General features: G+C 63.8%; 112 protein-coding genes, 2 tRNA genes, 1 pseudogene and 1 riboswitch (2 of these 116 only partly in view). Of the genes and pseudogenes, 57 read left to right on the top strand and 58 right to left on the bottom strand.

All coding sequences use genetic code 11. The features are described 5' to 3' along the window. The 3 genes in view from FJ970_RS08050 to argJ are tightly spaced (at most 29 nt apart) and all read right to left on the bottom strand, a layout consistent with a single transcriptional unit that may run on beyond the window. Positions 1-124: the 5' portion of a (deoxy)nucleoside triphosphate pyrophosphohydrolase gene (locus FJ970_RS08050; RefSeq protein ID WP_140754216.1), read on the bottom strand. The gene continues 299 nt to the left of window position 1, outside the view; 124 of the gene's 423 nt are visible here — the first part of the coding sequence; its start codon is at positions 122-124; the stop codon falls past the left edge of the window. Beyond that, entirely contained in the window at positions 117-869 is a 753-nt protein-coding gene (locus FJ970_RS08045) for a GNAT family N-acetyltransferase (RefSeq protein ID WP_140754988.1), read from the bottom strand. The genes FJ970_RS08050 and FJ970_RS08045 overlap by 8 nt, the downstream gene beginning before the upstream one ends. Before the next feature lie 29 nt (positions 870-898). Continuing rightward, complete coding sequence (argJ, locus tag FJ970_RS08040; RefSeq protein WP_140754218.1) at positions 899-2140, bottom strand: bifunctional glutamate N-acetyltransferase/amino-acid acetyltransferase ArgJ; 1242 nt, start codon at positions 2138-2140, stop codon at positions 899-901. A 275-nt stretch (positions 2141-2415) separates the two neighbouring features. On the opposite strand from argJ, the gene FJ970_RS08035 reads away from it, so the two are divergent. Then, positions 2416-3015: a TetR/AcrR family transcriptional regulator gene (locus FJ970_RS08035; RefSeq protein WP_140754220.1), complete on the top strand. Its 600-nt coding sequence runs from the start codon at positions 2416-2418 to the stop codon at positions 3013-3015. A 76-nt stretch (positions 3016-3091) separates the two neighbouring features. Here the strand turns inward: FJ970_RS08035 and FJ970_RS08030 are convergent, their stop codons facing one another. After that, positions 3092-4018 carry a peptidylprolyl isomerase gene (locus FJ970_RS08030; RefSeq protein WP_140754222.1) on the bottom strand — a complete coding sequence of 309 codons (927 nt, stop codon included), beginning with the start codon at positions 4016-4018 and terminating at the stop codon, positions 3092-3094. A 260-nt stretch (positions 4019-4278) separates the two neighbouring features. Here FJ970_RS08030 and secA point away from each other — a divergent pair, with 260 nt between their 5' ends. The 3 genes from secA to FJ970_RS08015 all read left to right on the top strand — a co-directional run bounded on the left by secA (position 4279) and on the right by FJ970_RS08015 (position 10015). Then, on the top strand, positions 4279-7011 hold the full coding sequence (gene secA / locus FJ970_RS08025; protein WP_140754224.1) for a preprotein translocase subunit SecA: 2733 nt from the start codon (positions 4279-4281) through the stop codon (positions 7009-7011). Positions 7012-7334: 323 nt separating this feature from the next. Then, positions 7335-8735 carry an oligosaccharide flippase family protein gene (locus FJ970_RS08020; protein ID WP_140754226.1) on the top strand — a complete coding sequence of 467 codons (1401 nt, stop codon included), beginning with the start codon at positions 7335-7337 and terminating at the stop codon, positions 8733-8735. Then, entirely contained in the window at positions 8735-10015 is a 1281-nt protein-coding gene (locus FJ970_RS08015; RefSeq protein WP_140754228.1) for a GNAT family N-acetyltransferase, read from the top strand. The genes FJ970_RS08020 and FJ970_RS08015 overlap by 1 nt, the downstream gene beginning before the upstream one ends. 542 nt (positions 10016-10557) lie before the next feature. On the opposite strand, the pseudogene FJ970_RS08010 reads toward FJ970_RS08015, so the two are convergent. Further along, positions 10558-11153: pseudogene (locus FJ970_RS08010) on the bottom strand (SOS response-associated peptidase). 257 nt (positions 11154-11410) lie between these two features. Here FJ970_RS08010 and FJ970_RS08005 point away from each other — a divergent pair. Beyond that, positions 11411-11614, top strand: a complete 204-nt coding sequence (locus FJ970_RS08005; protein ID WP_140754230.1) for a CsbD family protein — start codon at positions 11411-11413, stop codon at positions 11612-11614. A gap of 201 nt (positions 11615-11815) precedes the next feature. Here the strand turns inward: FJ970_RS08005 and FJ970_RS08000 are convergent, their stop codons facing one another. Together FJ970_RS08000 and FJ970_RS07995 are read right to left on the bottom strand one after the other, a co-directional pair. Continuing rightward, positions 11816-12055 (bottom strand): hypothetical protein, encoded by a 240-nt coding sequence (locus FJ970_RS08000; RefSeq protein ID WP_140754232.1) that lies wholly within the window; start codon positions 12053-12055, stop codon positions 11816-11818. A gap of 139 nt (positions 12056-12194) precedes the next feature. After that, positions 12195-12279 (bottom strand) — tRNA-Leu (locus FJ970_RS07995). Between the two features lie 230 nt (positions 12280-12509). Here FJ970_RS07995 and FJ970_RS07990 point away from each other — a divergent pair. Continuing rightward, positions 12510-13103 carry a YqaA family protein gene (locus FJ970_RS07990; RefSeq protein ID WP_140754234.1) on the top strand — a complete coding sequence of 198 codons (594 nt, stop codon included), beginning with the start codon at positions 12510-12512 and terminating at the stop codon, positions 13101-13103. Between the two features lie 79 nt (positions 13104-13182). Next, positions 13183-13701 (top strand): disulfide bond formation protein B, encoded by a 519-nt coding sequence (locus FJ970_RS07985; protein ID WP_140754236.1) that lies wholly within the window; start codon positions 13183-13185, stop codon positions 13699-13701. A 220-nt stretch (positions 13702-13921) separates the two neighbouring features. On the opposite strand, the gene FJ970_RS07980 is transcribed toward FJ970_RS07985, so the two are convergent. Further along, a complete protein-coding gene (locus tag FJ970_RS07980) occupies positions 13922-14479 on the bottom strand; it encodes an HNH endonuclease (protein WP_027143453.1) in 558 nt (185 codons plus the stop codon). 188 nt (positions 14480-14667) lie between these two features. After that, positions 14668-15309 (bottom strand): DNA-3-methyladenine glycosylase family protein, encoded by a 642-nt coding sequence (locus FJ970_RS07975; protein ID WP_140754238.1) that lies wholly within the window; start codon positions 15307-15309, stop codon positions 14668-14670. Positions 15310-15384: 75 nt separating this feature from the next. Here FJ970_RS07975 and gluQRS point away from each other — a divergent pair, with 75 nt between their 5' ends. After that, positions 15385-16260, top strand: a complete 876-nt coding sequence (gene gluQRS, locus FJ970_RS07970; RefSeq protein WP_140754240.1) for a tRNA glutamyl-Q(34) synthetase GluQRS — start codon at positions 15385-15387, stop codon at positions 16258-16260. A gap of 150 nt (positions 16261-16410) precedes the next feature. Continuing rightward, positions 16411-17307 (top strand): DMT family transporter, encoded by an 897-nt coding sequence (locus FJ970_RS07965; RefSeq protein ID WP_140754242.1) that lies wholly within the window; start codon positions 16411-16413, stop codon positions 17305-17307. Positions 17308-17411: 104 nt separating this feature from the next. Here the strand turns inward: FJ970_RS07965 and FJ970_RS07960 are convergent, their stop codons facing one another. After that, positions 17412-18263, bottom strand: coding sequence for a YihY/virulence factor BrkB family protein (locus FJ970_RS07960; RefSeq protein WP_140754244.1), 852 nt, complete (start codon positions 18261-18263; stop codon positions 17412-17414). A 58-nt stretch (positions 18264-18321) separates the two neighbouring features. On the opposite strand from FJ970_RS07960, the gene FJ970_RS07955 reads away from it, so the two are divergent. The 7 genes from FJ970_RS07955 to FJ970_RS07925 all read left to right on the top strand — a co-directional run bounded on the left by FJ970_RS07955 (position 18322) and on the right by FJ970_RS07925 (position 24000). Next, entirely contained in the window at positions 18322-19188 is an 867-nt protein-coding gene (locus FJ970_RS07955) for an SDR family oxidoreductase (RefSeq protein ID WP_140754246.1), read from the top strand. 27 nt (positions 19189-19215) lie between these two features. Further along, positions 19216-19407, top strand: a complete 192-nt coding sequence (locus FJ970_RS07950) for a twin transmembrane helix small protein (protein WP_140754248.1) — start codon at positions 19216-19218, stop codon at positions 19405-19407. A gap of 18 nt (positions 19408-19425) precedes the next feature. Beyond that, positions 19426-20007, top strand: a complete 582-nt coding sequence (locus tag FJ970_RS07945) for a cob(I)yrinic acid a,c-diamide adenosyltransferase (protein WP_140754250.1) — start codon at positions 19426-19428, stop codon at positions 20005-20007. Positions 20008-20037: 30 nt separating this feature from the next. Further along, positions 20038-20838, top strand: a complete 801-nt coding sequence (locus FJ970_RS07940) for a rhomboid family intramembrane serine protease (protein ID WP_140754252.1) — start codon at positions 20038-20040, stop codon at positions 20836-20838. A 236-nt stretch (positions 20839-21074) separates the two neighbouring features. Then, positions 21075-21824, top strand: coding sequence for an electron transfer flavoprotein subunit beta/FixA family protein (locus FJ970_RS07935; RefSeq protein WP_140754254.1), 750 nt, complete (start codon positions 21075-21077; stop codon positions 21822-21824). 158 nt (positions 21825-21982) lie between these two features. After that, positions 21983-22912, top strand: coding sequence for an electron transfer flavoprotein subunit alpha/FixB family protein (locus tag FJ970_RS07930; RefSeq protein ID WP_140754256.1), 930 nt, complete (start codon positions 21983-21985; stop codon positions 22910-22912). A gap of 209 nt (positions 22913-23121) precedes the next feature. Then, positions 23122-24000 carry a 3-hydroxybutyryl-CoA dehydrogenase gene (locus tag FJ970_RS07925; protein ID WP_013892834.1) on the top strand — a complete coding sequence of 293 codons (879 nt, stop codon included), beginning with the start codon at positions 23122-23124 and terminating at the stop codon, positions 23998-24000. Between the two features lie 9 nt (positions 24001-24009). Here the strand turns inward: FJ970_RS07925 and FJ970_RS07920 are convergent, their stop codons facing one another. Continuing rightward, the gene (locus tag FJ970_RS07920; protein WP_227792157.1) at positions 24010-24519 is read right to left on the bottom strand and encodes a GGDEF domain-containing protein; all 510 of its coding nucleotides are present in this window, start codon (positions 24517-24519) and stop codon (positions 24010-24012) included. On the opposite strand from FJ970_RS07920, the gene FJ970_RS07915 reads away from it, so the two are divergent. Next, positions 24427-24627: a hypothetical protein gene (locus FJ970_RS07915; protein ID WP_227792049.1), complete on the top strand. Its 201-nt coding sequence runs from the start codon at positions 24427-24429 to the stop codon at positions 24625-24627. The two genes, FJ970_RS07920 and FJ970_RS07915, sit on opposite strands and share 93 nt — an antisense overlap. Positions 24628-24662: 35 nt before the next feature. On the opposite strand, the gene FJ970_RS07910 is transcribed toward FJ970_RS07915, so the two are convergent. Both FJ970_RS07910 and FJ970_RS07905 read right to left on the bottom strand, forming a co-directional pair. Then, entirely contained in the window at positions 24663-25301 is a 639-nt protein-coding gene (locus FJ970_RS07910; RefSeq protein WP_140754258.1) for an NrsF family protein, read from the bottom strand. A gap of 1 nt (position 25302) precedes the next feature. Continuing rightward, on the bottom strand, positions 25303-25854 hold the full coding sequence (locus tag FJ970_RS07905; RefSeq protein ID WP_140754260.1) for a sigma-70 family RNA polymerase sigma factor: 552 nt from the start codon (positions 25852-25854) through the stop codon (positions 25303-25305). Positions 25855-26081: 227 nt separating this feature from the next. On the opposite strand from FJ970_RS07905, the gene FJ970_RS07900 reads away from it, so the two are divergent. From FJ970_RS07900 to FJ970_RS07875, 6 genes are all read left to right on the top strand, one after another. Then, positions 26082-26219 (top strand): hypothetical protein, encoded by a 138-nt coding sequence (locus tag FJ970_RS07900; RefSeq protein WP_181178202.1) that lies wholly within the window; start codon positions 26082-26084, stop codon positions 26217-26219. 73 nt (positions 26220-26292) lie between these two features. After that, entirely contained in the window at positions 26293-27330 is a 1038-nt protein-coding gene (locus FJ970_RS07895; RefSeq protein ID WP_140754262.1) for a hypothetical protein, read from the top strand. Between the two features lie 9 nt (positions 27331-27339). Next, positions 27340-28692, top strand: coding sequence for a hypothetical protein (locus FJ970_RS07890; protein WP_140754264.1), 1353 nt, complete (start codon positions 27340-27342; stop codon positions 28690-28692). A 120-nt stretch (positions 28693-28812) separates the two neighbouring features. After that, entirely contained in the window at positions 28813-29820 is a 1008-nt protein-coding gene (locus FJ970_RS07885; protein ID WP_140754266.1) for an iron ABC transporter substrate-binding protein, read from the top strand. A 171-nt stretch (positions 29821-29991) separates the two neighbouring features. Beyond that, a complete protein-coding gene (locus FJ970_RS07880) occupies positions 29992-31572 on the top strand; it encodes an ABC transporter permease (RefSeq protein WP_181178204.1) in 1581 nt (526 codons plus the stop codon). Continuing rightward, positions 31569-32651: an ABC transporter ATP-binding protein gene (locus FJ970_RS07875; RefSeq protein WP_140754270.1), complete on the top strand. Its 1083-nt coding sequence runs from the start codon at positions 31569-31571 to the stop codon at positions 32649-32651. Before FJ970_RS07880 ends, FJ970_RS07875 begins: the two co-directional genes overlap by 4 nt. Before the next feature lie 42 nt (positions 32652-32693). Here FJ970_RS07875 and FJ970_RS07870 read toward each other — a convergent pair whose 3' ends face one another. From FJ970_RS07870 to tlpA, 6 genes are all read right to left on the bottom strand, one after another. Beyond that, the gene (locus FJ970_RS07870; RefSeq protein ID WP_140754272.1) at positions 32694-33503 is read right to left on the bottom strand and encodes a phosphodiesterase; all 810 of its coding nucleotides are present in this window, start codon (positions 33501-33503) and stop codon (positions 32694-32696) included. A gap of 32 nt (positions 33504-33535) precedes the next feature. Next, positions 33536-34636, bottom strand: a complete 1101-nt coding sequence (locus FJ970_RS07865) for a sn-glycerol-3-phosphate import ATP-binding protein UgpC (RefSeq protein ID WP_140754275.1) — start codon at positions 34634-34636, stop codon at positions 33536-33538. A gap of 14 nt (positions 34637-34650) precedes the next feature. Continuing rightward, on the bottom strand, positions 34651-35565 hold the full coding sequence (locus FJ970_RS07860; protein WP_140754277.1) for an ABC transporter permease subunit: 915 nt from the start codon (positions 35563-35565) through the stop codon (positions 34651-34653). Positions 35566-35572: 7 nt separating this feature from the next. Beyond that, positions 35573-36457 carry a carbohydrate ABC transporter permease gene (locus FJ970_RS07855; protein ID WP_140754279.1) on the bottom strand — a complete coding sequence of 295 codons (885 nt, stop codon included), beginning with the start codon at positions 36455-36457 and terminating at the stop codon, positions 35573-35575. Between the two features lie 103 nt (positions 36458-36560). Further along, positions 36561-37913, bottom strand: coding sequence for an extracellular solute-binding protein (locus tag FJ970_RS07850; protein ID WP_140754281.1), 1353 nt, complete (start codon positions 37911-37913; stop codon positions 36561-36563). A gap of 344 nt (positions 37914-38257) precedes the next feature. Further along, entirely contained in the window at positions 38258-38953 is a 696-nt protein-coding gene (gene tlpA, locus FJ970_RS07845) for a thiol:disulfide interchange protein TlpA (protein ID WP_140754283.1), read from the bottom strand. A gap of 35 nt (positions 38954-38988) precedes the next feature. On the opposite strand from tlpA, the gene argH reads away from it, so the two are divergent. The 5 genes from argH to FJ970_RS07820 all read left to right on the top strand — a co-directional run bounded on the left by argH (position 38989) and on the right by FJ970_RS07820 (position 45802). Next, the gene (gene argH, locus FJ970_RS07840) at positions 38989-40389 is read left to right on the top strand and encodes an argininosuccinate lyase (RefSeq protein WP_140754285.1); all 1401 of its coding nucleotides are present in this window, start codon (positions 38989-38991) and stop codon (positions 40387-40389) included. 93 nt (positions 40390-40482) lie between these two features. Continuing rightward, positions 40483-40689 (top strand): lipoprotein, encoded by a 207-nt coding sequence (locus FJ970_RS07835; RefSeq protein WP_015315543.1) that lies wholly within the window; start codon positions 40483-40485, stop codon positions 40687-40689. Between the two features lie 64 nt (positions 40690-40753). Then, positions 40754-42022, top strand: a complete 1269-nt coding sequence (gene lysA, locus FJ970_RS07830) for a diaminopimelate decarboxylase (RefSeq protein WP_140754287.1) — start codon at positions 40754-40756, stop codon at positions 42020-42022. Positions 42023-42050: 28 nt separating this feature from the next. After that, a complete protein-coding gene (locus tag FJ970_RS07825) occupies positions 42051-42992 on the top strand; it encodes a threonine/serine dehydratase (protein ID WP_140754289.1) in 942 nt (313 codons plus the stop codon). Between the two features lie 212 nt (positions 42993-43204). Beyond that, the gene (locus FJ970_RS07820) at positions 43205-45802 is read left to right on the top strand and encodes a TIGR02302 family protein (RefSeq protein ID WP_140754291.1); all 2598 of its coding nucleotides are present in this window, start codon (positions 43205-43207) and stop codon (positions 45800-45802) included. Positions 45803-45833: 31 nt separating this feature from the next. On the opposite strand, the gene FJ970_RS07815 is transcribed toward FJ970_RS07820, so the two are convergent. Continuing rightward, positions 45834-46709 (bottom strand): LysR family transcriptional regulator, encoded by an 876-nt coding sequence (locus FJ970_RS07815; protein ID WP_140754293.1) that lies wholly within the window; start codon positions 46707-46709, stop codon positions 45834-45836. A gap of 222 nt (positions 46710-46931) precedes the next feature. Between FJ970_RS07815 and FJ970_RS07810 the strand changes: the two genes are divergently transcribed. Further along, entirely contained in the window at positions 46932-47879 is a 948-nt protein-coding gene (locus FJ970_RS07810) for a DMT family transporter (RefSeq protein ID WP_140754295.1), read from the top strand. Here FJ970_RS07810 and FJ970_RS07805 read toward each other — a convergent pair whose 3' ends face one another. The 3 genes from FJ970_RS07805 to FJ970_RS07795 form a co-directional block, all read right to left on the bottom strand. Then, the gene (locus FJ970_RS07805) at positions 47880-48251 is read right to left on the bottom strand and encodes a response regulator (RefSeq protein ID WP_167531492.1); all 372 of its coding nucleotides are present in this window, start codon (positions 48249-48251) and stop codon (positions 47880-47882) included. A gap of 75 nt (positions 48252-48326) precedes the next feature. Then, complete coding sequence (gene hpt / locus FJ970_RS07800) at positions 48327-48869, bottom strand: hypoxanthine phosphoribosyltransferase (RefSeq protein ID WP_140754297.1); 543 nt, start codon at positions 48867-48869, stop codon at positions 48327-48329. A gap of 23 nt (positions 48870-48892) precedes the next feature. Beyond that, positions 48893-49537 (bottom strand): hypothetical protein, encoded by a 645-nt coding sequence (locus tag FJ970_RS07795; protein WP_140754299.1) that lies wholly within the window; start codon positions 49535-49537, stop codon positions 48893-48895. Positions 49538-49788: 251 nt separating this feature from the next. On the opposite strand from FJ970_RS07795, the gene ftsE reads away from it, so the two are divergent. The 3 genes from ftsE (at position 49789) to FJ970_RS07780 (ending at position 52262) form a co-directional block, all read left to right on the top strand. Beyond that, complete coding sequence (gene ftsE, locus FJ970_RS07790) at positions 49789-50448, top strand: cell division ATP-binding protein FtsE (RefSeq protein WP_010911739.1); 660 nt, start codon at positions 49789-49791, stop codon at positions 50446-50448. Next, positions 50441-51427 (top strand): cell division protein FtsX, encoded by a 987-nt coding sequence (locus FJ970_RS07785; RefSeq protein WP_140754301.1) that lies wholly within the window; start codon positions 50441-50443, stop codon positions 51425-51427. The genes ftsE and FJ970_RS07785 overlap by 8 nt, the downstream gene beginning before the upstream one ends. Positions 51428-51536: 109 nt before the next feature. Further along, positions 51537-52262: a YdcF family protein gene (locus FJ970_RS07780; protein WP_140754303.1), complete on the top strand. Its 726-nt coding sequence runs from the start codon at positions 51537-51539 to the stop codon at positions 52260-52262. A gap of 7 nt (positions 52263-52269) precedes the next feature. Here FJ970_RS07780 and FJ970_RS07775 read toward each other — a convergent pair whose 3' ends face one another. The 3 genes from FJ970_RS07775 to FJ970_RS07765 form a co-directional block, all read right to left on the bottom strand. Next, positions 52270-52899 carry a pyridoxamine 5'-phosphate oxidase family protein gene (locus FJ970_RS07775; RefSeq protein ID WP_140754305.1) on the bottom strand — a complete coding sequence of 210 codons (630 nt, stop codon included), beginning with the start codon at positions 52897-52899 and terminating at the stop codon, positions 52270-52272. A 24-nt stretch (positions 52900-52923) separates the two neighbouring features. Beyond that, positions 52924-53394, bottom strand: coding sequence for a DUF1348 family protein (locus FJ970_RS07770; RefSeq protein ID WP_140754307.1), 471 nt, complete (start codon positions 53392-53394; stop codon positions 52924-52926). Positions 53395-53455: 61 nt separating this feature from the next. After that, a complete protein-coding gene (locus FJ970_RS07765) occupies positions 53456-54007 on the bottom strand; it encodes a carboxymuconolactone decarboxylase family protein (RefSeq protein ID WP_140754309.1) in 552 nt (183 codons plus the stop codon). 101 nt (positions 54008-54108) lie between these two features. Here FJ970_RS07765 and FJ970_RS07760 point away from each other — a divergent pair, with 101 nt between their 5' ends. Further along, positions 54109-55014, top strand: a complete 906-nt coding sequence (locus tag FJ970_RS07760; RefSeq protein ID WP_140754311.1) for a LysR family transcriptional regulator — start codon at positions 54109-54111, stop codon at positions 55012-55014. 77 nt (positions 55015-55091) lie between these two features. Next, entirely contained in the window at positions 55092-55880 is a 789-nt protein-coding gene (locus FJ970_RS07755; protein WP_140754313.1) for a lysophospholipid acyltransferase family protein, read from the top strand. Positions 55881-55899: 19 nt separating this feature from the next. Here FJ970_RS07755 and FJ970_RS07750 read toward each other — a convergent pair whose 3' ends face one another. The 3 genes from FJ970_RS07750 to FJ970_RS07740 all read right to left on the bottom strand — a co-directional run bounded on the left by FJ970_RS07750 (position 55900) and on the right by FJ970_RS07740 (position 58203). Continuing rightward, positions 55900-56520: a LysE family translocator gene (locus FJ970_RS07750; RefSeq protein ID WP_140754315.1), complete on the bottom strand. Its 621-nt coding sequence runs from the start codon at positions 56518-56520 to the stop codon at positions 55900-55902. Positions 56521-56614: 94 nt separating this feature from the next. Continuing rightward, positions 56615-57562, bottom strand: coding sequence for an aldo/keto reductase (locus FJ970_RS07745; protein WP_140754317.1), 948 nt, complete (start codon positions 57560-57562; stop codon positions 56615-56617). A 119-nt stretch (positions 57563-57681) separates the two neighbouring features. After that, positions 57682-58203 carry a gamma-glutamylcyclotransferase gene (locus tag FJ970_RS07740; protein ID WP_140754319.1) on the bottom strand — a complete coding sequence of 174 codons (522 nt, stop codon included), beginning with the start codon at positions 58201-58203 and terminating at the stop codon, positions 57682-57684. A 134-nt stretch (positions 58204-58337) separates the two neighbouring features. Between FJ970_RS07740 and FJ970_RS07735 the strand changes: the two genes are divergently transcribed. Next, positions 58338-59336, top strand: a complete 999-nt coding sequence (locus tag FJ970_RS07735) for a DUF2125 domain-containing protein (RefSeq protein WP_140754321.1) — start codon at positions 58338-58340, stop codon at positions 59334-59336. Between the two features lie 122 nt (positions 59337-59458). After that, positions 59459-60388 carry a sugar kinase gene (locus tag FJ970_RS07730; RefSeq protein ID WP_140754323.1) on the top strand — a complete coding sequence of 310 codons (930 nt, stop codon included), beginning with the start codon at positions 59459-59461 and terminating at the stop codon, positions 60386-60388. Here the strand turns inward: FJ970_RS07730 and FJ970_RS07725 are convergent. Beyond that, on the bottom strand, positions 60385-61320 hold the full coding sequence (locus FJ970_RS07725; RefSeq protein WP_181178206.1) for a prephenate/arogenate dehydrogenase family protein: 936 nt from the start codon (positions 61318-61320) through the stop codon (positions 60385-60387). The genes FJ970_RS07730 and FJ970_RS07725 overlap by 4 nt on opposite strands. Positions 61321-61325: 5 nt before the next feature. Further along, positions 61326-62435 carry a histidinol-phosphate transaminase gene (gene hisC, locus FJ970_RS07720; protein ID WP_140754327.1) on the bottom strand — a complete coding sequence of 370 codons (1110 nt, stop codon included), beginning with the start codon at positions 62433-62435 and terminating at the stop codon, positions 61326-61328. A gap of 137 nt (positions 62436-62572) precedes the next feature. Beyond that, positions 62573-62650, top strand: a riboswitch (SAM riboswitch). Between the two features lie 119 nt (positions 62651-62769). On the opposite strand from hisC, the gene metX reads away from it, so the two are divergent. Continuing rightward, positions 62770-63939: a homoserine O-acetyltransferase MetX gene (gene metX, locus FJ970_RS07715; protein WP_140754329.1), complete on the top strand. Its 1170-nt coding sequence runs from the start codon at positions 62770-62772 to the stop codon at positions 63937-63939. Between the two features lie 121 nt (positions 63940-64060). Further along, on the top strand, positions 64061-64675 hold the full coding sequence (gene metW / locus FJ970_RS07710) for a methionine biosynthesis protein MetW (RefSeq protein ID WP_140754331.1): 615 nt from the start codon (positions 64061-64063) through the stop codon (positions 64673-64675). A 20-nt stretch (positions 64676-64695) separates the two neighbouring features. Here the strand turns inward: metW and FJ970_RS07705 are convergent, their stop codons facing one another. Next, a complete protein-coding gene (locus FJ970_RS07705; RefSeq protein WP_140754333.1) occupies positions 64696-65016 on the bottom strand; it encodes a DUF1330 domain-containing protein in 321 nt (106 codons plus the stop codon). A gap of 371 nt (positions 65017-65387) precedes the next feature. On the opposite strand from FJ970_RS07705, the gene FJ970_RS07700 reads away from it, so the two are divergent. Next, on the top strand, positions 65388-66311 hold the full coding sequence (locus tag FJ970_RS07700) for a glycosyltransferase family 2 protein (protein ID WP_140754335.1): 924 nt from the start codon (positions 65388-65390) through the stop codon (positions 66309-66311). A gap of 9 nt (positions 66312-66320) precedes the next feature. On the opposite strand, the gene FJ970_RS07695 is transcribed toward FJ970_RS07700, so the two are convergent. The 3 genes from FJ970_RS07695 to FJ970_RS07685 form a co-directional block, all read right to left on the bottom strand. After that, on the bottom strand, positions 66321-67124 hold the full coding sequence (locus FJ970_RS07695; protein ID WP_140754337.1) for a DUF1194 domain-containing protein: 804 nt from the start codon (positions 67122-67124) through the stop codon (positions 66321-66323). A gap of 99 nt (positions 67125-67223) precedes the next feature. Then, the gene (locus FJ970_RS07690; RefSeq protein ID WP_140754339.1) at positions 67224-69041 is read right to left on the bottom strand and encodes an ABC transporter ATP-binding protein/permease; all 1818 of its coding nucleotides are present in this window, start codon (positions 69039-69041) and stop codon (positions 67224-67226) included. A gap of 137 nt (positions 69042-69178) precedes the next feature. Continuing rightward, the gene (locus FJ970_RS07685; RefSeq protein WP_140754341.1) at positions 69179-69955 is read right to left on the bottom strand and encodes a class I SAM-dependent methyltransferase; all 777 of its coding nucleotides are present in this window, start codon (positions 69953-69955) and stop codon (positions 69179-69181) included. Between the two features lie 161 nt (positions 69956-70116). Between FJ970_RS07685 and gloB the strand changes: the two genes are divergently transcribed. Both gloB and FJ970_RS07675 read left to right on the top strand, forming a co-directional pair. Continuing rightward, on the top strand, positions 70117-70884 hold the full coding sequence (gene gloB, locus FJ970_RS07680; RefSeq protein WP_140754343.1) for a hydroxyacylglutathione hydrolase: 768 nt from the start codon (positions 70117-70119) through the stop codon (positions 70882-70884). A gap of 22 nt (positions 70885-70906) precedes the next feature. Beyond that, positions 70907-71335, top strand: coding sequence for a cupin domain-containing protein (locus tag FJ970_RS07675; protein ID WP_140754345.1), 429 nt, complete (start codon positions 70907-70909; stop codon positions 71333-71335). On the opposite strand, the gene FJ970_RS07670 is transcribed toward FJ970_RS07675, so the two are convergent. Genes FJ970_RS07670 through FJ970_RS07660 form a run of 3 tightly spaced genes read right to left on the bottom strand, consistent with a single transcriptional unit; the run spans position 71332 to position 73771 of the window. Then, entirely contained in the window at positions 71332-72006 is a 675-nt protein-coding gene (locus FJ970_RS07670; RefSeq protein ID WP_140754347.1) for a lysoplasmalogenase, read from the bottom strand. The two genes, FJ970_RS07675 and FJ970_RS07670, sit on opposite strands and share 4 nt — an antisense overlap. Next, complete coding sequence (locus FJ970_RS07665; protein ID WP_140754349.1) at positions 72003-72938, bottom strand: DMT family transporter; 936 nt, start codon at positions 72936-72938, stop codon at positions 72003-72005. Before FJ970_RS07665 ends, FJ970_RS07670 begins: the two co-directional genes overlap by 4 nt. Positions 72939-72982: 44 nt before the next feature. Further along, complete coding sequence (locus FJ970_RS07660; RefSeq protein ID WP_140754351.1) at positions 72983-73771, bottom strand: DUF3108 domain-containing protein; 789 nt, start codon at positions 73769-73771, stop codon at positions 72983-72985. A gap of 259 nt (positions 73772-74030) precedes the next feature. On the opposite strand from FJ970_RS07660, the gene rpmB reads away from it, so the two are divergent. The 3 genes from rpmB to FJ970_RS07645 all read left to right on the top strand — a co-directional run bounded on the left by rpmB (position 74031) and on the right by FJ970_RS07645 (position 75852). Then, positions 74031-74327: a 50S ribosomal protein L28 gene (gene rpmB / locus FJ970_RS07655; protein ID WP_140754353.1), complete on the top strand. Its 297-nt coding sequence runs from the start codon at positions 74031-74033 to the stop codon at positions 74325-74327. 163 nt (positions 74328-74490) lie between these two features. Then, positions 74491-75174 carry a queuosine precursor transporter gene (locus tag FJ970_RS07650; RefSeq protein ID WP_140754355.1) on the top strand — a complete coding sequence of 228 codons (684 nt, stop codon included), beginning with the start codon at positions 74491-74493 and terminating at the stop codon, positions 75172-75174. Between the two features lie 3 nt (positions 75175-75177). Further along, positions 75178-75852 carry a spermidine synthase gene (locus FJ970_RS07645; RefSeq protein WP_140754357.1) on the top strand — a complete coding sequence of 225 codons (675 nt, stop codon included), beginning with the start codon at positions 75178-75180 and terminating at the stop codon, positions 75850-75852. A 21-nt stretch (positions 75853-75873) separates the two neighbouring features. Here the strand turns inward: FJ970_RS07645 and FJ970_RS07640 are convergent, their stop codons facing one another. From FJ970_RS07640 to FJ970_RS07615, 6 genes are all read right to left on the bottom strand, one after another. Next, positions 75874-76359 carry an SRPBCC family protein gene (locus FJ970_RS07640; protein WP_140754359.1) on the bottom strand — a complete coding sequence of 162 codons (486 nt, stop codon included), beginning with the start codon at positions 76357-76359 and terminating at the stop codon, positions 75874-75876. Continuing rightward, positions 76356-76724 (bottom strand): ArsR/SmtB family transcription factor, encoded by a 369-nt coding sequence (locus tag FJ970_RS07635; protein WP_140754990.1) that lies wholly within the window; start codon positions 76722-76724, stop codon positions 76356-76358. The genes FJ970_RS07640 and FJ970_RS07635 overlap by 4 nt, the downstream gene beginning before the upstream one ends. A 174-nt stretch (positions 76725-76898) precedes the next feature. Then, entirely contained in the window at positions 76899-77918 is a 1020-nt protein-coding gene (locus tag FJ970_RS07630) for an esterase-like activity of phytase family protein (RefSeq protein ID WP_140754361.1), read from the bottom strand. After that, on the bottom strand, positions 77915-79813 hold the full coding sequence (gene cobT / locus FJ970_RS07625) for a cobaltochelatase subunit CobT (protein ID WP_140754363.1): 1899 nt from the start codon (positions 79811-79813) through the stop codon (positions 77915-77917). The genes FJ970_RS07630 and cobT overlap by 4 nt, the downstream gene beginning before the upstream one ends. 11 nt (positions 79814-79824) lie before the next feature. Next, positions 79825-80811: a cobaltochelatase subunit CobS gene (gene cobS / locus FJ970_RS07620; RefSeq protein ID WP_140754365.1), complete on the bottom strand. Its 987-nt coding sequence runs from the start codon at positions 80809-80811 to the stop codon at positions 79825-79827. Between the two features lie 123 nt (positions 80812-80934). Continuing rightward, the gene (locus FJ970_RS07615) at positions 80935-81564 is read right to left on the bottom strand and encodes a J domain-containing protein (RefSeq protein WP_140754367.1); all 630 of its coding nucleotides are present in this window, start codon (positions 81562-81564) and stop codon (positions 80935-80937) included. Positions 81565-81740: 176 nt separating this feature from the next. Here FJ970_RS07615 and FJ970_RS07610 point away from each other — a divergent pair, with 176 nt between their 5' ends. After that, the gene (locus FJ970_RS07610) at positions 81741-82043 is read left to right on the top strand and encodes a BolA family protein (RefSeq protein ID WP_140754369.1); all 303 of its coding nucleotides are present in this window, start codon (positions 81741-81743) and stop codon (positions 82041-82043) included. 31 nt (positions 82044-82074) lie between these two features. Here FJ970_RS07610 and FJ970_RS07605 read toward each other — a convergent pair whose 3' ends face one another. Beyond that, positions 82075-83628: an acetolactate synthase large subunit gene (locus tag FJ970_RS07605; RefSeq protein ID WP_140754371.1), complete on the bottom strand. Its 1554-nt coding sequence runs from the start codon at positions 83626-83628 to the stop codon at positions 82075-82077. 317 nt (positions 83629-83945) lie between these two features. Here FJ970_RS07605 and FJ970_RS07600 point away from each other — a divergent pair, with 317 nt between their 5' ends. The 3 genes from FJ970_RS07600 to FJ970_RS07590 are packed head-to-tail and all read left to right on the top strand — an operon-like array spanning position 83946 to position 88782. Further along, complete coding sequence (locus FJ970_RS07600; RefSeq protein ID WP_140754373.1) at positions 83946-85895, top strand: PrkA family serine protein kinase; 1950 nt, start codon at positions 83946-83948, stop codon at positions 85893-85895. 19 nt (positions 85896-85914) lie between these two features. Next, on the top strand, positions 85915-87228 hold the full coding sequence (locus tag FJ970_RS07595; RefSeq protein ID WP_140754375.1) for a YeaH/YhbH family protein: 1314 nt from the start codon (positions 85915-85917) through the stop codon (positions 87226-87228). Positions 87229-87237: 9 nt separating this feature from the next. Beyond that, the gene (locus FJ970_RS07590) at positions 87238-88782 is read left to right on the top strand and encodes a SpoVR family protein (protein WP_140754377.1); all 1545 of its coding nucleotides are present in this window, start codon (positions 87238-87240) and stop codon (positions 88780-88782) included. A 74-nt stretch (positions 88783-88856) separates the two neighbouring features. Here FJ970_RS07590 and FJ970_RS07585 read toward each other — a convergent pair whose 3' ends face one another. The 4 genes from FJ970_RS07585 to FJ970_RS07570 all read right to left on the bottom strand — a co-directional run bounded on the left by FJ970_RS07585 (position 88857) and on the right by FJ970_RS07570 (position 92365). Further along, positions 88857-89657, bottom strand: a complete 801-nt coding sequence (locus FJ970_RS07585; protein WP_140754992.1) for an alpha/beta hydrolase — start codon at positions 89655-89657, stop codon at positions 88857-88859. 71 nt (positions 89658-89728) lie between these two features. Then, a complete protein-coding gene (locus tag FJ970_RS07580) occupies positions 89729-90619 on the bottom strand; it encodes an HlyC/CorC family transporter (protein WP_140754379.1) in 891 nt (296 codons plus the stop codon). A 1-nt stretch (position 90620) separates the two neighbouring features. Beyond that, complete coding sequence (aroB, locus tag FJ970_RS07575) at positions 90621-91757, bottom strand: 3-dehydroquinate synthase (RefSeq protein WP_140754381.1); 1137 nt, start codon at positions 91755-91757, stop codon at positions 90621-90623. Beyond that, positions 91754-92365: a shikimate kinase gene (locus FJ970_RS07570; protein WP_140754383.1), complete on the bottom strand. Its 612-nt coding sequence runs from the start codon at positions 92363-92365 to the stop codon at positions 91754-91756. Before FJ970_RS07570 ends, aroB begins: the two co-directional genes overlap by 4 nt. Positions 92366-92575: 210 nt before the next feature. On the opposite strand from FJ970_RS07570, the gene FJ970_RS07565 reads away from it, so the two are divergent. The 5 genes from FJ970_RS07565 to FJ970_RS07545 all read left to right on the top strand — a co-directional run bounded on the left by FJ970_RS07565 (position 92576) and on the right by FJ970_RS07545 (position 96546). Beyond that, positions 92576-92728, top strand: coding sequence for a histidine kinase (locus FJ970_RS07565; protein ID WP_140754385.1), 153 nt, complete (start codon positions 92576-92578; stop codon positions 92726-92728). A 34-nt stretch (positions 92729-92762) separates the two neighbouring features. Next, on the top strand, positions 92763-93680 hold the full coding sequence (locus FJ970_RS07560; protein WP_140754387.1) for a site-specific tyrosine recombinase XerD: 918 nt from the start codon (positions 92763-92765) through the stop codon (positions 93678-93680). 98 nt (positions 93681-93778) lie between these two features. Further along, positions 93779-94729: an acetyl-CoA carboxylase carboxyltransferase subunit alpha gene (locus FJ970_RS07555; protein WP_140754389.1), complete on the top strand. Its 951-nt coding sequence runs from the start codon at positions 93779-93781 to the stop codon at positions 94727-94729. 241 nt (positions 94730-94970) lie between these two features. Beyond that, positions 94971-96311: a L,D-transpeptidase family protein gene (locus tag FJ970_RS07550; RefSeq protein WP_140754391.1), complete on the top strand. Its 1341-nt coding sequence runs from the start codon at positions 94971-94973 to the stop codon at positions 96309-96311. 1 nt (position 96312) lies between these two features. Continuing rightward, the gene (locus tag FJ970_RS07545) at positions 96313-96546 is read left to right on the top strand and encodes a sulfurtransferase TusA family protein (RefSeq protein WP_140754393.1); all 234 of its coding nucleotides are present in this window, start codon (positions 96313-96315) and stop codon (positions 96544-96546) included. Between the two features lie 3 nt (positions 96547-96549). On the opposite strand, the gene FJ970_RS07540 is transcribed toward FJ970_RS07545, so the two are convergent. Both FJ970_RS07540 and FJ970_RS07535 read right to left on the bottom strand, forming a co-directional pair. Further along, a complete protein-coding gene (locus FJ970_RS07540; RefSeq protein ID WP_140754395.1) occupies positions 96550-97671 on the bottom strand; it encodes a CobW family GTP-binding protein in 1122 nt (373 codons plus the stop codon). Between the two features lie 4 nt (positions 97672-97675). After that, positions 97676-98842 carry a D-alanyl-D-alanine carboxypeptidase family protein gene (locus tag FJ970_RS07535; protein ID WP_140754397.1) on the bottom strand — a complete coding sequence of 389 codons (1167 nt, stop codon included), beginning with the start codon at positions 98840-98842 and terminating at the stop codon, positions 97676-97678. Between the two features lie 254 nt (positions 98843-99096). On the opposite strand from FJ970_RS07535, the gene FJ970_RS07530 reads away from it, so the two are divergent. Next, positions 99097-100260, top strand: a complete 1164-nt coding sequence (locus tag FJ970_RS07530; protein ID WP_140754399.1) for a M20 aminoacylase family protein — start codon at positions 99097-99099, stop codon at positions 100258-100260. Positions 100261-100345: 85 nt separating this feature from the next. After that, positions 100346-100422, top strand: a tRNA-Arg gene (locus FJ970_RS07525). A gap of 284 nt (positions 100423-100706) precedes the next feature. On the opposite strand, the gene FJ970_RS07520 is transcribed toward FJ970_RS07525, so the two are convergent. From FJ970_RS07520 to FJ970_RS07490, 7 genes are all read right to left on the bottom strand, one after another. Further along, positions 100707-101060, bottom strand: a complete 354-nt coding sequence (locus tag FJ970_RS07520) for a cupin domain-containing protein (protein ID WP_140754401.1) — start codon at positions 101058-101060, stop codon at positions 100707-100709. Between the two features lie 136 nt (positions 101061-101196). Then, the gene (locus FJ970_RS07515; protein ID WP_140754403.1) at positions 101197-102090 is read right to left on the bottom strand and encodes a sugar phosphate isomerase/epimerase family protein; all 894 of its coding nucleotides are present in this window, start codon (positions 102088-102090) and stop codon (positions 101197-101199) included. Positions 102091-102162: 72 nt separating this feature from the next. Then, positions 102163-103101, bottom strand: a complete 939-nt coding sequence (locus tag FJ970_RS07510) for an ABC transporter substrate-binding protein (protein ID WP_140754405.1) — start codon at positions 103099-103101, stop codon at positions 102163-102165. A gap of 80 nt (positions 103102-103181) precedes the next feature. After that, the gene (locus FJ970_RS07505) at positions 103182-104180 is read right to left on the bottom strand and encodes an ABC transporter permease subunit (RefSeq protein WP_140754407.1); all 999 of its coding nucleotides are present in this window, start codon (positions 104178-104180) and stop codon (positions 103182-103184) included. Next, positions 104177-105721, bottom strand: a complete 1545-nt coding sequence (locus tag FJ970_RS07500; protein ID WP_140754409.1) for a sugar ABC transporter ATP-binding protein — start codon at positions 105719-105721, stop codon at positions 104177-104179. Before FJ970_RS07500 ends, FJ970_RS07505 begins: the two co-directional genes overlap by 4 nt. Continuing rightward, positions 105718-107097 carry an FGGY-family carbohydrate kinase gene (locus FJ970_RS07495; protein ID WP_140754411.1) on the bottom strand — a complete coding sequence of 460 codons (1380 nt, stop codon included), beginning with the start codon at positions 107095-107097 and terminating at the stop codon, positions 105718-105720. The genes FJ970_RS07500 and FJ970_RS07495 overlap by 4 nt, the downstream gene beginning before the upstream one ends. Continuing rightward, positions 107094-107876 (bottom strand): DeoR/GlpR family DNA-binding transcription regulator, encoded by a 783-nt coding sequence (locus FJ970_RS07490; protein WP_140754413.1) that lies wholly within the window; start codon positions 107874-107876, stop codon positions 107094-107096. The genes FJ970_RS07495 and FJ970_RS07490 overlap by 4 nt, the downstream gene beginning before the upstream one ends. A gap of 180 nt (positions 107877-108056) precedes the next feature. Between FJ970_RS07490 and FJ970_RS07485 the strand changes: the two genes are divergently transcribed. Beyond that, the gene (locus tag FJ970_RS07485) at positions 108057-109097 is read left to right on the top strand and encodes a class II aldolase/adducin family protein (protein ID WP_140754415.1); all 1041 of its coding nucleotides are present in this window, start codon (positions 108057-108059) and stop codon (positions 109095-109097) included. A 15-nt stretch (positions 109098-109112) separates the two neighbouring features. After that, positions 109113-109291: the beginning of an FGGY-family carbohydrate kinase gene (locus FJ970_RS07480; RefSeq protein ID WP_140754417.1), read on the top strand. 1096 nt of this gene lie beyond the right edge of the window; 179 of the gene's 1275 nt are visible here — the first part of the coding sequence; it begins with the start codon at positions 109113-109115; the stop codon falls past the right edge of the window.

The following is a 109291-nucleotide window of genomic DNA, read 5'->3' as shown; positions in this document are numbered from 1 at the left end:
CCCACAGGCCGGCAAGTTGTTTGCCTTGCGGTCGCTGTGCCAGCAGCACCCGGCCGTCGACGTCGACCAACGCGCATGCGGCGACCAGGAGCAGGCGCTTGCCGCCGGATGCCAGATTATTCATGTCCGGGCGGCCGGCGGTAATGATAGCGATAGACTTCCTCGAAGCCGAGCGCGCGGTAGAGCGCCAGTGCAGGCGCGTTACCGGCCTCGACCTGCAGCCAGGCTTCCCGCGCGCCGCGCAGCCTCGCCCATTTCAGCGCCGACAGGATCAGGTTGCGGCCGTGGCCCTTGTTGCGCGCCGCCTTGTCGGTGGCGATCTCGAACAGGCCGGCGAGATCGCCGTCATGCACGCAGATCAGCGTCGCCAGCGGCTCCGCTCCATCCTCCAGTGCGAACAGCCCGGCCTCGGGCTGGATAGCGCCGATGATCTCCGACAGGCCCGGCCGCAGCGATACATCCGAGCCGCTGACCTTGAGCGATGCGCCGATGAAGCGGCTGATGTCCTTGAGCGGAATCTGGTCCATGGCGGCGTCGAGCTGCGCGTCGGCCAACTGCAGCCGCATGACGAGCGATTCGTCGAACCGGCTCCAGCCCTCCTTGTCGAGATGGCTGGCAAGGTCGGGCCCGGAGAGTGGCGACATGCGGAACGTCAGCGGCCGGCCGTACGCGTCGAAACGGCGGCCCGCGCGACCGATGCGGTCGGCCATGTGCTGTATGTCGCCGGGATCGAGCGGATTGACCGAATTCAGCCGCTTTGCCGGATGGCCGGCGGTCAGGCGCACCACCCAGGTGCCGTCATAATGGACGGCGGCCGCGGGCCAGGCGCGAAAGCCGGCCGCCTCATAGCGGCGCACGGTCGCGAGCATGCTTGCCGGATGACGCGAAACCAAGGCGATCAGCTCCGGTAGTCGCCGTTGATGGCGACATATTCCTTGGTGAGATCGCAGGTCCACACCGTCGCCTTGCCGCGGCCGATGCCGATATCGGCGCGGATGCGGATGTCATCGCGCTTCATGTAGGCCGAGGTCGCGGCCTCAGAATACGCGGGATCGCGCTCGCCCTCATGCGCCAGTCTGTTGTCGCCGAACCAGATCGACAGAAGGTCGCGGTCGGCGGGCTCGCCGGCCTTGCCGACGGCCATGACGACACGGCCCCAATTGGCGTCCTCGCCGGCGACCGCCGTTTTGACCAGCGGCGAGTTGGCGATCGACAGCGCGATGCGCTTGGCCGAACGGGCCGACTTGGCCCCGGTGACGGTGACCTCGACCTGCTTGCGGGCGCCCTCGCCGTCGCGCACAACTTGCAGCGCCAGCGATTTCAGCACCTTGCCGAGCGCCCGGCGGAACTGACCAAGGCGGGCATCTCTGGGATCGGTGATTTTAGGCGCGCCGCGCTTTGCCGCCTTGCCGGTGGCGAACAACAGCAGCGTATCGCTGGTCGAGGTGTCGCTGTCGACGGTCACCGCATTGAATGTCTTGGCCGTGCCCCGCGACAGCAAGTCCTGCAGGACCGGTGCCGCGATCGGTGCGTCGGTGGCGATGAAGGAGAGCATCGTCGCCATGTCGGGCGCGATCATGCCCGCACCCTTGGAAATGCCATTGATGGTGACATCGGTGTCGCCGAGCTTGACCGTCTGCGTCGCCACCTTCGGATAGGTGTCGGTGGTCATGATGGCCTTTGCCGCCTCGGTCCACAGGTCCGGCTTGCCGTCACTGACCAGCCCTGCGAGCAGATGGCTGAACTTGGTTGTGTCGAGCGGCTCGCCGATGACACCGGTCGAGGCCAGGAAAACCTCGCCTGGCGTGCAGCCGACGGCCTTTGCCGCAGCTTCGCCCGTCATCGCGGTGGATTCGCGGCCTTTCTTGCCGGTGAAGGCGTTGGCGTTGCCGGAATTGACGACCAGCACCCGCGCCTTGCCGGCGCCAAGGTTCTGCCGGCAGAAATCGACCGGCGCCGAGGGGCATTTCGACTTGGTGAACACGCCGGCGACCGCGGTCCCGGCGTCGAACACCATGGCCAGCAGATCCGTGCGGTTCTTGTACTTTATTCCCGCTTCGGCGGTGGCGATGCGCACCCCCTCGATTTCAGGCATCTTGGGGTATTTCTTCGGCGCGAGCGGCGAAATCGTTGTGGACATGGGACCTCGGGCGGGAAAATCGCAAGGGGAAGGCCGGTTTGCCCGATACGGCGCGCCGGTGCAAGCGCGTTTTCGTCGCTCCCGCCAGGGGCCAACCCGTTCAGGATGAAGCTTGCATTTCAAATCCGTTGGCGTCGCCGGGGTCCGTGGCGCTATGATCCTCCCATGTAACGGCCACCGCCTGATCACGGCGGCGCGCTACGTCAAAAACGGGTCGTTTCGTTTCATCGCCGGATCACTTATCATGCCGGCGAATTGAAACGAGGACCACAGGAATGGCCGAGGAGGCGGACACGGCGCGCAAATCGATCGGTGCGCGGCGCAATCCCGACAGCGCGGACGCCATTCTGGAGGCCGCCGAGGCAGTCCTCGTCGAAGCCGGTTATGCCGGTTTTTCGATCGAGGCGGTGGCGCGGCGCGCGCGGGCCGGCAAGCCGACCATATACCGCTGGTGGCCGAGCAAGGCGGCATTGCTGCTTGAGGTCTACCAGCGCCAGAAGCGCGTCGACGTGCCCGATACGGGAAAACTGGAAGAGGATCTCGTCGGCTTCCTGATGAACCTTTTCACGCACTGGCGCGAGACATCGTCGGGCAGCGTGTTCAGGTCGCTGATTGCCGAGGCGCAGTCGGATGAAACCGCGGCCAAAGCCCTTGCCGATTATGCCGGAGGACGCCGGACCCACACCGGCCAGATCATCGAGCGCGCCAAGGCAAGGGGCGAGATCGCCAGCGACATCGATCCGGGCGTGGTCGCCGACCTCGTGGCGTCCTACGCCTGGCGGCATCTCCTGACCAACCGGATCGACGAGTCCGAAGCGACGATCCGCAAGGTGGTCCGCTACCTCCTGCAAGGCATAGCGGCACCCGACAGGTAGGCATCGCTGGCACGTGCCAACGAAGAAGGGCGCGGCGCCTTTTGGCTGCCGCGCCCTTCTTTCGAGCCGTTCGGGCTTACTTGGCGCTTTCCAGCGCGTCGACGGTCTTCTTCAATTTGGCGTCGGGGATCTCGACCTTGGCGCCGGCGCGCAGCGACTTGACCAGCGCGAAATACTTGTCGCGGATGACGGCCTGCTTGGCCTGGTCCTTGACGTCGTCGAAGGCCGGCGGCTGCTTGGCGCGCTTGTCCTCGAGCTTGATGACATGCCAGCCGAACTGCGACTGCACCGGCTGCTCGGTGTACTTGCCGACATCGAGCGCGAACGCCGCCTTGTCGAATTCCGGCACCATCTGGCCAGGTCCGAACCAGCCGAGGTCGCCGCCATTGCTCTTGCCGCTCGGATCTGAGGTGTGTTCGTTGGCAAGCTTCTGGAAGTCGGCGCCGCCATCGAGCTGCTTGATGATCGCCTCGGCCTCTTCCTTCGTCTTCACGAGGATGTGACGGGCATGCACCTCGTTTACCGGCGGCGTGTTGGCGATTTCCTGGTCGTAGCGGGCGCGAACCTCGGCGTCGGTGACTTTGTCGACGACGCCCTTCTCGACCATTTCGCCATGCAGCGCGCGCTGCTGCAGGAAAGCCATGCGGCGCTGGAAGTCGGGATCCTTGTCGAGGCCAGTGGCGACCGCCTGGGCGGCCATGACGCGGATTTCGATGGCCGCCGAAAGGGCTGCCGCGCGGCGCTGTTCAGCCGGCAACTGCGCGAACTGCTGCGACAGCTCGCCTTCAGCGAGCACCAGATCGGCTTCGGTCAAAGGCTGGCCGTTGACGGTGGCGACCACGGCATTCGGGTCGACCGGCGCCGCGGCAGGTGCCGCCGCATCCGCCGGGGCGGCCGGTGCGGGAGTGGTCTCCTGCGCCATCGACGGCGACAGGCAAAGAGCCGACAGGCCGAGGACCAGGCCAAGGCTGGCAAGCGACGCACGGCTGAACAACAAGGACATAAGGATGACTCCGGTGAGGGATTGTGAGGAGGCGGCTTCCAGATCAGCCAGATTGTGGCGGAATTTGGCGCGACCGGCAGGGCCAGCGCGGCGTTGACATCAGTTGAGCCCCCTCTTATCTGTCCATCGACTTGGCGTCCAGAACCGTTTTCCGGGCGCTTTTTGTGTTTGCCCGTATTCAGGCGGTGCGTTCACGTGGATGTGATGGGGCCGGCCGGCGCCTGTCTCAAGATTGAGAATTCTATCGAAAGGACCATTGGATGGTCAGTCTCGGCGGTCTCGCCCGTAAGGTTTTCGGCTCCTCCAACGACCGTCGGGTCAAATCGACCCGCCCCCGCGTCGAGGCGATCAACGCCATGGAAGACGAGATGCGGGCGCTCTCCGACGCCGAGCTTGCCGGCCGCACGGAAAAATTCCGCCAGGACATCGCCAACGGCGCCAGCCTTGACGACCTGCTGATCCCGGCCTTCGCAACCGCCCGCGAAGCGGCGCGCCGCGTGCTTGGCATGCGCCCCTTCGACGTCCAGTTGATCGGCGGCATGGTGCTGCACAATGGCGGCATCGCCGAGATGCGCACCGGCGAGGGCAAGACCCTGGTCGCGACGCTGCCGGTCTATCTCAACGCGCTCGCCGGCAACGGCGTCCATGTCGTCACCGTCAACGACTACCTCGCCACCCGCGACTCCGAATGGATGGGCCGCGTCTACAAGTTCCTCGGCCTTTCGGTCGGCGTCATCGTCCACGGCCTGTCGGACGAGGAGCGCCGCGTCGCCTACGCCTCCGACGTCACCTATGCCACCAACAACGAGCTCGGCTTCGACTATCTGCGCGACAACATGAAGTATGAGCGCGCCCAGATGGTGCAGCGCGGTCACAATTACGCGATCGTCGACGAGGTCGATTCCATCCTGGTCGATGAGGCGCGCACGCCGCTGATCATTTCCGGTCCGCTCGAGGACCGTTCGGAAATGTACAACACCATCGACACCTTCATCATCCAGCTGCAGCCGCAGGATTATGAGATCGACGAGAAGCAGAAGACCTCGATCTTCACCGAGGAAGGCACCGAGAAGCTCGAGAACATGCTGCGAGATGCCGACCTGCTCAAGGGCGAGTCGCTCTACGACGTCGAGAACGTCGCCATCGTCCATCACGTCAACAACGCGCTGAAGGCGCATCGGCTGTTCCAGCGCGACAAGGACTATATCGTGCGCAACGGCGAGATCGTCATCATCGACGAATTCACCGGCCGCATGATGCCCGGCCGCCGCTATTCGGAAGGCCTGCACCAGGCGCTCGAAGCCAAGGAGCACGTGGCGATCCAACCGGAGAACCAGACGCTCGCCTCCGTCACCTTCCAGAACTATTTCCGCCTCTACAAGAAGCTTTCCGGCATGACCGGCACGGCGCTGACCGAGGCCGAGGAATTCGGCAACATCTACGGTCTCGAAGTCACCGAGATCCCGACCAACCTGCCCGTTATCCGCAAGGATGAGGACGACGAGGTCTACCGGACGGTCGAGGAGAAGTACAAGGCCATCGTCAGGGAGATCCGCGAAGCCAGCGCCAAGGGCCAGCCGACACTGGTCGGCACGACCTCGATCGAAAAATCCGAGCAACTGGCCGAGCGCTTGCGCAAGGAAGGCTTCACGGATTTCGAGGTGCTGAACGCCCGCCACCATGAGCGCGAGGCGGCGATCGTCGCCCAGGCCGGCAAGCCCGGTGCCATCACCATCGCCACCAACATGGCCGGCCGCGGCACCGACATCAAGCTCGGCGGCAATGCCGAGATGCGCATCGCCGAGGAACTGGGGGACATGCCCGAAGGTCCCGAGCGCGAGGCGCGCGAACAGGAAATCAATGCCGACGTCGAACGCTTGAAGGAAAAGGCGCTGGCCGCCGGCGGCCTTTACGTGCTCGCCACCGAGCGCCATGAATCGCGCCGCATCGACAATCAGCTCAGAGGCCGTTCGGGAAGACAGGGCGACCCCGGCCGCTCGAAATTCTTCCTGTCGCTGCAGGACGATCTGATGCGCATCTTCGGCTCCGAGCGCATGGACGGTATGCTGCAGAAGCTCGGCCTCAAGGAAGACGAGGCCATCATCCATCCCTGGATCAACAAGGCGCTGGAAAAGGCGCAGAAGAAGGTCGAGGCGCGCAACTTCGACATCCGCAAGAACCTGCTGAAATATGACGACGTTTCCAACGACCAGCGCAAGGTGGTGTTCGAGCAGCGCATCGAACTGATGGACGGCGAAGGCCTGTCGGAAACCATCGCCGAGATGCGCGAAGGCGTCATCGAAGAGATCGTCGCCAAGGCCATTCCCGAAAACGCCTATGCCGAGCAATGGGACGTCGCGGGCCTGAAGGCCGAGGTCGCCGAATTCCTCAATCTCGACCTGCCGGTCGAGGACTGGGCGAAGGAAGAAGGCATCGCCGAGGACGACATCCGCGAGCGCATCGCCGCCGCCGCCGCCGACGCCGCCAAGGAACGCGCCGACCGTTTCGGCCCCGAGGTGATGACCTATGTCGAGCGCTCGGTGGTGTTGCAGACGCTCGACCATCTGTGGCGCGAGCACATCGTCAATCTCGATCATCTGCGCTCGGTGGTCGGCTTCCGTGGCTACGCCCAGCGCGATCCGCTGCAGGAATACAAGGGCGAGGCATTCGAGCTGTTCCAGGCGATGCTCGGCAATCTGCGCCAGGCCGTCACCGCGCAGCTGATGCGCGTCGAACTGGTCCGCCAGGCCGCCGAAGCGCCGCCGCCGGAAGCGCCCGACATGTTCGGCAGCCACATCGACGGCACCACCGGCGAGAATGATTTCGAAGGTGGCGAGACCGCCCTCCTGGTCCGTCCGGAGCAGAATGTCATCGTCGCCCCCGAAGATCGCGACCCGAACAACCCTGCCACCTGGGGCAAGGTCGGCCGCAACGAGGCTTGCCCCTGCGGCTCCGGCAAGAAATACAAGCACTGCCACGGCGCGTTCGCCTAAGGACGCGCTCTTTCTTCTCCCCGTTTCACGGGGAGAAGGTGGCCCGAAGGGCCGGATGAGGGGCGGCGCCAAGTTCGGCAATTTGCGTTTGTTTGTGGCAAAAACGATGCCTCGCCCGCTTCCCCGCGAGCCGGTTCGTCCGCAAATAGCCTTCCTTCTTCTTCCCGCCTCGACGCAAATCTCCGAAACCCTGCGCCGCCCCTCATCCACCTGCCGGCACCCCCTACAATGACGGGTAGAAGGAAGCTCTCCACCCACGCTTTCTTAAGGTGTCTTCGCTACACCGAAGCCTGAAAAGAGGCGGAAAACGGAGACAAATCGGGGTGCGCTTTTCCGCGGCCACGACTGCCGGGCGGTTCTTGCCGCAGCGTTTGGCGCTGCGCGTGGGGCCGCTGCTTGACCGCATCGATGCCGCGCTGTTCACCGCCGATGAACGCGGCGAGGCCGGCCGCATGTCGGTCATCGCCTTCTCCATCCGCATCGTCAGCGCCTTCATCGCCTTCATCAGCCAGGTGTTGATGGCGCGCTGGATGGGCTCGTTCGAATACGGTATCTTCGTGCTGGTCTGGGTGACGATGGTCATCGTCGGCAACCTCGCCTGCCTCGGCTTCCACACATCGGTCATCCGCTTCATTCCCGAATACCGCGAGCGCGGCCTGATGGACGAATTGCGCGGCATCGTCGTGGCTAGCCGCCTGTTCGTATTGATCGCCTCGACACTGATCGCCGGCCTTGGCGCCCTCGGCGTCTGGCTGGCCGCACCCTGGATCGAAAACTACTACGTGATACCGTTCATCCTCGGCGTCATCTGCCTGCCGATGATCGCGCTGTCGGATTTGCTGCAAGGGCTGGCGCGCGCCAATTCATGGGCATTGTTCGCGCTGTCGCCGACCTACCTGATACGGCCGGTGCTGATCCTGCTGTTCATGGCGCTGATGCTGTGGGCGGGCTACGCCCCCGACGCGCGCACGGCGATCTTCGCCTCGATCGCCGCTACCTACGTCACCACGCTAAGCCAGCTCATCGGCATCACCCAGCGCATGGAAAGGCAGATTCCGGCCGGCCCGATGAAGGTGCATTTCGCGCAATGGTTCGTCGTCTCGCTGCCGATCTTCCTGGTCGAGAGCTTCTTCTTCCTGCTGACCAATGCCGATGTGCTGATGGTCGGCGCCTATATGGATCCCAACGACGTCGCCGTCTATTTCGCCACGGTCAAGACACTGGCGCTGGTGCATTTCGTCTATTTCGCGGTCAAGGCCGGCGTCGCCCAGCGCTACGCGCAGTTCACCCATGGCGAGCCGGAAAAGCTTGCCGTCTTCGCCCGCGAGACGGTGTCGTGGACATTCTGGCCCTCGCTGCTGATGGCGTTCCTGGTGCTGGCGCTGGGCGAACCGATGCTGGTGCTGTTCGGCCCGGAATTCACGTCCGGCTATCCGCTTCTGTTCCTGCTCGTCTTCGGCGTCGTGGCGCGTGCCGCCGTCGGTCCTTGCGAAAGCCTGCTCACCATGAGCGGCAACCAGAATGTCTGCGCCGCCGTCTATGCCATGACACTCGCCTTCAACATCGGACTCAACGTGGTGCTGATCCCGCTTTTCGGCCTGTGGGGCGCGGCCATGGCCACCGCCTTTGCCATGATCTTCGAGGCCGGCGCGCTGTCCTTCACGGTCTGGCGCAAGCTCGGCATCGTCATGGCGATCTTCGTGCCTGCCAAAGGAGCCGCCTGATGGCCGCCATCCCCTTGCTCGAGGAAACCAGCGGCGGTCCCGCCGGCGCCATGGTGTCCGGCCTTGCCGGGCTGGCGCGCGATGCCGATCCGGCCCATATCGAGATCCTCGCCAACAACCGGCCCGAGCGCAAACTGGCCATCTACCCGGCATCGGCCGGCTTCGACCTGGTCGAGGAACTGGACTATCTCTGTGCCCGCACGATCGAGCCGAACGTCTTCTTCAACCCACGCTTCCTGGCGCCGGCCATGCCCCGGCTGGAAGACCGTGAAGTGCGTCTCGCGGTGATCCGCGACGGCGATGAATACCGCAACCGGCTGCGCCTGCTGGTGCCGATCTCGGTGGAACGGCCGGTGGTACCGCTGGGCGTGCCGGTCATGCGCACATGGTCGAGCCCGTTCGGCCCGCTCGGCACGCCGCTGATCGACCGCGACGATCCGGTCGGCGTGGTCGAGGATTTCTTCTCGATGCTGTCGCGCCCGCATTTGAAGCTGCCGAAAGTCCTGGTCCTGCCCGACATCAGGCTGGACGGTCCTGTAGCGAGCCTGATCGGCACCGTGGCCGAGACGCGCGGCCTGATGCTGGTCACCACCGGCCAGACCCCGCGCCCGGTGCTGGAGAGCGAGCTCGAGGGCGATGACTATCTGAAGGCTTCGCTGCGCGCACACCATTACCGCGAGTTCCGCCGCCTCAAGCGGCGCCTCGGCGATCTCGGCAAGCTCGAGCATGTCGTGGCACGCGGCCCCGAGGAGATCCGCCACGCCATCGAGCACTTCCTGACGCTGGAAGCGTCCGGCTGGAAGGGCCGCGAGCGCACCGCCATGGCGATCGACCGCTTCCGCGCCGCCTTCGCGCGCGAGGCGGTGCACCGGCTGGCCGAACAGGACATGTGCCGCATCCATTCGCTGACACTCGACGGCCGCACCATCGCTTGCCTGATCGTCTTCGTCGAGGCCGGCGTCGCCTATACCTGGAAGACCGCCTATGACGAGACGCTGGCCGTCTATTCGCCCGGCACGCTGCTGATGATCGAGGTCACCAGGCAGCACCTCGACGACCCCAACATCATGATGACCGATTCCTGCGCCGTGCCCGACCACCCGGTGATGAGCCGGCTATGGAGCGAGCGCAAACCGGTCGGCACGCTGGTGATCGGGTTGACCAGGGACTCCGACCGTCTCGCCCGCCAGGCCGCCTCGCAACTGCACCTCTACCGCGAGACGCGCAACATGGCGCGCCTGCTGCGCAACCGGATGAAGAGTTTGCTGAAAAGGCGGTAGTGCCATCGAGAGCATGGATCGGCCGCGGGAGGAAGTTTGGGTGCCCTTGCAAGGCATAGATTGGTGAATTCCCTTCTAGCGCTATTCATCCCGCCAGATCACGCGGCGCACGAATTTGATCCCAACCAACCGACGGTATCGAACTCTAACCGCCTCCTCACCGACAAGGTGGAGCAATTCCGCATCTATGCTCTCGCTCGTGCGGCATATCTGGCAGGTCATCCTGCCGCGCAGCGCCTCGATCGGTACATTCCGGTAGACTTCTCTCAACTCTGCCGGCTTGAAGAACCGTTTGATGTTGCAGTTCCGGCAACGAATGAGCGCGACCTGCCCCGCATTGTGGGCATGCATAAGGGTCCATGGCGCGCCTTTGTGCCATCGTTCGGGTTGGTCGGGCATACGGCAGAAAGAGGAACATATTCCTCTCTCGTCAAGAGTGGGGTTGCCACTTTGTACCAGTTTCGTTCACTTTGCTAAATTAGCCGCAGGAGCCATCCCGTCTCATGCTCGAGATGGTTTGACCGGTGATCGGCCGTCGCTCGTCACGAGCGTTCGGTACGAACTGTCTCCACGGAAAGCGACCCGGCCGGAAGCGGCTGTAAAAGGTCGGCCTCGGGCTCCGTCAGATTGATCCAGCCGGACCACTTCTCTGGCTGGAGCACCACGACCTGGCGATTGTGGTACGGCGCGACGTCTGGTCCCGGCTCAGTCGTCAACATCGTAAATGTCGGCGGCTTGTTGCCGGTCCCTTCGCGCCACAAGCCTGCAATCGCCATGAATGGCGCGCGGTTCAGCGTAAACCGATGCTTTGCCTTGGGGTACTTCGTGCCCGTGAATTCGAAGAACCCCGACGCCGGCACCAGACAGCGCTTGCTATTCCCGAATATTGCCGGCCTTCCGAGCGGAAGTTGAAGACAGGGCCGCCCTTTGGCCCGACCGGTGGAAATCCGAACGCCATCGAAGCCAGTTCTACCGCGTCGCCGGCAGCGCGCATGATTGGTGCCGGATCGTTAATGTGGATGTCGTCCACCCTTGGCAAATCGAGTTCGCTTTGATGATCCGGGATTTTGAGCGCCAGCGACGCCATCGTGCGGCAATATTCGGCCCAAGCGACATGTTGCTCGTAATCGTTGCACATGAATGGCTCCGGAGCGCTCACCGCCACCTAAAACTACGGCGCGAGCCCGAAATGGCAAGCAGGTCACCAACGATGTCGGCTTCGGTCTCGGCATTAACAAATGCAGCGCGCGCCCCCGGGACACGACCCAACAGGTTCTGGTTACCGGCAACTGAATATAGGCAAGCTATTCCGGAACATTTTAGCAGAGCTGGATGTTGGATGTCATGACGGGGCCATGCTCGCCCTGCTTTGGACAGAGCATCGAGGAGAGAACCATGGATTGGAACCGCATCGAAGGAAACTGGAAGCAATTCAAGGGCAAGGTGAAGGAACAGTGGGGCGATCTCACCGACGACGATCTCGACCAGATCGCCGGGAGGCGCGACCAGCTGGAGGGCAAGATTCAGGAACGCTACGGCATCGCGAAGGATCGCGTTCGCCAGGAGGTCGACGACTGGTATCGCCGCCAAACCTGGTAGTTCGTTCAAACATCCATTTTGCTGAGAGGGCGCCGGCATGGGCCGGCGTCCTTTTTTTCCGTCCTGGGCAGACGGCTGCGGTGCCCTCAGCTTGGTCTTGCAGATCGAGAACTGGCTGACGCTGGCAAAACTCCGGCCACACCGGCGCCTTCCGCTTTGAAAGCCTTCCGGGCGCAACCTCCGGTGACTGCTTGCTAAACTTCAAAGGGCGTATTGGTCGCGATGATCAAAACAAACGGCCATGGTCCGACCAATTGCGAAATTGACCACCGCCTCCACCAGGGCATCATCGCTGCATGGCCAGTCCGGCGCCAGGCGTCGAACCTCCGCGATCACTTCCCGGGTGGAGACTATCGCAAATGCCTCCCGCCCTAATAGCGTTATGGAAACAAGCTCTTCGCTTGTCAGGCGAGGTAAGATCCGATGCCGCGTCATGTTCACCGCGTTTCCTCCCAACGATGAACGTTAAAGATAGAGCCTAGCGCGAAGCCCTGAGGTCAGCGAGCTAAAATGTGGTCTGACCAAAATGGCTCACGCCCTCGGTATTGGGCTTGGATTTGTTGACTTCAAAGCGATCAAATGGTGCCCCTAGCCGGGATCGAACCAGCACTCCTTGCGGAACTCGATTTTGAGTCGAGCGCGTCTACCAATTCCGCCATAGGGGCTCAGGCCGGGCGGCCTGGATGGGCGCGGACTATACGGTCGCAGGCCTGTTCGTCAACTGGCCAATTCTCGGTATCGCACCGGATTCGACCAATCTTCGCCTTTTGATTTCTTGGCGCTGCTGCCATTGTGCAGCGCGGAAAATCTTTCTAGACAGGCTGCGCATCAAAGCCCGGCGTGTCTGGAGACATGGGTGCGGCGCGGTTTTGAGTCACATGCACTAGGAGAGCCGATGCTTCGCGGACTGTACGACTGGACCCTGTCGCTGGCGGCCCGCAAATCCGCCGAATGGTGGCTGGCCTTCATCGCCTTCGTCGAAAGCTCGGTATTCCTGGTGCCGGCCGACGTGCTCTATCTGCCGATGGCATTGTCGCGGCCGGATCGCGCCTATCGCTATGCGCTGATCGCCACGGTAGCCTCGGTGTTGGGCGGCATTGCCGGCTGGTTCATCGGCCACTACGCCTATGACGCGGTGGCGCGGCCTATCCTGGAATTCTACGGCAAGTATGACGAGTTCGAGCGATTGCGCTCCTCCGCGGGCATAAGCATCGAGTTCATTGCCCTGATGCTGGTCACCTCGGGTGCCGCGCATCTGCCGCCCATCAAGGTGGTGACGATCCTGTCCGGCGCCCTGGGCGTCAATCTGGCGCTGTTCATCGTGCTGGCCATCATCGCGCGCGGCGGCCGCTTCCTGCTCCTGGCGTGGCTTTTGCGCCGCTATGGCGAGCCAATCCGCGAATTCATCGAAAAGCGCCTGGGCCTGATCGCCGGCGCCGCCGCGGTTGCCCTGATTTTGCTCTATATTCTGATCAAGTACGCTCTCTGAGGCTCTCTCAAAACCGGATGACGGTTTTGAGAGAGGCAAGCAGACCTGGCGGACGGCGAACACAGTGGACGAGAAACCGATGACAGCGACCATGAATGCCGATACCAGACGCCAGCGGACACGCGCTGCCTTGTTTCTCGCGGTCGCGATGGCCGCGACCGTTGGCTCTGCGCTCGGCTTCCAGCACATTGGCGGCTACATCCCCTGCCATCTCTGCCTGGAACAGCGCACGCCATATTACATCGGCGTGCCCTTGATGGTGCTGGCAGCGATCACATCGATGCTGCGAGCACCGGCATGGGTGACGCGCGGCCTGCTGGCTATCGGCGGCCTCTTGATGCTCTACGGCCTCTATCTCGGCGTCTACCACTCCGGCGTCGAATGGGCATGGTGGCAGGGTCCGGCCGATTGCACGGCAGGCGCCGGCCCGGTCGACACCGGCGGCAAGGGCGTGCTCGACGCGCTCGACAAATTCGTGCCGCCCTCCTGCGACAAGGCGGCGCTGCGCATCCTCGGCCTGTCACTGGCCGGCTGGAACGCCATCGCCAGCCTGATCCTCGCCGCCGTCGCCTTCCGCGGCGCGCTGGCCCGCGATTAAACCAGCGCGACGCAGAGTTCGTCCAGAAATTCGGCAGGCTGAGTCGCATGGAGTGATCGTCGAGAACCAGAGCGGAGCGGACATTCAAGTCCGAGCACCGGCCTACGCCGGCCGTAGCCTTAACTACCACACACGACCGCTCATGAGTGCTTCGGCCGGCGAAGGCCGGAAGCGCCGACAATCGCTTCAGGCGGCCAGCCTGCCGAATTCTCGAACGAACTCAAGGCTCCAGTTCGACATCCCAGTATAGATAATCCATCCAGCTTTCATGCAGATGGTTGGGCGGGAACAGCCGGCCGTTGTTGTGCAGATCGTGCACCGTCGGCTGGTACGGCTTCTGCAGCGGCCACATCTTGGCCTGCGACGGCATCATGCCGCCCTTCCTCAAATTGCAGGGCGAACAGGCGGCGACGACGTTCTCCCATGTCGTGGCACCGCCGCGATGGCGAGGGATGACATGGTCGAAGGTCAGGTCGTCGGGCGTGCTGCAATACTGGCACTGGAAACGATCGCGCAGGAAGACGTTGAAGCGGGTGAAGGCCGGATGCCTGGACGGCTTCACATAGGCCTTCAGGCTGACCACACTCGGCAGCTTCATCGAGAAGGTCGGCGAGGATACTGCGTGCTCGTATTCGGCCACGATGTTCACCCGGTCGAGGAACACCGCCTTGATGGCATCCTGCCAGGACCAGAGCGACAAGGGGTAATAGCTGAGCGGACGGTAATCCGCATTCAGCACCAGCGCTGGAAGCCCATCCGGAGATACGGCAACCGTCACCTTGTTGACCTCCTTGGTTCGCACATGACCCCGAAAATCGAATTCGACTTTCGGAAAGGGTCACGCGCTGCTTCAAAAGCCCGACCGTTCGGCGCGGATACTGTAAGCCTGACATGACAGGGATGTGAAGCGGATTGTCGCTCGCGCGACGTGCCAAAAAAGCATGTTTTTTATGCTTTTTTGCGGATTCAGGTCGGCGGTGCGGCGTCCCGGCCCCTGGTTTCGCGATAATAGGACCAGAAAAGCCGCGATGCGACACCTCGCCACGGGCTCCATGATTCGGCCAGCGCGATCAGCGTTTTCTCCGCTGGACGCGGGTCGATGCCCAGCGCGTGGCCGACAGCGCTCTGCAGGGCGACATCGCGCGCCGGGAAAATATCGGGATGCCCGGCGGCAAACAACAGATACACTTCCGCCGTCCAGGGACCGATGCCGGGCACGGCGGTCATCCTGGTGATTGCCTCCCTGGCGTCGAGCGAACAAAGGTGATGCAGGTCGAGCCCGTCGGCTATGGCCTGCGCGACCGCGATGAGGCCGCGCTGCTTGGGCCGCGACAGGCCGGCCTCGCGAAACATGTCCTCGCCGGCGGCCAGGATCGCCTGCGGCGTCAGCGGATCGACTAGCTTTGTCAGCCGGCCGAAGATGGCATCGGCGCTGGCCCGCGACACCTGTTGCGAGACGATGATCGAGGCCAGGCTCCTGAAACCGGGCTCCGAAAGCCTGAGCGGCACCTCGCCGGCCATGCCGCGCACCTTTTCCAGCCGTGGGTCGAGCGCGCAGAGCGCATCGAGCCCCCGCTCAACGTCGTCCAGTGTCGCGATGCGCTCCATGGTATCCTTGTCCGCGAATGTGCAGCAAAGTAGCAACCGCCAAAACCACAGCACAACCCGATTGCCGCCCGAGACATGACGCTCCTGACATTCCGCTTCGCGCCCAGCCCCAACGGCGAACTGCATCTCGGCCACGCCTATTCGGCGCTGCTCAATCAGAAGCTGGCGATGCATGCGGGCGGCCGCCTGCTGCTGCGGATCGAGGATATCGACACGGCGCGCTGCACGCCGGAGTTCGAGGCGGGCATGCTTGCCGACCTGAAATGGCTGGGCCTGGGCTGGGAAGCGCCGGTGCGCCGCCAGTCGGAGCATTTCGCCGAGTACGGGACGGTGCTGGAGCGGCTGATCCGCGAGGAACTGGTCTATCCCGCCTTCATGAGCCGTGGCGAGATCAGGGCATTCATCGCCGACACCGAAAAGCGCGGACGCGACTGGCCTCGCGATCCCGATGGTGTGCCGCTCTATCCGCCGGCGGACAAGGCGCTGCCGATCAGGGAACGCAACCGGCGCATCGCCGAAAATGCGCCGTTCGCCTGGCGTCTGGACGTCGGCGCCGCCATGGCGCGTGCCGGCAAGGACCTCGCATGGGCCGAATTCAGCGGTGAGACGCTCTCCGCGACGCGTTCCGTCGAGGCTTGCCCGCAGGACTGGGGCGACGTGATCGTGGCGCGCCGCGACATCCCGACCAGCTATCACCTCGCCGTCGTCGTGGACGACGCGCTGCAAGGCGTCAGCCATGTCGTACGCGGACAGGACCTGTTTTCCGCGACCGGGGTGCAGCGGCTGCTCCAGGAGATTCTTGTGTTGCCGCAGCCGGCTTATTTCCATCACCGGCTTATCCTCGGGCCGGACGGGCGAAAACTGTCGAAGAGCCTCAAGGATACCGGCCTCGCCGCCTTGCGCGACGCGGGCGCTTCGCCTCACGACGTCAGAAGGATGGTCGGGCTTTGACCAGTACCATGTCTGGAGAAACGCTCCCCGGACGCGCGACACGTTCAATTCCCATGACGCATGGATCAATCGTTTCGTTTTGCGCGCCGGGTTGAACAGGATTAGAGCATCGTCACGGTCAATTCTCACCAGCGTGGCGGTTTCCGGAAAATGTCCAGCATCAAGCGGTTCATCCCCGCCACCTTCGTCGTCCTTTGGGCGACCGGCTTCATCGGCGCGCGTTACGCCATGCCGTGGGCGGAGCCGTTCACCTTCCTCGCCGCGCGTTTCGTGCTGGCCGCCATCTTGCTGGCCGTCCTGACGCTTGTGCTAGGCTCGAAACCAGCTACCCGCACCGAGGCGCTGCACGCCGCCGGCGCCGGCGTGCTGATGCAAGGCATCTATCTCGGCGCGGTCTTCTGGGCCATTCATAGGGGCATGCCGGCCGGTTTTTCGGCGCTGATCGTCGGCCTGCAGCCGCTGATCACCGCGGTGCTTGCCGGCAAATTTCTGGGCGAAGCCATCCTGCCGCGCCACTGGCTTGGCCTTGCTATCGGGCTGATCGGCATCGTCATCGTGCTCTGGCCAAAACTCGGAGCGCTCGGCGGCGGCGTGACGGCGGCAACGCTGAGCGCGTCGCTGGTCTCGGTGCTCGGCATGAGTGCCGGAACCGTCTGGCAGAAGCGTTTTGCTTCCGGCGGCGACCTTGTATCGGCCACCATGTGGCAATACGTCGGCGGCGCTTCGCTGATGATCCTGGCTTCACTCGCCTTCGAAACGCAAACCGTCGTCATCAATGGCGAATTGATCTTCGCCATGGCCTGGCTGCTGCTGGTGCTGTCGCTCGGCGCCATCTTGCTTCTGATGGTGATGATCCGCGACGGCGAGATGTCGAAAGTGGCGTCGTTGTTCTACCTGGTGCCGGCGGTGACGGCCATCATCGCCTGGGCCCTGTTCGACGAACAGCTCAACGCACTTCAGATCGCCGGCATGGCGATCACCACGTTCGGCGTCGGCCTGGCAACGGCTCGACAGACCAAGGGAAGAATTGAGGAATTGAGGAATTGAGGAAAATCGGCCTATCTGGCGCTGTGTACTTCTTCTCAACTCATTAATTCTCCAGTTCTTCAATTCCCCATTTCTTCAATTCCTCAATTCTTCAGCTCGGCCGGTCAACCGACTCGGGCACGCGCCTCCAAATAACGGCTGATCGCGGCGTTGAGCTCGCCGCCCAGGATGAAGATCGCCGAGACGATGTAGAGGAAAACCACCGCGATCATGATCGAGGCGAGACCGGCATAGGTCGTCACATAGGACGAGAAATGGTCGAGATAGGTGGCGAACATCGTCGAGCCGATAAGCCATGCGGCCAGCGTGAAGACGATGCCCGGTATCAGCGAGACGAACCGGCGCTTGCCGGCCGGCAGCCAGTAGTGGACGGCGAAAAGTCCGCCGATGATGACAGTTGAGGCAATGACGTAGCGCCACAGCGTGATCGTACCCGTATAGGGTTTGATCCACACGAAATGGGCTTCCGCCAGCCGCGCCAGCAGGGGCGCGAACACCAGCAGCACGCTGATAGCCAGGAACCCGGCGGTCGCGATCAGCACGAAGAAGATGCTCTGCACCCGGCGATAAATGATGCCGCGCGTCTCCGTGACCCGATAGGCGCGGTTGAGCGACGTGCGCAGCGCCTCGATGCCGTTGGAGGCAAAGTAGGCGGCAAGCAGCACGCCATAGGTCAACAGGTCGGTGCGCCTGACGGTCAGCACGTTCAGCACTTCGCGCGCGATAGGCTTGGCGATCTGCTCGGGCCATGTGTCGAAGACCAGATGCACGGCTGTGTCGGCAAAGGCCTGGGCGCCGAGGAAGCTGGCCAGCGTCGTGGCGAAGATCAGGAACGGAAACAGCGCCATCAGCGAGGTGATCGCCAGATGGCTGGCCATCGCCCAGCCGTCATCGGTGTTGAAATGGCCGAGCGCGTCGTAGAGCACGCGGCGCAGGGCGACAATATTCCGCAGCAAGAACGCGCGCTCCCTTCGATTGTCTCGACGCCGCGAATATGGGAAGGGAATGCTGCAAATGGCAACCCTTCGTCAGACCTCGAATTCTCCAGCGGCAGAGTTGCGCACCATCATCGTCACCGGTGCGTCTTCCGGCATAGGCGCCTATTGCGCCCGTGCATTGAAGGCCGAGGGCTGGCGGGTGTTCGCGACGGCGCGCAAGCCGCAAGACATCGCCGCACTCGAAGCGGACGGAATCGAGGCTTTCTATCTCGATTACACTGAACCGGCATCGATCGCCGCCCTGGTGACCGCAGTGCTCGACCGCACCGGCGGCAAGCTCGACGCGCTGTTCAACAATGGCGCCTACGCGCAGGCAGGCGCCGTCGAGGATCTGCCCGTTGCGGCGCTCAAGGAGCAGTTCGAGGCCAATTTCTTCGGCTGGCACGACCTGACCCGCCGTCTGGTCCCGGTGATGCGCCGCCAGGGCCACGGCCGCCTCGTCCATTGCTCATCGATCCTGGGTCTCGTGCCGGTGCGCTTCCGCGGCGCCTATTCGGCGTCCAAGCATGCCTTGGAGGCCTTGATGCTCTGCCAGCGCCAGGAACTGGCCGGCAGCGGCATCCATGTCTCGCTGATCGAGCCGGGGCCGGTGAAATCGAAGATCGCCAGCAATGGCCTGCCCTGGTTCCTCGGGAATATCGACCACGAGAATTCCGTGCATCGCGCCGACTATGTCGCGCAGCTGGAGCGCATGCGCGCCGGCGGCAGTCAATCGGCCCTGAAGCCCGGGCCGGAAGTGGTCCACAAGGTGCTTTGCCACGCACTTCTGTCGCGGCGCCCACGCCCGCACTATGTGGTAACAATGTCGGCCAAGATCGGTACCATGCTCAAACGCATCCTGCCGGCAACGATGCTCCACCGCCTGCTCGCCAAGCGCGCCTGAACAAGAAAAGAACTGGAAACGCAAAAAATGACCACCGTCTTCAAGATCCTTGCCATATTGGTCATGGCCGCCGTGGTGGTCGTGCTGATCAGGGGCCTCATCAACATGATGCGCGGCGGCTCCGGTATGACCTCCAACAAGTTGATGCAGACCCGTGTTCTGCTGCAGGCGGTGGCGCTGGCGCTGATCCTGCTGGCCGTGTATTTCACCCGCAAGTGAGGCCTTTCGGGAGGCGATGTGGTCAAGCTCAACAAGATCTACACCCGTACCGGAGACGACGGCACAACCGGCCTCGGCACTGGTGAGCGGCGGCTGAAATCCGATCTCAGGGTGGATGCCTATGGCACGGTCGACGAAGCCAATGCCTGCATCGGCATGGCTCGCGTGCACACCGCACAGAATTATCAGGCGATCGACGCCATGCTTGCCCGCATCCAGAACGACCTTTTCGACCTCGGCGCCGATCTCGCCGTGCCTGATGACGGCAAGCCGCTTGGCTACGAGCCGTTGCGCATCGTTGCCGCGCAGACCGACCGTGTCGAGCACGACATCGACCTCCTCAACAAGCACCTCCAGCCGCTGAAATCCTTCGTGCTGAACGGCGGCACGCCGGCGGCGGCTGCCCTCCATCTCGCCCGCACCGTGGCCAGGCGAGCCGAGCGGCTGATGGTGGCCCTGGCTCAGGACCCGGCCGAACACGTCAACCGCGACGGGCTGAAATACATCAACCGCGTCTCGGATTTCCTGTTTGTCGCCGCCCGGGCGGTCAATGACAATGGAAATGCCGACGTGCTATGGGTTCCCGGCAAGAACCGCTGAACGGACCGAAAGGCGGGGGGCCGACGACAAATGTTCATCCCGCTTTACGACACCAACAGATTGCGCCATATCAGGCTGCAATATGTGACGATCGGGCTGATCGTCGCCAACGCCGTGGTCTATTGCGCCACGGCGCTCGGCGGCGAGAACTTCACCAATGCCGCCGTGCTCGGCCTCGGCTTCATCCCCTCCGTTGTTCACGACACGGCCGAGCTCGACCCTCGCTTTGTCATCATCCCCGAGAGCCTGAGCTACCTCACCTACTCTTTCCTGCATGCCGACATTTTCCATCTCGGCGGCAACATGCTGTTCCTTTGGGTGTTCGGTGACAATGTCGAGGACGCGCTCGGCCACATCCGCTACCTGATCTTCTATCTCCTGTGCGCCATCGCCGGAGCCGCTTTCCAGGGGTTCGTCGCCTGGGATTCGCAAGCGCCGCTGATCGGCGCCTCGGGCGCCATTGCCGGCGTGGTCGTCGCCTACCTGATCCTCTATCCCAGGGTGAAGGTGTGGGTGCTTGCCTTTGCCCGCATCCCGTTGCGCATTCCAGCCTTCATCCCGCTCGTCCTGTGGGTGGCGTTCCAGGTCGTCATGTTCGCGGCCGGTGGCGAGGATCAAATCTCCTGGGCCTGCCACATCGGCGGCATCATTGCCGGCGCGGTCCTGGTGCTCGTCCTGCGCAGTCGCGGCGTGCCGCTGTTTGCCCCCGCTGACGAGGATGCCGTGGTTCCGACCCCCGAACAGCAGCCGGCAGTTGGCGAACCGGCGACGCCCGAAACGTCCACCACTGCGGCGCGCTGGGGTCGCGGAAACCCTTCTGGCCCAAACTGAACCGATTTGAGCTTGCTTCCAGCGTATTGACGACAAGGGTTGCCACAATTACGGAAACGTCTCCGTCGCAGCCCAAGGCGGTTAAGGAGCAGCCCCAAGGCGGGCAAAGACCAGAATTTCCATCCGGCCAGAATTCCGTCTGGCCGGAATTCAGTCAGGAATGTCGGCTTTCGACAACTCAGAAAGGGCGCAGGCTGCTATAGCGCGCCCGATTAGCGTGAAGAGGTGACAGGCAAATGAAGATCCTTGTGCCCGTGAAGCGGGTTGTGGACGCGAATGTGAAGGTTCGCGTGAAGGCCGATGGTTCGGCGGTGGAACTCGCCAACGTCAAGATGGCGATGAACCCGTTCGACGAGATCGCGGTCGAGGAAGCGATCCGGATCAAGGAAGCCGGCAAGGCCGAAGAGATCATCGTCGTCTCGATCGGCCCGCAGCAGGCGCAGGAAACGCTGCGCACCGCGCTCGCCATGGGCGCCGACCGCGCCATCCTGGTCAAGACCGACGAACAGACCGAGCCGCTCGGCGTCGCCAAGGTGCTGAAGGGCGTGGTCGAGGCGGAGAAGCCAGGCCTTGTCATTCTCGGCAAGCAGGCGATCGACGACGATTCCAACCAGACCGGTCAGATGCTGGCCGCCCTGCTTGGCTGGGCGCAGGGCACCTTCGCTTCCAAGGTCGTGCTCGAGGGCGACCATGCCAAGGTGACGCGCGAGGTCGACGGCGGCCTGCAGACGGTGGAGCTGAAGATGCCGGCGATCGTCACCGCCGACCTTCGCCTCAACCAGCCGCGCTATGCCTCGCTGCCCAACATCATGAAAGCCAAGAAGAAGCCGCTGGACGAGAAGAGCCCGGCCGATTACGGCGCCGACGTCAAGCCGCGCCTCAAGGTCATCAAGACCGAGGAGCCGGGCGGCCGCAAGGCAGGCGTCAAGGTCAAGAGCGTCGCCGAACTGGTCGACAAGCTCAAGAACGAAGCCGGCGTTTTGTAAGGAAATCCAATGAGGCCGGCCTGCAAACGGCCGGTCTCTGCGCTCGCCGAGGCGACGTACTGAAGTACGCTCCGCTCCGGTTCTCGAAACCAACCGTTTTCGGCTCTGCCTGACCGGATTTCAGGGAGCTTTGAAGACGAAAGTCAGGGACAGAACAAATGGCAATTCTCCTCATCGCCGAACACGATAACGCCATGCTTTCCGACCAGACCGCCAAGGCGCTTTCGGCCGCCCTGCAGATCGGCTCGGAAGTCCATGTGCTGGTGGCCGGCAAAGGCGCCAAGGCTGCTGCCGACGCAGCGGCGAAACTGAAGGGCGTCGGCAAGGTGCTGCTCGCCGAAGCCGACGAACTCGCCGAGCGCCTAGCCGAGCCGACGGCGGCACTGGTCGTCTCGCTGGCTGGCGCCTACGACACGATCATCGCGCCGGCGACATCCGCCGGCAAGAACGTCGCGCCGCGCGTGGCGGCACTCCTCGATGTCGCGCAGGTCTCCGAGATCATCGAAGTGGTCTCGCCGGACACCTTCAAGCGTCCGATCTATGCCGGCAACGCCATCCAGACGGTGCAGTCGAGCGACGCCAAGAAGGTCATCACCGTGCGCACCGCCTCCTTCCAGGCGGCACCCGAGGGCGGCTCGGCTTCGGTCGAGACGGTTCATGCGGCGGCCAATCCCGGCCTGTCCACCTTCGTCGAGAACAAGCTGTCGGAGACCGACCGTCCGGAGCTGACCTCGGCCAAGATCATCATCTCGGGCGGTCGCGCGCTCGGTTCCTCGGAAAAATTCCAGGAGGTCATCCTGCCGGTCGCCGACAAGCTCGGTGCCGCCGTCGGCGCCTCCCGCGCTGCAGTGGACGCCGGCTATGCGCCGAACGACTGGCAGGTCGGCCAGACGGGCAAGGTCGTCGCCCCCGATCTCTACATCGCGGTCGGCATCTCCGGCGCCATCCAGCACCTTGCCGGCATGAAGGACAGCAAGGTCATCGTCGCCATCAACAAGGACGAGGAGGCACCGATCTTCCAGGTTGCCGACTACGGCCTGGTCGGCGACCTCTTCGTCATCCTGCCGGAGTTGCAGAAGGCACTTTGACGCTTCCGCGCAACCGTATTAAATTGCTAGGGGTGGGGTAGACGAAGTCACCCCGCCCTTTTAGTTTGCATCGCACAATAAGCAGCCCACAAGGCTGAGAGCAATTCCAGCGGCAGTGCGCAGGGGTTTTTGCGCCGGGAACTGCTGGAAAACAAGGAGATGGGGCGGTTCGCGATTCTGGCGAAAAACGCTCCGGACGGGATTGGGTAATGAGCAAGATCGAGACGATCGGCATCATTGGTGCGGGCCAGATGGGCGGCGGCATTGCCCACGTCTCCGCGCTTTCGGGCTACAAGGTGCTGATCTACGATATTTCGCCCGACCGTATCGAGAAGGGCATCGCCACCATCAGCGGCAACATGGCCCGTCAGGTGGGATCCGGCAAGCTCGACGAGAAACTCCGTAACCAGGCCATGGCACGCATCGCGTCGGCACCGGCGATGGCCGATCTTGCCGGCGCCGATCTGGTGATCGAGGCGGCGACCGAGGACGAAACCGTCAAGCGCAAGATCTATGCGCAGCTGTGCCCGCAGCTCAACCCCGAAGCGATCCTGGCGACCAACACCTCGTCGATCTCGATCACGCGGCTAGCCGCGCAGACCGACCGGCCGGAGCGGTTCATCGGCATACATTTCATGAACCCTGTACCGCTGATGAAGCTGGTCGAACTGGTGCGCGGCATCGCCACCGAGGACCAGACCTTCGAGGCGGCGAAGACCTATGTGAAGCAGCTCGACAAGACTATCACGGTCTCGGAGGATTTCCCGGCCTTCATCGTCAACCGCATCCTTCTGCCGATGATCAACGAGGCGATCTACACCCTCTATGAAGGCGTCGGCTCGGTCGATGCCATCGACACCGCCATGCGGCTCGGCGCCAATCATCCGATGGGACCGCTGCAGCTTGCCGATTTCATCGGCCTCGACACCTGCCTGTCGATCATGCAGGTGCTGCATGACGGCCTGTCGGATTCGAAGTACCGCCCCTGCCCGCTGCTGGTCAAATATGTCGAGGCTGGCTGGCTCGGCCGCAAGACCGGACGCGGCTTCTACGACTATCGCGGCGAGCACCCCGTACCGACGCGCTGACGCGTCCGCTCACGAGGCCGCGGCGAGCTGCTTGGGCGATTCTGACTTGTCGATCTTGCCGTCCAGCGCCACCGAAACGCATCCGCAGCCGGCCGCCTTGGCCGCATAGCAGGCGGCGTCGGCCCTTGCGATGATCTCGTCGACTTCGCCGCAATTGGCGCAGATGGCCGTCAGCCCGATGCTGGCGCCGATTGCATGCGGCCACCCCTCCCAGGTGAAGCTGAGGCCGGCTATCGCATCGATGATCGAGCGCGCCGCGATCCTCGCGCCAGCGGCCGAACCGGACTTCAGGATAACAACGAATTCGTCGCCACCCAGGCGCGCAACGATGTCTTCAGAACCAAGCACGCCGCGCAACGCCTCCGCGACCCGCTTCAGCAGGGCGTCTCCCGTAGCGTGACCGCCCGTGTCGTTGACCCGCTTGAAATGGTCAAGGTCGATGAACATGAACTGATGGCGGTCTCCAGCCGTCGTGCAGTCCTTGCGCGCCTGATCGACCAATCCCTCCATGGCGCGGATGAAGCTCGAGTGATTGGCAAGCCCGGTCAGCGCATCATGGGCGGCGGCATGGGCAAGCTGGCGCTGCAGGCACCGGCGACATGGGAAACCGGCAAACTGCCGGCATGATTAAGGATCGGTATTCACCGGGCGCGGGTATCCTGCTACCAGCGCACGAAAAACCGCCCCCCGAGCGCGCCAAGCAAAGCGAGAGCCGCGATGGCGATCGTGTACCAGGTGGCAACGAAAAGCGGAGAATCGTCGAAGCAGTGCGCGGCATAGAAGGTCGCCGCCAGCCCGCCGGCAAGCAACCCCGCGACCGCGCCGGCAAGCACCGGCCGCGTCGGCGCGCCATAGCGCAGCATCCACAGGAAGATGGCCAACGGGCCGATGCCGATCAGCGGGATGAAGCTCATGCAGATCATCATGTTAGAGCCGATCATGCGCGTGCCCCACAGCGCCTGCGGCACCGCGAAGAGCTCCAGCACCACCGCCACCGCGACCAGCAGCGGCGCGGCGATCATTGCCGCCATTGCCCGGCCTGTCGCCGCACCCGGCGTCGACAGGGCTCGGATCAGGGCGAAGGCGCTGATGGCGAGCACGATGGTGAAAACAAACTTGGACAGGAAGCGCATCGTGTGCGCGGCCGCCATGAAGTCGGGGCGCGGCCCGATCGTCATCATGAAAACAGCGGCCGCGACGACGACGGCCGCGCCAGCCGCCAGCCACCAGGCGGAGCGCAATGGCATGACTTTGCTGCGGGTATCGGCGTCGAGCGCCTTGATGAGATCATCGGTCTTCATGTCATTCCCGCCCGAACCGCCCCTGTCCGAATCGCTTGGCTATGGCGGTGAGTCCCCGGTGCAGCGACACACGCACCGCCGTCTCGCTGATGCCGAACTTCGCCGCCGTCTCGCCGATCGAGCGGCCCTCGACGGACACGGCCGAAACCACGGAACGCTGTGCCGGCGGCAGCCCGTCGAGCGCCCGGTTGATGTCGCGCTCGCTGACCGTCTCGGTTTCCGGCTCGGCAAAAGTCTCGGCGATGTCGTCGACATCGATTTCAATGCGCCGCCCGCGCCGCCGGAACGCGTCGATCAGCTTGAAACGGGCAATCGCATAGATCCAGGGCAGCACCGGCGCGTCCTGGCGCCAGGTGTGTCGTTTCACATGAATGGCCAGCAAGGTTTCCTGCACGACATCCTCGGGGTCGACCCCGCCCTGCACGATCTTGCGCCTGGCAAAGCCGCGGATCAGCGCGGCAATCCGGTGGAGAAAGTCGGCATAGGCCTTTTCATCTCCCGCGATCGCGGCCCGCATCAGCCGGGAAAGCTCGGCCTCGTCCTTGCCGCTCACAAGAGTTCACTCCCCGATCTTCGCGCCTCGGCACCGATTTGTTACGTGGCCGGCGAAATAATGTCCAAGCCAAACTGCGGGCAAATCACGAAAGTTTGCCGATGGCCCGCGAAATTCCCCGACGGGTTCCCTGGTTCCCGGCCCGAGCGTTGGGAACAGCGCGGGCCAAGCTTTGATTGACGTAAGGTAAACCCTTCTGTAGCGTCAAGGATCGGAGGGAGGCCGAAATGGATTTCATTGAACGCATTTTTGGATTTTCTCCCGACAATGGCTCGGGAACTTTCGAGAGCGGCCTTGTCATTGCGGCCATAGTCTTTGTCGCCGCCATCTACTTCTACAGAAGACAGGGATCACCGAAGAAATAGCCGGGAGAACCGGCGGGGACACGTCCGCCAGGAAATCACTACCGTTGCGTCCTCTCGGCGTGGGAAACACGACATGGCAGGATCTCTGGTCAATCACGTCAGAACCGCGGCACTGCTGTTGTTCGCCGCCGAATTCTGGAAGCGTCTTGCCGTCGGGCTGAAGATGCTGTTTGCGACGATTCGCATGCTGGTGTGCCGGCTGGCCAAGCGCCAGCGGCTGCCGAGCCCGGCGCAGAACGATTGCTGTATCCAGCTGCCGCCCGACATCTACAAGCGCGCCGATCCTCTTCTCTATGCCCAGTACTATCTGATGGCGCAGGGTCTCGCGGTCACCTGGGACAATCCCGACATCGACATTTTCGACGGCGCCGCACCAGTCATCGGTGCGCTCCAGGCCTCTCGCACCTATCGCGTTCGCGTGCGTGTCTGGAACGGATCCTATGATGCGCCCGCCGTCGGCGTTGGCGTGGCGCTGTCCTACCTGTCCTTCGGCACACAGACCGTTTCCCGTCCGATCGCCAACGCCGCCGTCAATCTCGGGGCCAAGGGCACGATCGATTGCCCTGCCTACGCCGAGTTCAGCTGGACCACGCCCGCCACCGGCGGCCATTATTGCCTTCAGGCACAGCTTTCCTGGGGCGATGACGCCAACCCCAGCAACAACCTTGGCCAGAAGAACGTCAACATTGCCGAGACGCGCTCCCCGGCGAAGTTCGTCTTCAGCGTCCGCAACGAGGCCTCGGTCGTCCGGCGTTTCCAGATCGAGGCGGACTGCTACGGCCTGCCGAAGCTGCAGCCATGTGCCCCGCGCGGCCAAGGTCGAGACGAGCGCACGGACACCCCGCAGCCGCGGCTCGCCGAGAGCAAGGCGCGCTGGGCCAAGGCGCTCGAGGAACAGGCCTATGGCCGGTTTCCCGTTCCGGACGACTGGTCGGTCAGGATCGTTCCAAGAACGCTTTCACTGCAGCCGCGCCAGATAACCGAGATCACCGTCGAGATCGAACCGAGGGACGCAGGCTTCCGCGGCTCAAAGGCCTTCAACGTCCATGTCTTCGCGATCGGCGAAAGAGGATCGCGCACCATGACCGGCGGCGTGACGCTCAAAGGCTGAGGCGTTCCGATGGCTTACAAGCACTATACGAGCTGCTTTCTCTATCCGGCTGGTGGGAAGCCCTACAACGAGGACGACCGGTTGGCTTTCCTCGCCGGCCAGGCGCTGCAAATCATCGTCATCACCGGGCTGGCAGCCGCCTTCGGCTTACTGCTGGGGCCGGTCGGTGCAGCACTTGCCGCGGCAATCGCGTTCCTGACGTCCGCCACCGCGACGATCGACATGGCCGCCGGAGAATGGCTCGACCATCGCCTGGTCTGCCTCGACAAGGACAACCCGAAATGCGCCGTCGGCATCGTCTCCTACAATCCGTTCCGCAGCGATCTCGGCGCCTTCGACAACGACCAGTATTTCGACGTCATACTGATGCCGCATCCGACGACCGAAATCCTCAACGCCGAAACCAACGAGGCGGCTTTGGCCGCAGCCAATCGCTACAATGCCGACGGCACCGTCGTCGCGGAATTCGCCGCCAGCATCACGGCCCATCCGGCGAACGACATTCTCAACGACGGCTTTCAGGGTCATGAATTGCTGTTGCCGCGCGATGACCTGAAGGCGGATCTGGGCTACGCACCCGCCGACGATCATGCCCGCTGGGGCTTGCACTGCGAGGCCGAGGGCGACTTCTGGATCAAGATGCGCCAATGGGCGCCGGCCATCGTCATCCTGTTGACGGCGGCCCTGATCGTCACGGCGGTCGCGGCGGCCGCCGGCGCCAGTGTCGGAGCGGCTGTCGGCTGCGCCATAGGGTCGTTCTTCCTGGGTGCGCTGGGCTGCGCCATCGGCTCGTTTCTGGGAGGATTGCTCGGAGCGGCCATTGGCGGCGCCATCGGCGGCGCGGCGTCCTACTTCGGTGGGGTCAAGCCGGTCCTGCAAGGGCTGTTCAACTGGAACCCCGGCAACGTCGAGGACGCCAATGTCGGCGACAAGGCGCTCGGCCCCATCAGGATGGGCGATCACGTCGCCGTCCTCGGCGAACATGTCTATGACGGCTATCACAAGGGCTGGCACGAGTTTCATCCGCTGATGGCGGTGGTCAAATTCGATGCGGCCGCCGGTGTCGACGCAAAACACTATCTTCAGTGGACCCCGGACTTTCCCGACACGGGCACGGTCCCGCCCAAACCGCCGGGTGAGACCACCGACCTCACCGCGCAGGATATGCGTGACGGGCTTGGCAGCGCCGCGTTCAGGACACGCTGCGAAAATCTGCGAAGAACCTGGTGCGCCATGCTGAACGACGCGTTCGATCCGGACACCAAACGAACACAGCAGGGACTGGACCAGCGCTGGACCATTCATCCGATGGTCGATGGTTGCATCCCGCAGGAGAAGCCACCAGCACTGCATGTCGGGTGATGCCATCGGCGTCCGACACGCGAAACCGTGATGACGTCGATTGCCTTTCAATCTTGACTAACCCATTCATGAATTGATACTCGGACGCACCCGCACCGCGGACAACCCGAGGAGTAGCTTATGAAATCCCCCCTTCTTGCCCTGGCCAGCGTAGCGGCGCTTGCAATCAGCCTGGCCGCCGGTCCGGCGACGGCCGAAGATGCCGGCATCATCGTCTATAACGCCCAGCATGAAAGCCTGGCCAAGGATTGGGCCGAAGGGTTCACCAAGGAAACCGGCATCAAGGTCACCTTGCGCAATGGCGGCGACAGCGACTTCTCCAACCAGATAGTAGCCGAAGGCGCCTCCTCGCCCGCCGACGTGTTTCTGACGGAAAATTCGCCGGCCATGGTGCTGGTCGAAAATGCCGGCCTGTTCGCGCCGGTCGACGCCGACACGCGGGCTCAGGTCCCGCGGGACTATCAGGCATCCAGCGGCAGATGGGTGGGCGTCGCCGCGCGCAGCACCGTTTTTGCCTACAACACGACCAAGCTCAAGGCCGATCAGTTGCCCAAGTCGATGCTCGATCTCGCCGACCCGAGCTGGAAGGGCCGCTGGGCCGCCTCTCCCTCGGGCGCAGATTTCCAGGCCATCGTCAGCGCGCTGCTGCAGCTCAAGGGCGAGGCCGCCACAGCCGACTGGCTGAAGGCGATGAAGGAGAACTTCACCGCCTACAAGGGCAACAGCACCGTGATGAAGGCGGTCAATGCCGGCGAGATCGAAGGCGGCGTGATCTACCACTATTACTATTTCGGCGATCAGGCCAAGACCGGCGAAAACTCCAGGAACGTCGCGCTGCACTATTTCAAGAACCAGGATCCGGGAGCTTTCGTATCGGTCTCCGGGGGCGGCGTGCTGGCCTCGACCAAGCATCCCAAGGAAGCGCAGGCCTTCCTGAAATGGGTGACCGGCAAGGGTGGCCAGGACGTGTTGAAGAACGGAACCTCCTTCGAATATGCGGTCGGCAAGGGCGCGCAGTCCAATCCGAAGCTGGTGCCGCTGGTCGATCTGCAGGCGCCGAAAGTCGACGCCACGACGCTGAACTCCAAGAAGGTCACCGACCTGATGACCGCAGCCGGCTTGCTTTAGTCATCGTTCTTCCTAATAAGGACGTCAAACCGTGCTCCTGCGGGAATTCACCTTCCGCGGCAGCGTTTTGTTCCGAGATGCATTCGTCCATGACGACACGCTGCTTATCTGACCGCGACCGTGGTCCCCTGATTGCCGCCGCCGGGCGGCATTGGCGCGGCGTGTGAGCTGATGCAGTCCGCGGTCGATCTCGCACGCTCGGGCCTGCCGCCCAAGATGCGCCGAAGGACGCAGCGGCGAGCGGCGCCCTGGCTTGTCGCCGCCGCCATATCAGTCTCCCTGCTGGCGTTGGTGCCGCTCGCCTTCATCATCTGGATCGCGGTGCAGACCGGCTGGGAGACCGTCTCGGCACTGGTCTTCCGGCCACGTGTCGGCGAACTGCTGGTCAACACCGGCCTGCTGGTGCTGCTGGCCGTGCCGATCGCCATCACCTTGTCGGTGACGCTGGCCTGGCTGACCGAACGCAGCGACCTGCCCGGTGCCCGGTTCTGGTCCTGGCTCTGCGTGGCGCCGCTCGCCATCCCCGCTTTCGTACACTCCTATGCATGGATCACCATGGTGCCGGGGCTGCACGGCCTGTGGGCCGGTGTGCTGGTCTCCGTCATTGCCTATTTCCCCTTCCTCTATCTGCCGGTGTCGGCGGCGCTGCGTCGCCTCGATCCTGCCCTGGAGGATGCCGCGGCGGCACTCGGCCTCGGACCCTGGCGCGTGTTCTGGCGTGTCGTGTTGCCGCAGCTCAGGCTCGCAATATGCGGCGGCTCGCTGCTGGTCGGACTGCATCTGCTGGCCGAATATGGCCTCTACGTCTTCATCCGCTTCGACACCTTCACCACCGCGATCGTCGACCAGTTCCAGTCGACCTTCAACGGTCCGGCCGCCAACATGCTGGCCGGCGTGCTGGTGACCTGCTGTTTCATGCTGCTCGGCCTCGAAGTGCTGGTGCGCGGCGAGGAGCGTTATGCCCGTGTCGGCTCGGGTGCCGCGCGGTATCAGCAGCGGATGAGCCTCGGCCGCGCCACCTTGCCCAGTTTACTGCTACTCGTCGTCACCACGCTGCTGGCGCTTGGCGTGCCGTTCATCACCATCGGCCGCTGGCTCATCGCGGGCGGCGCCGATGTCTGGCGCTTCGACGAAATCGGCCTGGCACTCGGCCAGACGCTGTTCCTGTCGCTCGCCGGGGCGCTGCTTGCCACTGTCGCTGCGATGCCGATGGCCTGGATCTCGATCCGGGCGCCGGGACCGCTGCAGCGCCTTCTGGAGGGATGCAATTACATTGTCGGCTCGCTGCCGGGTGTCGTCATTGCGCTGGCGCTGGTCACCATCACCGTGCGCATCGCGCTGCCGCTCTACCAAACCCTGTTCACCATCCTGGTCGCGTACTCCCTGATGTTCCTGCCGCGTGCCCTGGTCAGCCTGCGCGCGTCGATCGCGCAGGCCCCGGTCGAGCTCGAGCGCGCCGCGGCCAGCCTCGGCCGGCGGCCGCTCAACGCGCTATGGTCGACGACAATCCGCCTGTCGGCGCCCGGTGCCGCGGCCGGCATGGCGCTGGTGGCGCTCGGCATCATGAACGAATTGACCGCCACCCAGATGCTGGCGCCGAACGGCACCCGCACGCTGGCCATGGCGTTCTGGTCCTACAGCGGCGAGATCGATTACGCCTCGGCGGCCCCTTACGCCTTCATCATGGTGGCGATGTCGCTGCCCCTGACCTGGCTGCTCTATGTCCAGTCGAAACGGATGGCCGGGCGATGAGCTTTCTCGAACTCGCCAATCTGCACAAGCGCTACGGCCCGGTCGCCGCACTGGCCGGCGTCGACCTGAACGTCGCCAGCGGCAGCCGCACCGCCATCGTGGGACCTTCCGGCTGCGGTAAGACGACTTTGCTGCGGCTGATCGCCGGTTTCGAGGCGCCCGATCAGGGCCGCATCGTGCTCGACGGGCAGGTGCTGGCCAATGGTGGCGCCGCTGTGCCGGCGCATCGCCGCGGTATCGGCGTGGTGGCGCAGGACGGCGCCCTGTTCCCGCATCTGACCATCTCGGACAACATCGGCTTCGGCATGGCGCGGGAGGACGACAAGCGCGCCGAGCGCATCGTCGAACTTGCCTATATCGTTGGACTGGACAAGGCGATCCTCAAACGCCGTCCGCACGAGCTCTCCGGCGGCCAGCAGCAGCGCGTGGCGCTGGCCCGCGCCATGGCGATGAAGCCGCGGCTGATGCTGCTCGACGAGCCGTTCTCGGCGCTTGACACCGGCCTGCGCGCCTCGATGCGCAAGGCGGTGGCCGAGCTTCTGGAGGCGGCCGGCATCACCACCATACTGGTGACTCACGATCAGGCCGAGGCGCTGTCCTTCGCCAGCCAGGTGGCGGTGATGCGCGACGGGAAATTTTCCCAGGTCGGCACGCCGCGCGAGCTTTATCTCAAGCCGAAGGACAGGATGATCGCCGAGTTCCTCGGCGATGCCATCATCCTGCCGGCGAGCATTTCGGGCGGCTTCGCCAGTTCGCCGCTCGGCCGCATCGCCGTCGACGCGCCGGACAGCCGCGATGTCGCCCGCATCATGCTGCGGCCGGAGCAGATCGGGCTCAAACGCACCTCGCGCGAGGGCATGTCGGGCACGCCCGATATGTTGTTCGGCGAGGTGACGGAATCCGAATTCGCCGGCTCGACATGCACGATTGCGGTGCGGCTCCTGAACAGTCCCGATCCGCCGGACGCTGCCGCGATCGGCGGCACGCCGCTGATCCTGCGCAAATCCGGCATGGACGCACCAGCGGTCGGCGAGATCGTGCGGCTGACCGTATCGGGCAAGGCGCACGTCTTCGCTTAAGCTCGACGATTTTAGGCGCTGAACCCACGCGAAGTGGCCAGTTCACGCCGTGATGCGTTCGCCGGTTTCCGCTGAATAGATCGGCCATTGCTCGAGAAAATCGCAACCGTGCACCACCACGCACTCGTTGGCGCTGTCGATGAGGATGACGCCGTAGGACGGCGGCGCCTGTTCGACGATCTCGCTCGACCGCTCGAGGGCAAGCTCGAACCGGGCATGCAGGCCGCGCTGCGCCGAGAATGGAATACCGGCTACGGTTCCTGCGATATCGCGATGAACGTGGCCGAAGAAGATGTGGCGAACGTTGCCATGGCCCCGCAGCAGGCCGAGCAACCGCTCGGGCTGTTCGAGCGCCAGCGGGTCGAGCTGCGGCAGGCCGAGCGCGACCGGCGGATGGTGCAGGAAGACGTAGGCGGGCCTGCCGCTTGATTGTTCCAGCCGGGCTTCGAGCCATGCAAGCCGGCTATCGCACAGTTCGCCCTCGATGCGTCCTTCCGCCAGGCAGTCGAGAAACAACAGCACTTCGTTGCCGGTATCGTGGACCGACTGCACGAAGCCGTTTTCGTCGACCGGAACTTCGGGAAACGCAGCGACGAGACTGGCCCGCCGGTCATGGTTGCCCGGCATCAGCTTGTACGGCATCGATAGCGCGCTCAGCGCAACGCGCAGATCGGCATAGCTCTGCGGCGCACCGGTCTCGGTCAGGTCGCCGGTGAAGACGCAAAGCGCGGCGTCGGCGTGATCCGCATTGATGTGCGCGATGCACCGATCCAGCCGCTCATGCAGGTCCGCCCCATAGCGGCGCTCACCTTGCCGGCCAAGATGCACATCGGTGACCTGGATGATTTTCATGGGCGTCTCTTTGGCTGCGCGCGTATCGGAAATCAAAGCGCCGGTTCGGGCACGGAAGCCTTGAAGACATCGAGACGGGTGCCTGTCTCCGACGAGAAGAAGTGCATGTCGTCCGGCGAGATCTTCAAGCCGACGGTGCTGCCGGGCGCGGGGTGAACGGCCTCCGAGGTCATCACCGAGAACGGCGCGCCGTCGAGGTCGACATAGATGACCCGCCCCGCGCCAAGTTCCTCGACGAGGTCGACAGTGGCATCGAGCGCACCGGCTGTTCCCGGTGCCACTAGCCGCACCGCTTCCGGCCGGATGCCCATCGCGACCTTCGTGCCGACCGGCAAGCCGGCGCGGGCCATGGCCAGGCGGCGGCTGCCGCCGAGCAGCGACAGCCCGTCGAGTTCGACCGTGCCTTCAAGGATGTTCATGGCCGGCGCGCCGACGAAAGTGGCGACGAAGCGGCTGGCCGGGCGGGTGTAGATTTCACTTGGCGTGCCGACCTGTTCGACCCGTCCGCCATTCATCACCACCAGCCGGTCGGCCAGCGTCATCGCCTCGACCTGGTCGTGGGTGACGAAGACGGAGGTGGCGTTCAGCCGGCGATGCAGCTTGCGGATTTCCGAGCGCATCTGCACGCGCAGCTTGGCGTCGAGATTGGACAGCGGCTCGTCGAACAGGAAGACCTTTGGCTCGCGGATCATCGCGCGGCCCATGGCGACGCGCTGCCTCTGGCCGCCGGAAAGCGCCATCGGCTTGCGATCGAGCAGATGCTCGAGCTCCAGCGTGCGGGCCACCGCCTGGATGCGCTGCGTGCGCTCGGCCGAGGGAACACCGGCGACCTTGAGCGAATAGCCGATGTTCTGGGCCACGCTCATATGCGGATAAAGCGCGTAGTTCTGGAACACCATGGCGCAGCCGCGTTCGCGCGGCTCGAGCTTGTTGACTACCGTGCTGTCGATGGCGACCGTGCCCTCGGAAATCTCCTCCAGCCCGGCGATCATCCTGAGCAGCGTGGACTTGCCGCAGCCGGACGGCCCGAGGATGACGACGAATTCGCCAGAGGCGAAGTCGAGATCGACGCCATGCACGACCTGCGTCTTGGCATAGTTCTTCTTGACGCCGCGTATTGCGATGGAGGCCATCTTTTGTCTCCTTGTTACTTCTCGGTGGCGATCAGGCCGCGCACGAACCAGCGCTGCATGAGCACCACGACGATCAGCGGCGGCAGCATGACGATAAGCGTTCCGGCCATGGCGATGTTCCATTCCGGAATGCCGCCGACATTGGGGATGAGCTGCTTGAGTTCGGTGACCGCCGTCGCGTGCGACTGGTCGGTGGTGATGAGCAGCGGCCACAGATACTGGTTCCATGCCCACAGGAACATGATGGTGCCGAGCGCGGCCATGTTGTTGCGCGACAAGGGCAGCAGGATGTCGATGAAGAAACGCAGTGCGCCGGCGCCGTCCATGCGCGCCGCCTCGGTCAGCTCGTCCGGCACGGTCAGGAAGAACTGCCGGTAGAGGAAGGTGCCGGTGGCGGTGGCGATCAGGGGCAGGATCAGCCCGGTATAGGAATTGAGCAGCCCGAGGCTGAGCGAAACCTCGACGCCCGAGACCTTCCCGATCAGCCAGCTCAGCCCGGTGAGGTCGAGGATGGTCTGGTAGGGCGACAGCACATTGGCGACGACCGCGTAGGTCGGCACGATGCGCACTTCCAGCGGCAGCATCAGCGTGACGAAGATCAGCCAGAAGATGAAGGTGCGGCCGGGATAGCGGAAATAGACGATCGAGAAGGCGGTCAGCGCCGAGATGATTACTTTGCCGGCCGCGACCCCGGCAGCCATGATGAAGCTGTTGAGCAGCTTGGGGCCAAGGTCGGCTGTCGTCCACGCCGTCTTGATGTTTGTCCAGAAATCGTTGCCCGGCAGCAGCGACATCGGCACGTCGTTGACATCCCTGAGGTTGTGCGACGCGGCCACGGCCACAACCACGAACGGCGCGATGCAAAGTACAAAGCCGACAAACAGGATCAGATGGGTGAAGAAGTTGAGAAACGGGGTGCGCTCGACCATATCAGTCTCACCTGTAGTGCACGCGCCGCTCGATGAAGCGGAACTGGAAAATGGTCAGCACGACGATGAGCAGCATCAGGATGATGCTCTGCGCGGCGGCGCCCGAATAATCGAGGCCTTTGAAGCCATCGGAATAGATCTTGTAGACCATCAGATTGGTGGCATTTGCCGGGCCGCCCGCCGTCATGATGTCGACGATGCCGAACGAATCCTGGAAGCTTTCCGTGATGTTGATGACCAGCAGGAAGAAGATCGTCGGCGTGATCAGCGGGAACTGGATGTCCCAGAAACGCCTCATGACCCCGGAGCCGTCCATCGCGGCGGCTTCGATGAGTGAGCGCGGGATGGCCTGGAACGCGGCGAGGAAGAAGATGAAGTTGTAGCCGACATATTTCCACGAGAAGGCGATGATGATCGAAGCCATGGCATCGGTGCCGTCGAGGCCGGGATCCCAGAAGCCGGGCCAGACCTGGTTGACCACGGCCATGAAGCCGGCTTCCGGCGCCAGGATGAAGCGGAACGCCATCGCCAGGGCCGGTGCGGCGATGCCGTAGGGCCAGATCAGCACCACGCGATAGAGACGCGAGCCGGCAAGCTGGCGGTCGGTGAGCGCGGCGAGCACGAGCGCGACGAACATCGCAAGCCCTGTGCTGATGCCGGCAAAGACAAGGCTGGCGGTAATCGAGTTCCAGTAATCGGCGTTGGCCAGGATCGAGCGGAAATTGTCGAGCCCAACCCAGATGTTGCCGCCGCCCCAGGGCTGCTGCAGCGTCAGTGACCAGTATACGGCCTGGCCGGCAGGCCAGTAGAAGAACGTGAAGATCAGGAGGAGCTGCGGCACCGCGAAAAGGATGCCGATCGTCCAACTGCCGAAAGTGACGCGTTTTTCCATCGGTCCGCCGTGGCCGCGGAACGGCCAGCCCAAAGCAAGATAAGATTATATACGAAACGGCCGCCCGTCGAATCTCGGCGGGCGGCCTCGGCAATCTTTGAAATCAGGGCAGGGTCTTGCCCGGATAGGTCTGCTGGAAGCGGGCGAGGATGGCGTCGCCATTCTTGACCAGCGTGTCGAGACCTTCCTGCACGCTGACCTTGTTGGCGAAGATCGCCTGCATCTGCGTGCCGAACTCGGCGCGGATCTGGGTGAAATTGCCCAGGCGGATGCCGCGGGTGATTTCGGTGGGCTCGGACGCGGTCAGGCTGGCGATCGCGACTTCGCGGCCCTTGTAAGGCGCCTTGTCGTAGAAGCCCTGGGCCTTCATGTAGTCGAAGCCCGACTTCGTCACCGGAATGTAGCCGGTGTTGGTCGACCAGAACAAGGCGGTCTTGGGATCGTGGATGAAGTTGAGGAACGCGGCCGCGCCCTTGTACTCGGCGTCCGACTTCCCGGAGAGCACCCACAGCGAAGCGCCGCCGACCAGCGAATTCTTGCGCTCGGTACCGGCATAGACCGGCAGTTCGGCGACATCCCACTTCATGCCTTCCTTCTGCGTCTTGCCGACAGTGCCGTGATCGCCGACCGAGGTCATGATCACCTGGCAGGTGCCCGAGGCGAAGGCCTGGACCATGTCCTGGCCGAGGTCCTTGGACTTGATCTTGATCAGGCCGGCGTCATACCACTTCTTGAGGTCGGTGACGTACTGGACGAACTTGGTCTTGTTGACCTCGAGACGCGCATCGAGGCCGTCATAGCCGTTGTTCTTGGTGGCGATCGGCTGGTTGTGGATGGCCGAGAACTGCTCCATCAGCTGCCAGCTTTCATTGGCCGAGATGTTGATCGCCATCGGGCATTCATAGCCGGCGTCCTTCATCGCCTGGAGGTCGGCGCCGACGTCTTCCCAGGTCTTGGGCGCCTCGGTCTTGCCGATCTTGGCGAAGGCGTCCTTGTTCCAGTACATCAGCGCGGTCGAGGAATTGAACGGGAAGGACAGCATCTCGCCCTTCGAGGTCGCGTAGTAGCGGGCGATGCCGGGGAAGTAGTCGGCGTAGTCGATCTTGTAGCCGTTTTCTTCCATCAGCTTGTCGGCGGGCTTGTAGGCGCCCGACAGCATCATCGTGGCGGTGCCGACGTCATACACCTGCACGACGGCGGGCTGTTTGCCGGCGCGGAAGGCGGCGATGGTGTTCTGCAGCGTGGCGTCGTAGTTGCCCTGGCTGGTGCAGACGACTTCATAATCGGACTGCGAAGCGTTGAAGTTCTTGCACAGCGTATCGACGACGCGGGCGAGGTCGCCCGACAGGCCGAACCAGAAGTCGAATTTTACCGGCTCCGCAAAGGCAGGAACCGCGAGCGCGGTGCTGAGCGCGCCTGCGGCAAGGGCAGCGAGGCCCCGCTTGATGATCATCATGGTTTCTTCCCTCTTGAATGACTGTTGACAAGGGTCTTGCGCAAGTCCTTGCCCGCTCTCTTAGAGAAGGTATGTGACAGTTCTGTTGTGGCCTCCCGGGCCTGTGGACAGCTGGTCTTTCCTCCCCCTCGGCGGTTGCGCCAGCATGAAAGCGTTACACCGGCGCCTTAGGTAGCTAGGGCGGCTCTCGCGGACGTAAAGACCGTTATGGTTATCCGGCTAAAGGGACGACGAAGTGCTGGTGAGATGAGACCTGACCGGCCACGGCAAGCGCACTGCGATGCGCACCGACCGCCATGATGGCAGCCTCGTCCTGCTCGAGCCGAGCGGGCGCTCGGTCTAGCTCACGACCCGAGCGCCGTCTCGACCAGCCGCTTGGCGTCGGGCCCGGACCATTCGGCCGGACCGTTCATATGGGCGATCAGGCAGCCTTCGCCGTCGATCAGCATCGTGACGGGCAGGCCGAGCGCCAGACCGCGCGTCTTGAGATCGTTGAACAGCGTCATCGTCGAATCCCGGTAGTAGCCGAGCGTGTGCACACCGGTATCGGCGAGAAACTTCTTCGGCTTCACATCGTCGCCGGCATCGACGTTGACGGCGACGACCTGAAAGGCGTCGCTGCCTTTCTCCTTTTGCAGCGCATCGAGCGCCGGCATTTCGGCACGGCATGGCGCGCACCACGTAGCCCAGAGATTGAGCAGCACCGTCTTGCCGGCATGGTCGGCGATCGTCATCGGCTTGCCGTCCGGACCGTTGAAGGCGAGGCTCCTCATCGACTGCGGCGGATCGGCCGGCAAAAGTGCCGCGACCTCGCCGGTGGCCGCGGCCGCGACCTTCTTGGCGCGATCGCTCTTGGCGGCGCAGGCGACGTCGTCCTTGCTGCTGCTTGCGGCTACTTGGGGCGCGGCGTTTTGGGGCGCGGCGTTGTTGCCAGACCGGCTCTCGCTGACATATACCGCGACCGCGCCGGCCAGCGCTCCCGCCACCAGGGCGGCGAGGATCAGGCGCGGGGTCGGGAAAAATCTGTTTCCGTCTGCCATGTTATCAAAACTGCTCCGAAGCACGGGTTATAGCCATGAGCGACAAAAAGACCAGCAACCAGATGTGGGGCGGACGATTTGCCTCGGGTCCGGCCGCGATCATGGAAGCGATCAACGCGTCGATCTCGTTCGACCGCAAACTCTACGCGCAGGACATAAGAGGCTCGATCGCCCATAGCGAGATGCTGGCGCAAACGGGCATTATTTCGGCGTCCGATCAAGAAAAAATCGCTCACGGGCTGAACACGATCCTGAAAGAGATCGAAACCGGCAGCTTCGAGTTTTCGACGAAGCTGGAAGACATCCACATGAATGTCGAGGCCCGCCTCGCCGATCTGATCGGGTCGGCGGCCGGCCGGCTGCACACCGCGCGTTCGCGCAACGACCAGGTGGCGGTCGATCTGAGGCTCTGGGTCAAGGACGAATGCTTCCGTGTCGCCGAGGCGTTGAAAGGCCTGATCATGGCCCTCCTGGCGCGAGCCGAGGAACATGCGGCGACCGTCATGCCGGGCTTCACCCATATGCAGGCGGCGCAGCCGGTGACCTTCGGCCATCATTGCATGGCCTATGTCGAAATGTTCGCGCGCGACCTGTCGCGCGTGCGCGACACCATCGAACGGATGGACGAGAGCCCGCTCGGCGCCGCCGCCCTTGCCGGCACCAGCTTCCCGATCGACCGCCACCAGACCGCCAGGGCGCTCGGTTTCCGCGAGCCGATGCGCAATTCGCTAGACAGCGTCTCCGACCGCGATTTCGCGCTGGAGTTCCTCGCCATGGCCGCGATCTGCGCCACACACCTGTCGCGGCTGGCGGAGGAGATCATCATCTGGTCGACGCCCCAATTCGGCTTCATCAGGCTGTCGGACAGCTTTTCGACCGGCTCCTCGATCATGCCGCAAAAGAAGAACCCCGACGCCGCCGAACTGGTGCGTGGCAAGACCGGCCGCATCAACGGCCATCTGATCGGCCTGCTGACGGTGATGAAGGGCATGCCTTTGACCTATGGCAAGGATATGCAGGAAGACAAGGAATCGGTGTTCGACGCCGCCGAGACTCTCGACCTGATGCTGGCGGCGATGACCGGCATGGTCGCGGACATGACGGTGAACGCAGTCGCAATGAAGAAGGCCGCTGGCTCCGGCCACGCCACCGCCACGGACCTCGCCGACTGGCTGGTGCGTAGCCTGGGTCTGCCGTTCCGCGAGGCGCATCATGTCACCGGCCGCGCGGTGGCGCTGGCCGAAGACAAGAAGGTCAGCCTGGAGAAGCTTTCGCTGGAGGATCTGCAATCGATCAACCCCGGCATCACACCGGACATATTCTCGGTGCTGGCGGTGCAGAACTCGGTCAAGAGCCGCACCAGCTTCGGCGGCACCGCGCCGTCGGAAGTGAGGAAGCAGATCCGCGCCTGGAAAAAGCGTATCGCCAAGGCGTGATCCCCGATTTTGCGATCAGCAATATGCGGGGTGCAATACGCTGAGAACTCGGCTAAAAGCGGCGGCTGGCAAACGTTTCGGACGGATGGATCGATGACCGGAAGCAGGATTTTGGTGACGCTGACGCTGCTTGCGGCGCTTGCCTCCGTGACCGCCTGCGGCCGCAAGGCCGGTCTCGACACGCCCTACGAGGCGGCCGTCCAGGCGCGCAAGGATGCCGAAAAAGCCCACCAGCCCGTGCCGCCGGAACCGGAAAAACCGGTCGTGGACAAGAAGTTCATCCTCGACCCGCTGATCTAGCGCCGATGAAGGCGGGTCTTTCCAAACCCGATCGCATCGTGCCCCAACTTCCGGAACCACTCTCGTGAACCATTTCGACTACCGCGACGGCGTGCTGCATGCCGAGGACGTGGCGATCCCCGATATCGCCGCACAGGTCGGCACGCCGTTCTACTGCTATTCGACGGCGACCCTGACCAGGCACTACCGTGTCTTCATCAAGGCCTTTGCCGGGCTCGACACGCTGGTCTGCTACGCCATGAAGGCCAATTCCAACCAGGCCGTGCTGCGTACCCTGGCCAGGCTCGGCGCCGGAGCCGACGTGGTCTCGGAAGGCGAACTGCGCCGGGCGCTGGCCGCCGGCGTCCCGCCGAGCAAGATCCTGTTCTCCGGTGTCGGCAAGACGGCGCGTGAAATGGACTTTGCGCTGGAGGCCGGCATCCTTTGTTTCAACGTCGAATCCGAGCCGGAACTCGAACTTCTGTCGGCACGCGCCTCGGCTCTCGGCAAGGTGGCGCCGGTCTCGCCGCGCATCAATCCCGATGTCGACGCCAGGACCCACAAGAAGATCTCAACCGGCAAGGCCGAGAACAAGTTCGGCATTCCGTGGCAGCGGGCGCGCCAGGTCTATGCCCGCGCGGCTACGCTTCCGGGCATCAGGATCACCGGCATCGATACCCATATCGGCAGCCAGATCACCGATTTGCAGCCCTTCGACGACGCCTTCGCCCTGCTTGTCGACCTGGTCGGCGCGCTGCGCGCCGACGGCCACGCCATCGAGCATATCGACCTCGGCGGCGGCCTCGGCATTCCCTACCGCGTCGACAACAACCCGCCCCCGTTGCCCGACGCCTATGCCCAGATCGTCCGCAAGCATGTGACCAAGTTGGGCCTGAAGGTGATGTTCGAGCCGGGCCGACTGATCGTTGGCAATGCCGGCATCCTGGTGTCGGAAGTAATTTTCATGAAAGAAGGCGACGCCAAGAACTTCCTCGTCGTCGACGCCGCCATGAACGACCTGATCCGACCGACGCTCTACGACGCCTTCCACGAAATCAGGCCGGTCGTGCAGCCGCCGGCCGATACGCCGCGCATGATGGTCGACGTGGTCGGCCAGGTCTGCGAGACCGGTGACTATCTCGGCCTCGATCGCGACCTGCCCAGGCTGAAGGCGGGCGATCTCGTCGCCGTTTCCACCGCCGGCGCCTATGGCGCGGTCCAGGCCGGCACCTACAACACCCGCCTGCTGGTCCCGGAGGTGCTGGTCGACGGCGACCGTTTCCATGTCGTGCGTCCGCGGCTGACCTATGAAGAGCTGATCGGCCTGGATTCCGTGCCGGACTGGCTTGCATAGACCGGAAACTCTGTACGGGGAGGAAATCATGTCGCAGGGCAATACCGTCACTCGCGAACGCATTGCCGCGATGGAACCGCGCATCCGCCCCTATATCAGGCACACGCCGGTACTGCGCGTCGACATGGCCGACTTCGACCGGCCGCCATTGGCGATCGACCTCAAGCTCGAATGCCTGCAGCATTCCGGCTCATTCAAGGCGCGCGGCGCCTTCACCAACCTTATGGAGCGGTCGGTTCCCGAGGCTGGCGTCGTCGCCGCATCGGGCGGCAACCATGGCGCGGCGGTCGCCTATGCCGCCATGCGGCTTGGCCACAAGGCGACCATCTTCGTTCCCGAAGTGAGCCCACAGGCCAAGCTGGACCGCATTCGCGGCTACGGTGCCGACCTCGTCATCGGTGGCGCCCGCTATGCCGAGGCGCTGGCGGCCAGCGAACGTTTCGCCGAGCAAACCGGCGCCTTGCAGATTCACGCCTTCAACCAGGAGGAAACGCTTGTCGGCCAGGGCACGCTCGGGCTCGAAATCGAAAGCGATCTGCCTGAGATCGACACGCTGCTGGTCGCCGTCGGCGGTGGCGGCCTGATCGGCGGTATCGCCGCCTGGTATGCCGGCCGCATCCGCATCGTCGCCGTCGAGCCCGAGGGCGCGCCGACGCTTCACCGCGCGTTCGAGGCCGGCCATCCGGTCGACGCTCCGGCCGAAGGCATCGCTGCCGATTCGCTGGCGCCAAAGCGCGTCGGCGAAATGATGTTCCCGATCGCCGAAGCCTTCGTCGAACGCTCCATCCTGGTCAGCGACGACGACATCATCGCCGCCCAGAAGGCGCTCTGGAACCGCGTGCGCATCATTTCGGAACCAGGTGGTGCCGCCGCCTTCGCCGCGATCCTGTCCGGCCGCTACGCGCCGGCGCCGGGCGAACGGGTCGCAGTGCTGGTCTGTGGCGCCAACGCAAACCCCGCCAATTTCTGATTGCAACCATTTCGGCCGGTTTCACGTTTTCTCAAACTGCCTCGCCTTTGCCGTGTTTGCTGGTATTCTTCGAGTCGTGAGGCTTGGGCTATCCTGCCCCGCCTCGCAGCATGATCCCGAAAGTGGAATCCGGTTTTCGGAACAGATCATGCTCAAAGAGATAGAGCCCCATTCCGGTCCTTTCAGGACGGAACAGGCTCTCGGAAGGGCCGATGACGCAACGACCCATCTTCAGCACCGATCGCGGCCTGGCCGGACGCCTGGCGTTGAGCCGGATGGCGACGCGGGTCTCGATGATGGTCGAGCGCGGCTGGCCGCTGCTGCTCCCGCTCATTGTTGTTGCCAGCCTGTTCCTCAGCGCCTCCTGGTTCGGCATTTTTCCCCGGCTACCGGATGTGGTGCGCATCGGCCTTGTCGCCGTGTTCGGCCTGGCAGGGCTGGCCGCGCTTTATCCGCTGCGCTTTTTCCGCATGCCAGGCGCCGCCGAGGTCGATCGCCGAATCGAGGCCGCCAACAGACTGCTGCACAGCCCCGTGCAGGTGCAGAGCGACCGACCCAGCGGCCACGAAAGCAGTTTCTCGCAGGCGCTCTGGCGCGAGCACCAGAAACGCATGGCTGGAAGGCTCGACAGTCTCGGCGCCGACCTGCCGCGCACGCGCGTGCCGGAACGCGACCCCTGGGGACTGCGCGCCGTGGCGGCGCTCCTGCTCGTCAACGCCTTTGCCTTCTCCTTCGGGCCGACCGGCGGCAGGCTGAGCGATGGGTTCAGCGCACATGGCACGCTCGACGCCGTGCCGCCACGCATCGACGCGTGGGTGACGCCGCCGGCCTATACCGGCAAGCCGCCGATCTTCCTGACCGCCGATGCCAACCAGGCGACGCCGACCTTCACCATTCCGGAAGGCAGCGATGTCTCCTTGCGTGTCACCGGAGGCTCGGGCGAGGAAACGCTTGCCTATGCCGACAAGGATGGCAACGCACGCGCCATCGACCCGCAAGCCGCCGCCAAGCCGGCAGCAAGCCCGGCGGTGCCGTCCCCCGCCTCGTCTTCGAAGATACGCCAGTTCATCGGCAAGCTGACCGGCGACGGCACGCTGACGCTGAAGTCCGGCGACGACCAACTCGGCCGCTGGGCCTTCGCCGTGTTGCCGGACAAGCCGCCGCAGATCCGCTTCGTCGGTGAGCCCAAGCGCGCCGCCAACGGCGCCTTTGAGCTCAACTACCAGATCGATGACGACTACGGCGCCGCGACCGCCAAGGCGGTCTTCGCGCTGGCCGATCCGCAGGCGCCAGGTGCGCATCCGCTCTACGGCCCACCTGACATGCCCCTGACGCTGCCACGCCGCGGCGGCAAGTCGAATGCCGCCCGCACCACGAAGGATCAGACCGAGCATGTCTGGGCCGGCAGCAGCATCAAGCTGACGCTGGTCGCCACCGACGACGCCGGACACACCGCGTCCAGCGAAACCAAGACACTGGTAATGCCAGAGCGGCCGTTCACCAACCCGCTGGCGCGCGCCGTGATCGAACAGCGCCGCCTGCTCGCGCTCGACGCCAAAGCCAAGCCGCGCGTGCTCGATCTGATGGAGGCCATCACGCTGCGGCCCGAAGACACGTTCGGCAACATGTCCCACTACCTCGCCATCATGAGCGCGATGAGCCGGCTGAAACTGGCCGGGAACGACGATCAGCTGCGCGGCGAGGTCGCCTATCTCTGGGAAATCGCGCTCGGCATCGAGGAGGGCAACCTTTCTGCCGCCGAAAAGCGGCTGCGCCAGGCGCAGCAGGCGTTGCAGGACGCCATCAAGAACGGCGCCAGCGACGCCGAGATCGAGAAGGCGATGAAGGAATTGCGCGAGGCGATGAACCAGTTCCTGCAGGAGTTCGCCGAACGCGCCAAGCAGAACCCGAACGCCCCGCAAATGCAGCAGAACGGCCAGGAACTGCGCCAGAGCGACATCGACCGCATGATGGACCAGATCGAGAATCTGGCGAAGTCGGGCGATCGCGACAAGGCGCAGCAATTGCTGTCGCAGCTGCAGGACATGATGAACAATCTCCAGGCCGGCCGCCAGCAGCAGGGCGGTGAGCAGGACAGCCAGATGCGCCAGCAGATGGACAAGCTCGGCGAGATCCTGCGGCGCCAGCAGGAGATGATGAACGACACTTTCCGCATGGACCAGATGCAGCGCGGCGAGCGCCAGCGTGGCGAGAACCGCGACGAGCAGCTTGGCCAGGGCGGTGGCGAGAACCAGGACAAGCCGGGCGTTGGGCAGGACCGCGATCCGCTCGCCAGGCCGAAACCGATGACGCCGCAGGAATTCGCCGATGCGCTGAAGCAGTTGCAGGAAGGCCAGGGCCAGCTGAAGAGCGATCTCGAACAGCTGAAGAAGGGCCTCGAAGGCATGGGCATGGAGCCCAATGAAGGATTTGGCGAGGCCGGCAAGTCCATGGGCAGCGCCGAGAAGGCGCTTGGCGAGGGTCAGGGCGACGAGGCTGTCGGCCACCAGGGCCGGGCGCTCGAGGCGCTGCGCAAGGGCGCCAAGGACATGATGAAGCAGATGCAGGCCATGCAGGGCGACCAGGGCGGCAGCCAGGAAGGCGGTCGTCAGCAGGGCGCCGACCGTGATCCGCTCGGCCGGCCGCGCGCCAGCCGGGGTCCCGATTTCGGCGATTCGGTCAAAGTGCCCGACGAGATCGACGTGCAGCGCGCCCGCCAGATCCTGGAAGCGATCCGCAAGCGGCTCGGCAATGCGCTCAGCCCCGATATCGAGCGCAGCTATCTGGAACGGCTGCTGGAGCTGAAATAAAATAGCAAGCGGCGGGAGCAACCGGCGACATCTATGACGCGGGTTGGACCTGCCTGTTGACGAACGCCTCGCGGATCGCCTCCTGCATGCCGTCGATCGCCTCGCCTGACGCGTTCGGGTTGCGGTGCATCACCACATTGGAGGAATCGATGTCGCCGAACCCGTCGGCGGCCGTGAGTTCGCGGCAGTCCACCGGGATGTTGCTGCGCGAAATCGGCGCGATCGCCAAGCCCGAGGTGACAGCAAGCTTCAGGCCGCCGGTGGTGTCGCTGGTATAGGCAACGCGATAGGTAAGGCCGCGCTGCTCCAGCGATTTGATGGCGAAATCCTTGCACCAGCTGGCCCGGTTATAGAGCGCGATCGGCACCGGACGTTCCTCATGCATGTGATGCAGGTTCGACGTGACCCAGACCGTCGGATCGTGCATCAGCACTTCGCCGCCAGATGGGTCCTGCCATTCGAACACCACGCACAGATCGAGTTCACCAGCGAGGAGTGCCGCGATCTGCGCCTCCGAATGGGCGTAGCGCACGGTGACCTCGACCTTGGTGTGGCGCTTCGAGAATGCGCCGAGCGCGCGCGACAGGATGGCGTGGCCATATTCCTCCGGAATGCCGATGCGCACGGGCCCGCCCAGCGGCGCCGCCGTCATCGAAGCAGCCGTCTCATCGAGCAGCGAGACGATACGGCGGGCATTGACGATGAGTTCGCCACCACGCCGCGTCAATGCGACACCGCGTGAACCGCGCTCGAACAGGCTGTCGCCGACCAGCTCTTCGAGCTTCTTCATCTGCATCGACACGGCCGACTGGGTGCGGCCGGCCTGCTCGGCGGCCCTCGTGAAATTACCGGCCTCGGCGATGGCGACGAAGGTGCGCAGGAGATCGCTGTCGAGGGTTGGCCGCATCGCATCCATCATAAGCAAATTTGATTGCTGGCATCATTCCAATTCGTTTGCAACATGTCAAACGCCGGACGATAGTCGCCCCACCCATTGGATATGCAGCCGCGAAATCGGCTGCGGACCAACCAAAGAGTCCTCACTCGTGCCCGCTGCCCGAAAACGGTGGCGGGTTCTTTTTGATCTGGAGAGGGTCGCCGGATCATATGCGCGGGAGCCTGAACGCGGATGCAGAATAGGATGGTGCGCGGCATCCTGAGCCTGTGCCTGGGCGTGCTGGTCTTCTCGCTGCAGGACCCGCTCGTCAAAGCCGTGTCGAGCGGCTACCCGGTGACCGAGGTGATGGCGATCCGCTCGATCGTCGCCCTGCCGATCCTGATCCTTCTCGTCCATGCCGATGTCGGGCTGCGCGCCATCCTGTCGCGGCGCTTCGGCATGCTGACCATGCGCGCCTTCATCCAGTTCACGTCCTACACGGTCTATTACCTGGCCATCGCCGCCCTGCCGCTGGCCGACGCCGTGGCGCTCTATTTCATGGCGCCGCTCTGCATCATGGCGATGGCCGGTCCCTATCTTGGCGAGCGTGTTTCCTGGCAGACCCTGGCAACCGTGCTGATCGGCATGCTTGGCGTCCTGGTGATGCTGCGCCCCGGCGCCGGACTGTCCGATTGGGCGGCCTTGCTGTCGCTGGGCTCGGCCGTGCTCTATGGCTTTTCGCAATTGATGGCCCGCAAGATCGGCGACACCGAATCATCCACCGTGATGGCCTTCTACCAGAACGGCGCCTATCTGACCGGCGCGGCCGCGGTCGCCGGCACGTTCCACCTCGCCGGCATAACCCACGCCGTCCACCCGAGCCTCGAATTCCTGGTGCGGCCGTGGATCTGGCCGACACTGCCGGATTTCCTCAAAATGGCCGCCTGCGGTTTCGTCGCCTCGGCCGGCATGATCCTGCTGTCGCAGGGCTATCGGCTGGCGCCGGCCAACCGCGTCGCCACCTTCGAATACACCGGCATCCTGTGGTCGCCGCTGTGGGGCTTCCTGTTCTTCGCCGAGGTGCCACGCTCGACGACCGTGATCGGCGCGGCGCTCATCATCGGCGCCGGCCTGCTGGCGCTCAACACCGAGCGGCGGACCGGCCCGGCGCCGGCGCTTGTCGCCAGGGATCCGGCCTGATCAGGCGAAGCAGATCAGCGCCCGTTCGACGCGTGAACGGATCTCAGCCAGCGTGAAGGGCTTTTGCACGACGTCGAGGATAATGCCGTTCAATTCCTCGGCGCGCTCGCGCTGGTCGGCGTAGCCGGTCATCAGCATGATCTTCATCGCCGGAAAAAGTGCGGCGGCCGCAACCGCCATCTCGATGCCGTCCATCTCCGGCATGCGGATGTCGGAGACGACGAGATCGTAGCCGCCGTTTGCGGCGCGGATCAGCGAAAGCCCCTGCGCGCCGTCGGCGGCGATATCGATTGCGTGGCCGGCGCGTTCGAGCGCGCGGGCTGCGAGGGTGCGGACGGACTCATCGTCCTCGACGATCAGAAGCTTTGCCATGGCCGGCATATTTGGCGGGCAAAAGTTGACTTTTCCTGAAGGCGGAAGAGGTCGGCAAGTCTTTTTGGAAGTCGTTCAAGCATCGCCTTTGACGACGCCCACAAACGGCAGTTCGCGGAACGCATGCGAGACGTCCATGCCGTAGCCGACGACGAAATAATCGGGGCAGTCGAAGCCTACATAGTCGGCATTGAGCGCGGTCTGGCGGCGCATGCGCTTGTCGAGCAGCACGGCGATGGAACAGCTTTTCGCGCCACGCGACAGCATCAGGTCGCGCGTGAAGCTCAGCGTCTTGCCCGATTCCAGAATGTCGTCGATCAGCAGTACGTCGCGCCCGGCGACTTCATTGTCGATGTCGCGCAGCACCCTCACCTCGCCACTGGTGGTGCCGGCGCCGTAACTGGAGATGAAGATGAACTCGACCTCGGGCGACAGGCCGACGTCGTGCATGGCGCGGATCAGGTCGGCTGCGAAGATGAACGAACCCTTCAGCACCGAAATCACCAGCAGATCGTGATAGTCGTGCCCGGCGATCTCCTTGGCGAGTTCGAGATTGCGCCGCGCGATCGCCGATGCCGAAAACAGGACTTCGATGTCCTTGCCGCGTACGATGGGCATTGCTGGTCTTCTCCGGTGATCGCCTACTCGGCGAAAGTAACCAAAACGGTTCTAACGCCGTTCTTAGGCACGTCGAGCCGGCTGGCAAAGCCGAATCTTTCGCCCGATGCCAGCGAGCGGCCGAATGTCCCCAACGTATAGCGGGTCGTGCGTCCGTCATTGCCCGTCACCCGGATTTCGAGCGGCGGCATTGTCGCCGGCCTCGTCCCATCATTGGCGGCCTCGCCATCGACGAACAGCACCGGATTGGCGCCCGAGGCATCGACGCGTGAGGTGACGCCTGAAATGGTCAGCGCCGACGCTTGCGTGCCGGCCAGGAACGGCGCCTGTCGCACTAGCGCATGACCGCCGGAGACCCAGAAGGCGGCAAGGGCTGCACCGATGCCGGCGATCCAGAAGATCGGCCCTCCACGTGATGCCGGCGGCCGTTTCGCTTGTGCTTCCGGCTTGCGCAGCATGTCCATGCCCTCGATGGGCGGGGGGACGATCGCACGCGGCGGCGGTGAATCGCTTTCCACGGTAGGGGCAAAGCGCGGCATCACTTCATAGTCCGCATCGATAATATCGGCCGCCGGACCGCGCACGATCCGGTCCGCCATGCCAATTGCCGGCGGTTCGGTCATGATTTCGCCGGAAACCGGGCGCGCGGTTCGTGGGTCAGCCATCATGGCCCAGTATTGCACCTGTTCGCTTTTCGTTTCTTTTGCGTAAACACAAATGGTTAACGCTTCCCCACCGGAGCCCTCGTGACGCGCCGAAACAGCCCAGGAATTAACCGCCGGTTAACCATGCCGGCCGATGGTCTTTTCGCAGAACAGGCCGGCTCGCCGCCGGCTCTAAAAGAGACAGAGCATGATGTCGCCCGAAGACCGCGTCACACTTTTCGGCATCATGCTCCAAGAAATTCAGGTCGCCGAAATTGATTCGCTTCGAAAATGTCGGCCTCCGCTATGGCATGGGTCCGGAAATCCTCCGCGACATCTCCCTGCACATACCGGAGCGCTCCTTCCAGTTCCTGAGCGGGCCTTCGGGTGCCGGCAAGACGACCTTGCTGCGCCTTTTGTTCATGTCGCTGAAGCCGACGCGCGGGCTGATCACCATCTTCGGCAAGGACCGCTCGCGCATTTCACGCACCGAACTGCCGCATCTGCGCCGCCGCATCGGCGTGGTGTTCCAGGATTTTCGCCTGCTCGACCACATGACCACCTATGAGAATGTCGCCTTGCCATTGCGCGTGCGCGGGCGCGAGGAAGCGAGCTACCGCACCGACGTCACCGAGCTGTTGAAATGGGTGGGGCTCGGCGAACGCATGCATGTGCTGCCGCCGGTCCTGTCGGGCGGCGAGAAGCAGCGCGCCGCGATCGCGCGCGCCCTGATCGAGCAGCCGGAAATCCTGCTCGCCGACGAGCCGACCGGCAATGTCGATCCGCCGCTGGCGCGACGCCTGCTGCGGCTGTTCATCGAGCTCAATCGCCTCGGCACCGCCGTCGTGATCGCGACCCACGATCTTGGCCTTATGGAACAGGTCGACGCGCGCCGCATGATCCTGGCCGGCGGAAGGCTTGATATCTATGACTGAGCTATCGGCCGACCATTTCGAGCAGCAGGATGCCGAGGCGGTCGAGGCAAGACCGCGCGCCCAGCGCAAGATGGCGCCGATCGTGCCGGCGCAGAACATTGCCGGCCGCGCACTGGTGCTGGTCATCGCCATCATGACCTTCCTGTCCTGCCTGACCTTCGGCGCGGTGACGCTGGTGCGCGACACGGCCTCGGTCTGGGAAAACCAGATCTCGCGCGAGGCGACGATCCAGATCAAGCCGGCCGACGGCCTCGATATGGAGGCGGCGCTTAGCCAGGCCTCGCAGATCGCCGGCGAATTCCCGGGCGTGAAGTCGACCCGAATCATCGACCGCGAAGCGACCGCCAGGCTGTTGGAGCCCTGGCTGGGATCGGGCCTCAACATCGACGACCTGCCGGTGCCGCGCCTGATCATCGTCACCATCGACGAGAACAGCCCGCCCGACTTCGCCGCCATGCGCGCCGCGATCACGCCGAAACTGCCGAGTGCATCGCTCGACGACCACCGTACCTGGGTCGACCGGCTGGTGGCCATGGCCCGCACGACGGTGACCATCGGCATCGCCGTTCTGGCCTTGATGCTGTCGGCAACGGTGCTGACCGTGGTATTCGCGACCCGTGGCGCCATGGACGGCAACGGCCACATCATCGAGGTGCTGCATTTCGTCGGCGCCGAGGCGCGCTTCATCGCGCGCGAATTCCGCCGGCATTTTCTGGTCACCGGGATGAAGGGCGCGGCCGCCGGCGGAGCGGCGGCGGTGCTCGTCTTTATCGTGTTTTCATGGTGGTCGTCGCGTAACATGGCAACACCGCAGGCCGATCAGGCGACCGCTTTATTCGGTAACTTCGCCATCGGCTCCGCGGGTTATCTGGGCGTCGTCCTGATGGTGCTGGTGATTGGCGCGCTGACGGCGGCGACCTCGCACGCCACCGTCGTCGCCTATCTTAGCGACATCGACGTTCGTCAACCCGACGCATGAAAGGAACTCGTCTTGGCGTGGATGGAAACACGGCGATCACGGATCGAGAATTCGCGTAACGCAAAGTGCGTCTTTTAGCTATCAAAGGCCGCATTTCGGGATTAACCATATGGCCATGGACGTGCGGGACTCGACCGGGACGGCTGGACAGCTGCCAGTGGTGGTTGCCCGTTGGCGTGCCCACGGCAAGGTCAGCCATTTAAGGACCGCCCTGCGCCTCTCCGCTCTTTCCCTGCTTGTGCTCGCAATGGTGTTCGCTGGCGGCTTCGGCTGGTTTGCCAGCAAGGTCAGTCATCTGACCACGCCCGCCAACCCGGCCAAGGCCGACGCCATCATCGTGCTGACCGGCGGCCAGTCGCGCCTCGACGCCGCGATGGAACTGCTCGCATCCGGCAAGGGCGAGCGGCTTTTGATCAGCGGCGTGCATCCATCGGCCAGCCGCCGCCAGCTTCAGGCGGCGACCGGCGGCGACAAGAAGCTGTTTTCCTGCTGCGTCGACATCGATCGAGCCGCGCTCGATACGATAGGCAACGCGGAGGAAAGCGCCAAATGGGTGGAAAACCACGCCTATGGCACGGTGATCCTGGTCACCAACAATTATCACATGCCGCGCAGCCTGCTGGAGATGGGCCGGCTGCTGCATGGCGCCAAGCTCGAACCCTACCCGGTGGTCAATTCCAACCTGGATAATGGCAGTTGGCTGACCAAGCCGCGGGCCGTGCGCGTGCTGTTCACCGAATACACCAAATACCTGCTGGCGTTGGCTCGCGGCATTATCCCCGTGAAGCCGACGCCCGAAGGCATCGCGCTGGCCGAGACCGCCGCCGGCGGCTGAGCCCGCGTCACTTGGCGCCAGCCCCTGAAACGCCCTTGAGGCGCGCGATCTCCTGTTCAAGGTTCTGGATGCGCCGGTCGCGCTCGCCAAGCGCCGCTGCCACATCAGCCGCCTCGAAGCGCTGCGGTATATGTTGCGGGCAATTGGCATCCCACGCCGAGACGGTGAACAGGATGACCTGCTCGGGACGCGCCTTGTAGTCCGGAGGCATCAGCCTGGCGGTCAACCCGGCATCGTCTTCGACAACGCGCGCCGTACCCCAGATCTTGATGCGCTGGCGCATCATGTAATCAATCAGGAACAGAAAGGCTCTCGGATTGTCGGCCAGATTGCCCTGTGTGATGAACTGCCTGTTGCCGGAAAAATCCGCGAAGCCGATCGTCTTCTCGTCGAGCACCTTGAGAAAGCCGGCAGGGCCGCCGCGATGCTGGATGTAGGGCTGGCCATCGCCATTGGCCGTCGACAGGAAGACGCTGGTCTGCATTTCGATGAAGGCGGCAAGGTCCGGTGTGATCGCCGACTGCCAGCCGCCTCGCTCCTCGACGCGGGCATAGGACTGGCGTGAGCCCTTGCGCGCCTGGATCGCCTTGACCGTCGGCGTGAAGGCGACATCGCTCGCAAATGCGTGTGCGTTCATCGAAACCTCCTTGCGTGAACGTTCCTAAAGGCCGAGCTCCGACAACGTCGGATGGTCGTCCGGCCGCCGGCCGAGCGGCCAGTGATATTTGCGCTCGGCCTCGGCGATCGGCAGGTCGTTGATGCTGGCAATGCGCAGGCGCATCAGCCCGTGCTCGTCGAATTCCCAGTTCTCGTTGCCATGACTGCGGAACCATGAGCCGCTGTCGTCGCGCCATTCATAGGCGAAGCGCACCGCGATGCGATTGCCGTGAAAGGCCCAGACCTCCTTGATCAGCCGATAGTCGAGCTCGCGTGTCCATTTGCGCGTCAGGAACGCCTGGATCGCATCGCGCCCCTGCAGGAACTCGGCCCGGTTGCGCCAACGGCTGTCCGCCGTATAGGCGAGCGCCACCCGCGCCGGATCGCGCGAGTTCCAGGCATCCTCCGCCATGCGCGCTTTCTGCGCTGACGTCTCGGCGGTGAAGGGGGGAAGCGGCGGGCGGCTATCAGACATGGGATCTCCTCTGCGGCATGAAGGGTTGGGGCCGGCGGGCACCGCCGCCCCCTTTCCGGATTCAGGCAGCATCGCGCGCGGAAACAACCGGAAAATCGATCTCCGTCTGTGCAACCTCGTTGATATAGTTGGTCCAGACGTTCAGGGCGACATGCTGGACGATCTCGATGATCTCCCCGTCGTCATAGCCCGCGAGCCTGACAGCGGCGAGATCCTCTTGGCCGACATGCCCGCGGCTTTGCGCAACCCTGGCGGCAAAACGCACCGCCGCGGCTGCCTTGGGATCCGAGGAGCCGCCATGGCGGTTGGCGATCATCTCGGCATCGTCGAGCCTTGCAAGGTTTTTACCGAGATAGGTGTGGGCGGAAAGACAGTAGTTGCAGCCATTGATCTCAGCGATCGCCAGCGCGATGCGCTCGCGGGTCGGCGCTGGAAGCCGGCCCTTGGCCAAGGCTCCCATCATGCCGAGATAGCCTTCCAGCGCGGCCGGACTGTTGGCGACCATCCGAAACAGGTTCGGCACGACACCAAGCTGTTTTTCCACCGCCTGCAGCATGGGCTGCGAGGCGGCGGGAGCGGCTGCGATGGACGAAGGCGTGGCAATGCGGGGCATGAAGATCTCCTTGTTGAGGTACCACGCCCATATGCAGCCTTCCATGTTGCGGATGTAGATGCCATATTTGCAATCAACCCTTCCATTTTCTGGAAGAAATGATGGATCGTCTCGAAGCCATGTCCCTTTTCGTCGCGGCAGCGGAAGGCGGCAGCCTTTCCGCCGCCGCGCGCCGTTCGGACGTTCCGCTGGCAACGGTCAGCCGCAAGGTCTCCGAGCTGGAGCGCCACCTGAAGACACGCCTGTTGAACCGCTCGACGCGGCGGCTGACACTGACCGACGCGGGCCATGCCTATCTCGCTGCCTGCCGCCGCATTCTCGAAGAGGTCGGCGACGCCGAACGCACCGCCGGCGGCGAATACAGCGCCCCGACGGGAGAACTGATCATCACCGCGCCGATCGTCTTCGGCCGCCTTCACGTGTTGCCCGTTGTCACCGAGTTCCTCGCCGCCTTTCCCCTGGTGGATATCCGGCTCACGCTCGGTGACAGGATAAGCCAGTTGGCCGAGGACCATATCGACCTCGCCGTCCGCATCGGCAGGCTGCCGGATTCGCGCATGGTCGCCATCAGGGTCGGCTCGATCGGTCATGTCGTCTGCGCAAGCCCGGCCTATCTGGCCGCGCACGGCATTCCACGGATCCCGGGAGAGCTCGAGACACACAGATGCATCACCTTCGAGGGTCTTGGCTCGCTTGCCGCCTGGACCTTCACGGTGGACAAGGCTGATTTTGTCGTGCCGGTCCGCTCAAGGCTCCGGGTCAACACCGCCGAGGCGGCGATCGATGCGGCGATCGCCGGGGTCGGGTTGACCCGGGTGCTTTCCTACCAGATCGTCGCCGCCATACGATCAGGAACACTGCGCCCCGTGCTCGGGGATTTCGAACCCGAGCCTTGGCCGGTTAGCCTGGTGCATGCGGGCCAGGGCCGGCTGCCGGTGAAATTGCGCGCCTTCCTCGACTTCGCCGCCCCGCGCCTGAGGGAACGCCTGGCGCAGGCGACCTGGTAGAACGGGCAGCATCGCACCGTTTCCTTTTTCCCTGCGCTTGGTGTAACCAACGCACACTTCCTCACCGGACCTCCCCCATGCTCTATGTCAGATCGCTGGCGTTCAATTTCGTCTTCTACGTCAATCTGATCGTCCAGATGATCCTCTGGACCCCGTACTATTTCCTTTCGCCCCGTCACCGCGCCTGGTTCGTGCCGAAATTCTGGTCGCGCACCTCGATGTGGCTCTATGACAAGATCGCCGGCATAAAGAACGACATCACCGGACAGGAAAACCTGCCCGAGGGCTCCTTCATCCTGGCGCCCAAGCACCAATCGTTCTGGGACGCGATCGCCTTCTTCCCGTTCCTCCAGGACCCGCTTTACATCCTGAAGCGCGAGCTGACCTGGATCCCGTTCTTCGGCTGGTACATCTTGAAGATGCGCATGATCCCGGTTGATCGCGGCAGCCGCTCCAAGGCGCTGAAGGCCGTGGTCGCCGCGACCAGGGAAGAGATGGCGCGCAACCCGCGCCAGTTGATCATCTATCCCGAAGGCACGCGCCGGGCACCGGGCGACGAGCCGGCCTACAAATACGGCATCGTCGAAATCTACACGCAGCTTGGCGTTCCGGTCGTGCCGGTCGCCCATGTCGCCGGCCTCTATTGGCCGCGCCGCAAGTTCCTGCGCTATCCCGGGACCATCAAGGCACGCTTCCTGCCGCCCATACCGCCGGGTCTGGGCAAGGAAGAGTTCATGGCGCGGCTGATCGGCGAGACGGAAGCCGCCTGTGACCAGCTTCTCGTCGAGGCATCGCGGGCGCCCAACCCGCCGGCCCTGCCGCCAACGGCGATCAAGCGGCTTCGGGAGCTGGGCACGAAGGCCTGAAGGCTCTCCGGCCAGGCAATCAGCCGTAAACAGCCAGCACCGTGGTCAGCACCAGCGTCGCGGCAAAGACCAGATTGACTATCCGCGAGGCGACTGGCCTGCGTAGGAAGCGCGCGAACGCCGCACCGGCAAGAAGCCATGCGGCGTGGATGACAACGATCATCACCGCGAGAACGGTCAGTTTCGTCCCCAGCCCGAGGTCGACATCGCCTGACGAGGCACCCACGAACACGGCGGCGATCGCCACGTAGGCTTTCGGGTTGGCCACCGCGAGGAGAAAACCGGCCAGCCATGTCGGGCGCGACGCCTCGGCGGCACGTGCAGCCAATGGCGGCGCGGTGGCGATCTTGAAGGCGAGGTAGAGTATGTAGGCCGCGGACGCGACAACCAGCAATGGCGCCAGCTTCGGCATCGAAGCCAGCGCCGCCATGACCCCGGTCGCCACGACCAGCAGAACGGCGGTCGTGCCCAGGACAATGCCGCCGGCGTAGCGCAGCGAATCGCGCAGGCCGAAGGCAGCGCCGACGGCGGTGACGCTTATCGTCGCCGGCCCCGGGCTGCCCATGACGACGGTGGCGGCCAGCAACAGCGCAAGCAATTGGCGCCAAAGCTCCGGCTGCGAAACATGCGGTCCGGCCATCTGATCCTCGCCCTGCACCCCTGTGCGAAGGGACGGTATGGCAAGACATGAGGATCGTCTTGGACGTTCGTGGCGTCCCGCGTTACCGGCAGCCTCAGGCGCTGGCTCTGTCGAGTTCGGCCATGTCGTCCGCGCTCAACTTCAACGACACCGCCTTGATCAGGCTGTCCATCTGGCTCGGCTTGGTGGCGCTGGCGATCGGTGCGGTGACGCCCGGCCGCGCGATAACCCAGGCAAGCGCCACTTCCGCCTGCTTGGCCGAATGCCGGGCCGATATGGCGTCGAGCGCTGCCAGAATGCGCATGCCGCGTGGATTGAGATAGCTGCCGACATCCTCGCCACGCTCGCTCTGGCCGAGATCGGCTTCCGTTCGGTACTTGCCGCTGAGAAAACCCTTGGCCAGGCTGAAATAGGTGATGACGCCGATATCCTCGGCCACGCAGAGGTCGCGCAGCGGGCCATCGAAGGAAGAGCGGTCGTAAAGATTGTATTCCGGCTGCAGCACCTCATAGCGCGGCAGGCCGCGCAGGCTTGCCACGTCCAGTGCCGCGCGCAACTGGCCGGCATCGAGGTTCGAACAGCCGGCATGGCGGATCTTGCCCTTGGCGAGCAATTTCTCATAGGCGCCGAGCGTTTCCTCGTAGGGCGTGGTCGGATCCGGCCAGTGCGACAGATAGAGATCGATGAATTCGGTCCGCAGCCGCTTCAGCGATGCGTCGACGGCCTTTTCGATATAGGCGGCGGACAGGTCCTTGTGGCCCTGCCCCATGTCCGAGCCGACCTTGGTGACCACCACGACCTTGTCGCGGTTACCCCGATCCTTCATCCATTTGCCGATGATGGTTTCCGATTCGCCGCCTTTGTTGCCGGGGACCCAACGCGAATACGCATCGGCCGTATCGATGGCATTGAGGCCCGCGCCGACGAAGCGGTCGAGCAGGTCGAAAGAGGTTTTCTCGTCAGCGGTCCAGCCGAAGACATTGCCGCCCAGAACCAGCGGCGCGATGGAAAGGTCGGTGCGACCGAGACGGCGTTTCTGCAAGACTAATCTCCGTGGATTGGATCGGCGGACGGCGCCCGCAGGCTAGGGTTCGGAGCCTAAGCTAGGTCTTGCGGCATCGAGGTCAAAGGCCTGGCCGCCTTTTCCGCAGAGCCAGCGCTTCACAAGATCGCTATCCGGCGCGCCACATCCTCCAGCCAGTGGTCGCGGATATCGAGCGCTTCCAGATGCTTCAGCGTGCTCAACACATAGTCCTCATTGTTGCCGGATCGGCCGACCGCGCCGCGCACCACGGTCGCCGCATCCGCCGTATCCAGCGCACCGGCATATTGCTCATGCCTGCGGTCGACGATGTAGGCCACGGCCTCGACCGCACCGCCGCCGTCGAGACGAACCTTGAGCGTCCGCTCGAGATAGACGCTGGTGACAAGTTCGCGCTCGCGCAGGTAGGCGATGACCTCGTCGCGCAATTCGCCGGGCACTCGGAAGGCAAGGCCGACGCAGGAACCGCCATGGTCGAGGCCGAGCACCAGTCCCGGTCGCTGACGCGTGCCACGGTGCACGAAGGAATAGACGCAGAGCGAGCGGCGATAGCCATGCAGGTGGGCACGCCGTGTCTCGACATGCGCGAAACCCGGTCGCCAGATCAGCGAACCATAGCCGAACACCCAAAAATCGCCCATATCACCGCCCCTGATTGCAAAAAGAATGGCAACACCGCACCGGAAACCGGTGTTTTTTCCGCCCGTGTCCGTCTACCTAGTGTTCGGAATCGAGAATCCGTTCACACCATCCATGCGTTAATGAGAGCCAAAGCATGACGTCAAGTGACGAACGCCAACCGGGTAACCGTCGCCGCCTGTGGTGGCTTGCCGCGTTGATCCTCGTGCTATTCGCCCTTTACAGTGCCGGCTGGTTCTACCTGGCCAGCAGGGTCAGGACTGAAGCCGACAAGACGGTTGCCACGCTCAACAAGAGCGGTATCCAGGCCGGCTGCGCCAACCTCCAGGTCAGTGGCTATCCCCTGAGCTTTGCGGTCTCCTGCGACAACCTCGCCTATGAGGACGATGCCAAGAACATTGCCGCCTCGGCCGGTAGTTTCAATGCCACCGCCCAGATCGTCCAGCCCTTGTCGCCGGTTGCCAATCTGCGCGGTCCGCTCCGGACCTCCGTCCCGGGCATGATGCCGCTCTGGATCGACTGGGACAATCTGCAGGCCAACGTCAAACTGTGGTACCCGCTGCCGCGGCGTATAGCGCTGCAGGCCGAGGGCCTGTCGGGCCAGACCGACCCGGCCGACGACACCGATCCAGTCGAACTGTTCAGTGCCGGCAAGGCATCAGGCCAGTTGCAGCCGAATGGTGGGGATCTCGACTATGTCGGCAGCTTTGGCGATCTCGAGATCGATTCCGACGCGATCGGCGGGCGCGTGCTGCCGGCGCTCGATGCCAGCGGCGACGTGACACTGAAGAACGGCGTCGCATTGGTCGGCACGCAGGTGAAAAGCCTGCGTGGCCAAAAGATCGAAATCCGCAACCTCGATCTGTCGTCGGGGACCGCGCGTGTCACCGTTTCCGGCCCGCTTTCGGTCGATGCCGAGGGCCTGGTCGATGCCGATCTGATGATCAGGATCAAGGATCCCAAGGCCGTGGCATCTATCCTTGCCGGCGCCATACCCGAGCAGAAGAATGCGATTGAGCAGGGTTTTGGCGCCTTGGCCCTGCTCGGCAGCGAACCGGCGATGCCGCTGAAAGTGGTCAAGGGCAAGGCCTCGCTCGGCTTCATCCCGCTGGGCAAGATCAAGCCGGTGCAATAGAGCATGATCCCGAAAAGTGGGAACCCGTTTTCGCGGACAAACGGTTTCCGTTTGTCCAGAGATCATGCTCCAACAAAGAGATTGATCGGGATGACGAAACGTCATCCCGATCAAGTCGCGCCATGGCAAGACCCGTGAGGCTCCTGAGTGTCGGGGCGCTGACGCTGGATACGATCCTGCGTGTCGATACATTGCCCAACCATCAGGGAAAATTCATCGCCTCCGACGGCGTCCAGATCGCCTCGGGCATGGCCACGAGCGCTGCCTGTGCCGCGCACCGTCTCGGCGCCGAGGTATCGCTATGGGCGAGCGCCGGCGACGATCCGGTCGGCGATCAACTGATTGCGGGAATAGAGGCCGAGGGTGTCGATTGCAGCCATGTGCGCCGCGTCGGCGGCGCGCGCTCGGCACTGGCCTCGATCCTGGTCGATGCGCATGGCGAGCGTATCATCGTGCCGTTCTACGACACGCGCGCGCAGGCTGATCCCGAGGCTTTGCCGTTCACCGACGTTACGGCATTCGACGCCGTGCTGGCCGACGTGCGCTGGCCGGGTGCCGCAGCACTAGCCCTGAAGGCAGCGCGAGCCGCTGGCCGTCCGGCGATCCTCGATGCCGATACCGCGCCGCTGGCGGTGCTGGAGCAATTGTTGCCGCTGGCCTCGCACATCGTCGCCTCCGAGCCGGCGGTCCGTATCATATGCGGCCACGCGCTGGATATGGAGAGCGCTTGCACGGACCTCGCCTCGCGTACCGACGCGTTCGTTGCGGTTACCGGCGGCGCGGCCGGTACCTGGTGGTTCGATCGAAGCGCCGGATCATCCCGCCATGTCGAGGCCCCGAGGATCAAGGCGGTCGACACGCTGGCCGCCGGCGATGTCTTTCATGGCGCCTTTGCCGTCGGGCTGGCGGAAGCCATGCCGGTCGAGCAGGCCTTGCGTTTCGCAAGTGCGGCCGCCGCGCTCAAATGCCTGCGCTTCGGCGGCAGGCTGGGCGCGCCGGATCGGGCCGAGACGCTCGCCATGATGGCAGCGACCTGGCCTGAAACGGCTTAGCTCTTTGCCGGATGCTCGACCGCCTGGCGGCCAAAGTCGGGCACGTCGATATCCTGGCCGGCCTCGATGATCGAGCGGCGCACGGCGCGGGTGCGGGTGAACAGGTCGAAGAGCTTGTCCCCATCGCCCCAGCGGATCGCGCGCTGCAGGAACGCCAGGTCTTCGGAGAAGCGCGCCAGCATTTCGAGGATGGCGTCCTTGTTGTGCAGGCACACGTCCCGCCACATGGTCGGATCGGATGCGGCCAGACGCGTGAAGTCGCGAAAACCGGAGGCGGAATATTTGATCACTTCCGTCTTGGTCACCGACTCCAAATCGTCGGCGGTGCCGACGATATTGTAGGCGATGATGTGCGGCAGATGCGAGACGATGGCGAGCGTCATGTCGTGATGCTGCGGGTCCATCGTGTCGATGTTGGCGCCGCAGCGGCGCCAGAATTCCGACAGCCGTTCCAGCGCTTCCGGATCGGTGCCCGGCACCGGCGTGAAAATGCACCAGCGATTGTCGAACAGATCGGCGAAGCCGGCGTCCGGGCCGGATTTTTCGGTGCCCGCCAGCGGATGGCCGGGAATGAAATGCACGCCATCAGGCACATGCGGCTGCATCTGCGCGATGACCGAGGCCTTGGTCGAACCGACATCGGTGAGGATCGCCCCTTTTTTCAGCGCCGGCGCGATTTCCTGCGCCACCGCGCCGGACGAACCGACCGGCACCGAGACGATGATCAGATCGGCATCACGCACCGCTTCCCTGGCATCCGTGGTGTAGAAATCGCCGAGGCCGAGTTCCTCGGCTCGCTTGAGCGTGGCCGCGCTGCGGGTCGAGATGGCGACATGGCGAGCCAAACCCTCGCGGCGGATGACGCGGGCGAGCGACGAGCCGATCAGGCCAATGCCGACCAGCGCGATCTTTTCGAACATCGGTGATGTCATGGCTTCTAGCTTTTCAGAAATGTCGTGAGCGCGGCGACAACGCCGCGATTGGCCTCTTCGGTGCCGACGGTCATGCGCAGCGCGTTGGGAAAGCCGTAGCCTGAAACGCGCCGCAGAATATAGCCGCGCGCGGTCAAATACTCATCAGCAGCCGCTGCGGAATGCTTTTGGTCGTCGGGAAAATGGATGAGCAGGAAATTGCCGACGCTGGGTGTCACGCGCAGCCCGAGCCCGGTCATCTCCTGGCTCAGCCAGGTGAGCCAGGTCTCGTTATGCGCCACGCTGCGCTCGACATGGGCGCGGTCGCGGATCGCGGCGATGCCGGCCTCGATCGCCGTCGCATTGACGTTGAAGGGCCCGCGTACGCGGTTGATCGCGTCGACGATGTGCATCGGACCATACATCCAGCCGATGCGCGCGCCGCCAAGGCCGATCTTGGAGAAGGTGCGGGTCATCACCACGTTCTCGGCGCTGCCAACAAGTTCTATGCCGGCTTCATAGTCGTTGCGGCGGACATATTCGGCATAGGCCGCGTCGAGCACCAGAAGCACGTTTTTCGGCAGTCCGGCATGCAGACGACGCACCTCCTGGAACGGCACATAGGTGCCTGTCGGGTTGTTGGGATTGGCCAGGAACACGATTTTCGTGCGCGGCGTCACGGCTGCCAGCATCGCATCGATGTCGGCGCGCTCGTCGGTCTCCTTGACCACGACCGGCGTGGCGCCTGCCGACTGGATGTAGATCTTGTAGACCATGAAGGCGTGTTCGGTGAACATGGCCTCGTCGCCCGGTGCGAGATAGGTCTGCGCCAGCAGGCCGAGGATCTCGTCGGAACCGTTCGAGCAGATGATGTTCTGCGCGTTGAGGCCATGCACCTCGGCGATCGCCTCGCGCAACCGCCTGGCGGTGCCGTCGGGATAGATGTCGAGTTTGCCGGCGACTTCGCGCGCGGCCTCGATCGCCTTCGGCGAGGGCCCCAGCGGATTCTCATTCGACGACAGCTTGTAGACCTTGGCGACACCGGCGGGCGCCGTGCTCTTGCCGGGCACGTAGGCGTCTATGTCCATGATGCCCGCGCGCGGGGTTGGACGTGCCTGATCCGGTGTCTGGTTCATGTCTTGCAAAATCCGTCAAAAATGCCTCCATCGGGAAGCCGCTGCGGAAATACAAGCCGCGGCACGCAATGTCGAGAGGCGGCAGTGGTGCCGGCGGCCGCCATTGACGGCGAGGCGGACGGGTTCTAGAAGGACGGTGACAGTTCCGTGGTGATTTGGCCGGTCGGCTTGCAGCCACGTTAAACAATTCGCTAAAGGGCCGTTTGCGTGACGTAACCGGCTTTGCGAAGGCAATGCCGGTTTTTTGTTGTCCGCGACCGGCCGGACGAACGCATCGGCGGCGCGGAGATCGGCAGCGATTTCCGCAAAAGCACGGTGCAGCAAGAGAGACGTGATGGCTGCTCTGCGTGCAGGAAAGACCAACAACGAGGCCGACCAACCGTCGAGCCCGGTGTTGCGTTTCGGGCCCGACAAGCCGCTCAAGCTCGATGCCGGCACGCTGCTGTCGCCATTCCAGATCGCCTACCAGACCTATGGCACGCTGAACGACGCCCGTTCCAATGCCATCCTCGTCTGCCATGCGCTGACTGGCGACCAGCATGTCGCCAGCACCAATCCGGTGACCGGCAAGCCGGGCTGGTGGGAAGTGCTGATCGGCCCCGGCAAGATCATCGATACCAGCCGTTTCTTCGTCATCTGCTCCAACGTCATCGGCGGCTGTCTTGGTTCCACCGGGCCGGCCTCGACCAATCCCGCCACGGGAAAGCCCTATGGGCTCGACCTTCCGGTGATCACCATCCGCGACATGGTGCGTGCGCAGCACATGCTGGTCGACCATTTCGGCATCGAGAAGCTGTTCTGCGTGCTGGGCGGTTCGATGGGCGGCATGCAGGTGCTGCAATGGGCGTCGAGCTATCCCGAGCGGGTGTTCTCGGCACTGCCGATCGCCACCGGCGCGCGCCATTCGTCACAGAACATCGCCTTCCATGAGGTCGGGCGGCAAGCCGTGATGGCCGATCCGGACTGGCACGGCGGCAAATATTTCGAGCATGGCAAGCGCCCGGAAAAGGGGTTGGCGGTGGCGCGCATGGCCGCCCACATCACCTATCTGTCGGAGGCCGCCCTGCACCGCAAATTCGGCCGCAACCTGCAGGACCGCGAAGCGCTGACCTTCGGCTTCGATGCCGATTTCCAGATCGAGAGCTATCTGCGCCACCAGGGCATGACCTTCGTCGACCGTTTCGACGCCAACTCCTACCTCTACATGACCCGGTCGATGGATTATTTCGACCTTGCCGCCGACCATGGCGGCCGGCTGGCGGACGCCTTTGCCGGCACCAAAACCCGCTTCTGCCTGGTGTCCTTCACGTCGGACTGGCTGTTTCCGACCGAAGAGAGCCGCTCGATCGTGCACGCGCTCAACGCCGCCGGCGCCTCGGTGTCCTTCGTCGAGATCGAGACCGATCGCGGCCACGACGCCTTCCTGCTGGACGAGCCGGAACTGTTTGCCGCCATCAACGGCTTCATCGGCTCGGCCGCGCGCGCCAGGGGGCTCGGCGCATGACCCCGAAAAGTTGCAGACTTTTCGGACCAAGGTCATGCGCCAAACAGAAAGGCGAAGCCATGACCCCGAAAAGTTGCAGACTTTTCGGACCACGGTCATGCGTGAAACAGGAGGCGAAGCCATGAGCGTCAACGGCAGCCAGCGCGTCGACCTCGAGGTCATCGCCAATCTCATCCCGCCGCAATCGCGCGTGCTCGACGTCGGCTCCGGCGACGGCTCGCTGCTCGAATTGCTGCAGGAGACCAAGCAGGTCGACGGCCGCGGGCTCGAGTTGTCGCAGCGCGGCGTCAATGAATGTGTGGCGCGCGGGCTCTCGGTCATACAGGGCGATGCCGACAAGGATCTCGAATTCTATCCCGACAAGGGTTTCGACTTCGTCGTCCTGTCGCAGACCCTGCAGGCCACCCGCAATCCCAAACTGGTGCTCGACGAACTGCTCAGGATCGGCAACCGGGCGATCGTGTCCTTCCCCAATTTCGGCCATTGGCGGGTGCGCCTGTCGCTGTTCGTCAAGGGCCGCATGCCGGTGACCAAGGACCTGCCCTATTCCTGGTACGACACGCCCAACATCCACTTCTGCACCATCCGCGACTTCGTCAATTTGTGCGAGGAGCTCGGAGCGACGGTGGAGAAGGCGACCGCGCTCGACGCCAGCGGCCAGAAGATCGGCCTGTCGATGCCCTGGTGGTTCTGGAATTTCTTTGGCCAGCAGGCTGTGTTCCTGCTGAAGCGGTAGGCTTCCGCTCGGGCACGCCGCTATTTCAGGACGTCGGTGGCCTTGTGCGGATGTTCGACGCCGTCGGCGAATACCACGTCCGATCGCGAATTGGCGGTCCGCAGTGCCAGGATCGCCCGATAGGCCGGCGAATCATACCAGTCGCGCAGACGCTCCCTGTCAGGGAATTCGATGATGATGAGGTGGCCCGGCCAGTCGTTCTCCATCACCTCCAAATTGCCGCCGTGGACCAGGAAACGACCGCCGAAAGGCTCCAGCGTGGCATCGATTTTATGCAGATACTCGACGATCTGCGGCCCCATTGTAGCCTGGCGCATATGGGCAACGGCGTAGGCGGTCATGACGGTACTCCCTTTGATTTCGAGACCGGCCGGCCTGGTGAATGATCTTTTGCCCCAAGCACTCGCCAGGAAGCGATTACGCTCGAGGTAATGGAATGGACGCAGTCGCCAGAGCCTCCGCCAATCCTGGCGACGGTGACTTGCTTCCTTAGCAATGGAAATGGTGTTGCAGTTGAAGCGCTAAGAGCCGGAATTCATCACGCCAGGTCGGTCGAACCACGGCTCAATGGGTGACATAACAGGTTGTTTTTTGTAGCGTCGCACCGAATCCGATGAGGGCCATCCAGGGGGAAGTCCGATCCATTCAACCATCCTGCAGACCGAAAAGAGCTATCGGAAAGTGCATTTTCGCGCCGGAAACGGCTGACGCGATGGAGCATTTGCCCCTCATCACGGTCATCACACCGACCCACAACCGGCGCGAAACGGTGCTGCGCGCCGTGGAAAGCGTGCTTTCTCAAAGCATGACGCGGTTTGAGCATATCGTCGTCGACGATGGCTCGACCGACGGGACGGAAGCCGCGCTTGCGCGCATCCGCGACCCTCGGCTGATCTATGTCGGCGCGAAATGGCGCGGCGCCAATGCCGCCAGGAATGCCGGCATCGAGCTGGCGAGGGCGCCCGTGGTGACTTTTCTCGATTCGGACGATCTCTTCCTGCCGCACCGGCTCGAACGGACGCTGGCATGGTTCGACGACAATCCGGCGCTCGAAGTCCTGCTCTCTTCATATGTCTCGGTGAAGGGCGGCCGTGGCACCGCCTGCGTCAACCGCGGTGCTTTCCTCAGTCCGTCAATGCTGGAGCGGGCGGTGGTTGCGCAGACGGCCTTCATCGCCGGGTCGGCGATAACGGCCAGGCGGGAGGCTTTGCTGGCCATCGGCGGCTATGACAGCGACATTCCCCGGATGCAGGACCGGGAGCTTCTGCTGCGCTTCGCGCAGCGCTTCGGCGCCCAATTATCGGAAGATATCGACTGGACGAAGCACAATTCGCAGAATTCGATTTCGGGCCGCAGGGACGGCTATGTCGAAGCCTATGCGATCCTGATGAGCAAGCACCCGCACATCGCTCGCTCTTACCCCCATGTCCCACCCTTTATGATCGCGCGGCAGATCATCGCCGATATTCTCCGGGGGCGGATACCACAGGCATTTGCGGGATACATGGCCAACCGTTCGTCTGACGCGCTTGGTTATTCATTGCCGGAACTGGTCACCGGTTATCTTTACGGCCGTCGCTGGCGGCGCGATCTCTATGACGAAGTTCGCGGGAAGTTTGGAATTCCACCGGCCTGACGGCCAGGCCTATCGGTCCAGTTCCGGAAAATAGGGATCCGACAGGAACCGCCGGTCCCGTTCCCCCAGCAGGCAGTCGATCGGTGCGTCCATCTCGACGGGCGTGATTTTGGGCTTGTCCCGAACGCCGCTGACCTCAAGGATCAGCTTGCGCCGGATCGCCGTCGAAAACTCGTCGGCCGCATGGATCGGCAGCACGAAGGAACCAGGCCCGCCGGTCACGCACTGTGCATAATACTGATCGAGATGGCTGAAGCTCGGCGATGGCTTGATCACGATCGGCAAGCCGTTGATGACGATGCCCTTGGCAATCGCCGCATCGCGCGTCACGGTGACCGGCGGCCCGATATTGTTGGGGCCGTCGCCTGATATGTCGATGACGCTGCGTTCGCCCGCGAAATTGGTGCCGTCGAAAAGCTCGGTGCCGAAGGCAAGCGCGCTTGAAATCGAGGTGCCGCGGAAACTCCTGAAGGGGCGGGCCGCGAGCTTGTCGGCAAAGCTGTTGGCACTCTGCGCGCTGTCGATGATCTGCCAGCCGATGACCGCGTCATCGCGCACCGTGCCGGCCCATTCGAAATAGGCGAGCGCAATGCGTCCCGTATGGCCGGAGCGGACCGCCTGGATGAAATCGGCATGCCGCAGCGCCTCGACGTAGCCGGCGCGTTGAAGGGCGAACTCGGTCTCGTCCATCGACAGGGAGATATCGACCGCCAGCACCAGTTCGACGTCGACGGGCAGCGTATCCGGCGCCGAAGGAACCGGAGCGGCCTCGGCGCAAGCCAGGCAGGCAAGCAGGCTCATTGTCTCAAGCATGGCCAGCACAAGCGATGTTTCGATCGCGACATTCGCTCGCGATCACGGCGAAATAAAGCTTGTCGCAGGCGCGCCCGGTCGGTCCGATTGCCGGCTGTTCTATGCCTTGCGCTGTACGGCGACTGGCGGCGGTTCGATGGCACCTGCCCTGACGGGAGCGGGTTTCAGCGCGGGTGCGCCGGTATCCTTCACGATCGTCAGGGACCGCGGAAAGAACTGATTGTTGTGCAGGCCGCGTCCGATATTGATGATCGCGGCGTCCTTCAGATGCTTATCCAGCAGCGACAGCACACGCCTCAGCGACGGGCCGTCGAATGCATCCATCGCTTCATCGATGATCACCCATTTCGGCTTCCGCAAAGCAAGCCTGGCGAAGGCGAGCGATCGCTGTTCGTCATCGCCCAACTCACGGCCCCAGCGGGCCGACCGGTCGAGCGAGGATGACAGCCGCCCGAGGCCGACTTCGGCAAGCACCGCCGAGATATCGGCATCGCTTGCCGGAGCAACGCCATAAGGATGGTCAAGGACCTCGCGCAGCGTGCCGGCCGGGAAATAAGGGACACGAGGCACGAAGATGGGGGCCTCTCCCGCCGGCATGCCGATCTTCCCGCTTCCCCATGGCCACAGGCCGGCAATGGCGCGGAAGAACAGCGTCTTGCCGGCGCCCGGCTCACCGGTGATCATCACGCGCTCTCCGGCACGGATTTCGACATGCTGGTCGGAGAGCTTCGTGCAGCCCTCTGGCGAGGCCACCTGGAGTTTCTCGAACGTCAGGCTGCCATTGGCGTTTTCATCGAAGGAGATACGCTTCTCCTTGTCGTGCAGCACATCGGTTTCATTGAGCGCGATGCGGAAGTCGGCGACGCGCATCAGCGTGGCGCGCCAGTCGGCGATGCTGCCGATGTTGTTGATGAACCAGCGCAACGACGAATGCACCTGGTTGAAGGCGCCGACCGCCATCATCAGTCCGCCAAAGCTGATATCGCCCGAGAAATAGACCGGCGAGGCGACCAGGATCGGCGCCACTACGGTGATCCAGCCATAGGTGTCGGTTACCCAGGACAGGTTGATCTGGGCGGTGTAGATGCGCCGCATGGCGCCCAGCACCGTGCCGAGGTCGAGTTCGAGCCGTCGCTTGGCATCATTCTCGCCGCGGTACAGCGCGATGGCATCGACATTCTCGTTGACGCGCACCATCGAGGACCGCAGCTCCGCTTCGCGCGTATAGCGGTCGCTGTTGAGACGGATGAGCGGCCGCCCGACCAGCCAGCTCAGCCAGGAGGCGGTGCCGGCATAGAGGAACGCCGCCCAGACCATGTAGCCCGGTATCGCCAGCGACCAACCGCCAACGTGGAACACGAAGCCCGAAGACAGCTCCCACAACACGCCGACGAAAGACACGAGCAGTATGAGGGACTGCAGCAGGCCGACACCAAGATCGGTCGACAGGTCCGACAGATGCGCCGCATCCTGCTGCATGCGTTGGTCGGGATTGACGCCGATGGCGCCGGCATTGGCCAGCCGGAAAGCACGCGCCGGCCGCATCCACTGGTCGATCAAATCCAGCGTCAGCGCCTCGCGCAACTTCAGCCGGATCATCTGGTTGAGCCAGGTCTGGCCGATATTGAGCACCAGCAGCCCGCCGGCGATCATGGCAAAGACGAGAAGCTGGTGCAGGAAGGCGGCCATATCGCGGCGCGCCAGCGCGTCGTAAAAGGGTTGGTTCCAGCGATTGAGCAGAACCTGGCCGATCGACGTCGCGACGATGACGGCCATCATGCCGACCGACGTCCACAGCAACCATTTGCGAACCGGCGATTCTATCAGCGCCCGCTTGATCGTCGCCACCTGATCGCGCAGGCTGCTGACCACGGCGACCGGCTGAACGGTGGCCTGATTGTCCAGTTGATCAGCCATAGCCGAGGTCCTTGCGTTCAGGTGCGAAGCTCAAACCGGGTGAAGAGAGCCGACGACGGCAGCCTGTCAACCACTCAGCGAGTCCAGCACGACAGATAGGTCGGAAAGATGCCGCGCGATGCAAGTTTCCATCGCGATCACCAAGGTGTCACTTGCCGAGCCGACGATGCTTCGGCGCGGCGGCCGAGCCGTGTCGCGCCATGCGGCGACAGCACTGGCACAAAGACGCGGCGAGATGCACGCTGGGCCACCGGCACGCCTTGGTAAAGCCGCTTCTGCGCCTCGACGACGATGACACCGGAGAAGATCGGCCACAGCCGCCTGCCGGCACGCTCCAGCACATTGTGGAAGCGCATCATGAAGCGCCGCCGCGATGGCGGGAAAAACAGGGCATCGGACCACGCGGCGGGCGTGAAATTCGCCTCGCGCAGCAGTTCGGTGAGCTGCCCGCGTGAGAAAGGCCGCCCGTTGCCGAACGGCGTATGTTCGAAGCGCGCCCAGACACCGCGCCGGTTGGGCACGACGATGACGACGCGCCCCGCCGGCGACAGCACCCGCCAGATTTCGTTCAGCGTCTCGCGCGGGTTCTCGACATGTTCGAGCGAATGGACGAGCAGCATGCGGTCGATGCAGGAATCGACCAGCGGCAGTTCCTCGTCGAAGACCAGTGCCGTTGCCGTCGGCCCCGTCGCCGGCCAGACCACGGCGCCCTGGGTCGCCGGCATGAAGGCGAAGACCCGCTCGGCATCGGAGCCGAAGCGCTCCAGCCAGGGCAAGGTGTAGCCGAGGCCGACCAGACGCTCATTGGGCACAGCGGCCCATATCGACGACAGCGCCATGGTGATCGAGCGCTCGGCGAACCGGCCGAGCGTTGTCGAATAGAAGGAGCGAAGGTCGACGATGTCGGAATGCATGTCAGGGATGTAGCCGTGATATCGGCCGGATTCAACAAAAGGCCAAGGCGGCCGGCACGGCGGATCTCAATTCCCATCCCAGGATAATATTCGCTTCGACATCCCGGGATGACATTCACGCAGCGGCGCCCTATGTCTCCGGCGGTAAATGGAGAGACGCGATGCCGGTCGAAATCGAACAGTTCATGTGCCGCACCGACAATTTCGGCGTGCTGGTGCATGATCCCAAAAGCGGCCAGACCGCGATCATCGACGCGCCCGAGGAAGCACCGATCCTGGCCGCGATCAAGCGCACCGGCTGGACGCCGACGATGATCCTGACCACGCATCACCATGTCGATCACGTCGAGGCCAATCTGGCGCTCAAGGAGCGCTTCAAGCTGCGCATCGTCGGGCCGGAGGCGGAAAAGGCCAAGATTCCCGGCATCGACGAAACCGTCGAAGAAGGTTCCGTCCTTCATCTCGGCGATGAGCGCATCGAGGTGATCGCCACGCCCGGACATACCGCCGGCCATGTCTCCTACCATCTGCCGGCATCGAAAGTGGCATTCACCGCGGACACGCTGTTCGCGCTGGGCTGTGGGCGGCTGTTCGAATGCAAGCCGCCGGTGATGTACGAATCGCTGAAGAAGCTCGCGGCCCTTCCCGCCGAGACGACAGTCTATTGCGGCCACGAATACACGCTCGCCAATGCCCGTTTCGCGCTGAGCGTCGACCCCACCAACTCGGCATTGAAGGAGCGCGCCGCGCGGATCGAGGCGCTGCGGCTCGACAACAAGCCGACGCTGCCGACGACGATCGGCCAGGAACTGTCGACCAACCCCTTCCTGCGCTGGCACGATCCGGCAATCCGCAAACATCTGGGCATGGAAAAGGCTGGAGATGCCGAGGTCTTCGCCGAGATTCGCAAGCGCAAGGACAATTTCTGAGCAACATGCGAGCTTTCTGCCGATGACCAGTTCCGCGGAAATCATCGCAACGCTCGCACTGAAGCCGCACCCGGAAGGCGGCTGGTACGCGGAAACCTTTCGCGACGAAGCCGGCGGTGCGCGCGGCCATTCGACCGCAATCTATTTCCTGCTGGAACAGCACCAGCTTTCGGCCTGGCATCGGGTCAAGGATGCCGCCGAGGTTTGGCATTTCCATGCGGGTGCCCCGCTGGCGCTGTCTATGTCCGATGAAGGCGGCGCCATTATAGAGCAGGTTCTCGGCATCGACCTCGCGGCGGGCGAACGGCCGCAAATCGTCGTGCCGGCAGGCTGGTGGCAATCGGCGCGCAGCCTGGGCGAGTGGACGCTGGTCGGCTGCACGGTCGCGCCGGGTTTCGATTTCGCCGCCTTCGAATTGGCCGGGCCGGGCTGGCAGCCGAAGCCGCTTTAACCCAGCAAGAAACCCAGGGTAATTGCCAATTGGGCGGCGTAGTACAACACCCAGACGGCAAGGCGCATCCAGGCGCGATGCGGCGAGATGGCCGGCACTAAAAATTTCTCCGAGGCGAGCAGCCCGTCCGATGCCATGAACAGCACGGCGCCGCCGATCACCCAGGTACTGTCTATCGTCAGCGCCGACATGCCCATCGCCAGGATCGCAAGGACATAGACGGCAATCGGAATACGCAGGCCGGGACCGACACGACGCCAGAGCGCCGCCAGCATGACAATCGCGAACGCCGCCATGGCCAGTGCAATCGCGCCGCGCCAGGATTCGGCGGCAAGCAACTCCAATCCGCCGCCGCTGCGCAGGAACAGCACGACATAGACGGTGTGGGCGACGAGAAAGCTCGCCAGCCCGCCGAGAAATGCCTTTTCCCCGTCGCGCGACAGGAAGGCGTCACCAACCGCGCTCAATCCAACGGCGGCGACCAGCAACGGCGGGCCGCCCTGCTTTGCGGCCAGCACGGCAAGCATGGCCACGGCGAGTGTCTTTGCCGCCGAGCGGGCCAGCGTCGGCGGCATGCCAAGCGTGAAGGCATAGATCACCGCCGCCACCAGCGAAAAGATCAGCGTTGCATTGGCGTTGGCGTCGATGCCGCCGGCAAAGGGCATCGTCATGCCCGGGCTCCGCCTTCGGATGCCCGGGCTCCGCCTTCGGATGCCCTGGCTCCGCTTTCGGATGCCGCCGGCTTGCGCAGGAACAGCGACTTTGCCGCCAGCGCCGCGCCGCCAGTGATGAGCACGCAGGCGGCTAGAATGCGCAACGAAGGCTCGGCGACGCCGGCCGAGATCAGCACCAGTGTCGACAAAAGCGGTGCCGCGTAGCTTGCGGCACCCAGCACCTGGATGTTGCCGCGCTTGACGCCGATATCCCAGGCGTAGAAGGCCGCGCCCACCGGCATCAGGCCGAGCCCGAGCACGGCCAGCCACTGGCCGGCGCCGTCAGGCAGCACTGTTTCCTCGAGTGCCAGGTGGCAGGCGAGCGACAGCACGGCGGTTGCCGCGCAGAACCAGGTGACGATGCTGGTCGGCACCGACGGGAAACGTCGCGACAGCAGCGAATAGGATGACCATAGCAGGGCGCAGACGGCGGCCATGGCGTAGCCGAAGGTATAGCGGGTGTCGAAGGCCAGGCCGCCGCCCTTGGTGACGATCAGCACGGTGCCGGCAAGGCCGAGCAGGGCGCCGACGACATGGTTCCACGCCAGTTTTTCGCCCGGCATCAGCGCCGAGCCCAGCACGATCAGCAGCGGCCAGAGATAAGCGATCAGGCTCGCCTCCACCGCCGGCGCGCTGCGCAGCGCGGTAAAGTAGAAGAAGTGGTATCCGAACAGGCCGGCAATGCCGACTACCCAGACCTGCGGCGGGATCTTCTGGCTCCTATCGGTGACCGGCATGAACAGTCGTGCGACAAGCCCTACGCCCGTGCCGATCGAGAAAGTGATCGCCGACAACAGGAATGGCGGCACCTTGCCGGACGCATCCGTCAGCAACGCCAGCAACGCCCACATGGCGACCGCCGAAAAGCCGATCAGTGTCGCGCGCGCCATTCCGCCTCCAGTGGCGCGCCCCATTCTGTCCCCGGTGGCGTGCCTTATTGTACCGCTTCGAAACGCCCGGCGCTGATGGTCAAGGTGCCGATCTGCGTTCCAACCGTGGCGTGGATCGGCGCATATACGCCGGTTTGGCCAAGCGGTGCAAACGTCACCATCATGCGGCTTTTGTTCTTGAGATAGTTGAGTGCCTTGCGGCCCTTGCGATAGCCGGCCACCGGCTCGAAACCCATCTGGCAGGTGACGGTGTCGCCCTTGTAGCCCGGCACCGAGATCGTGCCTTTCGAGGCATAGGTCAGTGTCAGATCGGCACGCATCTCGCCATCGTAGAACTTGACCTTGCGGCCGCAGACCTGGTCTAGGCTGTCGGCATGAATGACGGTGGCGGCCATCGGATCAAGCACTGATGCCAGGTCGCCGGCGCCGACCGGCACCCAGGCCTTGGGATCGCGCTTGCCCGGAGCGGGGATGACCTGCGTCGAGATCACGTTGCCATCGGTAAAGCGGATGTCGATCGCGGACGCTTTCTTGCCGGAAGTGTAATCGGCGCGGAACGCCTGCGGCACCATTTTCTGCCCGGAGATCGTACCCTTGGACGAGATCGTGCCACGCGTATCGTCGAACAGCTTGGCCAGACCCGCTGCTGAGACGGTGCCATTGATCGCATAAACCCCGTTCTGATAGTTGCTGGAGAAAGTCGATCTTGCGATCGAGAAGCCAAGGAACGAAACTGTGTATTCGCCCTTGAACGACTGCGGCGAAGCAGCGGACGCGGCGGACGGCAAGGCGATGGCAAGCGCGGCAACCAGCGCGTGAGACGAACGAGGCATGGCGGGATCGGATCCTTGATTTTCGGCCGGAGGCGGGCGACTCCGGTCTGGCATGTCCCTATGAGACCGCTTATAGGAGGAAATCCGGCCTTAATATGAAATGCCGGGCGCTTCCTTAGGGAAGCCGGAGCTTGACGCCCCGGTGAAATGCAACTATGGAACGCCAACTTTTTCCATAAGGCCGCCTGATCAGAACCGCGCGCCACCCGGCGTGGGCACAAAGGTTTGGCAGGTCACGAGAGAACTGAAGGTTAGAACCATGTCCCGCACCTGCGAACTCACTGCCAAGGCAGTACAGACCGGCAACAATGTGAGCCACGCCAACAACAAGACCAAGCGTCGCTTCCTGCCGAACCTCGTCAATGTGACGCTGATTTCGGAAGCGCTGAACCAGAATGTGCGCCTGCGCATTTCTGCCAACGCGCTGCGTTCGGTCGAACATCGCGGCGGCCTCGATGCTTTCCTGGCCAAGGCCGACGTCAAGGAGCTGTCGCTGCGCGCGCGTCTCTTGAAGAAGCAGATCGCCAAGAAGACCGCCGAACAGGCTGCGGCTTAATTCGTCTTTCGGGCGGGGGACAACCGCCCTGGCCAACCTCTTGTTGGCCCACTGAGCATCGGATCGAGATCGCGAAGCGGCCATGGATTCGATGCTCGAACAAAGCGAGCGTGATCCGGTTTCGGCAAAACTCTCCGCTGGTTCCATTACCCAGGATAAAAAAATGTCTTCTTTTTCGCGATATTTGCCCTTTGTGGCCGCCATGGCGCTTGTCGTCGTGGCTTCGAACATCCTCGTGCAGTTCCCCATGCAGGGCCAGATCGGCGGCCTGTCGCTTGCCGACGTTTTGACCTGGGGCGCCTTCACCTATCCCTTTTCCTTCCTGGTCACGGACCTCGCCAACCGCCGCTACGGACCTGCGGTCGCGCGCCGGATTGTCTTTGTCGGCTTCATGACGGCGGTGGTCTGCTCCATCCTCGTTCCGCCCTTCCTGTTCCGCCATGGCTTCATCGAATTCGAGACATCAGCCGACCGGCTGGTGCGCATCGCGGCCGCTTCGGGCGCTGCTTTCCTGACCGCGCAGTTGCTCGACGTCACCGTGTTCAACCGGCTGCGCCGGCAGAGCTGGTGGCGGGCGCCGATCGTCGGCACACTGGTCGGATCGGTGTTCGACACCGTCGTGTTCTTCGGTGTCGCTTTTTCGGCCGCCTTTGCATTTGTCGGTCCAAGCGACGGTTTTGCACTCGAGAGCGCCCCATTGATGGGCGTGTTTCATGTCGATGGCATGCGCTGGGTGTCCTGGGCGCTTGGCGACCTCAGCGTGAAACTGATCATCGCTGTCGTGGCACTGATCCCCTACCGGCTGCTCGCCGCCCGCTGGAGCCAGCCGGCCATTGCCGCGGTCTAGGCCGTGATTCCCTGGATCCAGCTGGACTCCGCAAAAACGCCCGACGGCCGGCAGGAATTGCGGCTGAAACGGCGCGGTTCCGAATTCTCGATCATGCTCGGCACCAACGAGCTGATGAACAGCCGGCTGAGCGGCTCCGAGGAAGCGCTGGCGAAACTGTCCTGTCAAAGGATTGCGGGCCATCTTCGGCCGAGAATCCTGATCGGCGGGCTTGGTATGGGTTTTACGCTGCGCGCTGCTCTCGCCGAACTGGGCAACAATGCCGAAATCATTGTCGCGGAACTGGTGCCGGCCGTCGTCGCCTGGGCGCGCAGCCCGATGGCCGCGATTTTCGCCGGCTCGCTCGATGATTCCCGCGTCACCATCCGCGAAACCGATGTCGGCCAGTTGATACGGTCCGAGCCCACAGCCTGGGACGCGATCCTGCTCGACGTCGACAACGGCCCCGAAGGCATTGTCCACAAGGGCAATGACGCCCTCTACAGCGCGGCTGGCCTCTCCGCCGCGCGTACCGCCCTCAAGCCGGGGGGTGTGCTGGCGGTGTGGTCGCAGGGGCCCGATGCCGGCTTCACGCGGCGGCTTAAACAGGCAGGCTTCGCCGTCGAGGAAGTCAACACGCGCGCCAACGGCAAGCGCGGCGCGCGCCATGTCATCTGGATAGCCACCAAAGCCTCATGATCTTGGCCACGGCGGCCGCGGCTAGTTTGACCGCTGAAGTTCGGCGGCAAGGGCCTCCAGCAGCCCGCGGGTCCCCTCCTCCCGTCCCTTGGCGGAATCGATACCGTCGAAGAAGGCGCCTTGCTCGGTGTAGGTCAGCCTTGTGCCATCGCCCGATGGCGTCAGTTCCACGGTGGTGAGCGATGCCGACATGGGCTGCGGCCCGATCGCCATCCTGTAGGAAAACACGATGCGCTGGTCGGCAACGATGTCCTGGAATTGCGCGTCGAGCCTGACCTCCGGACCGCCGCCATAGCTGAAGCGAGACACCTCGCCGCCGCCGACGCGAAAGTCGAAGCTGAATTCGGCAACGGCAAAACCATCGCCTTCGACGCGCCAGCGCCGCACCGTCGCCTTGTCGGCGAAGGCATGGAAGACACGTGACGGCGATTGCGGGTAGGTCCGCTCGATGGTGAAGGTGGAGTGGATGACGGAATGCTCGTCCTTGACGGGGGCGATCTGGTTCATTGATGTTCGTCCTTTTCCTGATCCTGACTTATCTTGGGGGATTGGTCTGTCTCGGCCAGAATCTGGCCAAGACGGTCGAGATGGCGTTCCGCCAGGGTGCGGCGTTCGGCAATCCAGTCGGCGAGCGGGGCGAGCCCGCCCGGTTCGATCCGGCAGGTGCGCACCCGCCCGATCTTTTCGCTGCGGATCAGACCGCAGGCCTCCAACGCCTGGAGATGCTGCAGCACGGCGGCGAAGGTCATGCCGAACGGCTCCGCCAACTGGCTGACGGTGGCCGGTCCGCTGCTCAACCGTTCCAGGATCTGCCGGCGGGTGGGCTCGACAAGAGCGCGAAGAATGCTGTCGATCTCTGAATGGTTAAGCATGGACTTGAGTATTGCCCACACACCTTCAATTGTCAAGTCGCGACTAAAGTGTTTCCGCAAACGCGGTTCATGGCCGAAAACCCCGATCCGATTCAGTGGCTTGTCAGGGACAACGCTGGGAATGGCCGACGCAATGGACAAGATTGCCAATGCACATCGCGCAGGAGCTGCCGCTCAATCCTGGTGCAGTATGAATTCCAGGTAGAGATTGCGCTGCAGGATCGAGTGGTTGTCGTCGGAGATCAGCGACACCATCAGCGCGCCGTCATCGCGGGTCCAGACGTCGAGGCCTTCCATATTGTCGATCTGGTAGCCCATGTCGGCTTGCAACAGCACCGGCCCGTCGGCAACGGCGCCCTTCTCGACGCTTTCACCATGGATGCGCCGCAGCCGCATCCTGAGGCCGCCCGCCATGGTGAAACTGCGCTCCAGCAGCAAAAGATCGCCATCGGGCAGAAAGGCGCCATCGGTAATGTCGAAATCGTCGTTGCGCCTGACGGTGAAGACGCCCTTGCGCGGCCCGTCGATGATGGCGGCGTAGATGTTGCCTGATTTGTCGAGGCTCTTCTCCGAGACCACGACCAAGCCGCCTCGATGCTGGCCGTTGGCATTTGAATGGGTGACTGTCTCGAAGCCGCGGTTCTGCCGCAGTTCCCGCGCCGGCACCAGGAAATCCAGCTGCCTGAACGGCGCTTTCATGTTGTCCGGGTCGATCTTGAACTGGACGACGCGGTGGTTGCGCTCGAAACCGACAGTGGCGATGCCGTCCTTGACCGCGAGGCCCTCGGCGTCGACTTCCCATTTTTCGTCGATCGGCTGGCCGCTCTGGTCCACCATTTGCTGCATGCGAAAATTCTGGATGCCGACGGGTCGCCTGTCGGCGTCTCGGGCCACCGAACCGAAGAACCAGTAACCGGTATCGGCCACACCGATGAAATCGCTGCCGGCTTTCAGAAATCGAAAGGCCGACAGCGCGCCGAAATCGCGTGATGGCGAAGTCATTTCCAGCCCGCCCACGAATTCGAGCTGGCCAAACTGCTCGTCGGTACGGTCGATATGGAATTCGGTGATCGGGCGGGCCGAGACTGCGACAGGCTCAACTGCAGCCGGGCCGGCTGACGCCGAAGCCATGCCGGCAAGCAAGGCGATGGCGGCGAAAAGCGCGTGCCGAAACCCGCCTCGCGAAAAGATCATCCGGCGCGCCGCATGCCGCCGCGGCGCGTATCCTTCGCGCTTTCCTCGGCAAACAGCGAAGCCAGTTGCTCGGTCATGGCGCCGGCCAGTTCCTCGGCGTCGACGATGGTGACGGCCCGTCTGTAATAGCGGGTCACGTCATGGCCGATACCGATGGCCAGCAACTCGACCGGCGAACGCGTCTCGATCAGTTCGATGACGGCGCGCAGATGGCGTTCGAGATAATTGCCCGGATTGACCGACAGCGTCGAATCGTCGACAGGCGCGCCGTCCGAGATCATCATCAGGATCTTGCGCTGTTCGGGCCGGGCGATCAGCCGGTTGTGCGCCCACAGCAGCGCCTCGCCATCGATGTTTTCCTTGAGCAGGCCTTCGCGCATCATCAGGCCGAGATTGCGCCGCGCCCGCCGCCACGGGTGGTCGGCCGACTTGTAGATGATGTGGCGCAGATCGTTCAGCCGGCCCGGGTTCGGCGGCTTGCCGTCCTTCAGCCACTTCTCGCGCGCCTGTCCGCCCTTCCACGCCCGCGTGGTGAAGCCGAGGATCTCGACCGAGACGCCGCAGCGCTCCAGCGTGCGCGCCAGGATGTCGGCGCAGGTGGCGGCGACCGTGATCGGCCGTCCGCGCATCGAGCCGGAATTGTCGAGCACCAGCGTCACCACCGTGTCGCGGAATTTGGTGTCGCGCTCCTGCTTGAACGACAGCGGCTGCATCGGATCGATCACCACGCGCACCAGCCGCGCCGGATCGAGATAGCCCTCTTCCAGGTCGAAATCCCAGGACCGGTTCTGCTGCGCCATCAGCCGCCTCTGCAGCCGGTTGGCGAGCCGCCCGACGACGCCGGACAGATTGGCGAGCTGCTTGTCGAGGAAGGCGCGCAGCCGGTCGAGCTCTTCCTCTTCGCAGAGCTCCTCGGCGCCGACCGTCTCGTCGAAAGCCGACGTGTAGACCTTGTAGTCGATTTCCTTCGGCAGATTGGTGAAGGGATTTTCGTTGCGGCGCGCCTCGCCGGGCGTCTCGGCATCGGCATCGTCATCATCCGACAGATCGTCGGCCGTCGCGTCGGAGGCTTCCGTCTCCGCCGATTGCTCGTCGTCCGCCGATGCCTCGGCGTCCTCGGACTGCGACTGCTCGGAGCCGGAATCGTCTTCGCCGCCCTCCTCGCTCTGTTCCTCGCCTTGCGGCTGGTTGTCGTCATTGTCCTCGGAGTCTTCGGTCTCCTGGTCGTCGCCGAGTTCCTCGGCCATTTCCATGGAGGCGAGCATCTCGCGCACGACGCGGGCGAAGGCTTGCTGGTCCTCGAGCTTCTCCGACAGGCCGTCGAGGTCGGCCTTGGCCTTCTCCTCGACCCACGGCCGCCAGAGTTCGACCAGCCGCTCGCCGCTCTTCGGCACCGGCCGGCCCGTCAGCTTCTCGCGCACCATCAGCGCGAGCGCCTCCTCGATCGGCGCGTCGGCCTTGTCCTTGACGTCGACGAGATTAGCCTTGGCGTATTTGTCCTCCAGCATCGAGCCGATATTGTCGGCGACGCCCTGCATGGCGCGGCTGCCGATCGCCTCGACGCGGGCCTGCTCGACCGCATCGTAGATGGCGCGGGCAGCCTTGCCTTCCGGTGCCAGCTTGCTGTGGATGCGAACATCATGGCAGGCGCGCTTCAACGCCATGGAATCGCCGAGCCCGCGGGTGATCGCGATATCGGCCTTCGATGCCTTCTTGGGCAGTTCGGGCAGCCGCGCGCGGCTGCCCGCCAGCGCCGGCCTGTCCTTGGCGAAGCCGACTTCCATCTCCTTGTCGCCGGCGATGGCGCGCATGCAGACGGTGACGGCGCGCTTGAAGCTGTCGGCTTCAGACCCCGTCTTCGACTTGTTGCGCGTATTGTCGCCCGGACCCGCCATCGAGGCTCTGCTTAGCCCAGCACCACGTTGGCCGCGCTCTCCGGCAGATCCTGGCCGAAGGCGCGTTGGTAGAACTCGGCGACCACCGAACGCTCGAGCTCGTCGCACTTGTTGAGGAAGGTCAGCCGGAACGCCATGCCGATATCGCCGAAGATCTCGGCGTTCTCGGCCCAGGTGATGACGGTACGCGGGCTCATCACGGTCGAGAGGTCGCCATTGATGAAGGCCGAGCGCGTCATGTCGGCGACGCGCACCATCTTGTTGACGATGTCCTTGCCCTTGGTGTCGCGATAGTGCTTGGCCTTGGCGAGCACGATGTTCACTTCATTGTCGTGCGGCAGATAGTTCAGCGTGGTGACGATCGACCACCGGTCCATCTGCGCCTGGTTGATCTGCTGGGTGCCGTGATAAAGCCCGGTCGTGTCACCCAGCCCGACCGTGTTGGCGGTCGAGAACAGGCGGAACGCCGGATGCGGGCGGATGACCCGGCTCTGGTCGAGCAGCGTCAACCGGCCCGACGATTCCAGCACGCGCTGGATGACGAACATCACGTCCGGACGGCCGGCATCGTACTCGTCGAAGCACAGCGCGACATTGTGCTGGTAGGCCCAGGGCAGGATGCCGTCGCGGAATTCGGTGATCTGCAAGCCGTCCTTGACCACGATCGCGTCCTTGCCGACGAGGTCGATACGGCTGACATGGCTGTCGAGATTGACGCGCACGCAGGGCCAGTTGAGGCGGGCGGCGACCTGTTCGATATGCGTCGACTTGCCGGTGCCGTGATAGCCCGACACCATGACGCGGCGGTTGTAGGCGAAGCCAGCGAGGATCGCCAAGGTCGTCGCCTTGTCGAACAGATAGTCGGGATCGATGTCGGGCACATGCTCTGATGTCACCGAATAGGCCGGCACCACCATCTTGGACTCGAAGCCGAATTTCTCCTTCACCGACACCGTCGTGTCGGGCAGATTGGCGATGTCGCGATCGACCTTGTTCATATCTCTCAACGTCTCCACGGGCGAAACGTCGCGTTTCGCCGGCAATCCATTTTGTTCGGGGGCGGTCTTAGAGCGTTTTCCAACCTTATGAAAGTTGGAAAACGACACAAACCGTAGGGTCGCTCAGCACAGGCCTGCCTGTTTGAGCACGCGATAGGCCTGAAGCACATCACGGAACCGGTCTTCCGAACCTCTGTCGCCGCCATTCGCATCCGGATGGTGACGCTTCACCAGTTCCTTATAGCGCGCCTTGATGTCCTTGCCAGTCGCCTTTGTATCAAGGCCAAGCGTTTCCAGCGCCTTGGCCTCAAGCGGCTTGGCCTTGCGCTCGCGCGCCTCGCGCGGATCCTTCGGCCCCTTGAACAGGTCGAACGGGTCACGCATGCGGTTGTAGTAGCCGGCGCGGCCGGAGCGCATCTGCGCCATATCGGGCGACGATCGCGTCGAGGCGCCGTTGGCGCCCATCTTCCAGGTCGGCCGGTGGCCGGTCATCGCTTCCTTCTGGAAGCGCGCGACCTCGGTGTCCGGCACGCCGGAGAAGTAGTTGAAGCCCTTGTTGTACTCGCGCACATGGTCGAAGCAGAAGCGGAAATACTCGCCCTCCTTCATGCGCCCGACCGGCGCGCGATGCGTGCCCGCCTCCTTGCAGCCATCCCACTGGCAGATCGGCGCGTGCGACTTCACCTCCGCGTCCTTGTCGGGGCGGACGCGAATCTTCTCGAAATATTTGGGATACGGCTTCATCTCACCCATTTATGGGGCGTTCCCAGATGCGAAACAAGAATTGACATTTTCGCGATCATCGCCCTAACCGCTGAATCGCGGCTTAAAGCGGGCGAATGACTGATTTTGTTGCGCCAGCGGCCTTGTGAAACCGATTTTTGGTTTTCACGGGCGGCGCCAACCATATGTGGTGAAGGGAGAAGACGATGTCCATACAGGCGACCATGGAAGACAAGCTCAACAAGGCATTTGCGCCCGAGCGGCTGGTCATCCTCAACGAAAGCCATCTCCACGCCGGCCATCATCACGTGGAATCCAGCCACCACGCCGAGTTCGACGGCTCCGGCGAGACGCATTTCCGTGTCCGCATCGTCTCGCCGAATTTCGCCGGCATGAGCCGCATCGACCGTCACCGCGCCGTCAACGAACTGCTGGCCGACGAGTTGAAGGCGGGCGTGCACGCGCTGGCGATCGAGCCTGCGGCGCCCGGCGAACAGACGCGCTGGTAAGGCCGTTTCCGTCGCCGCTTGGCGGCCGCGGTCAAATCACGGCTTCGATCAGGAACGGCCCGCGCCGCGACAAAGCATTGTCCAGCAGCGCGTCGAAACGTTCGCAGGTATCCGCACACGCCGCCTCCACGCCCATCCCTTTGGCCAGCGAGACCCAGTCCAGCGCGGGATGGTCGAGATCGAGCATGCGCCTGGCATTCTCGCCGATCGCGTTCACGCCGACATTACGCATCTCGCCATGCAGGATCGCATAGGTGCGGTTGGAAAAGACGATCGTCACCACGTCGAGATGTTCCCGCGCCTGCGTCCACAGGCCCTGCACCGTGTACATGCCGCTGCCATCGGCCTCGAGATTGATCACCTTGCGGCCGGGACAGGCAATCGCGGCGCCCGTCGCCAGCGGGATGCCGCCGCCGATCGACCCGCCCGTGCCCATCATGTAGTCGTGCGGTGCGGCAAAGGCCGACAGCGCGAAGAAACGCCGCGCCGAGGTGACGGCCTCGTCGCAGACGATCGCGTCGGCCGGCAGCTTTCTCGCGACGGACAGTGCAATTGCGTCTTCCGTCAGCCGGCCGTTCGGCGTTGCCTCGTCAGGAAAGGCGCTGGCAACCACTGTCTGCTGTGACGGCTTGACGCCCAGTTCGTCACGAAGTGCTTCCAGTGCCCCATGAAGGTCCTGCCCGTGGGCGGCCAGCATCAGCACCATGCAATCATCGCGGACAAGCCGCCCGGGCTTTCCCGGATAGGCGAAGAAGGCGACCGGCTCCTTTCCGCCGACCAATACAAGGACATCGAGATCCCCGAGCATCGCCGTCGCCGCGTCGACCGGATAGGGGATGCGCGTCGGCGCGACACGCCCACGCCCGCGCTGCATCCGTGCGATCAGGACCTCACTGAACAGCCTGACATCGCAGGCTGCTGAAATCTGACCCGCGATCTCGAGAGCATCGGCCCGTGCCGCCCGCCCACGAACAATCATGCCAACACGGCCCGGAGCCGCGCGGATCGTCGCGGCGATCGTTCGCACGGCCCCCGTGTCGACGGCCGGCGGTGGCGCGAGTTGCACCTTGGCGGGCGAAACCGCGTCGGCCTCGCCCCAGGCGGCATCGGCCGGGAGGATCAGCGTCGTGACACCAGGCGGTGTCAGCGAGGCGCGAAAAGCCGCCTCCGTGGCCGGCTGGACATCGGCGGGCCCTTCGATGCGTCGAACCCAGTTGGACATCGGCGCCGCGAGGCCCTCGATGTCGCTGGTCAGCGGCGCGTCGAGCGGCAGATGGTATGAGGCGTGGTCGCCGACGATGTTGATCATCGGGCTCCTGGCGCGTCGGGCGTTGTGCATGTTGGCAAGACCGTTGGCCAGCCCCGGCCCGGTATGCAGCAGCGTCGCCGCGGGACGGTCGGTCATGCGCGCATAGCCGTCGGCCGCACCCGTCACCACGCCCTCGAACAGGCCAAGCACACAACGCATCTCGGGCTTGCGGTCGAGCGCGGCGACGAAATGCATTTCGGATGTGCCGGGATTGGCGAAGCAGACTGTCACATCATTGGCCAGCAGCACTTCGCACAGGACATCGGCGCCATTCATGCAAATTTCTCCCATTCACGAAGGGCAGTTGCACCCGCGGACGTCCGCACGGCAATATCCCGCCGCCGCTTTTGGCATGATCCAGCCACGGAGCGCGGTGGCTGTCAGCGCGTCCCATCCCTGCCGAGGTCGCGGTCGATCTCCAGATCGCAAGAGTCTCCGCGGACGCTGCGAGCGTTCAATCAGGATAGGGCAGCCATTCGGGCCGGAGCGATGCCAGGATTTTGATGCCAGATGCATGCGCGCCGACGGAACAAATAATGCCATCCCGCAGTTGATACGTGGGCCCCGCCAGAATGGCTCTGAAGGCAACGATCATGCGAGAGAACCAATCCGACGTCTTCCACCTCTTTTCGGAAATTTATGCAAACGCCGCCCAAGAGGAAATAAGCCTCCAGCAATATCTGCTTGCCTGCCGCGAGGACAAATCGATGTATGCCTCGGCGCCGGAACGAATGGTCGAGGCGATCGGCGAGCCTAACCTAGTCGACACCAGCAAGGACGAGCGGCTCGGCCGCATTTTCTCGAACCGGACCGTCAAGATATATCCCTCCTTCTCCGAGTTTTACGGGATGGAGGATACGATCGAGCGCATCGCCGGATATTTCCGATATGCCTCTCAGGGCCTCGAGGAACGCAAGCAGATCCTCTACCTCTTGGGTCCGGTCGGCGGCGGCAAATCTTCCTTGGCCGAACGGTTGAAAAAATTGATGGAGGAGCGCCCGATCTACACGCTCAAGGTCGGCAACCAGATCAGCCCGGTTTTCGAATCGCCGCTTGGCCTGTTCCATCCCGATCGCATGGGCGATCTCCTGGAGGACAAATACGGGATAGCCCGGCGCCGCCTCAACGGGCTTATCTCGCCATGGGCGGCCAAGCGCCTCGACGAATTGTCCGGCGACATCTCCAAATTCAGCGTCGTCAAGCTGATGCCGTCGCGGCTGCGCCAGATCGGCATAGCCAAGACCGAGCCTGGCGATGAGAACAATCAGGACGTCTCGGCCCTGGTTGGCAAGGTCGACATCAGGCAATTGGAAAATTTCAGCCAGTCCGACCCCGACGCCTATTCCTACAGCGGCGGACTGAACCGGACGACGCAGGGTCTGCTCGAATTCGTCGAGATGTTCAAGGCGCCCATCAAGGTGCTGCATCCATTGCTGACGGCGACCCAGGAAGGCAGTTACAACGGCACCGAGAATTTCGGCGCCTTTCCCTATCAGGGCATCATCGTTGCCCATTCCAATGAATCCGAGTGGCAACAGTTCAAGAACAACAAGAACAATGAGGCGTTTCTCGATCGCATCCTCGTGGTCAAGGTGCCGTATTGCCTGCGTATCACCGAAGAGAGGCAGATTTACGAAAAGCTGCTGCGCGAGAGTGAATTGGCGGCCAGCCCCTGCGCGCCCGAGGTGTTGGATATCCTCAGCCGATTCAGCGTCTCGACCCGCCTTGCCGAGCACGACAATTCGCCGCTGCACACCAAAATGCGCGCCTATGACGGCGAGAACCTGAAGGAGATCGACCCGAGGGCGAAGTCAGTCCAGGAATATCGCGACGCCGCCGGCGTCGACGAAGGCATGACCGGCGTCAGCACGCGCTTTGCCTTCAAGATCCTGTCACAGACGTTCAACTATGACACCGCGGAAGTGGCCGCCGATCCTGTGCATCTGATGTACATACTGGAAGAGGCGATCAAGCGGGAGCAGTTTCCGAAGGAGATGGAAGCCGCCTATCTCGAGTTTATCAAGTCGGAACTGGCCGCCCGTTACGCCGAGTTCATCGGCCACGAAATCCAGAAGGCCTATCTGGAATCCTATAGCGAATATGGCCAGAACCTGTTCGACCGCTACATCGCCTATGCCGATGCCTGGATCGAGGACCAGGACTACAAGGACCCCGACACCGGCCAGATCCTCAACCGCGAGGTGCTGGATAACGAATTGTCGCAGGTCGAAAAGCCGGCAGGCATCGCCAATCCGAAGGATTTTCGCAACGAGGTGGTGAAGTTCACGCTGCGGGCCCGGGCGCGCAACCACGGCCGCAATCCGTCATGGACGAGCTACGAGAAGCTGCGCGAGGTGATCGAAAAGCGCATGTTCGGCCAGGTCGAGGACCTCCTGCCGGTAATCAGCTTCGGCTCCAAGCAGGATAGCGTCACCGAAAAGCGGCACACCGAATTCGTCCAGCGGATGGTGGAGCGCGGCTATACGGAACGGCAGGTCCGCCGGCTGGTCGATTGGTACATGCGGGTGAACAAGGCGGGCTGAGAGCAGCCCGAATGGTTGCATGCCGATCTTTATCGACCGCCGCCTGAATCCGAAGGACAAAAGCCTTGGCAACCGCCAGCGCTTCCTCAGGCGTGCCCGCGAGGAACTCAAGCGCAGCATTCGCGACCAGATCCGCAGTGGACGGATCGCCGACGTGGACGCGGAGCATGCCGTGCCGATGCCCGAGAGAGGCACCGGCGAGCCGACTTTCAATGACGCGAGGGACACCGGCCGGCGCCGGCACATCCTGCCGGGCAACAGGCAATTCGCACAGGGTGATCTGATCCCCAAACCCGGCCAGGGCGGAGGCATGGGCGGTTCGTCACCGGGAAACACCGCATCCGAGGACGACTTTCGTTTCGTCCTGTCGCGCGAGGAGGTGCTCGATCTTTTCTTCGAGGATCTCGAACTGCCCGACATGGTGAAGCTCAATCTCAAGGAGATCCTTGCTTTCAAGCCGCGCCGGGCGGGTTTCGCCGCCACTGGTTCGCCGACCAACATCAATGTCGGCCGCACGATGCGCAACAGCCACGGCCGCCGCATTGCGCTCAGGCGCCCGAAGCAAGCGGCGGTCGACGCGATCATGCAGGACCTCGCCTCGCTGGAGGCCGCACGGCCCAATGCTCAGACGCGCGAGCGCGTCGCGGCCCTCAAAGAGGAGATCGAGCGGCTGGAGCGCCGGCGCCGGCGGATTGCCTTCGTCGACCCGGTCGACATCCGGTTCAACCGCTTCGACCCGACCCCGGTGCCGAACGCGAAAGCGGTCATGTTCTGCCTGATGGACGTGTCGGGCTCGATGGGCGAGCGTGAGAAGGACCTGGCCAAGCGCTTCTTCGTGCTGCTGCACCTGTTCCTGAAGCGACGTTATGAGCGCACCGAAATCGTCTTCATCCGCCATACGCACGAAGCGCAGGAGGTGGATGAGGAAACCTTCTTCTACTGCACGCAAAGCGGTGGCACCGTCGTTTCTACCGCACTCGAGGAAATGCATCGCGTGATCAAGCAGCGTTATCCCGCGAGCGAGTGGAACATCTACGCCGCGCAGGCTTCGGACGGCGACAATTTCGCCACCGATTCCGAGCGCTGCATCGCCCTGCTGAACGGCAAGCTCATGCGCCTGTGCCAGTATTTCGCCTATGTCGAGATCATCGACGAACGCGAGAGCCACATCTTCGGCGCGACCGAAAACGGGACATCGCTCTGGCGGGCCTACAGCGCCATCGAATCGAACTGGCCGAACTTCCAGATGAGCCGCATAGCCACGGCCGCCGATATCTATCCCGTCTTTCGTCGGCTCTTCGCCAAACAGCCCGCGCTCCGCAAGAGCGCCTGAGGGGAAACCATGGCCAGGACAGCCAGCAAACCGGGTTTGCTCTTTTCCGGATCCGACTGGGATTTCCAGAAATTGTCGCAGGCTTATGAGGCGATCGCGGCAATCGCCGTCGAGGAGCTCAAGCTGGACACCTATCCGGTGCAGATGGAGATCATATCTTCGCAGCAGATGCTCGACGCTTACTCATCGGTCGGCATGCCGCTGATGTATCGTCACTGGTCGTTCGGCAAGCATTTCCTGTATCAGGACTTTCTCTACCGCAAGGGCGGACGGGGGTTGGCCTATGAACTGGTCATCAATTCCAATCCCTGCATCGTCTACCTGATGGAGGAAAACACCATGGCCTTGCAGGCCCTGGTGACGGCGCATGCAGCGCTCGGACACAATCATTTCTTCAAGAACAATCATCTTTTCCAGCAGTGGACCGACGCCGGGGGGATTCTAAGCTACCTGGAGTTCGCCAAGGGCTACATTGCCCGATGCGAGGAGCGGCACGGATTGTCAGCCGTGGAAAGCATTCTCGACAGCGCTCACGCGCTGATGGAGCAAGGCGTGTTCCGATATCACAGGCCGCCAAAGCTGTCGTCCGAGCGGCAGCGTGAAGGGTTGCGCGAGCGCCTGGAATATGAAGAGCGCTCCTACAACGACTTGTGGCGCACGCTGCCTCCTTCACAGGACACCAGCAAGACCGAGAAGAAGGATGAAGGCCTGGCGGAGCGGAAGAAATCGCTCAACCTGCCTGAGGAAAACCTGCTCTATTTCCTCGAGAAGAACAGCCTTGTCCTGGAGCCCTGGCAACGCGAGATCATCCGCATCGTGCGTGTCGTTGCGCAGTATTTCTATCCGCAGCGGCAAACGCAGGTGATGAATGAAGGCTGCGCCACCTTCGTGCACTACACCCTCATGAACGCATTGTTCGACCGCGGCCAGATCGGCGAGGGCGCCATGCTCGAGGTCCTGCGCAACCATTCCAATGTGATCTTCCAGCCGGCCTTCGACGACTCCCGGTTCTCCGGTATCAATCCGTACGCGCTCGGCCTCGACATGATGCAGGACATCCAGCGCATTTCGACCGAGCCGACGGCGGAGGACCGCGACTGGTTTCCCGACATTGCGGGTCGCGGTGACTGGCGCGACGTGCTCCTGGACGCATGGGCCAATCACCGCGACGAATCCTTCGTCCGCCAGCACCTCAGCCCGGCCCTGATACGGAAGTGGCGGATGTTTGTCCTGGCCGACCAGGCCGACGACGCGCATTACGAGGTCGCCTCGATCCACAATGAGCGCGGCTACCAAAAGATACGCGCCGCGCTGGCCCACAGCTACGATGTCGGGGCGAGCCGGCCGGATATCCAGGTTGTGGATGTCGACCTGCTCGGTGACCGGCATTTGCGGCTGCAGCACAAGGTGAAGGAGGGCGTACTGCTCGACGGTGGCAGCCGCGACGCGACGCTGCGCCATATCCGAACCCTCTGGGGTTATGAGGTCAGCCTGGCCGCGGTTGATGCCGAAACCGGTGCGACGCTCAACGAACGCTCCAGCAGTGACTGTTGAGTTTCGGCCTCGGCTTTCATCGGACGCTGTCGGGCGGAACGAGTAGAACACGCTCCGCGGACGCGCCGGTGCGCTCAGCCGACCGTCGATTTCAGGAACGCCAGCGCCGCGATGGTCAGCGCGTCGCCATCCTCACCGAAATCGCGGTTGATCGACATGTGCGTATAAGCACTGCCGTCGAACAGCGTCACCCCAGTGCCGCTGGCGCGCAGGAGCTCGGCAAAGGCCGTGGACTGTTCGCCGCGACCCTCGGCGCGAGAATAGGCAATGAAGGTTGGCGGATGCTTGCGGCCGTCCACATAGCTCGCCGGCGAAAGTGCCGCCCATTGCGAAGGATCGGAAAAGGCCCGCGCATAGGCCCGAACCATGCCCCCATTCCTGGAAAGTGCGGCGAGATCATAGGCCCGGGTATCATCGAGAAGCAGGCCGGCGACGCCGGGCAGTCCGCCGCGCATGCCGGTCAGGGCAATCAGGTGGCAGCCGGCCGAATGGCCCATGCCGACGATACGGCTGGGATCGCCGCCATGTTGGGCGATATTGGCCCTGATATAGGCATAGGCCTTCTCGACATCGCCCGCCTGGGTGGCGACATCAGCCTGTGGCAGCATGCGGTAGTCGACGGAGACGAAGCAGAAGCCGTTGGCAAGCAGGAAGGCCGGTTTGGCGTTGACCTGGCTGCGTCTGCCGAACCGCCACGCGCCGCCATGGACGAAGAAGACAACCGGCAGGTTTCTCGCGCCACCGGGCGCATAGATGTCGAGCTTGGCCGGTCCACAGTCGAAGGTTTCGGGCGATGGCTTGTCTCGCGCCGCCAATGCCCCAGCAGGCAACAAGGTGGACATCGAAGCCAGGAGCAAGGTTCGCCGATCGATAATCATCATCGGCAAAGAATGCATCCCGGCGGGCGGGAATTCCAGTGAAGGATCGGCAAGGCGGCGGCTCTAGTCTAACTGTCGCCGGCTGGCCTGATCCTGACCCTGGCAATCCGGTTCTTGTCGCGTTTCATGACGACGAAGCGCTTGCCGTGGAACGTAAAGGCCTGCTTCTCCTCGGGGATCGATTGCGCCTCGTGGATGACGAGGCCGGCGATGGTGGTCGCCTCCTCGTCCGGCAGGTTCCAGTCGAGCGCCCGGTTGAGGTCGCGGATCGGCACCGTGCCTTCGACGACGACGGAACCGTCCGCCTCCTGCTTGACGCCCTGGATGTCGACATCATGCTCGTCGGCGATCTCGCCGACGATCTCCTCGATGATGTCCTCCAGCGTCACCAGCCCCTCGACCTCGCCATATTCGTCGACGACGACGGCGAAATGAGCCTTGCGGCGCAGGAACGCGTTGAGCTGTTCCTGCAAGGTCGTGGTGTCGGGCACGAACCAGGGTTTTGACGCGATCTTCATCACGTCGATTTGCGAAAAATCGTTGCCGACCTCGTTCAGTGCACGCAGCAGATCCTTGGCGTGCAGCACGCCGACGATATTGTCGAGCGAGCCTTTCCAGAGCGGCATGCGGGTGTGCGGGCTCTGCAGGATCTCGCGCACCACCGCCTCGGGCGCATTGTCGGCATTGACCGAGCGCATGTTGGTGCGGTGGACCATGACGTCGGACACTTCGAGCTCTTCGAGGTCGAACAGTCCGCCGATACGGTCGCGATCCTCGCGCACAACCTGTCCGTCGCGGCGAAAATCGTCGACCGCGCCGCGCAATTCGTCCTGGCTCGAGCGCTGCGGCTCGATGCGCGACAGCTCATAGCCGAACATGGCAAGCAGGCGTGTGCGCACGGCAACGACCAGCAGGACGAGGATGGCAAGGACGGCGACGACGATCCAGCCATTGTCCATCTCAGCCGGCTTTCCGGCTGGCTGGATGGTTTTCCCCGAGGAACGACAGCACTTCCGAGGCCGGTACGTCCTTGGCGATGAAGGCTTGGCCGATGCCGCGTGTCAGAATGAAGGTCAGCGCGCCGCGCGACACCTTCTTGTCCTGCGTGATGAATGAAAGCAGGGCCTCGGCATCGGGCAAGTCACCCGGGATATCGGCCATCCGCCACGGCAGGCCGACCGCACGCAGATGTGCCTCGACGCGGGCCGCGTCGTCGGGGCTGGCGAGATTGAGCCGCGACGAGAACCGGTGCGCCAGCGCCATACCGATGGCGACCCCCTCGCCATGGACGAGGCGAGCGCCGTCATACTGCGTGGCGGCTTCCAGCGCATGGCCGAATGTGTGCCCGAGATTGAGCAAGGCGCGGTCACCGGCCTCGAACTCGTCGCGGGCAACGACATCGGCCTTGGCGCGGCAGGCCTCGGCAATGGCCTCGACCCGCTCCGGTCCGCCGGCGAACACCTTTTCCCAGTTCGCTTCCAGCCAGGCGAAGAATTGCGGCCGGTCGATCAGCCCGTATTTGGCAAGCTCGGCATAGCCGGCGCGGAATTCGCGGATCGGCAGCGTGTCGAGCACTTCGGTATCGGCCAGCACCAGCCTGGGCTGGAGGAAGACACCGACGAGGTTCTTGCCGCGCGGGCTGTTGATGCCGGTCTTGCCGCCGACCGAGGAATCGACCTGCGCCAGCAGCGAGGTCGGAACCTGCACGAAATTCATGCCCCGCCGCACGATGCCCGCGGCAAAGCCGGTGAGATCGCCGATGACGCCACCGCCAAGCGCGATGACGACGTCGCCGCGCTCCAGCCTTGCCGCCAGGACACCATCGACCACCGCCTCCAGATGGGCAAAGCTCTTGGTCTTCTCGCCAGGCGGCATCGTGATGACGACCGGCTGGATGCCACCCTTCTCAAGCCCGGCCTTCAGCGCATCGAGATGCGCGGCGGCGACGTTCTCGTCGGTCACGACGGCGGCACGTGTGCCCGGCAGCCGGCGCGAAATCTCGGCGCCGGCGCGCGACAGCAGGCCGGCGCCGATCAATATGTCGTAGGCCCTGTCGCCGAGACCGACTTCGACGGTGACTGGCTGATCCGTGCTCATGAATCGACCTCGCCGGTCGCGGCTATCGCATCGATGCCGAAATGCCGGCACAGCGCCTCGACCACCTCGGCAGCGATGACCTCCTTGCGATCGTCGCGGGTCGGCACGGTGATGTCAGCGGTGGCATAGACCGGATAGCGTTCCCCCATCAGCCGCTCAAGTACCGCGCGGGGATCGGCGCTTTTCAAAAGCGGCCGGTTCTGCTTCTTGGAAACGCGGTCCATCAGAAGGTCGAGCTCGGCCTTCAGCCACACCGACACGCCGTGCGCGGCGATGGCCTCGCGCGTCTGCGCGTTCATGAAGGCACCGCCTCCGGTCGACAGAACCTGCGGGCCGTTTTCAAGCACGCGCAGGATGACTCGCTGTTCCAGCGCCCGGAACTCGGTCTCGCCATAGCGCTCGAACAGCTCCGGAACGGTCATCCGCGACACGCTCTCGATCTCCTGGTCGCTGTCGATGAAGGGCAGCGAAAGCATCGTCGACACCTTGCGGCCGATCGCGGTCTTGCCGGCGCCCATCAGCCCGACAAAGACAATGGACCGACCGCCCAGCCGGCCAAGCAGCGCGGCATGGGTCTCGCCTGGAGGATTTGCCTGTAGCGCGTTCATCAGCTGTTTCTTGGGCCCTCTTTGCCGGCGTATCGACATGAAAAGCCGGTTTGCGTCAAGCGTGCCGAGTGCCTTGGGCCGATATGGACAGAGGGACGCTCGCATAAGAAGTTGCTAACAGGGGCCTGCTTCTTCCTTGAATTGGCAGGATTGGCGTCCCATAAGGGCACAGGGTTTGGAAACGCAGAACAAAAAGACGGGCGAGAATTAATGCCGACACTGTTTCGCTTTGTCGTGATAGCAGCGATTCTGGCCGGCATTGCCTATGGTACGATGTTTGCTCTGGTGATGTTCGTCGAGCCGAAAAGAGCGGAAATGAGCGTGCGTATTCCGCCGGAAAAGCTCAATCCCAAGAAAAACTGAACCCCAAAAAACTGACTCGGACCGCCTCAAGGACATGAACAGCGCCGCCCGTATCGAGGCCTTCCTGGAAATGATGAGCGCCGAGCGGGGAGCGGCCGAGAACACGCTTTCCTCCTATCGCCGCGATCTGGAGGATGCTTCCGACGGGATCGATGGCGGACTTGCCCGCGCAGGTGCCGCCAATATCAGGGCCTATCTCGACGACATCGCCGCGCGCGGCTTCGCGCCGGCGTCACAAGCGCGCAAACTGTCGGCGATCCGCCAATTCTTCAAGTTCCTCTATGCCGAAGGCCTGCGCGGCGACGACCCGACCGGGACGCTGGACAGCCCGAAAAAGGGCCGCCCGCTCCCCAAGACGATGAGCGAGGCCGAAACCGGTCGGCTGATCGACCGCGCCGCGCACGAAGCCGGCGATGCCGGGCTCGGCCACGCCGACAGGCTGGCGGCGTTGCGCCTGCATGCGCTGGTCGAAGTGCTCTACGCAACGGGTCTGCGCGTTTCCGAACTGGTCGGTCTGCCGGTGACGGTGGCGCAACGCGACGACCGTTTCTTCATGGTGCGCGGCAAGGGCGACAAGGAACGCATGGTGCCGTTGTCGGCCAAGGCGCGCGCGGCGATGCGGAGCTGGCTTGACGCTCGGGCCAAGCTACCTGCCTTCGCCGACAGCCCGTTCCTGTTCCCGGCGACATCCGACAGCGGCTATCTCTCGCGCCAGGTCTTTGCTCGCGATCTAAAAGGCCTGGCGGCGCGCGCCGGCATCGCCTCGGCCAAGATCTCGCCGCACGTGCTGCGCCATGCCTTCGCCAGCCATCTCCTGCAGAACGGCGCCGATCTCAGGGCCGTGCAGCAACTGCTCGGCCATGCCGACATATCGACGACGCAGATTTACACCCATGTGCTGGAGGAGCGGCTGGTGCGGCTGGTCAACGATCATCATCCGCTTGCCGACTAGGCCTCATATCGCTATGTGAGAACGACATTTCACCGCCCGGAGCCTTGGTTTCAACGGTTCCGCAGTCATTGCCTTCCGACGCATCGGTCCGCCCAAGCATGTACAATTACCTCGATTTCGAAAAGCCGGTGCAGGATCTTGAGCTCAAGATCCTCGAGCTCAAGAAGCTTGCCGAGAACGGCGAGGCGGTCGATGTCGCCGATGAGATCACCAGGCTCGAGAAGCGCTCGCGCGATGCGCTGCGCGAACTCTACAAGGCGCTGACGCCGTGGCAGAAGGTGCAGGTGGCGCGCCACTCCGACCGGCCGCACTGCGTCGACTACATCAAAGGCCTGTTCAGCGACTTCACGCCGCTCGCCGGCGACCGCAACTTCGGCGAGGACCAGGCGATCGTCGGCGGTTTTGCCCGTTTCCGCGGCGAACCCATCGCAATTCTCGGCCAGGAAAAGGGCTCGGACACGGCGAGCCGCCTCAAGCACAATTTCGGCTCCGTGCGCCCCGAAGGCTATCGCAAGGCGGTGCGGCTGATGGAGCTTGCCGATCGTTTCAAGATCCCGCTGCTGACGCTGGTCGACACGGCCGGCGCCTATCCCGGCGTCGGCGCCGAGGAGCGCGGCCAAGCCGAAGCCATCGCCCGCTCGACCTCGGCTTGCCTTGGGCTGAAAGTGCCGTCGATCTCGGTGGTCATCGGCGAAGGCGGTTCGGGCGGCGCCATCGCGATCGCCACCGCCAACCGCGTCTACATGCTCGAACACGCTATCTATTCGGTGATTTCGCCTGAAGGCGCCGCCTCCATCCTGTGGCGCGACACGACGCGCTCCAAGGACGCGGCGACCAACATGAAGATCACCGCCCAGGATCTGCTGGAACTAAAGATCATCGACGCCATCATCCCCGAGCCGATGGGCGGTGCCCAGCGCGCGCCCGAAACGGTGATTGCCGCGACCGGCGACCTCATCGCCAAGACGATGAGGGAGTTTGCCGGCGCCAACACCGATTTCCGCGAACAGCGCCGCGAGAAATATCTGGCGATGGGCCGCAGCCTCTGACGCCTCTTGGGCGGCGGAACAACGTTGCCGGGAGCGCTCTGCCCGCAGCAATGTGGCGGCGATGAGCAATTTCGCCACAAAAATGCCGCCCCATTCGGTTCAATGAAATCACCGTGATGGATCGGCCGCGCCTTGCGGTAAGGAATTTTCAAGGTTAACGGGCTTACGTTCCGTCAGTGTTCAGCATGCGGGGTTTGGCCGTTTCGAAGCCATTGGCCCGGGAAAAGACATAGACTTATCCATGTTTGCCAAGCTTGCCCGTACTGGAGTCCTTGCCGCCTCGATAGCCGTCGCGGGCTGCAATGATTCGTCGATGAAGGACTTTGCCCCGGAAGCCAACAAGCCGCTGCCGGACAAGATCCTCGCCGACATGAGGGCCAAGGGCATGGTCCGCACCTCCTCGGTGATGGCGCGCATCTTCAAGGAAGAAGGCAAGCTCGAGATCTGGAAGGCCAAGACCAACGGCCGCTACGACATGGTGGCGAGCTATGACATCTGCAAATGGTCGGGCAAGCTCGGGCCGAAATACACCGAGGGCGACCGCCAGGCGCCGGAAGGTTTTTACACGGTGCGCCCGTCGCAGATGAATCCGCGCTCGAACTACCATTTGTCGTTCAACATCGGCTTTCCCAACGCCTATGATCGTGCCAACGGCCGCACCGGCCAGAATCTGATGGTCCATGGCGCCTGCTCGTCATCGGGCTGCTATTCGATGACCGACGCACAGATCGAGCAGATCTACGCCTTCGGCCGTGACGCCTTCCAGGGCGGCCAGACCGAGTTCCAGATCCAGGCTTTTCCGTTCCGCATGACCGCCGCCAATATGGCGCGCTACCGCAACGACCCGAATTACGAATTCTGGAAGATGCTCAAGGTCGGCTACGACAATTTCGAGGTCACTAAGGTGCCGCCGAAGGTCGATGTCTGCGAGAAGCGCTACGTCTTCAATCAGGTGGCCGCCGACGGGCAGACCTTCAATCCGACCGGCCCCTGCCCGGCGACCACCCAGCCGGATTCGCTGAAGAGCGCCTACAACGCCTATCAAAGCACCTATGACGCGGCCTTCAACAGTGCGCTCAAGGCCAGCGTGCCGCCACCCAAGCCGACGATTGCCGGCATCAAGGAAGCCAGCATCGTCTCCGACTGGTCCAAGCGCCGGGCTCGTGGCGAGCGCGTGCCGATCGATCCGCCGTCGCTCAACACCGACGGTTCGGTGACCGAGACGGCGCGCATGGGCCGCATCGATTCGCCAGCCGGCCGCAAGATGGCCGCGCTCGACGCCGAAAAGGCCGCCAAGCAGAAGGCCGAGGAGCAGAGGCTGGCGGCGATCGAGGCCGCCAAGCAGGCCAAGGCACAGGCACTGGCAGAAAAGCAAGCCGCCAAGGCCCAAGCGCTGGCCGAAAAGGAAGCGGCCAAGACCGCCAAGATTGCGGCCAAGGCCGCCAAGGAAGCTCCTGTCGCCACCGCGACCATCGCCGCCCCCGCCGAGGCGGCACCCGTGGCCGAGACACAGGCCGCGAGTGCCGACGAGAGCCGGGTGACGAAGCTGAAGAACAAGCTGCTCGGCATGTTCGGCGGCTGAGTTGGCCGCCGTCTATGACCTGAAAGGGCTGAACTGCCCCTTGCCCGTGCTGAAGGCGAAAAAGCGCCTAGCCGGGATGCAGCCCGGCAGCAGGCTCTGGCTGGAGACGACCGATCCGCTGGCCGTCATCGACATTCCGGCGTTCTGCGCCGACAGCGGTCACCAATTGATCGAGACGGCGGCGATGTCCGGTGGCCATCGCTTTCTGGTCGAACGCGGCGAACAGCAGTCGTAGAATTTAACGCCCAGCGATCGCCAGCGGATTGTTTTCCAGCGCCGCGCGGTCAGGCGTGTCGACCGACGGCCGGTTGGTGAAGGCGGCGAACAGCCGGCGTACATAGTCTTCCGGCATGTCGAGCGTAATCAGTACCAGACGCGTGCCGCGCTGGCTGTCCGGCCAGGATGGCAATCGCGCCGGCGGATGCAGGATCTTCTGCACGCCATGCACGACCAGCGGCCGCGACGGGTCCTCCTGTAGTTCGATGACGCCCTTCATCCGCAGCAGGTGCTCGCCATGGGTCGAGCGCAGGAGATCGAGGAACATCTCGATGGCTGAAAACGGCACCGGCCCGTCATGCACCAACGAATGGGTTTTTACGCGCTGATCGTGGCGATGGACATGGCCATGCTCGTGCCCCCCGTGGTCATGCCCGTGCCCCTCATGGTCATGATGGTCGTGGTCATTCGCCGCCTCTTCGCCGAGCCAACGCCGCACGTCGGCGGACTTGGTCGCCGGATTGTAGAGGCCGCAGTCGAACAGTGCCGCCACCCCGGTTTTCGTCTCCACGACATCGAGCAGCTGAGCCCCGGGATTGATCTGCCGCAAGCGCGCCCGCAGCGTTTCGAGGTTGCCGCGATCGGTGACCAGGTCGGCCTTGGAGAGCACGATGCGGTCGGCCACCGCGACCTGCTTGACCGCCTCGACATGCGCATCGAGCGTCGCACCACCGTTGACAGCATCGACCAGGGTGATGACGCCGTCGAGCCGAAATGCCTGGACCAGCGCCGGATGGGTCATGATCGACTGCAGCACCGGCGCCGGGTCGGCCAGTCCCGTGGTCTCGACGATGACGCGGGCAAGCCGGGCGATGCGGCCGGTCTGCAGCCGGTCGACAAGGTCGGCCAGCGTGTCGACCAGTTCGCCGCGCACCGTGCAACACAGGCAGCCGTCGGAAAGCTGGATGATGCCGTCGGAAGCCTGCTCGACCAACAGATGGTCGATCGCCACCTCGCCATACTCGTTGATGATGACCGCGGTATCGGCCAGCGCCGGATCCTTCAGGAGCCGGTTGAGCAATGTCGTCTTGCCGGCCCCGAGGAAGCCGGTCAGCACCGAGACGGGAATCGGGAAACCACCCATCGGGTTAATTCGCGACCTTGGCCGGCTGGTCGCCTTGCGCGGCGGCACCCGCGACTTTCGGGCCGGTGCCGGCCGGTACAGGCTTGTCGGGCCGCCAGGTCGGGATCGGCACGTCGGCATATTCCTGCGCGCCCTCCTCGAGGATCGCTTTCGGCGCCGGACCGGTGGCCCCGCCGAGGCCGACGGCAACCAGCGTCGGCACATGGTCAAGCTTCTCCCGATAAGGGGATTTCGGCGCGTCCTTGGCGGCGGCGGCCGGCGGCGCCTCGGACTGCTCCGCCTTCGTCTTCTTCTTGCAAACCTCGTCATGCATGTCGTTGGGCGAGACAAGATCGCCGTAGGGGGCGAGCGTGGTGACGGTGGCCGACCCGGCGGCAGGCGCGCCAAAGCCCTCATCGAGCAGTTTCGCCGCGGCTTCGGCACGGCTGACCGCCGACTTCTCGCCGAGCACGACCGCCACCAGCGTGCGCCCGTTGCGTGTCGCCGAACCGATCATGTTGAAGCCGGACGGGCAGACAAAGCCGGTCTTCATGCCGTCGGCGCCGGGATAGCGGCCAATCAAGAGATTGTAGTTCGGAATGGCCTTCTTGCCGACCGCGAGCCCCTCGATCGAGAACCACGGCGCATATTGCGGGAATTCGCGACGGATCGCCATCACCAGGATCGAGAGGTCGCGCGCCGTCGTGTACTGGTCGGGCGAGTAAAGGCCGTTCGGGTTGACGAAATGGGTGCCGTTCATGCCGAGCCGGGCCGCCTCGGCATTCATCCTTTCGGCGAAGGCTGCCTGCGAACCGCCGACATTCTCGCCGACCGCCATGGCGATGTCGTTGGCCGATTTGACCAGCATCATCTTCAGCGCATTGTCGAGCCGCATCACCGAGCCCGGCTTGAAGCCCATCTTGCTCGGCGGTTCGCCGGCGGAGTGTTTGGTCACCTTGATCGGCGAATCGAGCTGGACTTCCCCGGCCGCGATCGCGCGGAAGGTCACATAGGCGGTCATCAGCTTGCTGAGCGAGGCCGGGTACCAGCGCTTGAACGCATCCTGATGCTGCAGGATCTGGCCGCTCTTGAGGTCGAAGACCACCACCGGATTGGCCAGCGCCGGCCCAGCCAGGGCCGACAGCATGATTGCGCCAGCCGGGAATAGTTTGAGGAAATGCCTGTGCCGCATGATCGAATCCGAAATCGCCTCTTGCCCTGATTGCCCCTGGCTCCGTAAGATTTCGTTACGTGACCGCCAGCATAAGGATCCGACCCTCAAAAACCGGACCGCATTATTGCGGTGCTATTTACCCTATGTGACGCCAACATGGCAAAGCGCCTGACAATCACATTTGCAAGCACTGGGCACAATTGCAAAGCACCGGGCATAATTGCAAAACACCGGGCTGAAGCCGGCTGCACCAACAACGAAATGGAAACATCATGCCAATCCTGAACCGCGCCGCCGAAATGCAGGACGAAGTCGCCGGCTGGCGACAGCATCTGCACCAGACGCCAGAACTGAACTTCGATGTCTTCAAGACGGCGGCCTTCGTCACCGAAAAGCTGAAGGAGTTTGGCTGCGACGATGTGGTGACCGGACTCGGCAAGACAGGCGTCGTCGGCATCATCCGCGGCCGCCAGGGGGAAGGCCCCACAATCGGGTTGCGCGCCGACATGGATGCACTGCCGCTCAGGGAGATCACCGGCAAGCCCTATGCGTCGACCGTTCCGGGCAAGATGCATGCCTGCGGCCATGATGGCCACACCGCGATGCTGCTCGGTGCGGCGAAATATCTCGCCGAGACGCGCAATTTCGCCGGCTCCGTGGCGGTGATCTTCCAGCCGGCGGAAGAAGGTGGCGGCGGCGGCAACGAGATGGTCAAGGACGGCATGATGGAGCGCTTCGATATCGCGAAAGTGTTCGGCATGCACAACATGCCGGGCCTGCCGGTCGGCCAGTTCGCCATCCGTCCGGGCCCGATCATGGCGGCGACGGCCGAATTCACCATCACGGTGAAAGGCAAGGGCGGCCATGCGGCGATGCCGCACGGCACGATCGACCCGATCGTCATCGCCAGCCAGTTGGTCGGCGCCTTGCAGACGATCGCCTCGCGCAGCACCGACCCGGTCGAGGCCGTGGTGGTGTCGGTGACCAAGTTCCACGCGGGCGACGCCTACAACATCATCCCTGAATCGGCCGAGATCGCCGGTACCGTGCGCACGCTGAAGAAGGAAGTGGCCAAGAAATCGGAAGAGCGGATCCGCGCGATCTGCGCGGGGCTGGCCACCGCCTATGGCGCGACGATCGAAGTCGATTACGACGCGAACTACCCGGTGACGTTCAATCATGCGGATGAGACGGTCTTCGCCAGCGATGTCGCCGCCGACGTGGCGGGCGATGCCCAGGTGCACCGCGCGATCCAGCCGGTGATGGGCGGCGAGGATTTCTCCTATATGCTGGAAGCCCGGCCCGGCGCGTTCATCTTCATCGGCAATGGCGAGACCGCCGGTCTCCACAACCCGGCCTATGACTTCAACGACGAAGCCATCCCGCACGGCATGAGCTACTGGGTGAAACTGGCGGAGACGGCGCTGGCCGCCTGATGCCGGTCATGTAAAGGCCGGGACGAATTGCGTTCGGCCAGCCTCTTGGCGAAACGGTCCGAAGCGGCTATGTGTCGGGCCGCGTGGTCCCGTAGCTCAGTAGGATAGAGCGGCAGATTCCTAATCTGTAGGTCACAGGTTCGATTCCTGTCGGGATCACCATGCCAATCCTTGACGAGGCCTACCGAGGCTTGCGCGATTGCATTGCATCCCTGAAAGACAATGCGAGGTAAGAAGGCCGGCTCCAGCTGAATGTTCCACAACCTGAAGCGGCAGAGCCGTCAGGTGCGGAGATGCATGCGGAGAACAAACCGTTCGATGACGAGCAGGTTGATCGCAGCAGTGGGGCGGGCAGCTGTGCCGCAATGTGCGCGAAGCTGGCCGTGGTCACCCGCCATGGCGAACCATGGCGGGATTTTTCATGCTTCAAGTGCGACCAGGCCGGCTCAGCCGACCCGGACGACAAAATGCTTGGTCACCGGCTCGATGATCTTCCAGGTGCCCTTGAAATCGGCTTCCACCACGAAGGCGTCTCCGGGGCCGACTTCGACCGGCGTGCCGCCGTCGGGCGTGATGATGATGCGGCCGGCGGTCATGTGCACGAACTCATAGTCGGTGTAGGTCGCGTGATAGGTGCCAGGCGACGCGCGCCAGGTGCCCGATATCACCTTGCCGTCCGCGGTCGTGTGCTGGACGGCGGTCTGCATGGTCGGTTGGCCCTCGACCACGATCCAGCCGGGCAGATCGCCGGCTTCCGCGTGCTCGACGGGACCGAATTTGAGGATGGTTCTGTTCGTCATGCCGGGCTCCGTTCGCTTGATATGTTCGAGGTCGGATAGCCGATGCACATGACGGGAGCAATGCCATGCCATGCGAAACAGGCGCGGCCGCGCATCCGGACAGGACCCGTCCACTGCCCGCGCCGACCTGGAGTTGCTACGGCTTATGTCGCGCCGAGACCAGCTCCGCCTTGCGCTGCGCCGTCTCCAGCCCGAGACCGATGAAGGCGCGCGCGTGCCTGGCGAGCGCCATGTTGTCGGTCCATAGATTGCGCCAAATGGCGGTCTTCTTCGACAGGTTCTCGTCGACGATCTCCGAGGAGAAAGATTCGAAGCTGAGATCGTCGGCATAGCCGATTGCGGTCAGCGCATCGAATATCGCTGCGAAGTCGATATTGCCGGTGCCGAGGAAGCCGCGATGGCTCTCGCCGATATGGACATAGCCGATCTTGGCCGCCGCGTGGCGGATGGCGAGCCCGACATCGGCCTCCTCGATGTTCATGTGGAAGGTGTCGAGATGCAGGAAGATGTTGTCCGACCCGGTGTCCTCGATGAACGCCAGGCCCTGCGCGGCGGTGTTGAGCAGGTTGCTCTCGAAGCGGTTGACGATTTCGAGGTTGAGCGTGACGCCGGCGGCCTTGGCCGTCTCGGCGACCTTGGCCAGCGTTGCCGCGCTGCGGTTCCATTGATCGCGTGTCGGCGCCTCGACCTCCAGGCCATGGCTGGTCGAAAGAATGCCGGCGACCTTGCGGCCGCCAAGGTCGCGCGTCAGCGCGATGGTGTCGTTGAGGATCTCGACGCCGCGCGCGGCGATCGTCTTGTCGGCGCTCGAAATGTCGCCCTCTCCAGGCAATCCGATGCTGATCGCAACCCCGAGATCAAGACTGGCGATGCGTTTGGCAAGCCTGCCGATATCGACATTGGCGGGGTCGAGATAGGAGAATTCGATCAGGTCGAAACCGGCCTCCTTGGTATTGGCCAGCGTACGTTCGAGCTCGTCCTGCGCCGAGCTTGCCGACCAGACGAAAGAATGGATTCCGATGCGCGACATGATCGTCCCCGGGTATTGAGGTGGAAGAGAGGTGCGGCCGGGATCGCCCCGGCCGCACCAGCCTTGGGAGGCTTAGCGGGCCGCGGTCCAGCCCTTGTAATCCTTCAGGTTCTCGGCAGTGATCAGCTTCGGGTCGAGCAGCACCGTGGCCTCCTGAGGCTTCTTGCCGGCCAGCAGGTCGGCCGCCATGGTCAGCGACTGGCCGGCCATCACGTAAGGATCCTGCGAGGCCGAGGCCTTGATCATCGATTTGCCGGACGCCAGTTCCTTCTCGATATCGGGCGCGCCATCGACCGCTGTGAAGACGAACTCGGAACGGTTGAGCTGCTTGGCGGCGAGTTCGGCGCCAATCGCCGTCGGATCGTTGATGGCGAACACCGCGTCGATCTTGTCGAAACGGGTAAGCAGCGACTGGAACACTTTCAGGCCACCGTCGCGGGAGCCTTCGGCGTTCTGGTCGTCGGACAGGATCTTGATGTCGGGATGCTGGGCAAGCACGTTCTTGCAGCCCTTCACCCGCTCCAGGATCGACGACGACGCCGGTCCGTTGAGGATAACGTAGTCGCCCTTGCCCCCGGTGTGGTCGACCAGATACTGGCAGGCTTCCTCGCCGGCCTTGACGTTGTTGGTCATCACCGTGACGTCGGCGCCCGGCGCCGAAACGTCGAAGGCCGCGACGATGATGCCGGCGGCCTGCGCCTTCTTCACCGCCGGAGCGATCGCCTTTGCATCGACCGCGTTGAGCATGATCACGTCGACGCCGGCGGCGATGAAGGAGTCGACCTGCGAGACCTGCTTGTTGAGGTCATAATCGGCCGATACCGATGTCACCTCGACCTTCGGATTTATCTTCCTTGCCGCATCCTCGATGCCCTTGATGGTGGCGACGAAGAAGGGGTTGCCGAGCAGGCCGACCGAGATGCCGACCTTATTGAGGTCCTTGGCCGATGCCGGCGCGATGACGACGGCCGCGAGGGCGGCGCCGCAGAGCAGTTTGGCGATGGTCTTCATTACGCTTACTTCCTCCTGATGCCCCGCGCCTCTCACGGTGCGTTACACAAGCCGGTCTTTGATGCCGGCGACCAGGTCATTCACGTTCTTGCTCCTGCCTGGAGCCGGTAGCGGTCGAGGGCGACCGCCACGATGATGACCAATCCCTTGATGATGTACTGCCAGATGTCCGAGACGCCGGCCAAGATGAGCCCGTTGGAGAGCACCGCGATGATCAGGCCGCCGATCAGCGTGCCCCAGATCGAGCCGACGCCGCCGACGAAGCTGGTGCCGCCGAGGATGACGGCGGCGATGGCGTCGAGCTCGTAGCTCTGTCCGAGTTGCAAGCCGTTGGCGGCGTATAGCCGGGCCGCCGACATGGCGCCGCCCAGGCCGGCGAGCAAGCCGGAAACGCCATAGACGAAGAGCAGCACCAGCGGCACCTTGATGCCGGTCAGTCTGGCTGCCTCGGCATTGCCGCCGACGGCGTAGATCCAGGTGCCGAGCACGGTGCGTTTCAACACCAGCCAGGACAGCACCACCACCGACAGCGCGATGACGACCAGCCAGGGGATGCCGAGCACCGAACCGTTGCCGATGAAGTCGAACGGCAGGTCGGAGTTGAACACCGTCGTGTCCTGCCCGAGCAGGCGGGCAACGCCGCGCACGGCGGTCAACGAACCCAACGTCACGATGAACGGCGGCAGCCTGATATAGGCGACCAGCAGCCCGTTGATGAGCCCGAAACCGAGACCGACCAGGATGGCCGCCGGCACGCCGAGCAGGCCCCAATCCGGCACCAGCGACACCAGCACCGCCACCATCGCCGAGGCGGCAAGGATGGAGCCGACCGACAGGTCGATGCCGCCGGTCAGGATGACGAAGGTCATGCCGGCGGCAAGCACGATGTTGATCGAGGATTGCTGCGTGACGATGAGCAGGTTGGTGCCGGTGAGAAAGCGCGGATTGATGAACTGGAAGCCGGCGGCCAGCAGCACCAGCACCGGCAGCATGCCAAGCGCCGCAAGCGCGGTGCGCAGCCGCCGGCTCCTGACCGCCGCCTGATCCACGCTCTTCGTCCCGGTCGTCCTGTCTGTCATCGCTGAGACGCTCCCGTCGCGAGTTCCATGATCGCTTCCTGGCGAAGCGGCTCGCCTTCGGACGCCGTAACCTCGCCAGCGACCGCCCCGTCCCGCATCACCAGCACGCGGTCGGCGACGCCGATCACCTCGGGCAATTCGCTGGAGATCATCAGGATGGCGATGCCCTTGTTGGCGAGATTGTCGATCAGCCGGTAGATTTCCGACTTGGCCCCGACATCGACGCCGCGGGTCGGCTCGTCGAGGATGACGACCTTCGGTTCGGTCTCCAGCAGCCGCGCGAGCAGCACCTTCTGCTGGTTGCCGCCCGACAGCGAGCCGGCATTGGCCTGTGCCGAGCCTGTGCGGATGGACAGGTCGGCAATGGCCTTTGCCGCTCTCCTGTCGGCGGCGATGAAATCGCGAAATCCGCCGGCTCGCGCGTCCCTGGCCAGGACGCCCATGCTGATGTTGTCCGAAATCGACATGTCGAGGAACAGGCCGAGTTCCTTGCGGTCCTCGGTCAGATAAGCGATGCCGGCGTCGAGCGCCTCGCGGGGCGAGCCGATGGTCACCGGCTTGCCGTCGAGTTCCATGATGCCGGTGCTGCGCTTGTCGGCGCCGAAGATCAGCCTGGCAAGCTCGGTGCGGCCCGAGCCGACGAGGCCGGCCAACGCCAGCACCTCACCGTGATGGAGGTCGAACGAGCAGTTCTTGAGCAGGCGCCCGTCGGACATGCCGCGCACCGAGAGCGCGACGGCGCGTTTCTCATCCGGCGGGCGATGATCCTTCTTGTAGAAGGCGGAGAGATCGCGGCCGACCATCATCGAGACCAGGCGAGAAGCGTTGAGGTCGGCCCGCTCCAGCGTGCCGACATAGCCGCTGTCGCGCAGCACGCTGACGCGGTCGGCGAGTTGGTAGACCTCTTCCATGCGGTGGCTGATGTAGATGATGGCGATGCCTTGCGCTTTCAGCGTCGCGATCACCTCGAACAGCCGGTCGGTCTCGCGCGAAGTCAGCGATGTGGTCGGCTCGTCCATGACGATGATGCGCGCATTGGTCGATAGCGCCCGGGCGATCTCGACCAGCTGGCGCTCGCCGAGCGATAGGCCGGAGACCAGGGCCCGCGCCGAGAAGGAGACCCCGAGCCGGCCGACGATCTCGGCGGCGCGCCGGTTGCACTGGTCGCGGTCGACGACGCCGAACCGCCGCGGCTCGTTGCCGAGAAAGATGTTCTGCGCCACCGTCAGGTTCGGCGCCAGCGACAGCTCCTGATAGATCACCGCGATGCCGGCGGCGCGCGCCTTGATCGGATCGCCGATCGCGGCGGGCACCCCATCGATCAGGATCTCGCCGCCGGGATCCGGCCGATAGGCGCCGGACAGCACCTTCATCAGCGTCGACTTGCCGGCGCCGTTCTCGCCCATCAGCGCGTGCAGTTCGCCTGCGTGGACGCTGAGCGAGACGCCCTGCAGGGCGCGTATCGCGCCGAAGGTCTTGGAGATGTGGCGCATCTCCAGCAACGGCCGGCGCGTCGCCTGTGTCTGGACTGCCACGCTCATCGGGCACCACCGGCCGTCTTGGCGACGCTATCCAGCCCGGCAACGCGATCGCGCCAGGTGTCGCGATAGCCGGTAAGGCCGCCGAATTGTGTCGCCTGCACCGGCTCCGGCGGCTCGGCGGCGAAGTCGCGCCCCACGCTCTCGAAGGCGAGTGCTGCGGCGCCCGTGGCGCTGCCTTCCAGCGAGGCGCCTTGCAGGAAGGCCTGACCGGGGCGCAACTGCGCCAGCATCCCGGCGAGCAAGCCGCCAGTGTTCAGCCCGCCGTCGACGATCACCACGTTGTTGGAATGGATGAGGTCGAGGCAGAGATCGATCATCAGCGCCACGTAGAGCAGCGCCACCGCCGCGCGTTCACCGGCATCGGGCGTGCGCCCGACCAGCCGTCCAGGGCGATCCGGCATCGGCCCGCCCGGCGCGAAGCTCGGCAGCGCCATGATGGCGGCATCGATCACCTGCTGTATCGAGCCATGCGGGATCGCGCCTTGCCAGCCGCCGCTGATGACGGCGAATTCGCGCCCGCCCATGAAGCGGATGGTCGGTACGGGGCCGCCGTCGACATCGACATTGACCAGCATGTCGCGGTCGCGGTCGAGCGCTTCGAGCCGACAGTCGGGATTGAGCACGACGACCCAGGTGCCGGTCGAGACGACGGTCAGCGGTCCAAGCCCTTGCCGGCGATAGGCGTACAGCGCCGCATTGGAGTCGTGGACGCCATTGTGGATGGCGATCGATCGCCCGGAACGGCCGAAGTGCTGCTCGCCGACGACGGCGCCGGCACGTTCGAAAACCGGCATCTGGCCGCGCCAGCCCTCGGCGTCGACCAGCGAGGAGAAATCACGTTCGCGCGGTGCCCACAAATGCGAATGGCAGCCGAGATAGGAGACCTCCGAGACTGGCCTGCCGCCGAGGCGCCAGCTCCAGTATTGGGGATAGCCGACGATCCATTTCGCCGCCGCGAACGCGTCGGGATCGACCTCCTGCAGCCACAGCATGTGACGGCCATAGTTGAAGCCGAGCGGCAGACGGGGTGCGAACGTCTCGGCGAAATCCGGAATGCGACGGTCGATCCGCGCCGCGATTTCGACCGGTGGCTCCTGCTCGTAGTCGAGGATCGGATGGGTCAGCGCCTTGTCGTCGACAAGGGCGAAAGTGCACCCATGGCCCGACACCATCACCCCTTCCACACCGTGGCTTTCGACCGCTTCGGTGACGGCATCGAACGCCCAGTCATGGAGGGCGGCGCCGTCAAGCACGCTGAACCCGTCTTGTCGCATCCATTTCGGCTGCGTGCGACGCTCATCGAGGATGCGTCCGTCCTGACCGAAGACGAACAGCTTCGAATTGGTCTTGCCGAAGTCGAGCACCGCCACGTTCACGCGAGGGCTCCCGAGGTTGAAGCGATCCGCACCATGACGCCGGCATCCTCCAGCATGCGCGCATCGGCATCGGAGAGCCCGTCATCGGTGACCAGCGTGCCGATGCGCGACAGCGGCAGCGCGACGTTGCGCGCGTGGATCGACAGCTTGCGGCTGTCGGCCAGCACGACGATCTGGTCGGCGCAGAGGCTGAGGTCGACGATGGAGCGCACCAGCAGCGGATGCGATTCCAACAGCCCTTCCTGATTGAGGCCTTGCGTGCCGAGAAAGAATTTCGAGGCATAGAAGGGCGTTGCCTGGGTCAGCGAATGGATAATGCCGGGTTCGCGGTGCAGGTCGCCGCCGGCGACCGTCAGACTGCAATGGCCATGATCGCTGAGATAGGCCGCGAGTGGCATCGAATTGGTGTAGAGCCGGATGTTGCGGTCGGCGAGCTTGACGCCGAGATGAAAGCAGGTCGAACCGCCATGGACGATGACGGCATCGCCATCGCGCACCATGGTCGCGGCGAGAGCCGCGATCTGACGCTTGGCCTCGACGGCGAGGTCACGGTTCTCGTCATAAGGGCGGGCATAGGCGACGCCCGCATGCGAAGCGCCGTCGAGCGCCGAAATGCCGCCATAGACCTTGCGGGCTTCGCCGGCCTCGTCGATCCGGTCGATATCGCGCCGCACCGTCGCCGCCGAAACGCCGAGCCGCTCCTGCAACTCGCGAACGGAGGCGAACGGGCGGTCCCGCAACAATTCGACGATCTGACGCTGGCGGCCGAGGTCGCTCAACCCTTTCCTCCCTGACGCCATTTTCCGAGGCGATTGGTGTAACTTACTCAACATTAGTCGGATTGCAAGCTGGTTTGATGATAGTAGATCACTATTGACGCAGATCGCTCATATCTGCGATATCAACTGCGACAGCGGCCCCGGCGACGGGATTTCGTGCAAACGTTGGAGGAAGGCGCCGTGGCAACCCAAGCTGATGCACAGGAACTTGCCGCCTTGCGCGCACTTTCGGCCAGCATCGGGCTGAACCCGCATATGACGCAGGCGGCGGGCGGCAACACTTCGCTCAAGGCCGGCGACACGCTGTGGATCAAGGCCTCGGGCACCTGGCTAAAGGATGCGCTCAGCGACGACATCATGGTGCCGGTGGCAATGGCACCGCTGCTCGAGGCCGTCGAACAGCGCGATCCGGCCGCCGACAAACCACGGGCCTTCGCCATCGAACACCTCAATCCGCGTGGCCTGCGCCCGTCGATCGAGACCACGGTGCATGCCTTGATGCCGCAACGCGTGGTTCTGCATGTCCACTGCGTCGACACGATTTCGCTTGCCGTGCAAGCCGATGGCGAGGCCGAGGTCGCCAGGCGGCTGGGCGGCATCGAATGGGCATGGGTGCCTTATTTCCGGCCGGGCCTGCCGCTGGCCCGCGGCATTGCCGAAAAATTGCGGCCCGGGGTTGACGTGCTGATCCTTGGCAATCACGGGCTGGTGGTCGCCGCCGAAACCGTCGCCGAGGCGGAGGCCTTGCTGCACCGTATCCGGTCGCTGCTGGCGCGGCCGGCGCGCGCGACCGCCGCACCCGATGTCACCGCCTTGACGGCGCTGGCCGGCGACTACCGATTGCCGGCGGATGTCGAAGCGCATGCGGTCGCGCTCGATGCGGAAAGCCTGGATATGGCCAAGGCCGGCAGCCTCTATCCGGATCATGTCATCTTCCTCGGCCAGGGTTCGGTCGTGGCGAAGGCGGGCGAGGACGTGGCCGGCGTCATCGCGCGGCTCGGCATGGCACCCGTAGCGATCCTGTTTGCCGGCGCCGGCGTGCTGATGCGCGGCGACGCCAGCGCCGGTGCCGACGCCATGCAGCGTTGTCTTGCCGACGTGACTGCGCGCGTCGATGGCAAGGCGCGGCTGAACTATCTCACCCCCGCCGAGAACGACGAACTGGTCAACTGGGACGCCGAGCAGTATCGCCAGAAGCTCAACGCCGCCAGCATGGCCTGACAGGAGACGGGCGATATGACGCCACTTGTCGTCGGCATCGACATCGGCACCTCCGGCACCCGCGCCGTCGCCATGCGTCCGGATTTTTCCATTGCCGGCCAATCAGCTGTGCCACTCGACAGATTTGGTCAGAATCTCCGCGATCCCCGGACATGGTGGCAAGCGGTCCAGGCGGTGCTTGCGGAACTGCTTTC

The sequence above is a fragment of the Mesorhizobium sp. B2-1-8 genome (genome assembly GCF_006442545.2).
Taxonomy (GTDB): domain Bacteria; phylum Pseudomonadota; class Alphaproteobacteria; order Rhizobiales; family Rhizobiaceae; genus Mesorhizobium.
The sequence above is the reverse complement of the archived record's forward strand: the minus strand, read 5'-3'. Positions and strand labels throughout refer to the sequence as shown.

What these genes read in the sequence shown, in the direction of transcription:
- FJ970_RS07975 (WP_140754238.1), bottom strand. Translation starts at nt 15,309, where the DNA reads ATGGAGCGCATCGCGACACTGGACGACGTTGAGCGGGGGCTCGATGCG.
- FJ970_RS07530 (WP_140754399.1), top strand. Translation starts at nt 99,097, where the DNA reads ATGCCAATCCTGAACCGCGCCGCCGAAATGCAGGACGAAGTCGCCGGC.
- FJ970_RS07510 (WP_140754405.1), bottom strand. Translation starts at nt 103,101, where the DNA reads ATGAAGACCATCGCCAAACTGCTCTGCGGCGCCGCCCTCGCGGCCGTC.
- FJ970_RS07605 (WP_140754371.1), bottom strand. Translation starts at nt 83,628, where the DNA reads ATGAATGGCGCCGATGTCCTGTGCGAAGTGCTGCTGGCCAATGATGTG.
- FJ970_RS07770 (WP_140754307.1), bottom strand. Translation starts at nt 53,394, where the DNA reads ATGTCTGATAGCCGCCCGCCGCTTCCCCCCTTCACCGCCGAGACGTCA.
- FJ970_RS07695 (WP_140754337.1), bottom strand. Translation starts at nt 67,124, where the DNA reads ATGCTTGAGACAATGAGCCTGCTTGCCTGCCTGGCTTGCGCCGAGGCC.
- hpt (WP_140754297.1), bottom strand. Translation starts at nt 48,869, where the DNA reads ATGCCCATCGTACGCGGCAAGGACATCGAAGTCCTGTTTTCGGCATCG.
- FJ970_RS07785 (WP_140754301.1), top strand. Translation starts at nt 50,441, where the DNA reads ATGACTGAGCTATCGGCCGACCATTTCGAGCAGCAGGATGCCGAGGCG.
- argH (WP_140754285.1), top strand. Translation starts at nt 38,989, where the DNA reads ATGAGCGACAAAAAGACCAGCAACCAGATGTGGGGCGGACGATTTGCC.
- FJ970_RS07815 (WP_140754293.1), bottom strand. Translation starts at nt 46,709, where the DNA reads ATGCGGCCAACCCTCGACAGCGATCTCCTGCGCACCTTCGTCGCCATC.
- FJ970_RS07675 (WP_140754345.1), top strand. Translation starts at nt 70,907, where the DNA reads ATGACCAGTTCCGCGGAAATCATCGCAACGCTCGCACTGAAGCCGCAC.
- FJ970_RS07750 (WP_140754315.1), bottom strand. Translation starts at nt 56,520, where the DNA reads ATGGCCGGACCGCATGTTTCGCAGCCGGAGCTTTGGCGCCAATTGCTT.
- FJ970_RS07600 (WP_140754373.1), top strand. Translation starts at nt 83,946, where the DNA reads ATGCGAGAGAACCAATCCGACGTCTTCCACCTCTTTTCGGAAATTTAT.
- FJ970_RS07635 (WP_140754990.1), bottom strand. Translation starts at nt 76,724, where the DNA reads ATGCTTAACCATTCAGAGATCGACAGCATTCTTCGCGCTCTTGTCGAG.
- FJ970_RS07890 (WP_140754264.1), top strand. Translation starts at nt 27,340, where the DNA reads ATGGCTTACAAGCACTATACGAGCTGCTTTCTCTATCCGGCTGGTGGG.
- FJ970_RS07870 (WP_140754272.1), bottom strand. Translation starts at nt 33,503, where the DNA reads ATGAAAATCATCCAGGTCACCGATGTGCATCTTGGCCGGCAAGGTGAG.
- FJ970_RS08015 (WP_140754228.1), top strand. Translation starts at nt 8,735, where the DNA reads ATGGCCGCCATCCCCTTGCTCGAGGAAACCAGCGGCGGTCCCGCCGGC.
- FJ970_RS07520 (WP_140754401.1), bottom strand. Translation starts at nt 101,060, where the DNA reads ATGACGAACAGAACCATCCTCAAATTCGGTCCCGTCGAGCACGCGGAA.
- FJ970_RS08005 (WP_140754230.1), top strand. Translation starts at nt 11,411, where the DNA reads ATGGATTGGAACCGCATCGAAGGAAACTGGAAGCAATTCAAGGGCAAG.
- metX (WP_140754329.1), top strand. Translation starts at nt 62,770, where the DNA reads ATGGCTGCTCTGCGTGCAGGAAAGACCAACAACGAGGCCGACCAACCG.
- FJ970_RS07500 (WP_140754409.1), bottom strand. Translation starts at nt 105,721, where the DNA reads ATGAGCGTGGCAGTCCAGACACAGGCGACGCGCCGGCCGTTGCTGGAG.
- FJ970_RS07565 (WP_140754385.1), top strand. Translation starts at nt 92,576, where the DNA reads ATGCCGACACTGTTTCGCTTTGTCGTGATAGCAGCGATTCTGGCCGGC.
- cobT (WP_140754363.1), bottom strand. Translation starts at nt 79,813, where the DNA reads ATGGCGGGTCCGGGCGACAATACGCGCAACAAGTCGAAGACGGGGTCT.
- FJ970_RS07765 (WP_140754309.1), bottom strand. Translation starts at nt 54,007, where the DNA reads ATGCCCCGCATTGCCACGCCTTCGTCCATCGCAGCCGCTCCCGCCGCC.
- FJ970_RS07880 (WP_181178204.1), top strand. Translation starts at nt 29,992, where the DNA reads ATGCAGTCCGCGGTCGATCTCGCACGCTCGGGCCTGCCGCCCAAGATG.
- FJ970_RS07740 (WP_140754319.1), bottom strand. Translation starts at nt 58,203, where the DNA reads ATGGGCGATTTTTGGGTGTTCGGCTATGGTTCGCTGATCTGGCGACCG.
- FJ970_RS07915 (WP_227792049.1), top strand. Translation starts at nt 24,427, where the DNA reads ATGGTCAAGGTCGATGAACATGAACTGATGGCGGTCTCCAGCCGTCGT.
- tlpA (WP_140754283.1), bottom strand. Translation starts at nt 38,953, where the DNA reads ATGGCAGACGGAAACAGATTTTTCCCGACCCCGCGCCTGATCCTCGCC.
- FJ970_RS07735 (WP_140754321.1), top strand. Translation starts at nt 58,338, where the DNA reads ATGACGTCAAGTGACGAACGCCAACCGGGTAACCGTCGCCGCCTGTGG.
- FJ970_RS07540 (WP_140754395.1), bottom strand. Translation starts at nt 97,671, where the DNA reads ATGGGTGGTTTCCCGATTCCCGTCTCGGTGCTGACCGGCTTCCTCGGG.
- hisC (WP_140754327.1), bottom strand. Translation starts at nt 62,435, where the DNA reads ATGAACCAGACACCGGATCAGGCACGTCCAACCCCGCGCGCGGGCATC.
- FJ970_RS07780 (WP_140754303.1), top strand. Translation starts at nt 51,537, where the DNA reads ATGGCCATGGACGTGCGGGACTCGACCGGGACGGCTGGACAGCTGCCA.
- FJ970_RS08035 (WP_140754220.1), top strand. Translation starts at nt 2,416, where the DNA reads ATGGCCGAGGAGGCGGACACGGCGCGCAAATCGATCGGTGCGCGGCGC.
- FJ970_RS07865 (WP_140754275.1), bottom strand. Translation starts at nt 34,636, where the DNA reads ATGGCCTCCATCGCAATACGCGGCGTCAAGAAGAACTATGCCAAGACG.
- FJ970_RS07805 (WP_167531492.1), bottom strand. Translation starts at nt 48,251, where the DNA reads ATGGCAAAGCTTCTGATCGTCGAGGACGATGAGTCCGTCCGCACCCTC.
- FJ970_RS07940 (WP_140754252.1), top strand. Translation starts at nt 20,038, where the DNA reads ATGTTCATCCCGCTTTACGACACCAACAGATTGCGCCATATCAGGCTG.
- FJ970_RS07930 (WP_140754256.1), top strand. Translation starts at nt 21,983, where the DNA reads ATGGCAATTCTCCTCATCGCCGAACACGATAACGCCATGCTTTCCGAC.
- FJ970_RS07910 (WP_140754258.1), bottom strand. Translation starts at nt 25,301, where the DNA reads ATGAAGACCGATGATCTCATCAAGGCGCTCGACGCCGATACCCGCAGC.
- FJ970_RS07665 (WP_140754349.1), bottom strand. Translation starts at nt 72,938, where the DNA reads ATGGCGCGCGCGACACTGATCGGCTTTTCGGCGGTCGCCATGTGGGCG.
- gluQRS (WP_140754240.1), top strand. Translation starts at nt 15,385, where the DNA reads ATGACGCTCCTGACATTCCGCTTCGCGCCCAGCCCCAACGGCGAACTG.
- FJ970_RS07950 (WP_140754248.1), top strand. Translation starts at nt 19,216, where the DNA reads ATGACCACCGTCTTCAAGATCCTTGCCATATTGGTCATGGCCGCCGTG.
- FJ970_RS07885 (WP_140754266.1), top strand. Translation starts at nt 28,813, where the DNA reads ATGAAATCCCCCCTTCTTGCCCTGGCCAGCGTAGCGGCGCTTGCAATC.
- FJ970_RS07850 (WP_140754281.1), bottom strand. Translation starts at nt 37,913, where the DNA reads ATGATGATCATCAAGCGGGGCCTCGCTGCCCTTGCCGCAGGCGCGCTC.
- gloB (WP_140754343.1), top strand. Translation starts at nt 70,117, where the DNA reads ATGCCGGTCGAAATCGAACAGTTCATGTGCCGCACCGACAATTTCGGC.
- FJ970_RS07820 (WP_140754291.1), top strand. Translation starts at nt 43,205, where the DNA reads ATGACGCAACGACCCATCTTCAGCACCGATCGCGGCCTGGCCGGACGC.
- FJ970_RS07900 (WP_181178202.1), top strand. Translation starts at nt 26,082, where the DNA reads ATGGATTTCATTGAACGCATTTTTGGATTTTCTCCCGACAATGGCTCG.
- FJ970_RS07855 (WP_140754279.1), bottom strand. Translation starts at nt 36,457, where the DNA reads ATGGAAAAACGCGTCACTTTCGGCAGTTGGACGATCGGCATCCTTTTC.
- FJ970_RS07935 (WP_140754254.1), top strand. Translation starts at nt 21,075, where the DNA reads ATGAAGATCCTTGTGCCCGTGAAGCGGGTTGTGGACGCGAATGTGAAG.
- FJ970_RS07580 (WP_140754379.1), bottom strand. Translation starts at nt 90,619, where the DNA reads ATGGACAATGGCTGGATCGTCGTCGCCGTCCTTGCCATCCTCGTCCTG.
- FJ970_RS07515 (WP_140754403.1), bottom strand. Translation starts at nt 102,090, where the DNA reads ATGTCGCGCATCGGAATCCATTCTTTCGTCTGGTCGGCAAGCTCGGCG.
- FJ970_RS07595 (WP_140754375.1), top strand. Translation starts at nt 85,915, where the DNA reads ATGCCGATCTTTATCGACCGCCGCCTGAATCCGAAGGACAAAAGCCTT.
- FJ970_RS07775 (WP_140754305.1), bottom strand. Translation starts at nt 52,899, where the DNA reads ATGAACGCACACGCATTTGCGAGCGATGTCGCCTTCACGCCGACGGTC.
- FJ970_RS07925 (WP_013892834.1), top strand. Translation starts at nt 23,122, where the DNA reads ATGAGCAAGATCGAGACGATCGGCATCATTGGTGCGGGCCAGATGGGC.
- FJ970_RS07795 (WP_140754299.1), bottom strand. Translation starts at nt 49,537, where the DNA reads ATGATGGCTGACCCACGAACCGCGCGCCCGGTTTCCGGCGAAATCATG.
- FJ970_RS07660 (WP_140754351.1), bottom strand. Translation starts at nt 73,771, where the DNA reads ATGCCTCGTTCGTCTCACGCGCTGGTTGCCGCGCTTGCCATCGCCTTG.
- FJ970_RS07825 (WP_140754289.1), top strand. Translation starts at nt 42,051, where the DNA reads ATGTCGCAGGGCAATACCGTCACTCGCGAACGCATTGCCGCGATGGAA.
- FJ970_RS07725 (WP_181178206.1), bottom strand. Translation starts at nt 61,320, where the DNA reads ATGACATCACCGATGTTCGAAAAGATCGCGCTGGTCGGCATTGGCCTG.
- FJ970_RS08045 (WP_140754988.1), bottom strand. Translation starts at nt 869, where the DNA reads ATGCTCGCGACCGTGCGCCGCTATGAGGCGGCCGGCTTTCGCGCCTGG.
- FJ970_RS07895 (WP_140754262.1), top strand. Translation starts at nt 26,293, where the DNA reads ATGGCAGGATCTCTGGTCAATCACGTCAGAACCGCGGCACTGCTGTTG.
- metW (WP_140754331.1), top strand. Translation starts at nt 64,061, where the DNA reads ATGAGCGTCAACGGCAGCCAGCGCGTCGACCTCGAGGTCATCGCCAAT.
- FJ970_RS07955 (WP_140754246.1), top strand. Translation starts at nt 18,322, where the DNA reads ATGGCAACCCTTCGTCAGACCTCGAATTCTCCAGCGGCAGAGTTGCGC.
- FJ970_RS07555 (WP_140754389.1), top strand. Translation starts at nt 93,779, where the DNA reads ATGTACAATTACCTCGATTTCGAAAAGCCGGTGCAGGATCTTGAGCTC.
- FJ970_RS07985 (WP_140754236.1), top strand. Translation starts at nt 13,183, where the DNA reads ATGACAGCGACCATGAATGCCGATACCAGACGCCAGCGGACACGCGCT.
- FJ970_RS07705 (WP_140754333.1), bottom strand. Translation starts at nt 65,016, where the DNA reads ATGACCGCCTACGCCGTTGCCCATATGCGCCAGGCTACAATGGGGCCG.
- FJ970_RS07810 (WP_140754295.1), top strand. Translation starts at nt 46,932, where the DNA reads ATGCAGAATAGGATGGTGCGCGGCATCCTGAGCCTGTGCCTGGGCGTG.
- aroB (WP_140754381.1), bottom strand. Translation starts at nt 91,757, where the DNA reads ATGAGCACGGATCAGCCAGTCACCGTCGAAGTCGGTCTCGGCGACAGG.
- FJ970_RS07965 (WP_140754242.1), top strand. Translation starts at nt 16,411, where the DNA reads ATGTCCAGCATCAAGCGGTTCATCCCCGCCACCTTCGTCGTCCTTTGG.
- FJ970_RS07690 (WP_140754339.1), bottom strand. Translation starts at nt 69,041, where the DNA reads ATGGCTGATCAACTGGACAATCAGGCCACCGTTCAGCCGGTCGCCGTG.
- FJ970_RS07615 (WP_140754367.1), bottom strand. Translation starts at nt 81,564, where the DNA reads ATGGGTGAGATGAAGCCGTATCCCAAATATTTCGAGAAGATTCGCGTC.
- FJ970_RS07685 (WP_140754341.1), bottom strand. Translation starts at nt 69,955, where the DNA reads ATGCATTCCGACATCGTCGACCTTCGCTCCTTCTATTCGACAACGCTC.
- cobS (WP_140754365.1), bottom strand. Translation starts at nt 80,811, where the DNA reads ATGAACAAGGTCGATCGCGACATCGCCAATCTGCCCGACACGACGGTG.
- FJ970_RS07860 (WP_140754277.1), bottom strand. Translation starts at nt 35,565, where the DNA reads ATGGTCGAGCGCACCCCGTTTCTCAACTTCTTCACCCATCTGATCCTG.
- FJ970_RS07760 (WP_140754311.1), top strand. Translation starts at nt 54,109, where the DNA reads ATGGATCGTCTCGAAGCCATGTCCCTTTTCGTCGCGGCAGCGGAAGGC.
- FJ970_RS07650 (WP_140754355.1), top strand. Translation starts at nt 74,491, where the DNA reads ATGTCTTCTTTTTCGCGATATTTGCCCTTTGTGGCCGCCATGGCGCTT.
- secA (WP_140754224.1), top strand. Translation starts at nt 4,279, where the DNA reads ATGGTCAGTCTCGGCGGTCTCGCCCGTAAGGTTTTCGGCTCCTCCAAC.
- FJ970_RS07730 (WP_140754323.1), top strand. Translation starts at nt 59,459, where the DNA reads ATGGCAAGACCCGTGAGGCTCCTGAGTGTCGGGGCGCTGACGCTGGAT.
- FJ970_RS07610 (WP_140754369.1), top strand. Translation starts at nt 81,741, where the DNA reads ATGTCCATACAGGCGACCATGGAAGACAAGCTCAACAAGGCATTTGCG.
- FJ970_RS08030 (WP_140754222.1), bottom strand. Translation starts at nt 4,018, where the DNA reads ATGTCCTTGTTGTTCAGCCGTGCGTCGCTTGCCAGCCTTGGCCTGGTC.
- FJ970_RS07535 (WP_140754397.1), bottom strand. Translation starts at nt 98,842, where the DNA reads ATGCGGCACAGGCATTTCCTCAAACTATTCCCGGCTGGCGCAATCATG.
- rpmB (WP_140754353.1), top strand. Translation starts at nt 74,031, where the DNA reads ATGTCCCGCACCTGCGAACTCACTGCCAAGGCAGTACAGACCGGCAAC.
- FJ970_RS07550 (WP_140754391.1), top strand. Translation starts at nt 94,971, where the DNA reads ATGTTTGCCAAGCTTGCCCGTACTGGAGTCCTTGCCGCCTCGATAGCC.
- FJ970_RS07700 (WP_140754335.1), top strand. Translation starts at nt 65,388, where the DNA reads ATGGAGCATTTGCCCCTCATCACGGTCATCACACCGACCCACAACCGG.
- FJ970_RS07755 (WP_140754313.1), top strand. Translation starts at nt 55,092, where the DNA reads ATGCTCTATGTCAGATCGCTGGCGTTCAATTTCGTCTTCTACGTCAAT.
- FJ970_RS07875 (WP_140754270.1), top strand. Translation starts at nt 31,569, where the DNA reads ATGAGCTTTCTCGAACTCGCCAATCTGCACAAGCGCTACGGCCCGGTC.
- FJ970_RS07990 (WP_140754234.1), top strand. Translation starts at nt 12,510, where the DNA reads ATGCTTCGCGGACTGTACGACTGGACCCTGTCGCTGGCGGCCCGCAAA.
- FJ970_RS07590 (WP_140754377.1), top strand. Translation starts at nt 87,238, where the DNA reads ATGGCCAGGACAGCCAGCAAACCGGGTTTGCTCTTTTCCGGATCCGAC.
- FJ970_RS07560 (WP_140754387.1), top strand. Translation starts at nt 92,763, where the DNA reads ATGAACAGCGCCGCCCGTATCGAGGCCTTCCTGGAAATGATGAGCGCC.
- FJ970_RS07835 (WP_015315543.1), top strand. Translation starts at nt 40,483, where the DNA reads ATGACCGGAAGCAGGATTTTGGTGACGCTGACGCTGCTTGCGGCGCTT.
- FJ970_RS07630 (WP_140754361.1), bottom strand. Translation starts at nt 77,918, where the DNA reads ATGATCTTTTCGCGAGGCGGGTTTCGGCACGCGCTTTTCGCCGCCATC.
- argJ (WP_140754218.1), bottom strand. Translation starts at nt 2,140, where the DNA reads ATGTCCACAACGATTTCGCCGCTCGCGCCGAAGAAATACCCCAAGATG.
- FJ970_RS07640 (WP_140754359.1), bottom strand. Translation starts at nt 76,359, where the DNA reads ATGAACCAGATCGCCCCCGTCAAGGACGAGCATTCCGTCATCCACTCC.
- FJ970_RS07570 (WP_140754383.1), bottom strand. Translation starts at nt 92,365, where the DNA reads ATGAACGCGCTACAGGCAAATCCTCCAGGCGAGACCCATGCCGCGCTG.
- FJ970_RS07505 (WP_140754407.1), bottom strand. Translation starts at nt 104,180, where the DNA reads ATGACAGACAGGACGACCGGGACGAAGAGCGTGGATCAGGCGGCGGTC.
- FJ970_RS07670 (WP_140754347.1), bottom strand. Translation starts at nt 72,006, where the DNA reads ATGACGATGCCCTTTGCCGGCGGCATCGACGCCAACGCCAATGCAACG.